Origin of the sequence: Bacillus sp. FDAARGOS_1420, assembly GCF_019344915.1 — a bacterium.
In the GTDB taxonomy this organism is placed as follows: Bacteria; Bacillota; Bacilli; order Bacillales; family Bacillaceae_G; genus Bacillus_A; species Bacillus_A mycoides.
This window is the reverse complement of record NZ_JAHWJB010000002.1, coordinates 288,358-403,700: the sequence shown is the minus strand read 5'-3', so window position 1 is coordinate 403,700 and position 115,343 is coordinate 288,358. Positions and strand designations below refer to the sequence as shown.

Sequence of the window (115,343 nt, the reverse complement as noted above, 5' to 3'; positions counted from 1 at the left end):
TGGAAGGTAATGCTCTATATCCACATGAAAATTTTGACGTTTCAACCATCTATATAACAATTCTTTACCGTGCATATGATACATAGATTCTGCTTCATAAAAGGTAAGACATGAATCCACTTTCTTATGAGCAAAATGCCAGCTCTTTTGTTTTCCTAATTTCATTTGCACTTCTTTTCCGCAAGCTGTACAAAAGAATTTTTCTCGTTTACGCATTTCGCGTAAACGTTCTTCATCCCGGTTATATAATAGATGAATTTTCTCTCCGTTTTCTCTCCTTGCAATAAACATCACCATCACACCCTTTCAACTTCTTGTATTCTACAATTTACTACAAATTCCTCTCAAAAAAAGAGATGTCCTAAATTAGGACATCTCTTTCTATAATAAAGGTGATAATAACCGGTACGTCGATTCAACAATCCGCCTATGAAGACGTCTCTTATGAAATCGGTCAACATGAATTTCACTGGATTCTTCTAAATCGTCTTTAAAATCTTGAACGAGCTTTCTAATGCTACCTGTATCATATAAAAAGGCATTTACTTCAAAGTTTAAATGAAAACTTCTCATATCCATATTAGCTGTCCCAATTGATGCGAGATCAGAATCCACGATGACAACTTTACTATGAAGAAACCCTTTTTCATATTCATATATTTTTACTCCTGCATCTAATAACTCCGGAAAGTACGATCTTGATGCATAAAAGACAGTCCGCTTATCTGGCTTACTTGGCATTAACAAACGAACATCGATACCAGCAAGTGCAGCTACTTTTAATGCAGATAAAATATCATCATCTGGAATAAAGTATGGTGTTGCAATCCAAATCGATTTCCTAGCTGAAGCAATCATTGCAAAATATAAATGTTTAATTGTTTCCCATTTATTATCCGGTCCACCTCCAACAAGTTGGACTCCGCCCCAATGATCACCCTCAACTGCTTCCGCTTGTAAATATTCAGGTGCTAATACCGCCTCACCAGTCATATAAAACCAGTCTTGAAGGAAAATTAGCTGTAAACTTTGAACTGCTTCACCGCGTAAATATAAATGCGTGTCTCGCCAAAAACCGAAATATTTATCCTTCCCTAAATACTCATCACCAATATTTAATCCACCTACAAACCCCTCATTTCCATCTATAATAACGATTTTTCGGTGGTTTCGATAATTAATTTTATCGTTTAAAATTGGAAAGCGCACAGGGAAAAATGGAATCATTTCTACTCCTGCATCATTCAATTCTGCAATATACGAATTTGATAATTTAAAGCTTCCAACCGCGTCGTATAAAAAACGAACGACAACGCCTTCTTTTGATTTTTTTATTAAAATATCTTTAATTTCTGTACCGAGCTTGTCATCACGTACAATGTAATACTCCATATGAATGTGGTGTTTCGCTCGATTTAACCCATCTAAAATTGCCTGAAACGTTTCGTCTCCATTTGTTAATGTCCTCGTTTCAGTTTGAAATGAAATATTTAAAGCACCCAATCGATCTGCTAAACGAAATAACAATTCTTGATGCTTATGATTTCGTAAAATCCGTTCTTCGTAATCTTCGTGTCCCTTATATTGTAAAAACGCCTGTTCATCGAGTAATGCCTTCTTTTGGAACATTCTTTTTCTGCGAAAGTTTTGTCCAAATAAAAGATAAGCAAAGAAACCGAACACTGGAAAAATACCTAGTACGATTAACCACGTAAGTGTTTTTGACGGATGGCGATTTTCTAAGAAAATAACACATCCAATTAAAAATGCGGAAACCGTAAATAAAATACTAATAATACCTAAAATCGAAACATCCTTTATCCCCATGACATCCGAATAAAATGCTACATCAATAAACATGCGTAATGAAACAAATAATGCGAACAGTAGTAGAAAAAAGAAAAGTAGTTTTAGTGTATTTTTCATCTCTTCCCCCCTAATAAGAAAGCCTTCCTATTCTTCATAAAAAAAGCCGATTTCATACTATAGAAATCGGCCTACGTTTTAGGAGGGAAATTGTTGCGAATTGTCTCAAGCGCACGCTCTTTCACAACCTGTTTCCCATACTCACTTACACGGTGAATCGTTAAAGTAGATTCTTCTCCATATTCTAAAACAATACTTAAAATACGATCAATCTCTTCTTCATCATGTAGCACTTCATCGAATTCCACATATACATAATAGCGGTCCTCAAATGAATGTAATTCATCTTTTATATCTTCAAAGATAAGACGATGACTTAATGAAATAACATCTTCAAAATCATTAAACTTAATTAAAAAGCCAAACGTACCATCTTCATTAAAGTTTGTTCCTACTTGTTCTTCTACCTCTTCCACTAATTCTTGCTGGAATAATGATTCGATGCCTTCATCTAGAGGAATGTCTATAATTTTGTCTACACCTATTGGTAATTCCAGCTTTTGTCCATCCTTTGAAAGCTCCGCTTTCGTTACAAGTACTTCAATCCCTTTATCGACTGCTTGCACTTGGATCCATAACGGCCCATCGATAAAGAAATCATCATGATCACGAGCTTCGTCCATCATCTCCCAAAAGAGCTCTTCACTTCGTTCGCGATCATACCAAATTTCTTCACGATTAAACCCTCTGTCCTCTATATCAATGTACGTAATAAAAAATTTCATCGTATGGTCATTAATTCTTTCAATATCCAAAATACAACGCTCCCTTCCTGCTTAGAATTGTTATGAAGGGATTCCCCACTCATATGACAAAACAATAGATTCTTGTACTCTCATTTTATGATAAGATTCTCCAGAAGGGAAATAAAATCGATTTATTTTACAAAAATAGTTATATACCTATCTGTATTCGACTTTTTACATAAAGTGAAACAATAATCAGTATTTTTTTCATCCTCCACTGATTATTAGCTCGCACCAATCGGAATAAATATACCATTATACCAATTCACTGCTCGCAAAAAATTTGGACATACATTCCCATATTCCCTCGTACACTGTAATAAAGTGAAACTTCTATTAGAGGTGATTATTTTTTCCCCAGGCGCGCTGGATCAAAACTAGACAAACTTTCTTCACCACATACATATATTTCGCTTATTAAAACATCATAAATGGAGGCAGACGAATGGACTTAGAGTTTTTAACATCTGTACTAATGATTGTCGGTATCGATGTTGTACTAGGTGGCGATAACGCAATTGTCATCGCACTAGCTAGCCGAAATTTACCTGAAGCAAAACGAAATAGAGCCATTTTGATTGGTACTATGTTAGCAATTGTGCTACGAATTCTCCTCACGATACTAGCTGTCTATTTACTTGATATCCCATTTTTACAACTCACCGGCGGAATTTTACTCACATTAATTGCGGTCAATTTACTCACTGATAATAACAACGACCTTTCTTCTATCAAAGGAAAAACGACTTTATTCCAAGCTGTGCGTACAATTGTATTCGCGGATCTCGTTATGGGGTTTGACAATGTTATTGCCATTGCAGGAGCAGCTCACGGAAGACTTTCACTCGTAATTATCGGTTTATTCATTTCTATCCCGATTATCATTTGGGGAAGCAAACTTATTTTAATACTCATGGAACGCTTTCCATTTCTCATTTATTGCGGAGCAGCAGTTCTCGCCTATACAGCAGGAAAAATGATTACACATGAAGACAGACTTGCAACGTTTTTTCATCATAATCCTAGTTTTGCCACAAGTATCCCTTATTTGTTCATTTTCACCATTTTATGCATAGGCTTTATCGTTCAACAAGTGCGATTACGTAATGTTAAACAGTAAAAAAAAACCTTCTACTCTATAATAGGTAGAAGGTTTTCATATTATTATAATTAATTTACAAGACGCTGTGCTTCACGTAATTGGAACGTTCTTACTGTACGTGGTAAGAAACGACGGATTTCATCTTCGTTGTAACCTACTTGAAGGCGTTTTTCGTCAATCATAATTGGACGACGTAAAATACCTGGATAGTCACGAATCATCTTATATAAATCTTGAAGTGGTAAAGACTCTAAGTTCACATTCAATTCTTGGAAAACTTTTGAACGAGTAGAAATAATCTCATCCGTTCCGCTTTCTGTCATACGTAAAATCTCTTTAATCTCATCAATCGTTAATGGATCTGAGAAAATATTACGTTCTGTATAAGGAATATGATTTTCCTCTAGCCATAATTTCGCCTTTCTACAAGACGTACAGCTTGGAGAACTATATAATGTTACCATACAAAGCTCACTCTCCTTAAAGAGTACAAATTCTGTACTAATTACAGTTTAAATTTCTAACTTCCGCAATTTTTCGCGATAACTTGTCTTATAGCAAAGTAAAAAATCGCAATTCATGTAAGCAACAATAATTACTTTTAATAAGTAACTTCTATAATCATTATACAATAGTTTTTGCAAGAAATATACAGTGAATTTACTGCTAGTTGAGAAAATTTCTCCGTGTACTCCACTGCTATGCAACATGATTATACTGAGTAAAACTGTCCTTTAACAACGGTCTTCAACCCTTTTGATACTTACTTTCTACAATAATCTTCACTTGATATACAATTACAGTTTCATAATCTTCCCCATTAAAAAGAGAGCGTTTTCTTACCTTTTCCCGACAAAACAATTGAGAAATGTAAGACTCTAAAGGTTAGAAACAAAAGGAACATTTGTTCTCATTTTAACAAATCTCTCCGCTCATGTCTATATGCTTTCTAAAGTAAATCGAATATTTTTCTGACATTTCTTTCTTTTTTACCATTTATCTCATACAATAAAAATACAGACAGACAAAGGGGGAATTTGCATATGATCGCTTTTTTTACTGATTTTATCATTGTCGCTACCCTCATCATCGGAATAACAGCATTGATTGGTGTCATTACAAATAGCATCGGTGAAAAACTCTTTGGTGGGAAAGAAAAAATGAAGTTTGTTAACAAAAGTTTAGATGTACAATCAGGCTGGAACCAAGTTGGCGGAAAAGGCATTTATAAAAAACGTACGTACTAAAAAAAGCAGGTAATCACCTGCTTTTTTCTTATTTTCCTACTGATGCCCATTTAAAGCTTACATCGGGGCCATATTTATGGTTGTACATATCTTTAATTGTTTCTCTTTGTAAATATGCTCTACCACGTTGATATACCGGAACAATCGCAGCGTCATCAAGTAGCATTTTTTCTGCTTCAAGTAAGTTTTTCCAGCGAGCATTTACATCGCTTCCATCTTTTTTCGCTTTCATAATAATCTCATCGTACTTCGGATTAGAATACTTCATTTTGTTTTGCGCTCCGTCAGTTACAAACATATCAAGATATGTAACTGGATCTGGGAAGTCTGCCCCCCATCCAGAGAATGACATTACATAATCGCCTGCATCTTCTAATTTTAGTTTTTGCGCGAATGGTTGTTGTTTAATTTTCACTGTTAATCCTGGTAAATTCTTTTCTAACTCACCTTTTAAATATTCACCAGTTTTCTTCGATAATTCAACGTCTTCATTTAACATCTCTAATTCAATTTCATTTTTACCAAGCTCTTTTTTACCAGCTTCCCAATACTTTTTCGCTTCTTTTACATTTGGTTTTATAATATCTCCATTTTCAGCACGGAAATCTTTTTTATCCGGACCTTTAATGAAATTATCAGGAATTAATCCTGTCGCTGGCCTAGAACCGTTATTTAATAATGTATCAACGAATGGTTTACGATCAAAGCCAAGTGAAATTGCTTTACGAATATTTTTATTTGCTAAAGATGGGTCTTTTTGATTTAAACGAAGGAAGAATACAGATGTCTCTTCTACTGTTTTGAAATCTGGTTTTCCTTTATATTTATCGATGAACTCTGCTAATAACGTCGCTCGATCGACTGCGTTTGTTTCATATAAATTAATTGGCGTAGACGTATCTTTTACAATATTAAAGTTTACTTCCTCAAGTTTCACTTCTTTATTGTCCCAATATGATGGGCTCTTTGTCATTTTGAAACTACGTTCATGTTGCCAATCACTTAATGTAAATGGACCGTTGTAAAGTGTTGTATTTGCTTCTAAACCAAACTTCGTCCCTTGCTCTTTCACATACTTTTCATTAACAGGATAAAAGATCGGATAGACCATTAAATCAATAAGATATGGGATAGAATTATCTAATTCTACTTCTAATGTATGATCATCAATCGCTTTCACGCCTAATTGGTCTGGACTCATCTCTTTTTTATTAATTTTCTCAGCATTTTTTATATCGTACATAATGTACGCCGATTTCGCAGCTGTATCTGGATTAATTGCTCTTTGCCATGCATACACGAAATCTTTCGCCGTTACAGGTTCACCATTTGACCATTTTGCATCTTCACGTAATTTAAATGTATACTTTTTACCGTCTTCTGACTTTTGGAATTCTTTCGCTACACCTGGAACTAATTTATCGTCTTTCCCAAGGCGGTATAGGCCTTCCATCGTATTGTTCATTACTTTTGAAGAAACTGCATCAGCTGATAACGCTGGGTCCATCGTTGGAATTTCTTGTGTTTCAATTAAGTTAATAACTTGCTTCGCACCGCTTTTCCCGCTATCCCCTTTTGCGTTCGCTTGCGGTTCATCTTTTTGGTAGCCACATGCCCCTAAAATCATGCTCATTGCTACTGTTGATGCTACAAAAACTGGTATCTTTTTTTTCATACTTCCACCCTCCAAAAAAATGTTAGCCCTTTCATTTTCAAACAGAAAGAAATATATATATGTTCTAATAATTCATATTATACACACAAATATATTCTTTGTATATTTATATTTCTATTTTATTAAAATTTTCTGTTAACACTTTGTGTATTTGTAAACGTTTCATACTGCGTTTTTATTGAACTAAAGTGTTAAAAATGATGATTTTTACACTTTTCTAAATTATCAGAGAAAAACAAATTTTATATTCTATAATATCTTACGCATAATTATTCCTCCTTTTTTGTCATAAAATGAAGGTTTATTCATATTGAAAATATGTAGGCTAAAATAAGTGCAAAGGATATGAAAGTGTGTTACGATACACTTTGCTAAAAATAGATATCGGTAAAGAGGGGACGGACATGACAGCAATTCGCTCAAAAAACGGGCCAACAGAGAAATTAAGTTTATTCTTATTAACATGGCCTATTTTTCTAGAAGTTTTTCTTTTTATGCTGATGGGGATCGCTGATACTTTCATGTTAAGTGCATTATCAGACGATGCTGTATCTGGGGTTGGTGCAGCAAATCAATACCTTCATATCGCGATTTTAGTACTAGAAGTCATCGGGAATGGTGCAGCTATCGTTGTATCCCAATACCTCGGTTCTAAACGCTTTATGGAAGCATCAAAAATATCAGCATTAGCCGTCACATTAAATTTAGTGGTCGGACTCATTATAAGCGCTGGTTTTCTTTTATTTTCAAAACATATGATGATGGCAATGAATTTACAAGGCGATGTACTAACGTATGCACAAAGCTATCTATCCATCGTCGGAGGAGCTATTTTCCTTCAAGCTATTATTAACTCATTAGCCGCAATTATCCGCGTTCACGGCTTTACAAAGCAAGCGATGTTTGTTTCGCTTGGAATGAATATTATTCATATCGCCGGAAACTACGTACTTATTTTCGGGAAATTCGGTTTCCCTGAACTTGGTGTGCAAGGGGCCGCGATTTCTTCCGCTGTCAGCCGGTTAATCGCACTTATCATTTTCTTCTGGTTACTATACCGCGTTATGGAATACCGTGTGAAATTACAATATTACTTCACTTTATCAAAAGAATATGTTGGCAAAATTTTGAAGATTGGCATTCCATCTGCATTCGAACAAGTCATGTATCAAGCTTGTCAAATTGTCTTCTTATATTACGCAACATACTTAGGTACGGAATCGTTAGCTGCAAGACAATACGCTACTAACATTTCCATGTTCACTTATTTATTCGCCATTGCTATCGGTATGGGAACAGCTATTATCGTTGGACGCCTAGTTGGCGGAAATGAAAAGGATGAAGCTTACACACGCGTATGGAAAAGTGTACAATGGGCGATTGGTGTAACTTTATTTATGGTCATGCTCGTTGTTACATTCCGCACACAATTAATGGGACTATTTACGGATAATCCTCATATTATCGCTCTAGGGGCAAGCGTTCTTTTACTAAGTGTACTACTTGAAACAGGACGGACGATGAACATCGTCATCATTAATTCACTTCGTGCAGCTGGCGATGCAAAATATCCTGTTTTAATCGGCGCATTCTCCATGGTATTAATGAGCTTACCACTCGGCTACTTTTTCGCCTTCCATTTAGACATGGGGCTCGTTGGTATTTGGCTAGCGATTGCTATCGACGAATGGACACGAGCAATTATTATGTTCTTCCGATGGAGAAGTAGATCGTGGGAAAATTATGCACTTGTTAAACCTGATGAACAAGAAGATAGTGCTTCTGTTCAAGCGCAATAAAATAAAAGTGTTTCTAAATGAAAAAAAGGCGGCTGATTTCAGTCGCCTTTTTCTTCATTCTCGGAAACTCTTACTTCGCTGTCTTTAAACAGAAAAAGAACTTGGATAAAATCTCTTTATACTAAATTAAGTTTAATTAGTATAAAAAAGTAGAGCCATCCTTCTGTAATAGAAGAATGGCTCTACTTTTTTATTGATAAATCTCTTTATATTTCTTATACTCCGCTTCAGAACATAATACGAAATGTCCTGGGCGAATTTCACGCATTGTTGGTACTTCGCTACCATAATCATGCTGAGTTGGATCGTATACGATACGTTTACGATTGCGCTCATAATCTGGATCTGGAAGCGGAATTGCAGATAATAGTGATTTTGTATATGGATGCATTGGATTCGCATATAACTCTTCACTTGTTGTCAACTCAACGATTTGACCACGGTACATTACACCAATGCGATCACTAATGTATTTTACCATTGATAAATCATGGGCGATGAATAAGTATGTTAAACCTTTTTCTCTTTGTAACTGTTTCAGTAAGTTTACAACTTGCGCCTGAATCGATACGTCAAGTGCTGAGATTGGTTCATCAGCAATGATAAATTCAGGTTCTACAGCTAGCGCACGAGCGATACCGATACGTTGACGTTGTCCGCCTGAGAATTCATGCGGGAAACGGTTCGCGTGCTCTTTATTTAAACCAACTGTATTTAACAGCTCGTGAACACGGTCCATACGCTCTTTTTTGCCTTTTGCTAGTCCGTGAATATCAATACCTTCTGCGATAATATCCCCTACTGTCATACGAGGATTTAATGATGCATATGGATCTTGGAAAATCATTTGCATTTTACGGTTGAACTTCTTAAGTTCTGCGCGTGATTTTTTCCCATGTACATTTTCACCATCGAACAACACTTCACCGGCAGTTGCGTCGTATAAACGAATGATCGTTCTTCCAGTTGTTGACTTACCACAACCAGATTCTCCTACAAGTCCAAATGTTTCACCGCGGTAAATATCAAATGAAATATCATTAACTGCTTTAACAACACCACCACTCACATCAAAGTGTTGTTTCACATTTTTCACTTCAATTAATTTCTCACGTTGTTTAGTCATGTTGTTCACCTGCTTTCATTTGAAGAATACGTTTTTCAACAACTGCTGGTGGTTTTACTTCTGGCGCTTGCTCATGAAGTAACCAAGTTGCCGCATAATGTGTATCACTTACTTTAAATAAAGGTGGTTCCATTTCAAAATCAATTTTCAGCGCCTGCGGGTTACGTGGTGCAAAAGCATCACCCTTTGGCGGTTTTAATAAGTCTGGAGGCGTTCCTGGAATCGCATATAGCTCGTCCTCTGAACCATCTAAGCTTGGCATAGATGCGATTAAGCCCCATGTGTATGGATGTTTTGGATTGTAGAAAATTTCATCAACCGTTCCAATTTCAACAACTTTACCAGCGTACATAACCGCAACTCGGTCTGCAACGTTTGCCACTACACCTAAGTCATGCGTAATGAAAATGATTGCTGCTTCTGTTTTTTGCTGAATGTCCTTCATAAGTTCTAAAATTTGCGCTTGAATTGTAACGTCTAGCGCTGTTGTCGGCTCATCGGCAATTAATAATTTCGGATTACAAGCTAACGCCATCGCAATAACTACACGTTGTCTCATACCACCTGAGAATTGGTGAGGATATTGTTTTAAGCGCGCTTCTGGATTTGGAATACCTACAAGGTCGATTAATTCTAAAGCAACTTTACGTGCATCTGCTCTACTCATCCCTTGGTGTTTAATAAGACCTTCCATAATCTGATTACCAATAGTCATCGTTGGGTTTAATGATGTCATTGGATCTTGGAAAATCATCGCAATGTCTTTACCGCGTACTTGCTGCATTTCTTTTTCTGTTAGTTTCGTTAAATCACGACCGTCAAATACAATCTCTCCATTTTTAATACGGCCTGGAGGATTCGGGATTAATCCCATTAGCGCTTTAGAAGTAACTGATTTCCCAGAACCAGACTCTCCTACAATCGCTAATGTTTCCCCTTTTTTCAAATCAAAAGTAACTCCGCGCACTGCTTGTACTTCACCTGCATGTGTATCAAAGGAGACTTGTAAATCTTTTACCTCTAACAATGTTTTCATTTTTACTTCTCCCTCCTCGTTTACTTACGCATTTTTGGATCTAACGCATCGCGTAATCCATCTGCCATTAAGTTGAATGCTAGAATTAACATACTGATGACAACCGCAGGGATGAACATCATGTGTGGATACGTTTGAATTGATTTATATCCATCATTTACAAGAGAACCAAGTGATGCGAATGGTGGCTGAATGCCTAAACCGATGAAGCTTAAGAATGCCTCACCAAACACCGCTGATGGAATTGTAAACATTGTCATTACGATAATTGGTCCCATAACGTTTGGAATTAAGTGTTTCACAATTAATTGTGTATTTGTTGCACCTAATGTACGAGACGCTAATACATACTCTTGGTTTTTTAACTTTAAGATTTGTCCACGAACAATCCGCGACATCCCTATCCAACCTGTAATCGCCATCGCGAGTGTGATCGACCAAATACCTGACCCCATAATGATTACCATTAAAATAACGATGATTAAGTATGGAATACCGTTAATAATCTCCATAATCCGTTGCATAATATTATCTACTCTGCCGCCGTAGAACGCTGAAATACCTCCGTATGCAACCCCAATTACTAAGTCAATTGCTGCTGCTAAAAGAGCGATATATAATGATACACGCGTACCTTCCCAAGTTCTTGTCCATAAATCACGGCCAAGATCATCTGTACCAAACCAGAAGTACTCTTTAATATCACGTTTTTCATATTGGTCAACACCATATTGATCTGTACCGTCAAATGGTAACCAATGAACATTTTCAATCACTGGAATTTTCGGTGGCATTTTCGCACGACCTAAGTCTTGCTCTTTATACGAGTGTTTACTTATCATCGGTCCAAAAATTGCTAGTAATATAATAAGCGCTAATAAAATGAAACCAAACATTGCTCCTTTATGTTGGAACAATCGTCTTCTTACATCTTGCCAAAACGTTAAGCTTGGACGGGCAATGACTTCATTATCAACATTATTTTGATTGGCTTGTTGAAATAAATCTGGAGATAATTTTTGTACATCTTTCATCATTTTTTCCCTCCCGCTAAACGAATACGAGGATCAATAATTCCGTATAAAATATCGACAATGAAAATAACTAAAATGAAGATTGCACTATAGAAAATCGTAGTTCCCATAATAATTGTATAGTCATTTACTGTAATAGATTTAACGAATTGTTCCCCAAGTCCTGGTACAGCATAAATTTGCTCAATAACAAGTGTTCCTGTAATTAATGCAGCAACCATTGGCCCTAAAATTGTTACAACTGGAATTAACGCGTTACGAAGTGCGTGTTTTACAATGATAACGCCTTGACTAATCCCTTTTGCTTTCGCTGTTAAAATGTAGTCAGCTTGCATAACTTCAATTAATTCTGCACGAGAGAAACGTGCGATTGTTGCGATAACTCCCATCGATAGTGCAATTGTAGGCATTACAGTAAACTCCGGTCCTTTCCAGAATGCTACTGGGAACCAACCAAGTTTTACCCCTACGAAATATTGTAGTAATGCGGCGAATACGAATGATGGTACCGACATCCCGAGTACGGAAATAATTGTCGCCCCATAATCGACCCACGTATTGTTACGAAGTGCCGCAATGATTCCTAAAATTAAACCGATAAATGTTCCTAATATAATCGCTTGTAAACCAAGTTGTGCTGATGGTCCAATACGATCCACAATCATATCTGTTACCGGACGGTTATCATATTGGAATGATACCCCTAAATCACCTTTTGCTAAGTTACCTAAGTAACGTGCATATTGAACTGGTACCGGATCATTTAAACCATATTTTTCAAGAATGATTTCTTTTTGTGCCGGTGATAACTTCTCCTGGTTTTTCAGCGGAGAACCCGGAAGTAATTTCATCAAGAAGAAAGTCAGTGTAGTAATTAAAAATAATGTCAAAGCCATGTACACGAAACGTTTTAATACATAACGTCCCATAGTCAAGCACCTCCCCGTTTTTCTCAAAAGCAATAAGATAGTTTAAAATATTCTTACTTTTATTTTTTTAAAATAAGAGCATATGCCCATCATAGGCATATACCCTTGTAAACGATGGAAAAAAGATTATTTTTGTTCAACAGATGCCCATTTGTAAGTTAATCTACCACCATAGTTAATTGGGATAATATCTTTTACGGCACCTTTTACCACATATGCTGAACCTTTTTGGAAGATCGGAGCAATAACTGCATCCTCTTTAATTAACATCTTCTCTACCTCTAAAAGGTTGTTCCAGCGAGCTTGTAAATCTTTTGTATCTGTTTTTGCTTTTAGAATTAGCTCATCATATTTCGGATTAGAATATCCTGTTTTATTTTGTGAACCATTCGTAACAAACATATCTAAATATGAGACTGGATCTGGGAAGTCTGGACCCCAAATACCAAACGCCATATCATATTCCTGAGAGTCTTCTAGCTTATTTTTTTGTGCGAATGGCTGCTGTTTAATTTTGATCGATAAACCAGGTAAGTTCTTTTCCATCTCACCTTTTAAGAATTCGCCAATTTTTTTCGCATCTTCATTATCGAAGCTTAAGAATTCTAATTCGATTTTATCAGTGCCAAGCTCTTTCTTCGCTGTTTCCCAAAGTTTTTTCGCTTCTTTTGAATCCGTTTCAACTAGCTTTCCATTTTCAGCACGGAAGTCTTTTTTATTCGGACCTTCAGCGAAATCTTTTCCAACAAATCCGTAAGCACCAATTGCGCCGTTGTTTAAAATAACTTTTGCAATGTTATCACGGTCAAAGGACATTGAAATTGCTTTTCTTAAGTTTTTATTACTCAAATACTTATTATTTTGATTAAATCTTAAGTAGGCAACTCCTGCTTCTTGTCGTGTTTGGAACTCTGGAGTTTGTCTAAACTTATCAACAAATTCCGATGTTAGAGCCGCACGATCAATCGAATTTGTCTCATATAAATTTACATCAGTTGATGTATTTTTCACAATATTAAAATTTATTTCTTCGATTTTAACCGTCTTGTTATCCCAATATGATGGGTTCTTCTTAAATTGGAAGCTTTGTTCATGTTTCCAATCACTCATAACGAATGGCCCGTTATATAATGTTGTATTTGCCTCTAAACCAAACTTATCACCTTGTGATTTCACAAAGTTTTCATTTAGTGGGTAAAACACCGGATAAACCGTTAAATCAATAAAGTAAGGAACGGGATTGTCTAATTCCACTTCTAATGTATAATCATCAATCGCTTTTACACCTAATTGGTCAGCAGGTAATTCTTTTTTATGAATTTTTTCTGCATTTTTAATATCGAACATAATGTATGAATACGTCGCTTTTGTATCTGGATTTACTGCTCTTTTCCATGAATACACAAAGTCTTTCGCTGTTACAGGTTCCCCATTCGACCATTTCGCATCTTTTCTTAATTTAAATATGTATTTCTTCCCATCATCTAGCTTTTGGACATCTTCAGCAATCCCAGGCATTCTCTTTTGATCTTTGCCAGTACGATATAAACCTTCCATCGTATTATTTAATGCTGTTGAAGATGCAGAATCTGATGCTAACGATGCATCCATTGACGGAATTTCAGATAACTCTGTTAAATTAAGAATCTGTTTTCCGTTACTACTACTAGTAGTGTTTTCTTTTCCTTTTGCTTTAGCGTCCTCTTTCTGGTAGCTACACGCGCCAAGCAACATACTTGCAGTTAAAGTTGATGCAAGTAATAACGGTATCTTTTTCTTCATGTTGTGTTGCCTCCCCTAATTGCACTTACTGTACCCTCACTTGTAGAAAAATAGAATTGAAAGAATAATCTCCAAGTTTCTACAATTTTCATTATACATATAATATGACGATTGTGAATATAGTTTTTTGTTTTTTTGTTAAAATTTTTAATAAAATGTTTATATTTTTAATTTTTTGTAAAGGGATACGTTAACATTGCTACCATCATCTTGAAATTAGAACCTCAATTGCGTATAATTTTCAAAAAATTATTTATATTACTTATTATAACTTTTATAGTATAATAATTCTAGTAATATTTTGACGGAGGGGAATATTTTGAATAAAGTTTTTTTTCATACTTGTATACTATTTTTGGTTGCGATAATCGCTTCTAGTGTGGGCGCATTCCTCGTTTCATCTCATTTTTTGTTGAATTTTGTCAACATCTCATTCTATATTGCATTGTTTTTTATTCTTATAGGTGGTTTTTTATTCATATTTCAAAACGGATTTTTTAACGTAACAATTTACGCATTCCAAAGAGTATTTGGTACGAATAAAAAAATTGACTCTTTAATTGAAGAAGCAGAGGAACCTATCGATAAGAAAGAACGTATTTATAAAACATATTCATTCAAATGGACGTATCCGATTTGTATTACCGGTATCGTACTTGGGTTGTTCTCGATCCTCATTAGCTTTACTATTTTGATGTAGTTTGCAAACACTATTCCATATGATATAATAATCAGCAAAACATTTTGTTATAAAACTTTAGTTCTTTCATATTAAAAGAGCTTAAGTAACAATAAATAATTTTATATGTATGCGATGATAAAGAAGAGTACATATTGAGGCAATTTCAGAGAGCTTGTGGCTGGTGTGAACAAGTAATTGCGCAGTATGGAATGGGCTTTTGAGCACCAAACCGAACCGAAAGTAGTAGGCTTTGGCGTTATATCCAAACGTTATTATGGATTAGAGAGATTTCACAGTAGTGAAATAATTAGGGTGGTACCGCGGTCCATTCGTCCCTATAGTTTTTGGGATGAATGGGCTTTTTTGTATGCCTTCTCTTCCCCATCACGCATTCAAATTTAGGAGGAATTACTTATGTCAGTTATCTTTTCTGGTATTCAGCCGAGTGGAACGATTACACTTGGAAACTATTTAGGAGCTATGAAGCAATTTACAGAGCTTCAAAATGAACACGACTGTTATTTCTGTATTGTAAACCAACATGCGATTACAGTACCTCAAGATCCCGTACAACTTCGTAAAAACATTCGCAGTCTTGCTGCACTTTATGTAGCATGCGGCATCGATCCTGAAAAAGCTACTTTATTTGTACAATCAGAAGTACCAGCACACGCTCAACTAGGATGGATTATGCAATCAGTTGCTTACGTTGGAGAATTAGAGCGTATGACGCAATATAAAGATAAATCTTCTGGTAGAGATTCAGTTCCAGCTGGATTACTAACGTATCCACCATTAATGGCTGCTGATATTTTACTTTACAACACTGAAATCGTACCTGTTGGTGATGATCAAAAACAACATATGGAATTAACACGCGACCTAGCAGAGCGTTTCAATAAACGCTTCCGTGAAGTGTTCACTGTTCCTGAAATTCGTATTCCAAAAGTAGGAGCTCGCGTTATGTCATTAACAGAACCTACGAAAAAAATGAGTAAATCTGATCCGAATCCAAAAGCAATGATCAGTATGCTTGATGAACCAAAAACAATTGAAAAGAAAATTAAAAGTGCTGTAACTGATTCTGAAGGTATCGTGAAATTTGATAAAGAAAACAAACCTGGAATCTCTAACTTATTAACAATCTACTCTTCATTCTCTGGAAAAACAGTTGAAGAAATAGAAGCAATGTACGAAGGAAAAGGATACGGAGACTTCAAAGGCGACCTAGCACAAGTAGTCGTAGAAGCAATTCGTCCAATCCAAGACAAATATAACGAACTAATCAACTCACCAGAACTAGACGAAATTCTAGACAAAGGTGCAGAAAAAGCAAACCGCGTTGCATTCAAACAACTACGCAAAGTAGAAAACGCAATGGGATTAAGTAGAAAACGTAGGTAACACAAAAAGCGGAAGCGGCTCGCTTAGAATGTGAGGGGGATGGAGCTCCTGACGTAGAGGCGGGTTTTGCCTCGCAGGAAGGCGCGAAGCCACCGAACATTCTTGTCACCTCCATAAAAAAAACCGCCAATTGGCGGTTTTTTTAATTTACCTTCTGCTCATTTTCCATTTCCCATAACTTTTCAAAAAACGGCTGTCCTTTTACAAGGCGCTCACATAATTGCTCGTGCTTCTCAGACCATCCAGTTTTCGCTTCATCATAAAGTTTAGCCCAAACATCTTCAAACTCCATATGTTGGACCATTCCGTACGCTGATGGATCCCACTCTGTGAACCAATAGCGAATTTCAGCTGGATTTTTCGTTGTATGTAATTGATCTAATGCCATAAATAATAATTGTTTTAACTGTCTTTCTTTACGAGTTAGGCCGTTCATAATGAAAGGCGACGGCGATAAAATATGATGTTCTTTTTCAATCTCTTCCACTTGGAACTCATACTTTTCTGCTTGCACATTCTCTACCATCTCATATACCATCTGTTCTTGACGCGGTATAAGCCTACTTTTTCTAATTGGCACATTATAGCCGATTGAATCAATCGCAATAATTCCTTTTCCATCTGTAACTACAAAACAATATTCTTGTTGCAAACGTTCGTGATTTTTACGAATATAAGCCTTATGATATACGTCTTCCAATAATTTTTGCGGAAGCTCTAATAATTCGTTCTCGATGTAATGATATAATGTGGCATCTACTTTTAATAATGGCACTTGATCTAATAGCTCAATCGTATCATCTTTCCGCCATTCGTAAAAATGACAAACGTTATACCCATTCTCTTCACCTTCAAACCAATTTACCCATACATCATGTAGATATAACATTCACTACCCCTCACTTCACTACTGTTTGTACCAATCATTATGTTCAGTTTTGCTTAACTTTATTCCACTTGAGGAAATATATTCTAATTATTATTTTTTCTTCTATAATATTAAAAAAACAGGAGATAGCTCCCCTGTTTTTCATGAAACATGAAATGTATTTGCTTTATTCAATATTTCTTTCGCATCTATAGATAATAAAGAAAGTGTATTTTCTCCTTCAAATGCTACACAATCTTTCACAATATGAAATCCAAGTGCATAGCCAAGCATTTTCGGATACGAGTGCAGTCCATTTAATAAAACATCATGCTCCCTCGTACCTCTCTTTACGCCTATTCGTTCTTGTATTGAATTCCTCCAATAATAAATAGCATCTTCTTTTGAAATGTAAGTAGTCCACGGTGCACATCTTTTTTCTGTATACCTTTCATACACAGCTTGCTCAGCTAACCCTTCCATAATCATCGTATCAAGTAATGTATACTCTGTTTCTTTCGTCTCAATTTGATGTAGCCTACATATATGATGGTATTCATGCGTTAATAAAGCTTTTAGTTCCTCTACTGAATTACGTCCACATACGAATAAGAAAATAACGTGACGCATAGATAAGCCAGCCTTCCCGTTATATTCCTCTTGTACAGTTCGATTGTATGAATCCGATAATAAAATAAAGATAGGGACATCTGGACCTTTTAGCCAACCTTTCAATTTTTCATACTCCATGCTAAGTTCTTTCCAAATTTCTTTCTTCTCTAACTCTTTAATTTCCTGCTCCCCCCGCATTACTGGTCGATACATACCTTTAGAGATTAAAAAGCGATACAGTCTCTCTTTTGGCAATGGAATATACTTTGTAAATTTCTCACAAAGCTTCTCTGGACGTCCATAATACAGATGTAACCATTCTGCCGTTTCAATAACCCCCACCTTCATCCCTCCTTTTCTTATGTATATGCAAAAAAGAATGGAACGTAAAGGTGATAAAAAATAAATAAGGTGTCTTTTCGTAGTACTTTACGAAGAGACACCTTATTGTACATATTATTTATATGCTTTAAATACTAATACTGCGTTATGACCACCGAATCCTAATGAATTACTTAATACAGCTCGCACTTCTTGATGTCTCGCTGTATTTGGTACGTAATCTAAATCACATTCTGGATCTGGTGTTTCATAGTTAATCGTCGGAGGAATTACTCCGTCTGTGATTGATTTAATAGAGAAGATCGCTTCAACAGCACCAGCTGCTCCTAATAAGTGACCTGTCATTGATTTCGTCGAGCTAATTGCTACTTTATATGCATGCTCACCAAACGTTTCTTTAATTGCCATCGTTTCATACTTTTCATTTGCATCTGTACTTGTACCATGCGCATTAATGTAATCAATATCTTCTGGCTCTAGACCTGCATCAGCTAAAGCTTGACGCATCGCACGAACTCCACCTTCACCACCAGGAGCAGGCATTGTAATATGGAATGCATCACCAGTTGCACCATAGCCGACAATTTCCGCGTAAATATGAGCACCACGCGCTAACGCATGCTCTAATTCTTCAAGAATAAGAATTCCTGATCCTTCACCCATTACGAAACCGCTACGATTTTTATCGAATGGGCGGCAAGCCGTTGCTGGATCTTCATTGAATGTTAATGCTTTCGCTGAGCTAAACCCAGCGAATGCCATACTTGTTAATGGCGCTTCTGCTCCGCCTGTTATCATCGCATCAGCATCACCGCGCTGGATTACTTTAAACGCATCACCAATTGAGTTTGCTCCAGATGCACAAGCTGTTACAGAGCAAGTATTAATTCCTTTCGCTCCTGTAGCGATTGACACTTGACCTGCTGCCATATCTGGAATCATCATTGGTACGAAGAATGGACTCACGCGGCGCGGACCTTTTTCAGTAAAAATCTTAAATTGTTCTTCGTATGTTTCCATACCACCAATACCAGAACCAACCCATACACCAATGCGTGGTGCATTTTCTTCTGTAATTTCAAGCTTCGCATCCGCAACTGCCATTTTCGCTGCTGCTACTGCATATTGCGTAAAGCGGTCCATACGGCGCGCTTCTTTTTTATCTATATATTTTTCGACTTCAAAGTCGTTAATTTCTGCTGCTACTTTTGCAGGAATTTGTTCTGAATCTATTCTTGTAAGTCGTCCGATTCCGGATACACCGTTTTTAATGTTTTCCCAAGCTGTTTCAACATCTGTTCCGATCGGTGTAACAGCTCCTAGCCCTGTAATTACGACCCTCTTTTTTTCCATACAAAATACACTCCTTTTTTTCTCTCAGTCCTTATTTACCCCAACGAAGAGCTACTGCTCCCCATGTTAACCCGCCGCCAAAACCGACTAGTATAATTAAATCACCATCTTGAATACGTCCATTTTGCAATTCCTCTACCATTGCAATTGGAATTGAAGAAGCCGATGTATTACCGAACTTTTCAATTGTCATACTCATTTTTTCTTTCGGTAAATTTAATCTTTCTCTTGCAGATTCCATAATACGAATATTCGCTTGATGTGGTACTAAGAAGTCCACATCCTCTTTCGTAAGTCCCGCTTTTTCTAACACGCGAAGACAGGAATCACCAAGCTGGCGAACAGCAAATTTAAAGACTTCTCTGCCGTTCATCATAACATACTCGTCTTGATAAAGATGCTTACCGCCACTTCCGTCCGCTCCTAATTCAAAGGAAAGTACACCCTTTCCTTCCGAAACAGCTCCCATTACGATAGCACCTGCTCCGTCCCCAAATAGTACGGCTGTATTTCGATCGTTCCAGTCTACAATTTTAGATAGTTTGTCACTACCAACTACTAATACATTTTTATAAGTTCCCGTTTGAATAAATTGCTGCGCTGTAATCATTCCGTACATAAAGCCAGCACATGCTGCACTTAAATCCATTGCGGCTGCGTGTTTTGCGCCAATTGCTTCTTGGATTACACAAGCTACTGCTGGGAATGCGCGATCTGGCGTTACTGTTGCCACTAGAATAAGATCGATATCCTCTCCGCTAATCCCGGCATCTTCAAGTGCTTTTTTAGAAGCCTCTACCGCCATATATGAAGTATCTATTGTATCATCGGCAATGCGTCTTTCTGCAATTCCCGTTCTCGTACGAATCCATTCATCAGATGTATCTACGATTTTCTCTAAATCGTGATTTGTGACTACTTTTTCTGGCACATACCTTCCGATCCCTAAAATGCCCACGTTCACATCGCAGCCCTCCGTTTTATATCAATTATTATGACTTGGTACTAATTTTAAAACATAAATGTACTTTTGTCTAGAATATATTTCAGCTAAAAAAATAAGACAGCGTATTACTAACTTTATTTTTCATTAGAAGAAACAGAAAAATCCCTATCCTTTCAAAAGATAAACTTCCCAATACTTTTGACCTTACTCCGCTCGAAACAAAAAAATCCCTTTCCGCTTCTATTCACAGCTCGAGCCTCTCTCCCATCAAAAAAGAAGGGTTTGGTTTTATTCTTTATCTGCTTTCCCTTCAAAACTAAGACCTTCTCCTCATAACCTTCCCCTTTAGCCTCATCATCTCTCTGGTTTCACTCCGCTCGAAACAAAAAAAGGCCCCAACCGCTTCTATCCACGGTTCGAGCCTCTCTCCCATCAAAAAAGAAGGGTTTTGTTTGGTTTTATTCTTTATCCGCTTTCCCAAGCTCATATGCTTCGCCCATTACTTTCATCAATAGCTCTAACACCGGCTGTGCTTTCTCCATATCAAGCGCAATTCCATTAGAATCTAAAATCGCCTTAGCTTCTGGTAAATGTTTCATTGCGATTTGTAAAAATTGCATACTTTTTTCGTTCATGTAATCTCTTCCTCTCCATTAAAGCTTTTTAATCAATTATCCATACAATAGTGTAACACGCGTGCTACCCTTCGTATAACTCTTTATATTTTTTCATATGTGCCAATTGTTTATTTAAACCGAATTCTACTGGTGTATTTTTTTGAATAGAAATAACCTCTACAGCTTCATCTCTTACTTCCACATTTTTTTTATTTACTTTATCATCTGCATGCAGCAAGGTCATACCTTTTTCCCATAACTCTTCTTTTCCACTAAGTAAATTATATATACCGAGGTGTTTTACATTCATTCCATTTTCCCATAAATATTCACATACATCTTCAACGTAAAGTAAATCACTTCCTTTTTCTCCATTTATACAACGGCACTCTTTTTCATCAAGTTCTGATAAAATAAGCTGATGATACATCATAAACGACGGTTGCCACGGCCCATATAATGTAGGAACTCGATATGCACTATATTGTAATTCGCCTTTTTTCAACCCTTCTTCCACTTTCGAAAATAGATGTTTGTTTTCGGATTCTTCAGTGCTTCCTATTTCAATAGAAGAAATTAGATTTAACTTTACTTTATTTTTTTCACACATCCTTACGATTCGTTTTAAATATTGTAATATGACCCTTTCATTCCGAAATCCACTTTGCTGATTCGGCTCATACAAGCAAAAATAAACTGTATCGAAACTCTCTTCCTCTACCGATCGCCATCCGTCTTCATCCCTTATAGAATAGTACGTAAATAACGCATTCCGCCCAATCAACAATAATTTCTCTTCATTAATTTTTGTCATACTATCAAATTCATCAAAATCAAGACCATATACTTCTACTTCTTCCGCAATCATTTTATTCACAAGGTGATAACCTACAAACGTAAGTGCACCTATAATCAGCACGCGTTTCATACCACCAACCCTTTCCCCTTGAAACAAATAGCTCCTCATTTATGTATATGGGAGCTTCACAATTCTTCTTCATATTTTTTAAAGAAATCAGTCGTTTGTCTAACCATTTTATATTTCACATCTTGCAGATGGAATAAAACAGAAGTATCGCATTGATTGAATTGCCTCATTTTCTCGTATTTACGTAACAATTGTTTTCTTCCTCTTTTTTCCTGTGTTGAGACAAAAATTTTAACAGGTACACAAGACGGCAGAAGCGCAAATGATTTCTTATTTATTTTTGATTCTAATTCTTCTTCTTTGGAAGAATACGCCAAACTTAATTCCTTCACTAATCTTTTGTAAAAAAACTTATGCTCTTTCTCAAAATCCACATATTCTGGTAAATCTAAACACGGATTTAACATAACGACAGAACGTATACATTCAGGGTATTTGTTCATCATCTCCAGCGCTACAAGCGCTCCCATACCATCTGCCATAATGTGCATTTTCGCATTCAATGTCTCTTTTCTTAGAACGACATCATACAAACGTTTTGCAAGACGAACAGCTCGGTCGTTCCCCCAATGCCTTCCATATAAGTTAGATGAAAAGACCGTATAGCCTTTTTCAATAAGGCCCTGTAAAAAATAAGCTCTCCCTGCATGCTGTGTCCATAAACTTGTACCATTCTCAATAAAATAGTTATAATCTCCTAGGAGCATAACAGAAAATCCATTTGGCTTTTCCGGTAAATAAATTACACATGGTTCTTTTTCTAAGTAAAAAAAACGTTCCGTAATACTCATTTTTCTCCCGCCTTATTTTCTAAACGTATAAAAGTACTCTTTTATAATGTATGAACAGAATGCAAATTTGCGTTGAAAAATCTACAAATATTTTTCTATATTCTTTTTTCAATTGTGTTACAATAAGGACAGATTGAACGAATAGAGGTGTAAAATATGCGTTTCATTTGGGCATTAATTTGGTCGTTCGCGCTTGTACATATGATGAGCTACGTAATCGGCTCTATGACTGGCGGTACATACGATTTTAACCAAGCGTCTATTTTCTCAGTTGTTCTTGCGGTATTAGTATTAGCGATTGCAGCTGCGATTCCAAACGAGCCAGTAGAACAACACTAAAAAGAGTCCGGATTTTATCCGAACTCTTTTTTTACTTTACATGAACGACTAATTCGTTATTTTCTACATCAACCACTACGTGACTATTGTCAGTAATCGTTCCTGCAATTAATTCTCTCGCTAATTTCGTCTCAACTTGACGCTGTACGTATCGTTTTAACGGACGAGCTCCGTACAGCGGATCGAATCCAGCTTCTACAACAAATTCTTTTGCAGATTCCGTCAATTCTAATGATATGTGGCGATCTGCTAAACGCCCTTGCAATTCTTGTACAATCTTATCAACAATACCTTTAATTTCATTCCTTGTAAGAGGTTTGAATAAAATAATTTCATCGACACGGTTTAAGAATTCTGGTCGGAAATGTCCTCTTAATTGTCCCATTACAAGTTCTCTTGACTCTTCTTTAATAGAACCATCTTCTTCTAGCCCTTCTAATAAGTGAGCAGATCCAATATTTGAAGTCATAATAATAACCGTGTTTTTAAAGTCTACTGTACGTCCTTGCGAATCTGTAATGCGTCCATCGTCTAACATTTGTAATAAAATGTTGAATACTTCTGGATGTGCTTTTTCGATTTCGTCTAACAAAATAACTGAATATGGTTTACGTCTTACTGCTTCTGTTAATTGTCCGCCTTCTTCATATCCAACATATCCAGGAGGCGCTCCAATTAAGCGTGACACTGCGTGTTTCTCCATATACTCAGACATATCGATACGAATCATTTGCTCTTCACTGTCAAATAACGTTTGTGCTAGCGTTTTTGCAAGCTCAGTTTTACCAACACCTGTAGGGCCTAAGAAAATGAATGAACCAATTGGACGATTCGGATCTTTAATGCCAGCGCGCGCACGAAGAACTGCGTCTGATACAAGGCTTACCGCTTCCTCTTGACCGATAACACGCTCTGATAAAATTTGTTCAAGACGTAATAATTTCTCACGTTCACCTTCAACGAGTTTTGCGACAGGAATACCAGTCCATCTTGAAACAATGTCTGCAATTTCTTCTTCGCTTACTTCCTCGCGTAATAAACGATTCTCTTGTTTATTATGTGCACCCATCTCTTCCGCTTCTTTTAACTCTTTTTCGATAGCTGGAATTTTCCCGTGGCGAAGCTCAGCTGCTTTATTTAAATCGTAATTTCCTTCTGCTTCTTCTAACTCACGGCGCAAGCGCTCTAAATGCTCACGTAAGTCACGCACTTTGTGAATGTCTTCTTTTTCTTTCTCCCATTTCGCTCTCATACTACTTGCAACTTCTTTTAAATCCGATAATTCACGTTGCAATGTTTTTAGGCGCTCTTGACTACCTAAATCCTTTTCTTTCCCAAGAGCAGCTTCTTCAATTTCCAGCTGCATAATGCGGCGCGTTACTTCATCTAATTCTGTTGGCATAGAATCAATTTCTGTTCGAATTGTTGCACAAGCTTCATCAACAAGATCAATTGCTTTATCGGGCAAGAAACGATCTGAAATATATCGATCTGATAAAACAGATGCCGCTACAATCGCGCGGTCATGAATATTTACACCGTGATAAATTTCAAAACGCTCTTTTAAACCACGCAAAATGGAAATTGTATCCTCAACAGTTGGCTCTTCTGCTAACACTTGTTGGAAACGTCTTTCTAACGCTGGATCTTTCTCAATATATTTACGGTATTCATCTAATGTCGTTGCCCCGATACAATGCAGTTCACCACGCGCTAGCATTGGTTTTAACATATTTCCCGCATCCATCGCTCCTTCTGTTTTACCAGCGCCGACGATTGTATGAAGTTCATCAATGAATAATAAAATACGGCCTTCACTCTTTTTAATTTCATTTAATACAGCTTGCAGACGTTCTTCAAACTCACCGCGGAATTTTGCTCCGGCCACAAGTGCACTCATATCTAAAGCGAAAATTGTTCTATCTTTTAATCCTTCTGGGACATCTTTTTTCACAATACGCTGCGCTAATCCTTCAACGATTGCTGTTTTACCAACACCTGGCTCTCCGATTAAAACGGGGTTATTTTTCGTTTTGCGTGAAAGAATGCGGATCACGCGGCGAATTTCACTATCTCTGCCAATTACAGGATCAATTTTCCCCGCTCTTACTTCAGCCACTAAATCACGGCCATATTTTTCTAACGCTTCATAAGTTGCTTCTGGATTTTGACTAGTCACTCTTTGATTCCCCCGAACTGTCATTAAAGACTGTAATAAGTTATCTTTCGTAATATGAAATTTTGTAAATAATTGATTTATATCGCCTTTTTCTTCAGAAAAAGCAAGTAATACATGTTCGATTGAAATGTAGTCATCTTGCAATTTCTCCGCTTCTTTTCCTGCTCTTACAAGCAGTTGTTGCAAAGCACCTGTTACATATAATTTCCCTGCCTCTGCGCCGCTTCCAGTTACAGAAGGCTTTTTCTTAATTAAACTTTCGGCGCCTTGCTTTAACGCTTCTATATCGACATTCATTTTTTGAAAAATACGTACCGTTAATCCGTCTTGTTGCTCTAATAACGTAAGCAATAGATGAACAGTATCTACTTCTTGATGATGATGAGATACCGCTAAAGATTGAGCACTCATAATCGCTTCCTGTGTTTTCGTTGTCATTTGATTTAAGTCCATCTTTACAGCCCTCCAAATGTTTGACTTTCTTTGACCTTTGATTTGATTATACGCCAACTGACTTTTTTATACAATAATTTTGCTTATGTAGTTCAAACTTATTATTGGAAAAAGAAAAAAGTAACATTCATTTTCCTAATCAAAAAAGCCGCAATAACGATTGCGGCTTCTGTTACGGTTTTCTTTTATATGTCCACTGACGGTTATGATTTGCGTTCTCTGGAAACTTTTCACCGGCAGTTAATTGTACCATTTGCGGATTTTTCACCATACTTCCCGTTTCACCAATTTCTACGTAAATGCCATCATTTGGCGCTTTTTGCCCTGAACGAAACCTGCGATTTTGTCCCATTTTCATTCTCCTTCCATGACGTCTTGCCTCATTAGTATATCCATTTTAAAAGAAAGCCTTTCTGTCATGTTTAGGAAACAAGTACTACCGTTTACCCATGTACATATATATAATTACACAAGCTTAAGCAGGAATTATTGGCATATTTGTTGAAAAAAAAGAAACCAACCAAAGTTTAGGCCAGTTTCAAAGGAGAGTCAAACATATACGAGAAGATTACATGTTCATTATAAGTCGCATCATTCAAACAATGTAACCCTTTTCACAAATTGTACATAATGAAAGAAACATTGTTTGAACTTTCTAAAAAGACATTGACTTTTCCTAATTTCCAACGAGAAATAGTAGACACCACAGCGCTTCGCGACGTAAGATGGATATATAGTGAAACTTTCATCTACAGTAGTTTCACCCAGTCTAACCTCTTATTTCTGCATATTAAAAACGGAAATACAGATAGAATCAAAAAATTTATTATAAGAGGTGAAATTATGAACAAACAACATTTAATCGCATTAGACTTAGACGGAACTTTATTAACAGACAACAAAATAATTTCTCCAAGAACGAAAAACACAATTGCAAAAGCAAAAGAACAAGGACATATTGTCGTTATTTCAACAGGACGTCCATTCCGCGCTAGTTACGATTATTATAAAGAACTTAGCCTTAACACACCAATCGTAAACTTTAATGGAGCTTACGTGCATCACCCTCTTGATTCAAGTTGGGGAACACATCACTCTCCTCTTGAACTTTCAACAGCGCAAGAAATCGTCCGAGCTTGCTTTGATTTCGGCGTGAAAAATGTCTACGCTGAAGTCATCGATGATGTGTATGTCCGTGAAATTGATGAAGATAAAAAACATATTTTTGAATTCGGTTCTCCAAGGATTTTCACAGGAGATTTATTAAATATTTTAAACGACCATCCAACTTGCTTATTAATCGATGCACATGACGAGCATTCTGCTGCAATTCGCCAACATTTAACAGATATGCATGCTGAAGTCATCGACCATAGAAAATGGGGTGCGCCTTGGCCAATTATTGAAATTGTAAAAAGCGGATTAAATAAAGCTGTCGGATTACAAAAAATTTCAGGCCATTATAATATTCCTAAAGAGCGAATTATCGCTTTTGGTGATGAGGATAACGACTTTGAAATGATCGAATTTGCTGGTCATGGAATCGCAATGGGTAATGCAATTCCTGAATTAAAATCACTCGCAAATCATACGACATTAACGAATGAAGAAGATGGTATCGCTCTATATTTAGAAGAGGTTCTTGGATTGTAATCTAAAAATTCCCTGCTTATAGTTTCTCGCCAAACGCTCATACTATTATTAGACGCAAAAGTCAGCGCGTCAATTGTTTTCAGCTAAATAAAGGGGGTTTTTCGAATGGGTAAAAAGAACAAATCAAAACGTTTTATCCAGCAAGGAGCCGATGCTGTTATGAAGCATGATGCAAGATTCCCGTACAGAGGTACATTAGCTGAGGCAGAAAAAGCGAGAAGTAACTCTTCATTTGGAGGGGTTTAAATGGGGAACTTACTATTCCAACAAGCTAGAGACGCTGTTTCAAGTGCCGTTTCTTGTTCAAGTGGCGCTGAACAACAGGAACTCGTTTATAGAGCAAAAAACTCTTTGCACTCTGCTTATGCAAACTCTTCAACTGCTGAAAAAGTTCAGCTACGTGAAATGCAGGAGCAATTGCAAAACATTACGAATTCGCATTAAAAAAGGAGGACCAGCTTTGGTCCTCCTTAATCTTTTCTAAACAATCCAAACACACCGACCGTTTGCAGTATATTTGTAAATGCACCTGGGTCCACTTGTTTAATAACCCTCTCTAATTCGTACAACTCGTAACGAGTAATAACAATCATTAACATTTCTTTATTTTCATTTGTATAAGCACCTGTTGCTGGTATAGTTGTAATCCCTCTCACTAAGCGAGAGTGAATCGCTTTTCGCACATCTGCCCCGTTCTTTGTAACAATTAATGCCGTAATCTTCACATGACGGGTATGAATCGCATCAATAATTCTCGTTGATACATACAAAGTGACTAAAGTATATAATGCCTTTTCCCATCCATATACGTAGCCAGCAGCGATAATGATAAGTGCATTAAAGAAGAAAAAATACGTGCCGACAGGCTTATCTTTTATTTTTGATAAAATCATAGCAATAATATCTAGACCACCTGTAGAAGCCCCCCATTTTAAAGCAACCCCTACCCCAATCGCTGAAATAATACCACCAAAAATCGCATTCAATATAATATCGTGCGAAACCGCTCTAACTGGGATAATTTCTAAAAACAAAGTCATAAATACAACGCAAAGAAAACTAAAAAATGTAAAGGCCTTCCCAACCTTTTTCCACGCTAAAATAACGACAGGAATATTAAACAAACTAAACAATACCCCCGTAGATATATGAATAGATAAAAAGTCACCTAATATTTGTGACAATAATTGAGACAATCCAGCAAAACCACTCGCATACACTTTCGCTGGTGTTAAAAATAAATTCATCCCAATCGCATTTAATAAACCCGCAATAATTACAACGATTAACTTCTTAATAAGTTCAGTATAATTCAGCTTCAAATCCATTTCTAATCCACCTTTAGTATTCATGAATGCACCGCTATACATAGTCTTTACGAAAAAGGAAATGATAAACATACAACGTTTAGAAATGGAGTTGATACATATGCCACATACTAGCGATAACGACAAAAAAGCACGCGACAATAATGCAAAGCGCACTCAAAAAAATGAACAAGAGCAAAAAAATATTCAGCAAGGAAAACGTGCATATTCTAAGAAAACCGATCACCTTTGATTACATCGTACATCAACTTTAATGTTGATGTACTTTTTTTACATTTTACAGGGAAAAAACATTAAAAATTCACTTCATGTTCACTTCTATATTCTACAATAGCGATAACATATTCGGATGAGGTGTTAGCATGAAAGGAAAAAGTACATTCATTATCACTGCACTAATAAGTATATTAATACTATCTGCTTGCGGACAAAAAAATGACTCGGCCACAATCGCTACAACAACAAACTCAACCATTACGAAGAGCGATTTCGAAAAACAATTGAAAGATCGATACGGAAAAGACACGCTATACGAAATGGTAGCACAAGATGTTATTACTAAAAAATATAAAGTATCTGATGATGCAGTAGATAAAGAAGTAGAAAAAGCAAAAGATCAATACGGAGAACAATTCAAAGCAACACTAGAAAATAATCGTTTAAAAGATGAAGAAGATTTCAAAAATCAAATTAAATTCAAACTTGCATTGAATGAAGCGATTAAACAAAGCGTTACAGAAAAAGATGTGAAAGACCACTATAAACCAGAAATTAAAGCTAGTCACATTTTAGTAAGTAACGAAAATGAAGCGAAAGAGATAAAGAAGAAATTAGATACCGGCACTTCATTTGAAGAATTAGCAAAACAAGAATCTCAAGATTTAGCATCAAAAGATAATGGCGGAGACCTCGGATACTTCGGGGCAGGCAAAATGACACCTGAATTTGAAAAAGCTGCCTACAAATTAAAGCCCGGCCAAATTAGCAATCCCGTAAAGTCACCAAACGGCTATCACATTATTAAACTAACTGATAAAAAAGATTTACAACCTTACGATAAAGTGAAAGACTCTATACGTAAAGACTTAGAAGAAGAACGTCTTGCCGACCCTTCCTTCGGTCAAAAATTATTACAAGATGAATTAAAAAAGGCGGATATTAAAATAAATGATAGTGACTTGAAAGATACATTTTCTCATCTTTTTGGGAAAGGGAACTAAAATAAAGCACGATCTTATTTTTTCAAATAAGGTCGTGCTTTTTATTCTTTCATTAATACTTTCAACTTTTTCTTCAGACTTTTATAATGCCAATTGATGTGATCTAGTTCTATCTCTACTTCAATTAATATATCTATTAAGTCATCTTTATTTTACTGAAAGTTCACCATACTCTCAAGCAACTTTTCAAACCTTTGACTACTCTCATATATATCACTTAAATCAACTGCCGCTATTTCACGTTCTTTTTCGGGGGATAATACGGAAAGGCTCTTTATTAATTGTTCCAGTACATTATCTTGCACTTTCATACCTCCCTTAATTCGATGCTTATACCTCTTTCTTTAACATTTCAAAATTAACCATGGATACCACAATACCTCTTCTGCCTCAATTTCCCCATCATCAATTAAATGGATAATCTGCTTTGCATCTTCATACTTATCAACAAGTGATAATTCATTTAATTTCTTGCCAAACGCTTTAAAGTCCACTTGCAAATTATTATAAATAAATGAGTAAAACCAATCGGGCTCGTAGCCGCATATATCAAATCCTAATATTTCATCATTTTTAACATCAGCAGGTAATGAACTTTCGAGAAAGTCATATATAGAAACTTTAAAGTCATTTTCTTCTCGCTCATTCATTAAAAAATCCGTCCGATACTCTTCTGAAAGATGCAAACTAATAATCTCTAAATTTTCTATCCCTTTTAAATAATTTCGCTTAAAGAATCTCGCATCTTCTAAATTTTTAAAAGCATTCGGCCACGAGAACTTTTCTTCTTCCATTAGTGTATCTAAAAAAGATTGTCCACTTTCATGTTCCTCTTTATTAATCTTCAATCTTCCATTTATCATCTGAGCAATAGGATCATTTTTATTTGAATTACACCAAGTGAAAAACCAATAATCCGGAAATGTGGGTCGAATCCCATTACATATCGTTAAAATCGTTTGTGATAGTCCCTCAATATTGCATTCTTTATAGATAAGTTCCCTATCGTAGGAAATTATGAGGTATCCGGCGTTATAAAATTTCATATGCATATCTCCTTTTCAAAGGGTTGCTAAACATTCATTACAAATGTGGAATCCTCATACTTCCGGTTAGCTATACAGTTTCTACTTTACGGATGCTCTCTAGTTTCTTTATACTCATCAATAATATATCCTGAATAAGCAGTAGCCTGCCTCTCATATCCAATTCTCGTTAGTTTTATATCATTAATCCATTGGAAATAATGCGTTAGCTCATGCGCAATAGTAACCAGATAGCACCCTAAAGCGTTATCTTTTCCATTTCGCTTTTCACCAATGACGCGGTCTGCTGAATCATAAACAGATTCTAAAATCGAGCCGTTTGGCATTTTTGTCTGAATTTTGTTTGCATTCTCATCATACGTATGTTCAATACGACGGTTTAACGCATCAATGTAGACTGTATTTTTATTATCTACATCATATTCATATTTGTGTGTTTGTGTTTTCCCACCAAACATGACAGATTTCTCTGTTGTATTTCCTTAAAAAAATAATCCCCTAACATTTTAAATATCAATAATAACATGAATATTCAATTAATTTATCGTATTTTTTAGAAAATGGCAAAACAAAAAAGACCCATCCCCTAACAAACTAGAGAAAAATAGATCTTTTTCATTCACTTTATTTCTTAAAGTAAGTCCAGCCTTCTTCTTGGTAAATCTTTTCTTCTTTCATCAGTTTACCAAGTGCGCGTTTAAAGGCAGCTTTACTCATATTGAAACGTTCTTTAATGTCTTCTGGGTTACTCTTATCCCAAAACGGCATTGCTCCGCCTCGTTCTTCCATATATGCATAAAGTACTGCTGCATCATCTTCCATTCCTTCTTCTTTACGAGGAAGAAGTGAAATGTTAATTGTACCGTCGTCTTTCACGTCAATAATACGGCCCGTTACGCGCTCACCGATGCGGACTTGTTCTTTTCTTTCTGTATGGTGTAAGAAAGCACGGAAATGCTCGTCAGTTAGTATGAATGAACCAACTTGAAGTGAGCGATACACACGTCCATTTACGTTTTTATTGCGCATAGATGGCGTTGCATCTACGATAATTTCTTGCATATCACTATCTCTTGCCGGAAGAGCAATTAAACGATCACGATTCGTTAATTTTAACGTACAATATAATTCGTCGCCTTCCTGAGGCCATACTGGCATATAAATTGGGAACTCATCAAGTGGAATTAGTATATCTTTTGATACACCAATATCAACAAACACACCTAAACTAGGAATAACTTCTACAACCTTTACCCAATTCCAATCATGTGTTGTAATAATTGGTTCCTTCATTGTTGCTGAAATACGATTTTGGTGATCAAGGTATAAGAATACATCAATCGTATCGCCTTCTGCAATTTCTCCAGCTAATTCGTTTTTATGTAGGAAGATTTCTTCCTCTTCGTTTCCAACCATATATCCGATTTCCGTTTCGCGTAAAACAGTTACCTGTTCAATCGATCCTAATTGCAAATACATATTTTTTAATTCCCTTCTATATATATAAAATTATCTTTTTTATCATTCCAAACAAAAGTTAATTATAACACGATTTTTCCTTTATTTGTCCAACTGCCCAAAATTCACTATAATTAAATAAAGACTGTATCTATAGGACTATATTCCCCTACGGATGATCCGTCAAAACACTTAAGTTGCAACACTCTATCTAATCGATGTATTTTCCGCTATACTTTAATATGTATATTACATAGCCTATTTAGGTGCATGAAAAGATAGAAATTTATTTGGAGGTGCTAACTATGGCAAAAGAGAGTTCTTTTGACATCGTTTCGAAAGTAGAATTACCTGAAGTAACAAACGCAATTAACATCGCATTAAAGGAAATCCAAAACCGATATGACTTTAAGGGTAGTAAAAGTGATATTAAATTAGAAAAAGAAGTACTTGTTTTAACTTCTGATGACGAGTTCAAATTAGACCAAGTAAAAGACGTTCTAATTTCTAAACTTGTAAAACGTAACGTTCCAATTAAAAACTTGGACTATGGAAAAGTTGAAACTGCATCTGGTAATACTGTTCGCCAACGTGCAACTCTGCAACAAGGTATCGATAAAGATAACGCGAAAAAAATCAACAACATCATTAAAGAAATGAAATTAAAAGTGAAAACACAAGTACAAGATGACCAAGTACGTGTAACAGCGAAAAGCCGTGATGACTTACAAGCAGTAATTGCAGCCGTTCGCAGCGTTGACTTACCAATCGACGTACAATTCATTAACTATCGCTAAGAAAAAAGATCCTCTATCTATACAGAGGATCTTTTCTTTTTAACCGCAATTAAAAAAGCAATAAATAATACGTTCACACCGACTATTAAGGAGATAAACAACCAATTCACACCTGTTTCTTCGCTAACTTTATACACATTCGACTCTTCGCGCTTTAAAACAAGATAAAACTTTCCGTTTTCTTCTCTTATAATTTCGTCTTCTAACAATCCTCTTAACTCTTGTTTTTCACCAATTGCACTTACAGGTAAGGAAACCTTTTGCGTTTTTTTCGTATTATTAATCGCTACTAGTGTTACTTCATCTTTATACTTTCTTTTTAGTATACTCATTCCATCTTTATCATATAGAAGTTCAAACGTACCACGTCGTAAAGATGGTCTCGTTTGTCTAAGTTCACCTAGCTTCGTTATGTGCTGCATAAACTTTTCATCAGATTTGAAATCCATTAATCGTCTATTATCTGGAGCATCTCCCCCATCTAATGCGATTTCAGTTCCGTAATAAAAATTCGGTATCCCCGGGGATGTTAATAAGTAAGTGATCGCTAGTTTTAAACGCGACGGCGGGTAATACATATTTTCTTTTGCAATACGTGCAAATCGCTTTGTTTCTTGATTATCTAAAAACGTAGCGAATTCCTCTTCTTTTCCACTCACATCATATAAAGGTTTCACAGACATATCTGCTTTTGAAAATGACTCTACTATTTTTTTATAGTACTCATTATCTTCCTTTGTCATAATGTGAAAATCTTTCTTTACCTTCTGCAAATCCTTTTGTACTTCATCCCAAAAAGAACGCGGCTTTTTTTCACTATGTATCACATAACTTCCGTCTAAATCGACTTCTTTTATCCACCATTTCATCGAGTCAATTAATTGTTGTTCATTTTCTTCATACGGAAATTGAAAGACAACTTTCATTCCTTTTTTGTGAGCCTCATTTACAAGTTCTTTCACATCATTTTCTGTTCCGAAATGTTCATTTACTTTTTGAAAGTTTCGAACGCTTAATCCATCATACTTTTCACTTTCAAAAAGCGGCGAAAGCATAATAGTAGTAAATCCCATTTCTTTTATGTAGTCCAATCTTTTTATAATCCCACGTATATCTCCGCCCTGATACCCTTCTAAATTACCAACGTCTAACTGTTTGTCATTTTTCGATTCTCCGTTATTAAAGCGATCAATCATAATGGAATATATAACTTCATCTCGCCATTCCCTTTTTTCTTCCGCAAAAGTATGTACTGGTACAAACAAAATAACAGCTAAACAAAAACAAATGAATAGTTCCTTAGTCCATATTTTTTTCACACGCATCCCCCAAACTTCCAATTGTAAGAATATTATACCAATTTTTAGAGCAAATCGCATACGTTGATTTTATCCCTCCAAAATACATCATGTTAGATTTTCTAACATTACCTAAAAAGTTTTCTGAATTTTTAGTTGATTTTTCTTTTTATTTCGAATATGATATGAAACATAACATATAGATGTTATTTTTTCTAACATCATAGGAGGAGAGAGAATGAATACGGGGGATACAGTTTTTATTTTTGTAACGACAGTAATGGTCATGTTGATGACACCAGGATTGGCACTTTTTTATGGGGGTATGGTTCGCAGTAAAAACGTACTCAGCACAACAATGCACAGTTATAGCGCAATGGCTATCGTTTCGATTCAATGGATTGTTATCGGTTATTCTTTATCATTCGGACCAGATTGGCACGGACTTATCGGCAATCTCGATTGGTTCGGTCTAAACGGAGTTACCTACGCACCAAACCCAGACTACTCATCTACTATTCCTCACAATTTATTTATGATGTTCCAACTCATGTTCGCTATTTTAACTCCCGCTTTAATTTCAGGTGCATTCGCCGAAAGAATGCGATTTTCTGCCTTTCTTATTTTTATCCTGCTTTGGACAACAATCGTTTACAATCCTGTCGCTCATTGGGTGTGGGGCGTTGGCGGATGGCTGAGAGAACTTGGTGCGCTAGACTTTGCTGGCGGTAACGTCGTTCACATCACATCTGGAGTTGCTGGTCTCGTATTAGCTATTTTCCTAGGAAAACGAAAAAACATAAGCGGTACCTCTCCTCATCATTTACCATTTACAATGTTAGGCGCAGGCTTACTCTGGTTCGGCTGGTTCGGTTTTAACGTCGGTAGTGCATTATCTTTAAATGACGTAGCTTTAACTGCATTTATTAATACAAATATAGCCGCCGCTGCCGCCGCTTTAACTTGGATGCTTTCTGAATGGTTCTTCCAATCGAAGCCAACTGCGATGGGAGCTGCTTGCGGGGTTGTTTCTGGTTTAGTCGCAATTACGCCAGCTTGCGGATTCGTTACACCTTTCTCCGCTCTTCTTATCGGAGCAATTGGCGGTATATTATGTTTTGGCGCTGTCTTCTTCTTAAAAAACAAATTCGGGTACGACGATACACTTGATGCATTTGGATGCCACGGCATCGGAGGAACTTGGGGCGGTATTGCAACTGGACTATTTGCAACTAATACTGTAAACGGTGATGGCGCTAACGGATTATTTTACGGAAACGCATCTCTCCTTTTCAAACAACTTGTAGCAATCGGCGCAACATATGCATTCACAATCATAATGACGTACGCCATCATTAAAGCGATTAACTTCTTCCTCCCTGTTCGCGTCGATGAGCACGAAGAACAAATGGGGCTTGATATTTCGATGCACGGGGAGAAAGCTTATGAGTATACAGAGAGATCTGTGAACTAAAACTTACAAACATACGAAAAAGGTGTACTCCGTTCTAACACGGGGTACACCTTTTTCGTATATTATCTATAAAACTTTCGTTTCTACAAAACGTAACAAGCAGCTATATTCCGCAGTTTTGTACTATATCACACATTATAAATGGCAACACTTCTCTAGTTTTTTGTGACCAAATCCGTTACCGCAAAAACCCAAAATCAAACCAATAAAAAAATAAAAGAGCACAGCGTATTAATAAAGTGGTGACACACTCTATTAACCGTCCGCCTAACACCGCTAGGCAAACACTTGCTGTAACTCTTTATGTACCTCATTTTACCGTACATAAGGGTTCCTCCGCAACAGTTTGCTTATATTTGGCATTCTGTTGCTTCTTTGTTTAGGAGGAGACCAACCGTTATGAAAAAGAAGTTGACATGTATTATGTATGTGTACCATTCACCAAACCTATCTGCCTATAGAATTCCTCATTTCGCTTATATAAGTGAAAAGAGATTAGGAGGTGCTCTTCATGTTACTCTCTAATTTCTTGCTCAGCACAGCAAAACGAGAGCTCAGTCCTCAACTTATTCACGTATCCACTGGAACCATTAATTATGCGGTTAAACATTTGATTGCCGAAATAGATCCTATTCTTTTTAAGCATGAAGGTCAAACCACTAAAGAATTTTTAACACCACGTCGCTATCAAGCATTAGAGGTAGTATTATCCTACCTCGTACAAGAAGGTTATTCTCAAGTAGCTCAGAAACGTTTAAGTGAGAAATCAGGGATTTCCCTTCCTCTCATCAATGAAACGCTTCAATGGTTAGAAGATTTAGAGATTTGCCACCAGATCAAAACAAGACGACATGGGAAACTTGCACCATCTGTCTATATTCTAAGCCTACATCATAATTACTTAAAAATTATTGCGTACTTTAAACAAAAATGGGCCTATGCAATCGATATGTTTTCTACTTTTACAGAATTTCTATATAAAAAAGACAGCAAAAACACAGATAAAGAAACGCATCAAGAAGAGGATGGCCCTCCTTCTACTTGCCATGGATTCGATTTATTTGCTCCTGTCGAGCCTATTAAAAGAGAAAATGATATGGATGAACAAGACAATAGCGTGCAAGAAGCAAACCCTTTCGACGGTGAAACATTAAAATTACGTTTCCAAGAGATGGACGAGCATATGAGTGAAGCGCAAAAGAAAATGTATATGTATATACTCACACAAGATACACGCATCACGGAAAAAGATGCGTATACCATCGCTTTACGTATGCCACCAGATATAGACTGGGAAGTTACACAGACATTTGAAGAATGTGTACGTGAATTTAGGCATATCCAAGCAGACGTCAGTACACCCGCGTATTTCATCACGAGATATACAAAGAAACTCCATGCATACAGGAAAATACGCATGGAGAAATATAAAAAAGAGAGAGAATCTAGAGTGGACATTGATTTTAAAATGTTTAATAAGATGCTAACCCCAAACTCTTAATATCTATTTTTCAAAACAAAATGTAATTTCTACCGCCTTGTTCAAAAAAATAACACTGACAAGGCTTTTTGTCATGCTGTTATTTTATTTACATTTCAAAATCCTTTTATACGATGAACACCAATGATTAATAGCATACGTTTTCAGTCCCAGTCATCCGTTTATTTGTCCCTCTCAAACTATTCTATTGAATAAGTAGTTGAACAAGAAATGGAATAAGAAAAAATCTTCAATCTCTTGTGACTGTAAGCATCGAATGCCTAAAATGTGAGCTAATGTATTTAATGGTTTTAATTTTTTAAAACAAGGTTTAGTGAAAGAAAAGAATTCTTATTTTGAATACAAATGAATCCTTACAAACACCGCGGCCCGTCTTATCAAGTTGATAAAGACTTTATTCACTATCGTGTTCCCCTATCTTATTCGTACAAATTTGACTCCTGCATTGGATTCAAACATTCCTAGCGAATTGTTCCTTCCTCCTGTAAATATCGCTAAAAGGACCTCCATCATATAAGTACGAGCATAACGAAAAATAGATAAAAAATCCAATTGGCTATTTTTTCAACAAATACTCGAATGTTAATTTTGGATGAAATACAAATAAAACCCTATATTGCCAACATATTCACTACTATTTCGATAAAGAAAATATTACTTTTGTCTATAGCCATTTTTTAATTAACTCAGATTTCAATACGATTGTAAATTTGACAAATTTACACAGCGAATGTTCTGAATAATTTATAGTGTATCGTCCGGATAAAACTCAAGATAAACGTACTATTACCAATAAATAATGGATTCGAATGTTCGTAATTTCAGTTATTTTTTAAGATTCATACAAATAGTATCATCATATAATTTTTCAATGATAATTATGGCACTAGTCAAAAGTACTTTTCATCATATACAACGTAGATCATCAAGCCTATACTTAGGCACATCACCTCTACTTGATGTGATGCAAGTTAACAAAATAATTCAACTAGAAAAGGAGATTTACGTATGAAGTACAAAGATCGAACACATGCAAAGCGCAAATGCAAACAAGCGCTTCTTGCAACAGTCGCAACGATGACATTAGGGGTAAGTACATTGGGAAGTACATCTTCTGCATTCGCTGAGGAAAAAGACACGAATGCTACTCAACAACAAAATACTGCTCCACAAAAAGATGCTGGTACTTATTATGAGGATAAAAAACTGAATCCTTTAGCACAATTTGATACATGGACACAAGATCTTGGAAAAACAACCGGTGCAGCAAATTATAAGACCACACTTGGTATGGCAGAAAAATTATTACCAACAATTTATAAAGATTTAAACAGTGGGAATCTTAACAATACTGCGAGGTCCTTTGTGATGTTAAGCACAGCGACGATTCCATATGCTGGAGCATTCATTTCTCCAATACTTGGTCTAATTTGGCCAGAAAACGGTCCAAATATAAAGCAGATGCTAGAAGATATGAAAAAAGAACTTTGTAATATAATGGACATAAAAATAGAGGATTACGATTTATCTACCCTTGGATCATCTAACAGGGGGATGATGAAAAATCTACAAGAGCTTGAAAACTCACTAAACGGCACGATACCTCCTTTGAACGAAATATCGGAATACGTCAATGAAGATGCTATTAACGCTGCCCGTGTAGTAAATATTCAAAGTGATTTCAATACTCTTATAGAGCAGGCTAAAAAAGTGAATCCAAACGATCAAGGGACAGATTTCCAATTGGCCGAACTTCCTCTATACACAATTATTGCATCAGCTCACTTGGAATTCATGCAGCTTGTAAAACAAGCCGCGAAATCACCTAAATTAAATCTTACGGATGCTGCCACAGCCAATATTATACAAAATCTACCGAAAGATCGAGAAGATTATAAAAAACATATAGAAGAAACATATAAAAGAGGAGAAGACAAACTTACTAAAAAAATAAAAACCGAAACAGATAAAATTAATAACATTGTCAGCAGCGTCCGCGACAGCGGCATGGGTGCCAACGGCATTAGTTATAACTCTACTTCTGGTGAATTTAATGATAAAACAGAAGTAGAAAAAGTCATAAAAGATTTACAAGGACAGTTAGACGAACTAAATAACAATAAGCCTCACGGAAACTCATCATATCAGGTCGAACTAAATAAATGGGATGTCAAGGTAAGAAACATTACAGATAAACTAGAACCTCTTGAACAATCCTTCTCTGAATATAATAAACTGGTCGATCAAAAGAAGACTTATTATAACAGAACACAGGGTAGCGAAGCATTCAAAATGGCATTAACAGGAAAGATTTCAAATCCAACTGGGGTACTGCAAGGCGGCACTTGGGAGCAAAAAGGGGATAAGTGGTTTTATATTGATGCGAATGGGCTAAAGAAAACTGATTGGCTTAAAGATAAGGAGAAATGGTATTACCTGAGCCCTGACGACAATACTAAAAATTCTGCGAATGAAACATTTACGAAAGGCGAAATGATGAAAAAATGGGTTGAAATTAAAGATACAAAGACTGGTGAAAAACACTGGTATTATTTCAATCCTGACAATGGTAGTATGATACAGGATAAAAAAGCCGTACAAATCGATGGCAAAAAGTATGATTTTGATTCCAATGGAGTATGCACAACTCCGAACGGCTACTAAAAAAACGAGATATATGACAATCATTCTATTAAAAACGAGTACTCTGTATAAGAAGTACTCGTTTTTTCTATACTGTCATATCAATATCCATATTGGCGGCGGTAGTTTTACTGTGTGATTTTTACATCATCATCTTATTATCCATACAAGGAACCAATTTCATATACTATAGCCTCCATACAAATACTTTTGCTTAGGGATAACCCTCTCATTTGCTGCCATCATCATGATGTTATCCGCTATACTTTAACAAATTTTATATACACTTCCACTTTATCCTCTAACATTTCTAAACTACATTGATATTGGATGCAGATCGCAACATGAAAGGCGTCTTCAACTGGAGAAAGTGCCCTATTCATCTCTTAGAGGTTTTCTAGAAGTTCCACCCTTCAAATTTACAACCAACTTTACCTATGCTTTATTATCTATATCATCTAAATCAAAATCAGTTATTACCGTTGTAGTTGCCGGAATGATCGCTTCTATTTTACAAATGGAAATAATAGTCGCAACTGTGTCAGTACTTGTTTCTAAACTAACAACATCGCAATCAATCGAATGAATAATTCCCACGTAACTTCGTGTCGAAGTATCAATCCGAACCGTTTGGTTGATTAAATTATCTAACTCTTTTTTAATACCTTGCACACAACAATTATCACACATCTCATTTTGATTTGAATGTCTCTTCCCTACCCCATGGTAATATCCCATATTTTCACTCCCTTTATTATTTTCCCTTCATCCTATGCCAGCTATCCCCAATGCGATAGGGACAATCGTTACCATTTCTTTCTTAATTTTATACATGCATATTACATTGTGATGTCCCATATATCTCCAAAGAAAAAACAACCATCCTGAAACCAAAAAGAACTTGCTTTTTTCTTTATGATTCCCTATGCCTCGCCATCATTCGGGAATTCCACATGTGCCATTCCGTTTTTCCTCCTCAGGGTTCGTCACGCCCCTCAACTCTTCGCTATTCAACTTTTTATTCTTTTTTCAATACACTTCATATTCTTTAATCCTTATAATTAATATAGGACACCCTGTATTGGAGGAGAACGAATTGATTTTCAAACTATCCATTGCACTTTTATTACTACTGTTAGCTTGCATTTGGTTATGTATCGGATGTTACTTAAAAACATCACTTTTATTAGGGTTAGGTTTGGGGGTTATTTTTGGTGTAACCATCATGCTATTACCTGATATGTTGGAATGTTTGATAAAAGGGGATGTATCCGAAAGCATGTTTAAACAAAAAAAAGAGAGTAATACCTCCTTTTTTGTCTATTTCATATATATATTGCCTGTATTACCTTTTAAGTAATGTGATATTATATCATTCTTTATCATTACATATAATACTACTGACAAACCAAATTAGAGATCGTACTTCTTTGTAATGTGAAAAAAGGGCGTTCCTCACTCGCCAGAGGAACGCCCTTTTTCATTTATTCCATATAGGCTTCATTTGCTGTTACATAGTATGTGTATCCTTTGGAATTGTGCAATCTACCCCTCAAACCTCACATACTCCCCAGATACCCATTGGTCTCCCCCAACGTTGTACCAACCATTTTGAATCCCCCAAGATTGATACCGTTCGCCTCGGTACACCTTTTTCACAATATCATAAGTCGCTCCTGGTCCCGTACGAACACGCAATACATCCGCTGTAATCGTAACGACACCTACACCATTATTAGACGGTTGTGTGGATGGAGCTGTATGACCACCACCGTTATATGCATTTTGCACCCTTTCAATAAAAGAATTCCAACGCCCTTCCGCTAACATACGATGTGGGCAGTACTTTCCGCTCCACGATTGGTGTGTGCGAACTTTACTAATTGGAATATTGTACTGTTTCATTAATTGTGCTACAACGATAATTGCATTATCTTCCGCTTTATAATATCTATCTCCACCGCTTAAAGAGTAACAGATTTCTACACTAATTGATTTTCGGTTACCTGCGCCATTCCCATCCCCACAAGCCCATGCGTTGCGTTCTAACGGAAGACCTTGTACAGCTTCTTTATCGTCTACCGCAATATGGAATGACACTTCATTATTATTTCGTATCATATAAGCAATTTCATTCTCAGCTGGCGCATCATTATACGTATTATGAACTGTGATAAATTCTGGATTCATTGTATACGGACACTTTGTACCATATTTATTTGGGTCAACTAATTTTTTTCTAATTTGCATTATTGAACATCCCCCTTTTTATCGTCTTGTTTTTGCTTACTACCTAAAATTTCAACTGCATTTGTCAACGCTTGTGGAAGTGTAATCCCCATACGCCCAGCATTTTCTAAGATGGAAAGTAATTCATTACCCATGAAGAAAAAGAGTGTCGCTTCCCGAATGGCACTATTACTACCAATCGCCGCATCTGCCTGCGTAGCTGCTCCAATCAATAAAAAAAGCACTACCTTTTTGGCAATGCCTTTGAAACCTATCTTGCTTTTGAGTTGACCAAGTATTGAAGCGGCAATCATACCTGTTACATAATCAATTACCGCTAAAGTTACTAAAATCTGCAATGTTGTATCCCACCCTCCCAAAAAATACCCACAAAAGCCACCGAAAGTGGCAATAAAAACTTTTAATACTACATCGATACGATCCACATTTTTTCCTCCTTCTTCAAGATAAAAAAAAGAGAGACACTTGTCCCTCTTTCACAAATACTTTTATATGAACAACCTAAATCCCACCTTTGAGTATCAAACCCAAAATTGCCATAACTATTGCACTAATAACAATTCGTAAAATCCATGTGGTATTCAGACTGATTTTTTCTAATTGCTTATTGATTGTAGCAATATCTTTTTCATTTATCATTGTACGAGTTTCCAGGTTACGAATATCTCGCATGATTTCTTTTTGTTCTGCTTTTAGGCTGTCGATTTTTACATATACGTCTTCCATACATTCGCATCCTTTTATCATCTTAATAAAGCAATCTCTATATCCTATGAAACAACCCTATTCGTTGTGAATCTATGCAGGATATTTTTATACCAAAGCCGTATTTTATTAAGTTTTATATCAATAACTGTGCTGCGAGTGGTAGTTCACCAACGAAGTATGTTGCACTAAATGGATGAGTTTCTCCTGCTTTTACTACACAATTTTTATACACTTGTGGATATAGCTTCTGCAAAGTGGCATCTCGATGCTGTAACCAGACGAGCGGATTACGTATTCCGGTTTGCCCTTTACGTAAACTTGCATGAATATTATTTATTTTCATGGCTACTACATACTCTCTTTCTTTGCTTAGCATGGCATAGCTTGCCATTTTCTCGCCATTTACAATATCTTTACTACTGTTATCAGCTACAAGCGTTTCAAAGGATTTCCCTGTCGCATCTACCAATTTCTCTACAAATGGACGACTACCCGGAAGCATGGCTATATAACCATCTTCTATGAAAGTATCTTGTAACCATTTTACTTTTATATCAAACGTCACACCTTGATTCGTAACAGTATGAACAGAATAAATCTCACATAATGCATTTGTAAGATCCGAAGGATGAAATCCTTTCATCGATTGAACAACTCTCACAATTTGCGCTTCTTTTACCGTTGTATCAGCTACCCAAGAAGTTATTTCTTTATCATCTATATAAAGCTTTTGACTACCTTTGAAAACTGTTGCCGCACTATGCTCTGGTATCCATTCAGCGTTTACAGATGAGTCGTTTGGTTTCATACGAAATGCGAATTCTTTATTACTGAAAGGAACAAGTAAATCCACTTCTTTAACTGGATTCAAAAGGTCATCATAAATAAAAGCTGTCTTATGTGCTTCCGCTGCTTGTGCATAGCCAGTATCATTTTTTACCCATCCTCGAGAAGTGTTAGCACCACCTGTCGGTGGATTAGCTGGATCGTCACCTTTGAAAGTTGCTACGACCGTATGTGTTCCTTTTGCTAAACCCCGTGCAACTGAACGGGTTCCATAATTCACTTTTAATTCGTTCGTTGGAACATCGTTAATGTGTGTACTTATTGTTTTTACTACCGTACCATCCACCTTGAACTCCCATAGTCCACCACGATTATCAGTGAAATGTTGAAAGTCAAAACCCGTTCCATCAAATGTAAATGTGAATGTATCACCTACTGTAGTCGTGTAATAGTTTGGCAGATTCGCCTTTTGCACGGCTCCTGTATCGCGTGTATAGTTGATTGCATTCACCTTCTGGGCTACAACACTCAAATTTGAAATCGCACAATCTTCTAATTTTACATAGTCATCTTTTGTATCTTTACGCAACGTGTAATGGGCCACCTTGTTCCCACGAAGTGGTATCAGTATATCAAGTGTACGGTCCCCTACAATACGTGTATACATGTTAGATGAAGTGTTATGGTTCCGAAGTAATTCAATAAAATCCCGTTGATTCGGAAGGAAGTCTGTAATTGTAGTTACATCCACTCCTTCTAATGTCTTCCCAGCTTTCATAATTTTTTCAAAAAGCTGAAATTCATTTTTCGATTCCATGTTATCATCTGCTAATAATGAATCCCTAACTTTGAAAGAAAACGGAAAGGTGCTGATTCGTTTTTTCACACCTAATTCTTCTCGTTCAATGGATATTTCACAAAATACTGTGCCTGTTTTTGCAAGTGTTTGCGTCGTCAAAGAAACACTGATTTTCCCCTTTTCTTTCTCTAGGATCTTAATATCCTTGTTTTGAAATACCAACGTTTGGTCTGGTTTCTTGAACGCCATCACAATGGTATCCGTATCTTGTAACACAAAGGGCTGATGTTCATCTTCCGTGATGTTTATGATTAATTCTGACGTATTCAAATTATTTTTGGAAAACTCTATATCATACATACGATTTTCTTGTCGCGTATCTACGATAATTTCATAGGAACGTTTCAACCTCTTCACTCCTTGCCAATCAAAAAAAGACCCTGTATGGTCTTAGTTTCGAATGATATTTTTTAGTTGAGAAAGCTCTCTTTGCCATACCCTTGTGATATCCATACGTTTTGCCCCAAATGTTACTCTCCATTCTCGCTTGTTATTTGCATACACTTCTTCCACATCCGTAATCCTTGCATCCATTGTTATCCCAATCTTTTCATCTTCACATGTTACAATATCCCCTATTGTCCAATCCTTCTCATATTCCATCCCTGGTTTCTCCGTTATCACACAAGCAAACGAAACAATCTCATTGTATTCGCTCTCTAGTTTCTGTCGGCCACGATCTGCAAGCATTTGATACATTTCAGATTCGGGTTTATCTTTTTTATCTTCTGTTTGATTACTTACATCTCTCGCATCGATAAACACCTCTTTTCTCGATAAACCTTTGGCCCGCTCTGTCGAAACCTCTATAATCCTTCTTTCTTCTCCCTCACCCTGTCCGCCGACGTATGCTGTATTTTTATAATTTGATGTGTCTTTTTCAAATTCACGTTCCAGGACATTTTCTAAAGCAACGGAAAAAATGACAGGTGGATACGTCTGTTGATGCCTTGTCAAGTTTTTCCCAGCAAAAACATCGAAAACAAATTGTCTAGTGGTTTCATCTAGATATACATCCCATCCCAACTCAGAAGCTAAGGATATTTCTTTTAATTGTTCTGCAAGGTTTTTTAAGCGACTTTCAGCTTGGATATATCCTCCTCTTTTTTGATTTACCTTTATAACGAGATTCGGAATGAATCGATTTGAATCTGATGGATATACCGCATGCCTATCCACATAATGTTTCATAACCGTTTCTGCATCTGCATACCGTCTATCATGGGTTGTATTGGGCGGCGGAGTAATGATTCGGTTACCCAATATCTTTTTTAATTGATATCCTTTTACCATTCTTTTATCATTTTTATCTATAGAATAATTTGTAATCATTCCTACACGCTTTTCATCTATTAAAATAAAGTTATCATCAAAGAGACTGCTTGCATATTTGGCATCGTTGGGAACTTGTAATGCAAAGGTTCCAACATCTTCCCATGAACGCCCAAAAGTAAGTGATTCATAATTACTAATTTCACCGATTTTTTCTAAGTCTGGTGTATAGATAATCAATTCCTTTTCCCCTCTCTTATTGGTGTGCGTATTTTGTTGGATACGAAATGGTAGAAATGTCTACCTCTCGATTTACTGGTATACTTTTGCATATCAATTGTCCATCTGACCACATCACAACATGACCAATCGCAAACCACCCATTATTGTCAATTGTAGTAACAGGTCTATATTGCGGTTCCAGTGGAGCTAGATCACTTGGAATTTGTAAAATAACCATCCCATTGTCTTTGTATCCACTCATAACTGCCCCTCGAAAATGAATCACTCCAAAATCATCTAGAAAATAAGAAACCATTCCATCTTTCCTTGCTGGTGTCCATCCGTTTCTAAACGCTGGTACAACCCAGCTTGATTGTTTCTTCTTCGCATATAAACCTGTTTGTCCCTGTAAATCACAAAAAGTACGCTCATCAGTGATTTGCGTACCATCAATAAATGATTTTCCTTTTATAATTCGAACTTGGGCAATTGGTAACTCATATATCATACCTCCATTGTTCATATTGTCTTGTTGTAATGTTGGGGGTACTGGAATTGCTGCTACCACTCCCTTTTTTACCACAAGATGAATGCTTCTAGTTGCAAGGTTTAACTGCAAAACAATCCGATCTATACGGTCTAACGTAGCATGCGCTGGATCATGTACGAAAATACGTAACCCCTCAAGGATATATCCTCTCCCATATATCACCGCACATCCTGCGTTCACAGAAGTTTTCATACCATCCGATATAGAAATGATATTCATATGATGCAAATATCCTTTTACAACTCCCGTTCCGAAAAACATATCAAATAATTGAGCAAAATCTTGCGAATTATATAATTTATCTTCGCCATCAAAGAAAAAAGAACGCTCTGCCATGATACGTTCTCACCCCTTTCTTTTATTTTATATCCCTGTATATCTTTCTCTAAAACGAATACGAACCGTAGTGCTCTCCCTACCTGCATTCGCACTATAATCTACTATATTTAGACCAACCTGTAATCTAAATTCATTCAACCTGACTCCCGAAGCAATCCAGTTGTATGCATTTCTCCTCGTTCCATCTATCCCTACAAGTTCAACGGTATTTTGACCATACGCTGTATTGATTTCAAGACGTTCTCCTGCAAGAATATCCCGGTTGATTTGTATACCTTTCATCGTTGTAAGATTCGTGATCCTTGGATTTGTACAAGGCCCAAACACCTCTATTTTAACAGGTGTTTCCTCATCACCATTATTGATTACCTTTTGTTGTTCACCTTTATATCCAAATTGTACGGTTGGTTTACATGAAAAAGGAAAACTAAATTTTGGTGTCCATGATAATAACGGTACTTCTATATCGCTTTCATTTTTCCAATATGGATCTGAGGTAGTAATATGAAATAATCCTTGTTGTAAAATCAAAAATTGTTCGTCTTCTACCCTGTATTTCGGTAAGTTTTCAATAATTATTGTATTTTGGAATATACCATGTGGCATTTGCACAGTTACTGTGAATGGCCCTGCCTTTGGATGTAACACACGATTTAATTTTCTACGTAATTCGAACAATTCTTTGGCATGAGGTGCTTCGATATAAAACTCAAGTGGATACTGCATCCCTTTCATCGTTACCGAAACAGGTGTAAAACCGTCTTGCATATATCCTTGTGTTTGGGAAAATTCAGCTTCACTTCCCGAAAGATCAATTGAAGTAAGGACATATGGTGGCAATGGTCCGAATTCCACTTTTTCTAGTCTTTGATTTTCGATTATCACTCACTTACTCATGATGTCCCTCCCCATGTGAAAGCAACTTCATTTAGCACTCTTTGCTGTTGTCTCATTACTTCAGATGTATCTTGATTGTAGAAATGATTCACAATTTGTGTTGGTGTTTTAGTTTGCGCCGATCTATTATCAACAGGCGCGTATTCACGGTTGCTGTTATTACTTGAAATAATATTTTTCCATGCCCCTAAACGGCTTATATCCATTGAGCCAAGATTTTCAAATCTTGCTATATTCCTTCCGATATTTGAAACGATTTCACGCATGTTACCAGAAAAGTTCCCCTGTAAACGAAGGATTTGATTTTGTTTAAAAGAGCGGATTCCATCCATTGCACCTTCCACAGTATCTTGTAAGGCATCACGAACGATTGAAGATTGACTCTTAATACCTGACGCAAGTCCTTGTGCCATTCGAACTCCTGCAAAAGTGTGTTCATTTTTATCCAACTCATTTACTAAAGCATCATTCGCTTGAAATGCAAGTGTACGGCTTTCTTTTTCAGCCATAGGTGATGACTGTTTAATACCTAAAGCAAAACCTTCACCAAATGGCATACCACCCTGATCCCTTGTAAGCTTCGAGGGTGAGTTTACATCAAGCGTGGCTCTCAATGCAGCAAAGGCACCTTGTGCCAATCCTGAAGCAACCCTGGATACAATTGAACCTTTACTGGACATTCCGTCGGCGAAACCTTGCGCAAAGCTACCACCTACACTATTAGCACTTACGCTATTTAAACCACTTTTACCACTCTCCGCAACATTTACACCACTAGATCGTGCACTTCCAGTTTGGCTTCCTACTCCTCTAGCAAATTCAATACTAGCTCTCGCACCACCACCACCGTCCGTAGCGCTGCCAAGTGTTCCTTCAACGCCTTGTTTCACACTAGAGGCGGATCCAACTACATTACCTCTATTCCCACTAATCATTCGCTGCATCATGTTAGTTGAATTTGAACCACCATTTCCATCCGTTGTACTACCTAAGGTGCTTTGAACTCCCAATTTCACACCAAAAGCTGTTCCAACCACACTCCCATGATTATTAGCAATATTATTTCTCATCATAGAAGTGGAATGATTACCACCATTGTTATCTGTCGTGCTTCCTAATTGTTGCTCTACACCTTGTTTTATTCCACTTGCTTCTCCAACAATCCCCGGCTTATTTTGTGCCATGAATTGCCTCATAAGCAAAGTAGACATTGCTCCGCCGTTTCCATCTGTCGTTGAACCAAGCGTTTGCTCTATTCCTTGTTTCACTTCACCCGCCGCTTGAACTGGTTGTCCGCCACTTTGACGAATTCCAGCTGCTGTTGTTTGCGAGATGTTTGCTCCTTGTTGTGTTGTATCGACGTTTGTCTTTGTTACAACCATTTGTCTAATAACTTCAAGTGCCTGATCAATATGAAATTGACCATTCTGCATACCTTGTACAAGCGACCCGATTGTTACTTGTCCATTTTCTCCAAGATCATATTTTGTTTCATCTTCAATACTTACACCGAGTTGTTTCAAAATATCTTGGACGCTAACAAATCCCATTTCCATGCCTGTTTTTAAAGTAGACATGATTTTTGTTCCCTCTTTAGATAAATCGGTTGCAGTTAATTTCGATACATGTTGTTGAAAGAAAATAAACACAGCGTCAATACCAACTGTGCCTTCTTTTAAACCATGTACAAATTGTGTGGTTGTCATCTTGCCAAGCGGACCTAAATCGATTTCTAAATTTTTCTTAAGATCGATATTTAATTTGGCTGCAATATCAGATACGTTCATTTGCTTTAAACCCTCTGCAAATGTTGTCATAACCTTACTACCTTCTGCTGTTAATGATTTATTCCCCATTTCAATGCGCATGGTACTAATGAGAGCAACTGCTACATCCTGAACCTTATATTTTCCCGTTTTTATCCCATCAACAAATTCTTCTACCTTTACTACGCCTTTTTCTCCTAAATGAACAGCCTTTGTACCATCTTCCAGAGCATAAGCGATATCACTACCAACTTGCACAGCCTTTTCACGAGTAGATTGAAAAAGACTGTCATAAACAGTATTAGAATTCGCAAGTAAAGCCTCACCATATCTTTTTACTTCTTCCGCACTTTTTTTGCGTAATTCAGACTCTTTTGCTGATCGTTCTTGAAGCCTTCTAAAGAGATTATCATTCTTGCTCTCAATCATTTCTGAATTCTTAACGTATTCACCAAAGCTTCTACCTTGTATTGTAATTTTTTCTTGTTCGGCTTTTGTAATACCCGTTGTCAAGTCCATTTCAATTCCTTTAGACTTTAACACTTCTTGAGCTTGCTTTAGCCGTTGTTTATAGCCCTCTGTTATGAGGATAGACTGCTCAGAATATTTCTTATTAATTTGCGCAATTGCAACTTCTTGTCCCTTGGTATCAGCTATTTTACTTTTCGCAAACTCTATTTCTTTTTGCCTTGCTTTATCTAAGTCATTATATAAACTTGTATATTGTTTTCCTAAATCTTTTACTTTTCCTTGAATCGTTTCAACAGACGTATTCTTATTGAAATTATCCATTGCTTTGCTGATTTTTTGAATCTCATCTACACTTTTAGATGCTGATTTTCCAACTTCACTATCAATGGATTTTAAAGCTGCAAGAAATACAGACTTATCAGCTGCACTCATTTTATATATTTGTCCATTATATTGTGTGAGTAAGCTTTGAATCTTCTCGTTCGCTTTGATAACCGCTTCTTCTTGCGCTTTAAATACTTCCATTTGATCATTAAGAATTTTATCTTTTGCTCTTAATACAGCTGAATCTGTTTCACCTGAAAACCAACTATCTAAATGAGTCTGAAGCTTGCCTTTATCTTTATTTATTGCTTGAATAGCTTCGTCTGCTAACTTACCGAATTCATCATGTGCTCGCTGAACAGCTTCTTTCGCTTTATCTCCAGTAAGTACAGGAATTTCATCTAATGTTTTAAAAGCTTTTTCTTTTAAATTCATGTATCCTTCGAGTGCTTTTTTTGTACCTTCACTTACACCCTCACCATATTTACGGCTATCTTCTTCTGCTTGTTTCGCTTTTTTGCCTGTTTCGGCAAAAGCAAATCCTAGTGCTCCTAATCCAATTACAACTCCACCAATTGTCGCAACAATCGGGTTCGCTATAATTGCCCCTATAGCAAAAGAAAGCATTCCAAGAGCACTCACCACCCCTAATACGACCGGGGCTAATAATAATGATGTACCATATACTTTTTTCGCACTATCATCTAATCCGTTGAACCAATCTGCTACACCTGTAATAGATTCTTTTAGTTCAGGTATAGCTTGTTTAGCAATATCTACAATCACCTTGCCAAGTGGTTCTAATGCAATTTGTAATTCACGAGTGACAGATTTCCATTGTTTTGCACTCGTATCATAACCGTCAACCATTTTATTCATTGCACCACTATAGTTTCCTAATCCCGTTTCCATATTGTTTAGAGATAACATAGTAGTGGCTTCGAGATCTTCCCATTTCACGCCAAAAAGTGCAACGCCTAACTGATTTACTTTAATTTGATCATCAGTTGTTCGTAACTCATTTAAAACAGCATTGAATACATCTTTTGAAGCAGCTTTTCCTTCTAACATTGCTTGCCAAACCTTTTGTGTTTCCTTACTCATTTGGCCCATCGCTTCTGTTGTGGACTTACTACCATCTTTAACACGGATACCAAACTCTTTCATTACATCATTCACATAGTCAAGATTATAAGCACCATTTTTACTACCGTTAATCAGAATCGTAAACATTTCATCAGCACTAAATCCCATCTCATGGAACAAGGGACCGTACTCACTTAAATTATCAAATAACTCATTGGAATAGTTTAGACCCTTTGTGGAGCCTTGCGCTAATAGATCAAATGCTTGTTGTCCAGATAAGCCAAAACGGCCCATTAATTGAGCCGCACCACGAGTAACCTCGTTTACATCCGACTCCATTGTTTCAGCTAATATTTCACTGTCACGCGTTACTTGTTTTAACGTTTCATCATCGTTAATATCTTTGATATTACGCTTTACTTTAACTAAGGAATCACTGACACTAGCTAAATCTTCACCATAACCTTCGCGCCATACTTCTCTTGCTACAGCACTAACTTTTAGACTTTCTTCTCTTGTTAGTCCTAATCCAGCTTGTACTTTTTTATTTGCTTCTTCAAATTGACCTGCATTTAGTACTAAAGCTCCAACTCCTGCTGCAACACCAACCGCCGCTGCACCGAATCCTTGACTGATTCTAGTGCCAGTCTCTTGCATACTATTTCCGACTTCATTCATGCGCTCGCGCATTCTTCCAGAAACGTTGCTTAACCGATCCATTCTTTCTTCTGTATCACCTAATTCATTACGATAGCGATGTAAAGCCGCTGAAGCGTTATTGAAAGCTGTATCATTTCGGGAAACTTGCGCGGTCAATCGTTGCAAAGCTTGTGTGCCTTGCTTGTATTCTTGCTGTAATTGATTATATTGAGCTTGTAAGTCTTTTGTTTCTTGCGCATTTTTTCCGTATGCCTGCGTACTTTGCTGTATCTCTCGTTCTAATTGTTGCATCGATGTAGCTAACTGCTCGCATTTTTGGCGCATTTCTTGTTGTTTTTGTTGTGAAGTCCTCAAAGCTTGCTCATAATGCTTCATCTTTTGCGTCTGCGCGTCAATTTTTTGATTTAAATGATTTGCTTTATTTTCAAGCTGATCCATCTCAGAACCAACACCACGTAATTGCTCTGAAGTATTTCGAAATTCCGCATCGATTCTTTTTAAACTTCGATTCATACCTGCAATTCCATTTTCAAATTGATCTGTATCCAACCGGACGCGACCGCCAATTGTATGATCACCTAGTGCCATTCCATTTTCACCTACCTTTATAACCACGCTGGCGCTTGGTTCGCTGTTGTCACTCGATTTGCTTTTTCCTTTCTCGCTAAACAGGTAAAGTAAAACGCAATATCCATCTCATTGATTTGATTTTGTGTCATTCCTGCATCCATAAGAACGTTATATATATCAATTACGATGTCCTCGTATTTGAACGTTTTCTTTTCGGCTTCATCTCTAGTTGTTTCATCAACTTTTTTTTCGCATCTTCTACCGTTTCCATTACTTGTATTGCCTCATTTAAACGGCCCATAATGGTTAAACAAACAGAATGTATGGTTAAACTTAAAAACCATACATGTGTACCATCAACAAACTCTTGAGCCGTAAATTGATTTCCATATATACGAGCTATAAAATGTGCTGCTCTTTCAATTGTTTCTTTTGAGACAAGATCCGCTTGTAATTCATCTGCAAATGTAGATGCTTCAAAAGTGGCTGAACCCGGAATAAACTGTGGTAAATGATAATCTTTTTGCCCCTCTGCGTTTTGCAATGTAATTTTCATATTGATGATATCCTCCTAAATTAGAATAGGGACGGCATTCGCCACCCCATTTCATCATTATTTTCAGCCACCAATTGATGGTGCTACAACCGGTGGTGTTGGTACTGCCTTGAACCAGTTCGCTGCAACAGTTGGATCAAATCCCACTTCCTCTTCATCTAAACGATGTCTCCAGTTACCATCAGAACGTTGAATTGCTTTCCCTTTCATTTTCGCACTTTGGAACGTTGGTTTATCCTCCGCTGTTTTATGCTCGTCACTTGGAAGTTCAAACTTCATTTTGTAATAACATACATATAGATTTTTTCCGTTGTCATATGGTAACCGATATAGTAAAGCTACATAAGGAGGTACATCGCTTGTATTATCAACAACTTGGCCTTTCACTACCTTTTTCCCTAACAACTCCGCATAAACGGATAAAGGTAATGTATCCACTTCTAATTCAATTTCCGTTCCACCAAATGCACTCGCTGTTGCTGCTGGTCCACCTTCAGCATAAAAAGTTACTGATTCTGCTTTAGGCGCTGCTTTACCACTCACTGTTTTACCAATTCGTTTCGGTGTAGTGTAAGTAAATTTGCCATCCGGTGTCTCTGTTAAAACCGCATAATGCAAATCCCTAAAATCAATTGTCATTGCCATCGTTCATTTTCCTCCTTCATTCATAATTTCCGTTATAAAACGAAAACCATATCGATACATTTTTGTATCCATTTCATAATTTGGATAAGTACTTACACGCTGAAAAGACAGCTTTTTCATAGCTGCCTGAACTGCATTTTTTAATTGTGTTTTGATTGATGACATAGACCATATATCTACTTGATACATAACATTTGATGTTTTCTCTTCATTCTCCGCATAAACACCTGGGGAAACATTTAACTCTGAGAAGGTAATCCATATATCTGTTTTGTCATTACCTTTTACAAATTGATATACAAATTCTCCAACCAATTCAGTTTTAATAACTGTATCTGTACGTAATATATCAAATACTTCTTTATTTAAATTTCTCATCGGCCAGTAATCCTCCGCATAAATTCTCTTTCCATCTCTTTCAAGGCTTCTTTTTCACTTTGAATTAAAGTTTTTTCAGCAAACCCTTTGTGCGGTGGATTTGGATTTTTACTTGTTCCCCAGTTTTGAAATTTCATATAATAATGCGGAGAATTACCCGATTTGTCCCATCCAATTTCAATTGAATAGGAACTGCCTTTCTTTACAACTTTTCCTATATGAATAGCATCCTTAGCGTGTTTTCCATCTCGCCATGATTGTTTGGGAGTTGGTTTTTGTACCTCCGGACCGAGAGGAGAATTTCTTTCTAAGTTCTTTTTGAATACCTTTGCTCCAGCCTGTAACGATTGTTTTGTGATCTGAGGAACATCTTGTCCTAATCGTTCTAAATCCCTCATCCATTCCTCAATGCCGAAAACTTCTAATTCTGCCAATTCGATCGCTCCTCACAAATAAGGCACATTTCCTTATGTTGTTCGTCGATATCAATAACTGACTTAATCTCGTATAACTTCTCATTATACCTTACACGCATTGCTGAATGAATACCTTCTCGATATCGAATTGTGAAATTTATTAATTTAATAACAAATTCTGCATTTCCTTGAAATATTTCCGATCTAAAACCTGTACCAAATGGTGTTTTAGGTTCTGCCCAAACTATAGCAAACTCTTTCCATCCGGATGGAAGTGCATTCCCCTCTTCATCCTTCGTTTCTGCTTTATATTCAAGTCTAATTCGTTTATTTAACTTTGCCGCGTTTAATGGTCGCTTGTATTTGAAAGGTTGCATATTATTCACCACTCCATACAATTTCTTCTAATGCTTTTGCAACACCAAAACTATTAATTTCGGTTAAAAAGTTTTTAGTAAAATACTCAAGTGCATCATTATAGACATAACGAGAACGTTCAAAAACTAATTCTTTGAACGTCTCATCTTTGTTTATGTCATACGATCCACACAATTTTATTAAAGCTTCATTGGATGCAGAAATGATACGTTTTAGGTTATCATCTTCCTCATCACCTAATCGCATCCTTTCTTTGAATTGCTGTAATATTTCATTCGGAATTTCTGCTTCCATTTACATCATCCTTGTGCCGATGGTGTTGGTGGTGTGAAAGAAATCTTTAAATCATAAACAAGAGCTGCCTTATTATCTTTTGGTTTACCATTAGCAAACTGTTTGATTGTATAAAGTGTAGCATCTTCAATTGCTAATGTTTGGTCAAATTTTTTAAGCTTGTATCCACCTGCAATTGCCGCAAGGTATTGACCCTTCACAAAGAATAACGCTTTACCAACTGGCACTTCTTCAGATTCTACAGTTTGAATGTTATATGGTAGTGCCATTACCCATTGGCCTGTTGCCGTTTGAATTGTATTACGCGCTTGTACACCAATTGCATCCACAGGATTTACAACCATCACAATTTTATTTAATACTTTACGAGATTTCCCTTTCCCATCCACAGATAAGGATTTCACTACTTCATAAAGCTCACCCGCAATTACTACACCATTTTCAGACGGAGCAAATGTTAATGTACCAGATGATTTTTTATCTGTTACTGCATTTGTAGTAGAGTTAAAGTCTTTCATTAAACCGATTGGTTGATTTACACCTGTACCATTAACAAAACCATATTCTAAACCAACAGAATAAGATTCTACTAATAAAGTTCGGACATAACGTTCAACCCATTCAGGCCCAAGATCTAACATATCATTTGGAATCGCTGCGAATGCAGTTAATTTAAGTTGGCCAATTTGTTCTTCACGGAATGCCGCATTTACTTGACCCTTGATTTCACCAAATAAAGGCCCCCATACATAAGCTTTAGTTGCATCAGAATAAATAAACTTCGTGACCGCTCCTAAATCTTGTAGTCCTACAGCCTCTAATAATGGATGTTCGGTTACTACATCTTCAAATACGCGCTCTTGCGTAGTTTTAGGAAGAATAGAATCATCTTTGAATCCACCCTCTTGTACAACAGCGTTAAAGAATTTCGTTTCTGCTGAAGTTAGGACGTTTTGACCACGTTGCTGCAGAATAGAACGATCAAGCATATCATTATTTACTTGCTCACGAACTGAGTTCGCTACATCTGTTTGTAATGCATCAAAGAAATTCTCAAATGCTTTCGATTGTTCTTGCTCTGTACTTTCTGCATTAGTTAAGGCATCCGTTAATTTCGCTTTCGCTTTATTAAATGCTTCAGATTTATTAAATGTAATGACCATTGTGTGTTTCCCCCAATTTTTATAATTTTAAAAGGAGCCCTTTAATCCCACTGTTTTTTACAGGTTTGGAATTCGGCTCCTTTGGTTGTTCTTCTATATTGTTTTGTAAATCATTCAGGATTTCATTTTTTAATCCTGATAATGCTGCATGTAAACCTTCTTTCGTAATCCCCTTTCCTTTGTTCATGGTTCCATTTCTAAAGCCATCGATTACTTTCTGCGGAAGCATGGTTGCAGTAGCTGTTGAAGCTGTCATTTTAACTGGATTCTCCATAAACATGATTTCATCCGCGAAATTGTTTTCTAATGCTTGCCTAGGACCCATCCAAGTTTCTTCAGCCATCATGTCAAGTAGTTCTTCTTCTGATTTACCACTTTTCATGACATAGGCATTTACAATTGCTCGATCTGTTATTTTTAACATCTCAGCCGCCTTTTCCATGTCACGATGATCACCACCATGCCACTTAGCGGCGTTGTGAATCATGATTTTTGCTGTTGGAGAAATGCGAACTTTATCACCTGCCATCGCAATTACAGAAGCTGCACTTGCTGCTAAACCAACAATTTGAACTTCCACATGACCAGGATAATTTTTTAATGCTGTGTAAATTTCCGAACCCTCATCTACATAACCACCTGGACTATTGATTGATACAATTAAATCCTCACTATTTGCGTTATCCAGTTGTTTTGTAATCTTACCGGGGCTTGTCGCATCCATTTCAAACCAATCATAAATCCAAGCTTCATCATTCGAAATAATTGGTCCTTTCACGTCAATTTTCACCGTCATTTGTATTCTCATCTCCTTCGGATTCAGTTAGTTTCGTATAGTTTTTCGTAATATGATGTGTATTTAGGTTAGGATCATCAGAAACTTCATATCCTACTTCTAATCGAATCTCATTCCCTGTAAATGCACTTGAAGAAATGAGTTTATCGATGCTTGTCGCAAGATCAAATATACTTTGATAAGAAACGGATTTAATTTCAATCTTTTGACCTAAAAGATACTCTTCTTTTTCAAAAAATTTAACGTTTGCTTCATCTGAAATCTTTTTTAATAATGGTTTCACTGTGAAAAGCATATAATTTTTCGTTTGCTTCTCAACATCAGCCATTTCGCCATATAACAAAGCGGTCGGAATACCAAAAGCCATGGCTACTTGATGTAAGAAACCATTCGTTACTTTGTTGATTTCGTCCACACTCTGACCAGAATTTCCTCCTCCTGATGTTTCAGCGTACTTAAAACCTGGTTGTTGTGGAATGATTGCAACGTCTTTTTCTCCAATTGCTTTATACATGTTATCAATGAAATCTTGAAGTTTCGCTTGATGCTTTTCATTTTTTGCCGCAATCATATCCATATCAACTGTTCCACGAATTTGATTTTTACGTTTTTGAGAATTTAATATCCTGCCGAATAAATCTCCATAGTCTGCAAATAGTCCATCAATAAGAGGTGTTAATTTGTCATTCCGATACTTTACATGAATAACTTCGCTTTGCTTAAAGCTTCTCTTAAACGTATAATCTTTTACAGTGACATTCGTAAAAATATCTTCAAACACAGCGTATTCATTATGCTCAAAGTCGTCAGCAATAAGTAAATCTCCATCATCCGCTTGTATGATTAGAGCTTCATTATCATAAATAAGTTTATAAATGAACCGCTCCCAGAAGGTACTTGCTGTCATATTTTTATTAGGCCTAACATTTAATCGGTAATAAAGATCATCCTTTTGGAATTCTTCACCATTTTTCACTCTAAATTCTGACTGGCTTATTGTTCTTCCTAAAAAGGATATACAGGTATCAATCGCTAATCGCTTCATGTGTACTCTATTTGCTTTTTCAATAAACATTTCCACATCAAACATATATCCTACTTCGCTATTTCTTTTAAATACCGTGTCCAACCATCCAATGATTATCACCCCCATTATTAGAATTTAATACCATCTAGCATAAAGTCGAATTCATCTACAAGAATGTTATCCGCTTGCCATAATGCATGAATAAAAGCCTGGAATCCATCCGTTTTGCGCCTAAACTCATCTTTTTTCAGATATTCTTTGTTGCCGTCTTTTTTGATGTGGACGTAGACGTTGTTGGTATACCAACGCATTAATGGATTATCTCCAAAAATAATATGATTGTTTGCGAATAATGTTTCAACTCTTGGTGCTAATAAAGAATGAATCGCTTTCGGATTTCGAATATATAACAGGGTAAAGCCTTCCGCTTCAAGTGCCGTTTTAACAAGATCAAGACGGAATGTATCTGCTACTATTGTGTTACATCCGTATATCTCACGCATGTTTACAAACCAAGCTACAATATGCGAGATAGGAATGACAGGTTCGTCCACAATAGTTAGTAAGTCATTTTCAGCCCATTCATAAATAGGTGCCTTTAATTTCACTTTGTCCAAGAATCCTTTACGGACAAAAGAATGTGATTTCCAAATATAATCCTCACCATGTTTAAACAATAACCCGACTGATGCAAAGTCTTTGATGCTGGCGAAGTCGAGACCGCCTACAGCTACTTTGTACTTTAAATCTGGAACTTCTCTCCGTGTTTCTCCATCTTCTTCAAAACCAGTACGCATGATTTCTTCCCATGAAGCTACAGACTTTGTTAGATCTACTTCCGGTATATTCATCCTCTTAGTCATGAAATTTTCTCTGTTAGACGGATCGTTTTCTAGATTTTTATACTGACGCATAACTTTCTTAAACAATCCTCTAGCATATTGACTCATTGGCTTACTAAACATCGGGTTTGCTTTTTCCCACATATCGGGATTGTCTACTTCTTCAGGATTATCCAACTTACAAATAAAAGGAAATAATCTATCCTCTTTTTCTTTTCCTTTCAGGATGTTCATAGCTCGCTCTTTCATTTTGTCAAGATAACCTTCACGAACAAATCCGTCTGTGGTAATAAAAAATTCCCTAGAGTTAGGAACTTTACCTAATCCACTAGAGAATACCTCTACAACATCGCTATTTTCATACCTATGTATCTCATCATAAATAACACATCCATCTCTTAATGAGTCTTTACTTCCTGCATTAGATGTATGAAATTCAAAAGTTGAACGAGTCGCTTTATTCGTTATCAATTGTTTGGTTGATACAAATAGCTCGTCTAATATTTCATGCTTTTTATTCTTTTCAAATACATCTATAAAAGATGTTTTTGCCTGCCTTTCTGTATTCGCAACTACTGATACGTTGTAATGCTCAATACCGTGCAACTCACTAATAAAGAAGTGTGTCAATGCACTAATCAATCCATTTTTACCAGCACCCCTTGCCATCATCCAGAAGTGTTGATCAAAATAAACATCCTCATATTCATCAAACAAAAACACAAATGTTATTAAAAATTTTTGAAAAGAATGTAATGTAAAATGCCATTTTTCTATGAAAATTATACATTTATCAATTAAATCCATATCAAAATGTAAATCGTCACGGGTTAGTATATCTTGTTTTAGATAATTAATAAGCATGATGCGCTCTTTATTTAATACTACTGATCCTGTCTCATATCGTTCTATATATTCACTTACACACTTATGATGAATCATATCAAATCACTTGCCGAATACTTCTTACTTACTTTCTTTCTTATTATTTTCTTCTGGTAGCAAGTCCGTTAGTTGTTTCATCACCCTTTGATAGGATTGATCACGGGTATTGTATAACCGGGCAACAGGTCGTTCTCTTTCATACGGCTCTGTTTTATCAGATTGTGAGAACAATTCGTAATCACCATTCTCAGATATATCGATCCACATCTCATTCAATAACACTCGTAATCTTGCTGCCTGTATCAGTAACCCTTCCACCACTTTCAACTTACTAGGTGAGATGTCTGTAAATAGTCTTTTCAAACGATTTTTTTCCTTGTTTACTAGCACCTCACGCTCATCCATGTCCGCCATACTGCCACCTCGCTTCCATCCTATTTTTTTCTATTGGGTAGGGGTCCTATGCGAAACAGCTCAAAAATCTGGAAAAACGACCCCCTCCCCGGTGCCCGGTTCCCCTTTAAAAGATTGAAATATTTTAAAGGGGGGGATTGTTTCTGAATCAGTTTCACCACTTTTCATCGTTTTCCCATTTGTTTATCTTTTTAACAAACACTCTACCGTGTTCTTTATTATGGCAATCCACACAGACTGTTTCTAAGTTATCTATTTCTAATGCAAGTTCTGGATAATGTTCTAGTTCTTTTATATGATGGACAACGAGTTGTATCTTCTTACGCTTGGCACTCTCACTGTATTCATCGGTGTCCACACGAACACTACCATTACGTTTACACTCTTGGCATTCATAGTTGTCTCGCTTCTTTACTTGCTCGCGTATCCTCTTCCACTCGCCACTATCATAGAACTTACGCTTCTGTTGTTTGGTTTTATACTCTTTCATCACTTGTTTGCCTTTCATTTTGTCTTTTACCAAGGACATTTTTGTACATTTATTTTTATATTCCTCATGCTATAGTGAAAGTATCTTAACCATATCTAATATATCCTACAGGTTATATTAGGCCCTTTCTGTTTCTTTATTTGCGCAGTTGCTTGTCGTCCACAGATGATGATGCAACTGTGCCTTTTTTAATTACTCCTTCAGCAACTCATCCCTTGTTTTGTCAAGCAAACTACTCATCGCTTCTCTGTTTTGCTTTGGCGTTGTATTATCTTGCATCTCATTAAAGATTAGAATTGCATTTTCTAATTTCTGTTTATCGATACATTCGTTTACAAAGTCTTGCTCTAACATTGAAATGAATGTACCAATTGCAACCGCTTGTTCTTGTTTATCTAGTTTCATTTATCTCACTCCCTTTAATTACGCGACCTTGAATCGAATCAGCTGTATGTTCGACAATAGATTTTGCTACAACTCTTCCATCTAATGAAATCCCAACTTTACAATCCACCCCTACTGATTTACTATCGTTAATCTTTTTAATTGCTACAGATTCTTTGACCATTTCTCTAACATGAGTTATGTCCGCTTTCGTTGCTAATCCCTTTTCTAACGTATTTACTCTTCTTTCTAGTCCTTCAATCGTTTGTTGTAGTCCAGTGACTCGGATTCTTAATTCAACAATTCCAACTTTCATGTTGTTGGTTTTATTCCCCATCTTCATACTGCTCCTAAAGTAAAAAGTAGACTTCGGCTGCTTAATCACAACTTGACGAACTATCAAATGAACCTCCTGCATCATACGATGAATAGGATGAACAGAAGGATGAATAACTACCACTATCATCGTTTCCATAATCCGAACTGGAGTGAATTGCACTTGATGTCGTCGTATGGTGAATCAACCAATCATTTGTTGTACCCTCACTATTTCTTTTTGCTTGTTCTTGTTTCAATTTCTTATTCTATTCCTTCCTTTTCTTTCTTTCGAAAAACATATCTTTTCGCCTCCTTAAAATAAGAAAAGCACCCATTATGGATGCTTTCGCAACATTCCCTATATAGTTCGACTCGGTCTACGCGCTCGTACAGAAGTTACTTGTTGTACAGAAACGATATGTTCTGGATTGATTACAATATCATCAAAACGTATCAACCCTACCCTAAAATTTCCATCTGGAGCAACCACTTTGTCTAAAAAACTCTCCAACTTCATATGTAAGATATGCGTTTTCCCATTTACCAAGCTCACATGTGTGGCAAATATTTTTTCCATACGATCACCATCCTCTCCCTATTGATATTGTGTTCCAACAGATATTATCACTGCTTGCTATAAATAAACAAGACCACGATACCATCTAGAACCGTGGTCGTATATATAATTCCCCTTGGTCTTTTCGTCTTGTCGCGGGTTCCTACCGCCCATGCCCGTTCTTCGGTAACGTTTTGATAATGGGGCCCACTCACATCACTTCACATGATGGCGGATACGCTATCCCCACAGCCTTCTGTCTTCCAAACAGTAACTGTAGAAATATCGTACATCCAATTTCAAAGCAAAAAGGTACCCGATTTAGTGCCCCAAACAGTACCCCAAAAGTTCCATTATTTTTTATATCATCTCTAATGCAGTTGCAAAATTCAAAATTCCTGACTTTCGTTTCCGATAAAACTTACCGCGCTTCATTCCTAATACTGTATAAATATAATCATCGTTTAGCTCTGTCGCACTCATATACTTCATTTCCAATATTCGTTGTTCGTCTTGATCTAACGCATGTTCAAACGCACGATGTAATTGCCTGTACTTCAGTTCATGGATATCTATTTTTCGTACTTCCGGAAATAAGAGTTCTGCACCTCTCTCCATCCGTTCTCGATGATTCTGAAAACGAACGCGTAACACCTTATACTTCTTTAATTCTCCTATCACAAAAGGGCGTATTTCTTTTTCATCGATATAGGTAAAAAAAGATAATTGATTCATGCGTTACCCTCCCGAATAAAAATCCAAATCCTGTTCATACTGTTACTAAACTCTTACACAGTCTTTTTTTCGATTTCAAATAATCGATTAACCAATATTTTCTTTTCCATACGCAGCAAATGAATCCTTTATGTATAGAAAAGGAGCGTATCTAAAATGAAACAAGTCGGACAACCTATACAAAACGAGAAACAAATAGAAGTGATTCAACATATCCTTTTACAGTCCTCAAAACGTGATGCGCTACTATTCCTATTCGCCATCCATTCCTGCTTAAAAGTAAGTGAACTCTTACAATTACAAGTTGGGGATGTACTGGATAAAAACAGACATATTCGACATTCCATCTTATTTTATAACGAACAAATAAAGATACATAAATGGTTCACTGTAAACGAAACCTTACACCTTGCAATCAAACAGTATATATGTGAGCGTAAAGATTGGACATACGAGGAGCCCTTATTCAAATCGCAAAAAGGGCTAAAAACCATTACCAGACAACATGCATGGTATGTGTTAGATAGAGCTGCAAGAGCAGCTGGATTAGAGGGAATCAGCTCGCATACGCTTCAAAAAACTTGGGGATATCACGCATACAAATCTGGTGTGGATATCGCATTATTACAACACTTCTTTGAGCATAGTAGCCCAGCAACCACTTTAAAATATATCGGTCTCATGCGAAATAACAGCTAATTTTTCCTAGCTGTTATTTCTTACTGATCATCCACTATGAACGGAATCCTCTCTTACTCATTTGATCACGTAAGTTTGATGCCGGTACGCCCAAATATTGCGCTATTTTTGGATAACTAAACCCCTGCTCTCTAAATTTCAGTGCTTGTTGACACCATTCTTCCCATTTTTTCCGACTTTGTTCTTGTATCTCAATTTGCGTTTTTCCTTTCCACTTCCCTCTTTTTTTCAATTGCTCACGCAAAGTACTACTTGGACAACCAAGCTTTTTGGTTATCATGGTGGTCCCAAATCCCTGCTCATATAGCTGGGCAGCTTGTCTACAAATTTCATCCCACTCTGCTCTAGGCTTTCGCCCCCCATTCTCTGTAAATAATTCTCTTGCTAATTCTTTCAGTTCCAACCCGATTGCACAATGCTGCATACATTCTTTCAATGGCTTCATTTGATAGTCACACATTTGACAATGTTGGTCCTGTATATCTAGAATACGAATGCGATTTTGCTTTTCCTTCTCCTTCATGCTGTACACCTCGCTGACTTTTCACCATTTTATAACACCTGTACGGTTCCTTACTATCACCAGTTTTAACCTTTTTGTAGCAGGCATCCTATTTATTCCTTTTTTAATCATAATCCCTCAAAATTACATAGATTATGTTACGTCCTTACTTTTCGAATCATTACTTTTTCATAACACACACATAACAATAATGATTCAAATTCTCACAAACAAGCACTCTGGCACAAGTGCTCGTTTTCTTTTGTGTATAAAAAGAAGAAGTTGATACATACTATCTATAGGCTTAATATATAGCCTGTAATGTCGAAAGGTGAAACTGGACTTATCGGCATATCTTTCATCGAATGAGCAGTTAGCTTTTGCTAGCTGCTTTGTTATTTTTTGTTTCAAATCTCTATTTCTAATTTAAGCTACCTAATCTTCTTTTTAACACATTATCACTCGTCCCATACCTATGACATTCAAAAAAGATTCAAACGTAAATTTACCCTATTTTATGAGGTCTCTTTTTCAAAGACAAAATTCAAACTGCCTCCTTATCCATTTCAGGAATAATTCCACGTTTCGTTAACATGTCATGGATAAACAATCTACCCTTTTGAGTCCAGCGCGTATTCATTTTTACAGATTTACTACCATTCGAATGCGTGACATCAATTGTTTGTGATTTTGTATATCCTTTATTTTGATGTTTCGCATACAGGAGCCATTGATTGTTTACTTTGTACTGTACTTTTTCATCTTTTAAGATTTTATTTAATCGTACTGCTGACAATCCATAATCGGCTGCAATTTGCGAGACGGTTACCGTATTTTTTGATTGAAGAATTTGATCGAGGTATGTAATCTTAGATGCATTTTCTGCGACTTGTTGTGTTAACATGAGATTCTTTTGTTCTGCCATTTGTCTTGCTTGTTGTTCGTGTTTGAGTTGCGACGCGAGACCAATGAGTAAATCTGGATCTTGTAGTAAGGCGTTTATCGTAGGCGGTGTCATGTAAGCCCCGTGTTTTCGAATGCTTGGGAGCACTTCTTCGAATACCCATTTTTCAAATTGTTCTGCTTGTGGGAGCTTGGATCTAGCAATCAGACGGTATAGGTTGGGTTCGTTGATAAATTTCTTTTCAACCATTTGATTTTTCTCTGGAATAACCACCGAACGAAACGTTACCCCGTCCTCTTTACAATGATCTCTCACCGCTTTTGTGGGATTCGTGTATCCTAATACCTTCGCAACATTTGTCGCAGGAAAATACTCTTTTCCATCCTTGATAAAAACCTCTAAATTTCCGAACATGTTATGTGAAAATGTTTGCATTTGCGTCATTTTTAATTCCCCTTTTCTATACAATTTTTGAATGAAACGATCTTCATGTATCCTTTATTTTTTTACAAAGGTACCTAATTTAAAATAACCGCCGAACGATTCACCCAGTCATATTCATGTCGCTAATCCCTGCTCTTTCCCAAACTCATTCGCTCTTTTCTGAATTCGTTTCAATATTCTACCGACTTGCACCTGACATCTCCCCACTCTATTCCCAATTTCTTGCTGCGTTTTATATTTCGAATGCATATCCCACACGATCAATTCTGGGTACTCCAGTGTTTGGTAAAATGATTGAAGGACCATATGATTCTCCACTTCTCCCACCTCATGTATTTGTGTATCTTCCAGCATATCTTCTAACAGAATTTCTTCCTTACCACCACTCCCTGATGTATACATGACATCCTGTAAAGACTTTGTATTGGGGTGATATTGCAATGCCTCGTTCACATCTGGAAGAGGCACGCCCAGTTGTTTACAAATCGTCTCTCCATCTTCCTCCATCTCCAAACCTGTATTCACTTTAACTATTTCTAACATGCTCTTATATCTCTTCCAGATAAAGTGATGTACCAAATCTTCATACTTACTCATAAATTCCTCATCTGACATCGCTCTCACATCTTCAATTACTTTCATCATGCCTGTTTCTCCTTTTCCGCTTACTTGACTTCTTCGGCACCTGATTCGGCCCTTGCCATAACCCTTGCTTTCTCCATCTATTTTTCACTTTCCCAACGTAGGATGGACTTCGCTCAAACATGATACTCATTTCTTTATCTGGAATCCCCTGGTCATTGAGTTCTCTTACACGTGCTGGTGTCAATCCATCCGGCATATTTCCAGGATTCCCTCCACGAATCCTCGGCTCTGTATCAAAATATCTACCCAACTGGCGTAATGCTTGACCAGTCGGGCAATTTGCGCAAATGTTGATACTGAAACTCGCATCATCCGAGCGATTATAATAACACCGTCTACATTTCTGTTCGATAATATCTCCAATTTGATAGGTGAGTCGGATGCGTTCTTCTTTAGTAAGTTTCATGCGAAACACCTACAATACTGCTTTTAATGCGATTCCTAATGCTTGTGCCCTTGCTTGTAATTCCAAGCGATGTTTCCGTTCCCTTTCTGCTGTTTCTTCTGCCGCACCGATTCTGATTTGTACTTTTCTTAGTTCAGCTTCCAGCTCCCATTTCTTCTCGCTTAACTGGTTGCGTTCATTCAGCAACGTTGTGTATTCTTCCTCACGATTTTGAAATTGTTTTTTTAACTTTTCAAGTTCCGCTTTTAATTCCGTTTGATGTATTCCATTATCCTTCTCTTCAGAATGTTCATTTTTCTTTCTAGCAACTTTTGTACCCTCGACCAACGGTTCTATACTCTTTTTCGTTCCCAAACTCTTAGCACACTTCCTAGCGCCCTCTTTTTTCTCTCGGCGTTTTGCGACATTGTGATACAGTGTGCTTTCACTCACACCAAGACGATCTGCAATTTTTGCCCAAGATAATTTCTGCTCCCTTAACTTCTCCGCCTTCTCACATAATACATCCCAATTTTTCTCTTCAGCCATCTGTTCTACCATGGTTTCATTTCTCCCTTCCAGTAAGCTGTCGCCTAATTGTTTGATTCGCTTCCCAATCCTACAGTTATCCGCACACCAGGAAGTCTTACGATTCCCTGACTTCCTGTATGCCGGCACTTTTTCACATCCCGCGCAATTCTCATCTTGTAGATCTAATATTTGAATCCGGATGGATTTCTTATCAAGCTTCATCGAAAGGCTTGTCCTCATCCGCTATTTCGAACTCTTCCGAGACTTGATTTTCAGTTTCCTGATTCCCTTCTTGTTGCACCTCAAGGGTTTCCTCCCGTTTCTCCTCGCACTTTGGCTCTTCTTTTGTTTCTGGCTGCTGTTCTTTCCACTCATGCCACTTTATTGCTAATGGTGCTACGCGCTTACGATATTCATCGGTTACCTCGATAATTTGACCTGAGGACATATTGAGCTCATTCGCCAATTTCAAGTACGATTCACCCTCGAGGCGACGTTTTACAATATCCGGAAGTTTATTTGGCATGCCCTCGAAGTTTGGGGCTAAACCGCTAATGATAAAAGCATCGATAATCTCCCGGTCCGCTTGTTCTTTTTCTTCACGAGTCTGAATCTTTTCTTCTGGCATATCAAAATCCGCTTCTATTTGCTCGAACGTTGATTTTACCTCTTGTACCATTCCTTTTTCATCGACTTCGTACTGCGTAACTGGTTCATTTGTTTTCGCATTAATCGTGACATTAAAGTTGACTTGCATAGACTCTAGCGAGACAAATACTTTCGCATCAATCATTTCAGACAAAGAATCCAATTTCCCCTGCAATGAGGAATCTGTTACTTCTAACACAATCTCTTTCTTCCCATCAGGTTTTAAGTTCACTTTCTTCAACACCGGTTTACATTCGATATACGCCATTATGATCCGCTCCCTTTATTCTGTTTTTTCGCTTTCTTCTCCGCTCGTTGTAACTTGTTGTACTCATCCAACGTGATAAAACCACCGTATTTCTTCACATGCTTCAGCAAAATGAGCTGTAAGTGTGGATATTTATACTCGAACAACTTTCGTTTCACGTTGAACGTTTCCGTAACCATGCCTTTTATGTCTATGACTTCTACCTCACCATTTGGCAAGTACACCAGGAAGTCCGCTATGTATGTAATGGCTTGAAAGTTCTTGTCCTGTTTCTTGAATGCAGGTTGCAAGTTAAATACGGGCTGCCGTTCAAACCCTTGTATTTCGCCTCTTGCACTGCGTATTTTTAAGCCTTCGTAATAATTTGCTTCCGCTTTTGAATCGAATACGTGACCATCGAGGTTCACTTTCTTATTGCTGTATTTACTCAATTCTTCTCACCCTTATTTCATAACCAGCTTTTTAAATAGTGCTTCATCCTTCGTGTCAAGTGCATAATCGATGAGTTGGCGCTTGCCGAGATTCTCCATGTATGTAATAGCTTCCTCTACTCTCACATACTCTTCATCAGGTAAATCCGTTTCTAGTGAAGGCTCATCATCTTCCAATACCGCCATGTATAAAGCATGACTGTATTTGCCTTTAAAATTTATTTGAATGTGTATCTTGCTTTCTGTGTCCTGGGCACTAAAATAATGAAACGCTACACCCGAATCATTGGTTTTCCCTGTTGGCCCAAAGAATGTAAAGCCACTTCTCACGGAACATGTTGCCGACATTTCTATGCCATATGAATATTTTTTCGCATTTTCTACAAAACGAATTCTCTCTTGAAACTTCTCATGTTGCCCCAACCTGTAAAGCAATCGAAATGCGCTATGCTCTTGAGGTTCTAATTGATCCCATACCCAATCAATAAACGCCAATTTTTTCTCAACCGACACTTTATTCATCCACCTAATTCTCCTTTCACTTCTTAGAATTCAATTTCTTGTTCTTTTTCAAATCTTCTTAACCGATAATTGTTACCGTTCATTTCAATTACTTCCGTTTCGTCATCAAAGATGCGACTAAAAATCCGCTCATTGTAAATCCCATATAAAGCTGTGACTGCATGGTTGGTTGTATACATGGTGTGCCTTCCAATTCGGCTATCTATAATCTCAAATAATTTCTTTTGGGCCCATTTATGCTTTTTTAACTCTTCTTCATCATCTGGTTCTTTTTCAGCACCAAGATCATCAATAACCAAACAATCCATTTTAGAAAGCATGGTAAGTAGTTCGTCTTCTGTCATTTCACTTTTGCGATTGTATGTAGCCTTCAACTTCGTAAATAATTTTTCTTCTGTGATAAAACATGCACTTACACCACGCCTCATTAATTCCCTTGTCATCGCTACCGCTAAATGACTTTTCCCTGTCCCATAATCGCCAACAAGCATGATGTTTTTCCCGACTTTCTTGTTAAAAGTTCTTACATACTGCTCACATGCTTCTTTTGCCTCTGTAAGCTGTTTACTTGGCGGAACATAATTTTGAAACGTTGCCTTCTTTAACTTTTGATTAATCAAGCTCCCATCTTCAAAATCCTTAAATAACTTGATAATTTTCGCCTTCTCTTGTAATTCTTGCGTTTCTTTTGCTAGCTGCTGATCCTCCTTTTCAACGGTTTGACATTGCGGGCAAAATTCTTTTCCTGTCCCTTTATCAATTAACATACGTTTATTGCATATATCTTTGAAGTCATTTTTCCCAACCAAAAACGTATTTTTACATCGATTCGGTGACAATTTAAATTGATCTACAGCCTTTCTTCTAACGTTTTGAGAAATCATATTTTTCGAAGAATGTTTTACTTGCTTCAGCTCTCCCATTCGATATACCACCCTTTCCCGCTCTCTTTTTAGACTGTTTCTGTCGTTTAAATGCTTCCTCAGATGCTATCACATCCGATAGCGTACGTATGTTACTGTTGGCCCACTGTTTTAAAATTCCCTCCGCATAGTTCCATTTCGCTTGTCTTTTCAGAGCTCGTTCCATTGCCGCAATCACAAGTTCTTCACTCGTGTCTCTAATCCAATGGCCTATGCTATCTGCCATGAATGAATTTAAAACACCGAAATTGTTCTCGTAAAAAGCAAAAGCGCTACTATTACTACTTACATTCTCTGTAGTAGTCTCTGGTATTGGTCTGGTCATTTTGACCTGTTCGTCGGGGCAATTTGACCTCTTCGTCTGGTCATTTTGGCCTGACGTCAGATCAATTTGACTTGCAGCCTCCTGTTCGATGTTGTCTAGTACCTCATAATCAATCCGATACCATTTTGTATGATCTATTTTCAGCTTATTATAGTTTCCTACAATAATAATTTTCCGTTCCTGTAACTTCTTCAATGTTCGCTTAATTGTACTTTCTGACCAAAATGGAAATTGGTTTTTCCATTCTTCATATGTGTTGTATATCCACCCAAAACCATCTTTTACGTTGTTACTTTTTTCTAACCAATAATGCAGTTGCTGAAGGATAATAGCTTCATTTAATCCAATTACTGTAGCAAGTTTCGGTAAAACAACTAATGGTTCATCCTCTAACAACAACCTACTCATGTCTATTCCCCCTCCTACAAATTGCTAGGTAACTCCCCTTTTCCTTGACCACTTTTTCAATTCGATATTTTGGATACCCAGTCTGTATATATCTTGTAATAGAACGCTTTCGTTCTTCTTTGGATTGCGCTCTCTCCCATAATTTACGAGAGAGGAGCACCTTTGATTTACTCATCCTTCAATCGGGAATTCTTGTTGTCCAGCATCTTCTGTTATTACCTGTTCTCCTTCGATTGGATCCACTTCAATAAACTCTGGTTCTTCTGTAATATCTTTTCGCACCACTTCATCTTGCTGGGCTTGTGTCTGAACTTCAATACTAATCGGTAAGTATTTAAACATGTAACGAACCACGGTTTTCTTTGCCATTTCTTCATAGTCGCTACTCCAAGGGCTATAGCTAGAATTAGCGGCAGCGGAACGTTTTCGACGTTTCTCAATTTCACTTTTCGGCATAAACTCCATTTGATACCCGCCATCTTTAAAATGAGCAACTGCATACGCTCCAATAAACGCGCCACGATCTCCATATGATGGCTTATGCTCCAATTTTGGATGTAACCCCAACTCATATTCGAATTCGTCATTTTTATGTACAGCATGGGCATAAATACTTTGAATATGACCAGACCGTCTTGCGAGGTCAACCATCCCCTTATACCCAATGATAAATGTCGCTTCACGCTTATACGGTAAGATGTAACAGTGTCCTAGTAATCCTGGTTCCAATCCTAGCTGTACGGCTTGCATCACAGCCCCCATAAGAGAAGGAACTGCACATTCGAGAAGCTTTGGATTCGTTCGAATTGTTGTTAAAGCAATGCGACTCATCCGGTTCATATCCATATGCTTAGGTAATACTTCTGCCATTCTTGGCGCCATTTTCTTCATGTATGCTTCTACTGTTTGTTCCGGTGTAACTGGCGCACTTTCTTTTCGATTTGTTAACTGATTTTTCAACTTTTCATTTGTAGCCATATCTAATCCACTCCCTATTTTTTATTTCACTGAAAACTTTCTTGATATAGTTTCGTTTGTATATTCTTTATGTAAATCAGGATGTTCTGTTTTGAATCGTTTGCTATCAAAACGATTACTTGTATAGGACTTCCATTTGATGGCGTAATTCTCTGTTGTCCCTTTCTCATGAGAACCTAATTTCGCTTTCAACTTGTTCTCATACTCTGCCTTTTGTTCTTTTAACACGCTGATTTCTCTTTCTACTTGCTCTCTCGCTTCAATAAGTAGCTCTTCTTGCTTTCCTAGACTGATAGAACTATCCTCAATAGATTCTGGATACATTTGCTTCAGTAATTGTGTAGATGCCTCTGAACCATCAAACATAGGCGGTTCACCTTTCTCAACATGATTCTGCCAAAAATCCCGTTCCATGTTGATAAGATACTGGATTATATCCTCATCCCGTTCGATCTGCTTATAGATAAATTTGTTACCGCCAATTAATACCGCAATCCACCATGCTTCATAACCTGTTACTGCCATATAGTGTTGACACTGGAGTAAGTACGCGACTGGTATCTCGTCGCCTTCCCACTCCTTTTTCAAATATTCTGAAGCTGATTTGCATTCAAGGCCCAATCGTTCTCCCACAATGAGCCTGTCCACATTTGCAAGCATCCAAGGATACTCAGGGTGCTGTAAGATGGCATTTCGGCGCTGTACTTTTAATCCTGTTCGTTTAGCAAACTCCTGGGCAACCACTTCTTCTAATACATTCCCAAAATAGGCAGCTTCACTTTGTATATCTTCTTGTTCAATAGCTTGCGTTTTCTCTAGAAACACCTGTACTTGCGACTTCCATTTGCTTAAGCAAGCAATGGCTGCCACATCAGAACCACCTAATCCTTGCTTACGCGCTTCTAACCATGCCCTACGATCCATATGTAATGTATTTGCCAATACTTTCGCCTGCATGTTTCTTTCACTCGCCTTCTATGGTATACTGACTTCACCTTAAATTTTATTGAGAACTCATTCCCGTGAGTTCTTTTTTTATTCTCCTGCCACAAACCGTGTGCCATGTCTCTCTAAAAATTTCTCATTACATTTCTCGCAAATAAGGTTCCCTTCAAATTCGTAATACGTCATGCCGAAATACAACTCACCGTCACAATCACTACAATAGTGTTCGAAGTCTTGTCTAGAGGAATCGTGCGGATTGCCTATGGTGTTTGGGTTTTCCAGCATTCAGCTACCCTCCTCAGAAAGCATAATATAATGCACCCTCTCCACAACATCGGCATTCACACCTACACTTCTCAAACGATGAACAATTCCTTTTATATGCATACGTTCCTCATCATGTTTCTCTTTCTTGCGATACAGCGCCGCCAATTCCCTTCGGGCTAATCGGGTTTCTTTGATCCAGATACAAAACTGATAAGGATCATTCTTTTGCAGAGCTTCAACTTGCTTCTTTTCACAATGCTGTAAAAATTCATCTAGTATTTGTTTCTTTTGTAAATCCTTTTGTAAAACTGATTTTGTCATGTTGGATTCCCTCTCTTCTTTACACGTAATAGCACTCATTTGGACACATTTACCAGTGTTCTTCATAACTAATTCGTGTTATATTACAAATTAATAAAATACTTTGACACCCAATCAATCTGTATTTTATTGGTTTACATTGACACCACCATTCTTATTACCCATAACCATTTGGTGTCAGAAAGCCCTTTATAGGGCTTTTTTATTTCTCAAACAGCTCGTCCACTGTTGTTTTGAAATATTTCGCTAGTTTTTGCGCTTCTTTTAGGGTGAAGTCACTTTTTCCGTGTTCCTTAGCAAAATATGTTCTCGGTGCAATATGAATTAAATTTGCCGCTTTCTCTTGTGTCATGCGTCGTTCTTTTCTGGCTATGTATAGGTTTTTGTGCATGGTATCGCTCCTTATAACATATCGATTTGTGAAATCCACTTAATTACAATTTTTTCACAATTAAACATAAGTTTCATCTACTGCAACATCAATCCCAAATTTTTTTTGTTGCTCCTGAAATATCAATGATGGGTCTTTTCCTAGAGCATCCGCAATTTTCACAGCGGTATCATAATAAATACGCATTTCCCAATTAATTATCTTATAGCAATGAGATTTAGAAACACCAATTATTTGAGCTAATTCGTGATATTTTAAGCCCGAAGCCTTAAATGCTTTTTGAAGTTCTGTTTGTTTTAATTTATTTCTCATAAAAACTCCCCTTTATGATGCTTATAAATACATTATATGTTTCAGTCAATGCAACTTCAAGTCTTTTTTCACAAAAAATTCAATCAATGCAACTTTTCTCTTTTTAAGTTTCTTATTAAGAAACCTTATGGTAAAATGAACATTAACAAAGATTACTGAAAGGGAGCCATTTTATGCACATGAAAGATCGTCTTAAACAAATTCGTATAGATAACAAAATGAGTCAAGAACAATTCGGAAAAGAAGTTGATTTAACAAAAGGTACTATTTCAAAATTTGAAAGTGGAAAAGCTTTTCCTAGTAGAGAAACCATCGAAAAAATAATCAAACGTTTTCAAGTTCCAGCCGATTATATTTATGGAAGCATTGAAAAAGATTTCACTATACAAAATGACAAATTAGAAAAATTCCAAGAAATCATGGAATGGTTGGCACCCCTGCCTAAAGAAAAAGAGGAAATGGCTTTAGAACAGATGCTTGCAATAGCTCAAGCCCTCAATAAACATCATAATAAAGTAGAAAAATAGCCCCCTTTTATGAGGAATGGCTATTTTTTTTAATCTCAGCTATGTATTCTTCTAATTTTTCAGGCTCAAATTCTACAACTGTATCTAAAAAAAACTGAATGATTTCTTCTTTTTCCATTTCGCAACCCCCAATGGTATTCATATAACATCCTCCTTAATGGTAAATACTAGGCGGAAAGATTTTACTGACTTATCACTTTACCTTTCCAATCCCTATAAATCAATAATGACACTTCCCTCAATAGGAAAGTGTCATTATTTAATCATCTTATTTTAATCTACTATAAACTTACTCATCCGCCACCAGGTCCTGGATCAACGTACTGCACTTTTATTTCTCTCTTATCAGCATTAATATTATAACCTATAAAAGAAGACGATACACCAAAAAACATTGCACCTGCCACTATAAAATTGAGCACCTTTCTCCACATATACAATTACACCCCTTTACTAGTATTATAACATGCCATCGCAAGTTCAGGTAACTGAACATAGAAATAGTCCTGAGCTTTATAAAAACTCTTTGTGGACTGAACAAAATATTTTTTCTCCCCAGTAGCTAACCCCATGTAATATAACTGGAAACTACTTAGATACCCATTTTTCTGTTCTAGCTCCTTTAATAGTGCAATGGCCATATCTAGCTTTCCTAATTTAATATATAAAAATGCGCGCTCAGCCAAATCTTTGATATCTTCAGGGTTTATGGTGTGTAAATCGATATTATGATATATTTTTATGAATAACAACGTATTTAAAATCTTCTTCTTTCTAATTTTGAACTTCTTGTTACTACATTCACCCAATACCTCAATGGCTTTATCTATATACATTTTAGCCGTGAAATAATCTGTAAGTGCATAGCTTTCTGCAAGTTTGCAATACGCAACTGCTTTAATACTATCATATGGATTATTGGAGTCATTTATTATATCAAAACACAACTCTTTTGCTCTCTCTACTTCGTTCCCATGAAGTGCAGTAAAGATTTGCATTTCTTTCACTTTAATATTGAATGAAACCTGCAATGTCTTACTACTAATTTTGCTTATCTCTGGAATTAATTTTTGTATATACTTTTCCATCATTTTATAATTTTTAAAACCTAAAAAAGCGTAAATCATTGCAAAATCAGATATTACATTAAATTCACAAACATCGCCTTTTTCTCCTTGCAAAATTTTCTTGACATTCTCAAAGAAATAATCTGTCGTTACAGTTTCTTCACTTCTCCAACGAAATTGCTCATATAATGGCGCTAATTTTTGAAGGGTACTTGTGATATCTGATTTATTAGTAAGTGCCCTGATATCCTCTATAATTAATTCCTGTAATTCATACTCGCCACACATATCTAAAACATCTAAAGCCAACAGCTTGTTCCTAGGTGTTAATTCAGGAATCATTCCTCTCACAAATTGTTTATGCAAATTTAACCCTTTGGGCTCATATAATTGAAGGGAACATACAAAATGCATAAAATCAAAACTTGATGCATTTGAAAAATAGTTGTTAATAGTTGTATGACTTATACCAAAGTGTTTAGCCAATTGGCGATTAGTAAGCCCCTTTTCTCTTAGTGATTCATTCATTTGTTTCAATTTAATCTTCATCCAATTCCTCCCCTCAAGACCATAAAAATCCATCATCATCCTATTTTCTCAACCTCTAAGCTGCACTACGAATGATAAATGTCTGTTAAACTAAGGAGGAACTCGTATGATGCAAGTGTTTGTCCTAAGGTAGCTAGGATGAACGGTGTGAGAGACTTTATGGGTGAGCCTCTTTCACACGCTCTGCAAGTTTTTATGCTTTAACTTATTCTTTTTTGTGATTATTCTGTCTAATCAACTAATAGAAACCCCTATACTGTATACATAATCAATGTTATCATGAACCCACATCCCATTCCATCCTCAAATATATTTCTCAATATAACTTTAAAGAAAAATCTTGAAATTATTCGACTACAGGTTCACATATTTCACATTCGTAATAAACATTGGTTCATTTTTAATTATATTCCACTCAAATCAATGTAAAAACCCGCCATTTTTTAATAATTACACCCAACCAATTTCAATTCACATTACAATATTACAAGAAATAAATGTCGAACTTTCTCAATATATGTCACACCATTGGTATGGTACTATTATTTTATCCTTACTTTATGTATCATACTGATTGGTGTCCCTAACCAATCTTTCCTCACTAACATTAGTGGGGATTTTTATTTTTTGAGTATTTTTGGATTTAAATATGCTACACTATTTTAAACTGCAATTTTATTTTCATGTAGGTAGTATGTTATTAAAATTAAAGTGGGTAAAGTCAAAGAGGGGCTCTCAATTTATTTTGAGAGCCTTTTCTTTTGGTAACAAACAAGTTATAATCTACTCAATAAATTGAATTATCACTCTTTATATATGCAGGAGGGATTCCCTATGGTGGTGTACAAAGATAAAGAACGAGGAACCTATTTCTTCGTTGTCAGAGTCCGTCAGTTTGATGGTACTCAAAAGCAAGTAAAACGTCGTGGGTTTAAAACGAAAAAGGAGGCACGTGAAGCTGAGGCAAAAATGTTGGTTGAAAAAGAAACAAACTCAAACTTAACGTTTGCTCAAGTTGCGGATAGTTATTTTGATTGGTATTGTCAGAGGAGAAAACCATCTTCCATAAACGTAATCAAGAATATTATCTATAATCATTTACTTGGTGAATTTGGGAAAATGAAAATAGATCAAATCACCGCTAAGCACGTTATGCATTATCAGAATAAAATTATTCATACATATTCAGCTGATTCTTTAAAAAAAATCCATACCGTACTCTCCTCTATATTTAATTTTTCAACCAAGTTCCATGGCTTAACTCGTAATCCAGCGCGTATTGCAGGGAACTTTGAACTAGAATCAAATAAAAGAATGAATTTTTGGGAATTCAATGAATTTCAATGTTTTATAAAAGTAGTGGATGATCCACTATATCGTGCTTTTTTCTCAACACTTTATTATAGCGGAGCTAGAAAAGGTGAACTTTTAGCTTTAACTTGGGAAGATGTTGATTTTAATACAAAAAGTATTAAAATTGATAAGACTGAGTATAAAAGACAAATTACAAAACCAAAAACTAAAGCGGCAAATAGAAACATTCTGTTACCTTCACTCGTCATGGGTTTATTGAAAGATTTAAAAGAGCATGCTACATTAAAAGCAGCTGTAAAAAGTGATTATGTTGTATTTGGCGAATTTTATAATAGTATCGCTACTACTACACTCGATTCAAAATATAATAAATATGTGACTACTGCTGGGACAAAAAGAATTTTACTTCATGAATTTAGGCATTCGCATGCATCTTATTTAATAAATAAAGGAGTTAGTCCACTTGTAGTTGCCCAACGCCTTGGACATTCAAATATTTCTACAACTTTAAATATATATAGTCATTTATACCCATCAAAGCAGGCGGAAGTAATTACATTTATAGAGGAAGACTTATCAAAGCTGTGACCAAATCGTTACTTCATACTCTAAAATACCTATTATAACTGCTTTAGGGTACACCTTTTTCGTATATTCATAACAACACAAATATTCCAAACTATTGGTATATAAATATCTTTATCTATCTATTCATATAAACATCTTATCTTTTCAATAGCGAATTTAAAACAAGTTGCACAGCAACAGCGTCATCTAAATAACCGATAGGAAAAATGTAATCTGGAATCACATCGACTGATAGAATAAAATAGATGAGAGCACTTCCCATTAAAGCTAGTTCTACAGGTGTCCCCTTCTTTTTCGTAAATCTCTCATACAATTCTTTCAGATCATTAATGAATGGTCCAATACTGCTTACCTTCTGAATCTTCTCGGTAAACCCCTTTTCAATCGTTTCTTGTCCTTCTTCTGTTTGCGAATATTGTTCGTAATTAGCCAATTGTTGCTCTACATTCGCGATACTAAACTTTTGATCATATAACTGTGAAGATTCAAGTAAATGCTCAATGTTATTAATAGATACATGAATATCAGATTGTTCTTCCTGCTTTGTTCCAATAGAATAACCTGCCGCCACAAACAAATCTGCGATCGGAATACCGAGGCAATCTGCAAACTTTTGCAAATGCTTTGGATTTGCTTTTCGCTTACCATTTATAATCATTGAAATAGTAGCAGTATCAATTCCAGTAAGCGCGCTCAGTTTTCGCATCGATAAAGATTTTTCCTTCAATAATTCTTTTAATAACAACCCAAGATTACTTCTTTCAGTTCCTTCAGACATATTCCATTCCCCTCTATTCATGAGAATAATCATAGTTGTCACATGCAAAATAACTACAACTTCTATACAATTATATTAACAAATTTTTTTGCCAAGTTACAAGATGGGGATTCGTAATATATGTTTACATTTTGTAAACATATATTACGAATCATAAAATAAAGCCATCTCAAAAAATCGAAATTTTTTAAGACGGCTTTTTCTGCGTAGTTTAATAGAGCAACTTATTGCAACCACTTTCTCAATAAAAAAAATATGCTACTACAAACAATATAAGAACTAATAAAAGTGAAAAATGCAACTAGAAATGAATGGTGCAAGGAAAAAGTTAGCACTGTTAATAACGAAGACAAAAAGAATAAATCTAATAAAATAAAATATCCTGAACTTAAAACACTTTCTACTAATTGTAATTCAGCCTCAAGTTCAGAGTACTTCAACCTTTTATAAAGTAATCTCACTTTCGCTCACCTTCTATTCATCTGATGTTAAAAATATCATTCCTTTCTCTTTCTATAAAGTGAAACTTTAATCAGTGGAGGTTATGATCATCCCTGCTGATTATAAGCCCGCAAATAGCGGGATAAATCAATCAAAAAACGCAGCAAACGCAATAATTAATAGTAACGTTCCGCTAATCAATGTTCCAAATTGTCCTAAAGTAAATTTCCCAATACGAACGTGAGCTATCTTTCTTCCTAATGCAACTCCGCCCCAAACTGTTATGAAACTACCAATTGCCGCAGCAACACATATCGCTATCGGATTCAAACCGAATAAACCAGCACCTAATCCGTTCGTTAATGCATTAGCAGACAGACCAATGCCAAGAAAGATGGATTCTACAAATCCGATTCCTCCAGATTCACCTATATTTTTCGTTAAACCATTTATTTCTGTAGATGCCACTTCACCTTCTGCACCTTCAGCTACCACCTTACGAGGAATTGCTAATAATACAATTCGAAGACCAATGACAACTAATAAGAAAGAACCAATGACTACTGGCATAATCCCAGGCAAAATTTTCGAAAGCCATAACCCAAAATAAATCCCGGCCACACTAAACAAAAAGCAAATAACCGAAATGATAAGATTGGAAAAATGACTAATTCGTATGTTGCGAATGCCGTAAGAAATTCCCACTCCTAAGTTATCAATGCTTGATGAAAATGTCAGTGCTAATACCATCATCCATGCTGTCATTTAATTCATTCACTCCTCCGCGCAAAATGTATTTCTGAATATTAAGATAATTTATCTGACATACATTGTATGGAATATGAATAAGGGAGATACAAACTCCCTATATTCCTTCCACTTAATCCCCCTCCTCGCTTAAAAGCGAGGAAGAGTGAACCATTTCATTACATTCATACGATTTGCTTTTCCTTTTTCACGAACAGAGTGAAAAATTTCACCAGTGAAAGATCCCATTTTCGTAGCAACCTCTTTTTGCATCGCTTTATTTTCTGATGCCGCTTTTACACTTAAATCTAACGCCTGCTCAAAATGCTCTAACGCTTTTTCCAAATGATAATCTACATCTTTTTCTACAGCTTTATGCATCATGCTTAATCTCCTCCTCTTCATCTTGCGCTTGTTCAGCTGCCGCTTCTATAATTTCTTGTTCATCAGTTGTGTCATCTTCCACATAAGAAAGTTCTTTTTCAAATTGCTTTTGCATCCTATCCATTTTCGCTTCCACAATAATATCTTCTACTTCTTCTTTAATTGTTTCAAAAGTAGACTTCACACCTCTTGCTCCTGATTCAACAAGCGGACGAAGTGTATTTCTTACGACAGGTAATAAAGCCGCACTCGCTAACGCTAAAGTAGATCCAATAACAACTTTTCGTATCATTTTCATTGCTCCTTTACACTGTTTTTAATAATGCAGATTCAGAAACTATCGGCTTTACTAGATTATTATTCTTATATGAAACTAAATTAATAATAGGCTTCGAAATTTTAGATACTGTACCCGCTACAAGAAGAACAGGTATCCATTGCGCCAGTGTTAACGGAACGGTATGGAATATACGAGCTAACGGCGGTACATATATAGCTGATAACAATACGAGCCAAGACGTTCCTAACGCTGCAATAAAGAAACGGTCTTTTGACCAATCACGAATTGTTTCTTCTGATCCCTCTTGTCTCCAGGAGAAAGTTTGAATGAGCTGTCCGGCAACTAAAGCCGCAAACGCTGATGTTTGCGCTACTGGAAGAGGTACTCCAGCCGCTAAACTAATACCAAATACAGCGAGCGAACCTACCCCAAGCAATACTCCTCTTGTCACAACTTTTTTATACAATTCTTTATCAACAATATCTTGGCGTTTCGTTTGCTTCGTTTTGTTTCCAGGGTTTACAGCTAAAATCATCGCTGGTAAAGCATCGGTAATAAGATTCATTAATAAAATTTGAATTGGTACTAACGGAATCGGCATTCCTGCAATAACAGCCGCACTCGTCACTAATACTTCCGCTAAATTGCCCGTTAATAAACAACCAACTGCTTTGCGAATGTTTCCGATGATCGTTCTACCTTCTTTTACCCCTTCAACGATTGAACCAAAATGATCCTTTTTCAAAATTAAATCAGCAACTTCTTTCGTTACTTCTGTTCCAGTTTGCCCCATCGCAATACCAACATTCGCCTTTTTTATAGCCGGTGTATCATTTACACCATCTCCAGTCATAGCGACGATTTGACCGTCAGCTTGGAATGCAGTTACAATTCGTAATTTGTGAGCCGGGGTCACACGAGCAAAAACAGATGTACTTTTTACAACTTCTTTTAATTCCTCATCTGTCATGTTATCAATTTCTAATCCCGTTAAAACACGATCTTCACGATTCCAAATTCCAGTTTGTTTCGCAATAGAAATCGCTGTAGTCGGATGATCTCCCGTAATCATTACTGGCTTCACACCTAACTCAATCGCTTCATGAATACTCTCCTCCACTTCAGGTTTCGGCGGATCAACCATACCGACTAACCCAACAAAAATAAGATCATCATTTTCGTTAGCACTGTACGCAAAACCTAATACTCGTAATGCCTGTTCCGCAAATTTTTCATTTTGTTGTAAAACGACTTCTTTTTCCTTATCACATAACGGATATATTTGACCGTTATCTTGATACCATTTACAACGAGGAAGAATTGCCTCTACAGAACCTTTCGAGAACTTATACAACTCTTCGTCGTTACTCTCTTTACAAACAACACTCATAATTTTCGTCTCAGAATCAAACGGTTCTTCATGATGGCGTTCAAATGACGCCATATCTTCATGCAGCACACCCGCTTTAGAAGCTAAACTTAATAAAGCTCCTTCAGTCGGATCACCTTTCACAACCCATAGGTCATCTTCCTGCTCTAATTTACTATTGTTACAAAGGACACCAATTTGAAGAATGCGAGCTAAATCAGGATTTTCTAGCGGCATATTTTCCGTTTCATGATAAATAGCATCTTCTACATCCATATCTACAGAAGCAGCAACTTTAGATGAAGTTACATCCGCAATTGTCCCTACTGGTTCATACCCATTACCCGTTACACTCCATAAACGATTTGGCGTAGCAATTACTTTAACAGTCATTTCATTTTTCGTAAGAGTTCCCGTTTTATCAGAACAAATAACCGTTGTTCTACCAAGCGTTTCTAAACTTGAAAGCTTCCGAACGAGCGCATTTTGCTTTTGCATACGGAATATACCCGCACTTAAAGCAATCGTAATCATAATTGGCAAGCCTTCTGGAACAGCAGAAGCAGTAAGAGCAACCGACGTTGTAATCATTTGCGTAATTGGCAGTCCCCTAATTAGACCCGCTACAAGCACAAGACCACCAGCTACAAATGCCCCTTTAATAAATGTTTTACTAATAGATGTCACCTTTTGCTGTAATGGCGTAGGCTCTGTTTCCTCCCCTTTCATTAAGGAGATCATATAGCCCATCTCTGTACGCATACCTGTTTCCACTACGATTGCCACCACTTTACCGCGTGTTACGGACGTCCCCATAAAGAGCATATTGTTTCGCTCTGCTAACGAACATTCTTCTAGCATAGTGTCAGCTTTCTTTTCAACTGGAAGTGATTCTCCCGTTAACATCGCTTCATTAATTTCTAAGTTCCAAGAGTTAACAACGCGAAGATCAGCAGGTACACGGTCTCCCGCTTCCAGGCAGACGATATCCCCAGGAACGAGTTCACTACTTGATATTTCTATTTCTGCTTCTTCTCGTATTACTTTACAAACAGGAGCTCGGAATTGATTTAAAGCCTCAACTACCTTTTCCGCCTTCCGCTCTTGAAGCGTCCCAATTATTGCATTTACAACGAGAATTGTCCCCATCGCTAATCCATCGAACCAACCACCAGATATAACAGATAATCCGGCTGCTCCGAGTAAAATAAGCGATGTAAATTCTTTAAATTGACCCATAAACGATACAATCCAAGGAACTGACGGTTTCGGTTCAATTTGGTTCATTCCGTATTCTTCTTTTCGCATATTTACTTGTGCATCACTTAATCCATATTGCTTCTCAACTTGTAATCTATTCATCACTTTTTCTTGATTAAATGTATACCATGGAATTTGATCTTGTTTAGCAGGAATCACTTTTGACTGAGAAGAATCCATTTTCGACAATTCTCCATAGGAAAATATCTTCTCACTCATTCTTTTCGCCCTAGATAAGAACGTTAACGATAAAGCATTTGCAAATAAGGCGATTACAGGTGCTGTGAATATAGACCAAACTGCTAACATCTCTCCCACCACATTCCACACTTTCGCTGCGCGGAAATGCTCATTCACCAACATATTGATTCGGTTTGCATACGCTGTAGATTGAGAGATATTTTTTATTTCTTCAAATGATATAGACGAAAAATCGGTATTTTGATCAGTTGCAAATAATACCTCTTCTCCATTTGAACGAAGCAATTCCACCCGTTTGGTAGCATCACCCTGCTGCCAGCTATCATCCACACCGTATTGAGAAAGAATGTTACGATTTACATGTAAACTATTTTGCAAAACGCCTATACTCCACTTATTTTTACGTAACCCATTGACTACTTCTTTGAGTTCAGGAATAATGGTAACCTTCGATCCAACTAATAGACCGCAGCATTTTTTATTTTTAGCGACGAACTGAACTTGAAAACCTTCTTTTTCAAGTCTCTTCGCTTCCAGCTCATACGCACTTATATCTACACCATTTCGCTCGGCAAAATCTTTACTTCCGAAAAAGGAAGTTATCCCTTGAATTTCACCTTTTATCCCTTCATTCTCTACTTGAACTTCAAACGCCTTTCTTAACGTTCTTCCAGTTTTCGCCGCCTGTTGCACGACTTCTTCTTTCCAAACATGCTCACTTTTTTCAATAAGAGAAGCGGCTGTGCACCAAACTTGCCCGTCATTTTCATCTTGTGAAATACAACTCATTCCCTCTGCTGAGACCTGGAATATACGAGATGTATCATCCAATACTATCGTTTTTGTCCGAGATAATTGCGATAACGACCCACCACTCGGAATGACATATCCTCTTTCTCTTGCAACAAGATCACCTTGTCGCCACGCATATTCTGCCGATGAGACAGCTGGTTTGGGATTAGCCGCTAATAAAACTGCCATTCCGCGCAAAGGATTTCTAGTGAAAGCCCAAGTTGCTCCACCAAAAATCATTCCCCATTTTGATTGTTTTTCACTATAGGCTTTAATCTCCGGGGAAAGGAGATTTTCTTTATACGCCTCATTTTCTTCGTTTATGTTTGCTTGACTACGCTTCCAGTTTAAGTAGTTTAATAGACTAAGACCGGCAAGCACGACAATATTCTCCCGTGCGAGCGCAAGTGCAAGTGTTCCTACACCAAGCACAAGATCAGAATTCACCTTTTTGCTAGCAACCATTTTTTTGAATCCTCGCTTCAAGAACGGATAACCCGTCACAACAGATAAAGCTCCGGATACATAAAAAAGACCAGGACTTCTAGCTAAGGCAGATCTCCCCATAAATAATTGTTTTATGCCGAAAGCACCTAACCCAACAACTGAAAGTGCTAACGGTAACGGCACACCTTCATCCTTTTTGCTATGAACCGTGTCATTATTACGAGAAACTACACTAGATGAATAATCTATTAATTCCTTCTTTTCTTCACTGCTATTTGTACTAGTTTTCTTTCGCTTGGTCACTTGTTCTTCTATAAGTTGAATTATTTTGCAAATGTTATGTAGAGAGGTCTTGTTGATATCGTAAGTAATAAGGGCTCTTCCTGTAGAAATTGAGGGACTTACTTGATAAATACCTTCCGCTTGACTAAATCGGTCTAATATCGAGTTCGCCATGTTCTTGTTGTATTTTAGCTTGTAAATTTCAATTCGAATCCTTCCAGGTAACGATCGTATAAATCTCGTTTTTAATGATTTACTTTGCATCATCATCCTCCTTATCGTCTTGAAGGAAGTAAAAAGGGTTATTGCTCATGTGGTACTTAAGGACTAACGGGCAAATTTTCATAATCTATATTTTGCTCAGAATGATACGCATTTACACGAGAAACCCATTTTTCCTGGAATTTAGAAATTGTATTTGGAACAGCTTCTACCGCTCCTAAAATTGGCGATACTGTTCTCACAGCCACTTTACGTGCCGCTTCTTTCACTTTTGGTAAAGCTTCTTCCATTTCTGAACCAGCACTTTGAATTTGTTCTTTCGCACCAAGAAAAGCTGATACTGTTTTTACTGCTAGTTTTCGTAATCCTTTCCTTGCTTTTGGTGATGCCAATATAACCGCTGCTACCCCAATCGCTATACCAATTGGAGATTTCATAAATCGAAACATATTCATTTCTCCTCACTTAAAGTTATTTCGAATCTTTAAAACGAACAATTCATATACAATTAAGTAACCTTGTAAACCATTTCATCACATCCCTTATTTTGTAAAAAGTATATAAAGAGTATATATTTTTGTTTGTGTTATTTCAACAATTTATTAGTTTTTTGTAAATTTTATGTTAATTCTGAAGATTATTTTGTAAATACTTCTATTTCTACGTAATGGGATAAGTAATATATTCCATAAACTTTTCTTACTCAATTGTTGAGATTTTGTTGAGAATTCATTTTGTATTTTTACAAATTATAAACAAGGACATGCACTTTTACGAAACAACTTTTATATACTATAAAAAACACTATAAGGAGTGATTTTCATGAGCTTATCCTACTGGAAATACGCTATCCTCAATCACATCACTGTAAATTTCCGCACCTTCTTATTCAATATTACTGTCGCTATTTTAGGTGAAATCGCAATCTTTCTTGTCCTAAGTTTTATTCCAAAAAGACTTCATAAATTTTTCGCATAAAAAAGCCTGAGTTCCTATTGATGTAGAACTCAGGCCACTTAGTTTTACTAAGTAAAAGGAAATTATTACACTTATCGTTTTTGCTATATAGTGAAATTTATACATATAATTTATTCGCATTTGCGCTCATGTATACCCCATCTAGTATTATAGAAAATATATCAACGATTTTTTTAAATATACCGATCGTTTCCTTCTATTATATCGACTTTTCGACACAACATATCGATTTATCTGCAAAATTCTACGTAACTCAAACGAGAAATACCTCTGCACAACTTATGAATCACCGTACTTACTTTTGTTCAAGCTTAATATAATAAGAAACGCAATCGCTATTACAGCTAAAAAGCGAACTGGATTAAACGGTGTCCCTACCGTTTCATTAAACCGATGATAAATAAAAGGTATCATCTCAAGTACCATTAACCCCATCGCAATTTGAAACGTCTCAGCCATCGCTTTATTTTTTATAAACGCGGCGCGCTCATCACCCTGTTCCCCGATTGTTATAAACATTTTTACAATAGCAAATACTACCAATAAAAATACACATGCAGCAATAATAAAAATAGCAACATTCATAAAACACACCTCTTATATGTAAAATTTTTTCGACAAAAGTATAACATCTTTCACACAAAAAAGACGACCGAAAATTCTTCCAGTCGTCTTTTCCTATTTACTTCGGAACATTCCCTACATACTGCGTAATATCAACATTTAACGCCCCAGCTAAACGCATGCCGTACTCTTGATCTGCACGGAAGAAGTTACAAACAGCTAATAATTTCGTGCGCTCATTTACGTCTTTTAAGTCGTTTGTTAAGTTTGCAATTAAGTTGTCTTGTTCTTCTTTAGAGAATGAACGGTAACGCTCACCTGCTTGTTTAAAGTCATTTGGTTTCTCAATTTTTTCACGAGATACGTAGCCTTCTACTTTCATAGTTGAATCGCGGTAAGCCCGATCTTCAACCGGATTTTCTGTATGACGGCTCGGTTCGTAGTTTACTGTAGATGGGTTTTGATTTACTTGCATTGCACCATCACGTTGTTGGTTATGAACAGCTGCGTATGGGCAGTTTACAGGAATTTGTAAGTAGTTTGCACCAAGGCGATAACGCTGTGTATCTGGGTAAGAGAATAAACGCCCTTGTAATAATTTATCTTCAGATGGTTCGATGCCATTTACAGTTGCACTTGGAGAGAACGCCACTTGTTCTACTTCTGCGAAGAAGTTTTTCGGGTTACGATTTAACGTCATCGTCCCTACTTCAATTAATGGGAAACGATCTTCTGGCCATACTTTCGTTGGATCTAGTGGATCGAAGTCTAAAGAGTCCGTTTCATCTAGTTGCATTACTTGTACGTGTAAATCCCACTTTGGATAATTTCCTTTTTCGATTGAATCGAATAAATCACGAGTTGCATGGTTGAAGTCTTTTCCTTGTACTTGCTCGACTTCTTTTGCACTTAAGTTACGCACACCTTGCTGTGGCTTCCAATGATATTTAATGTAAACAATTTTACCTTCTGCATTAATCCATTTAAATGAATGTACGCCGAAACCTTCCATTTCACGGTAGTTTGCTGGTGTACCATAATCAGAAAATACCCATGTCATCATATGTGTAGATTCTGGAGTTAACGTCATGAAATCCCAGTAACGATCTGGCGTTTGAACATTTGTATCAGGTGCTGGCTTTAAAGAATGCACCATGTCAGGGAATTTAATTGCGTCACGAATGAAGAAAACTGGTAAATGGTTACCTACGATATCGTAGTTTCCTTCTTCTGTGTAGAATTTAACAGCGAAACCACGAGGGTCACGAGCTGTCTCTGGGGAGCCTTGACCATGAATAACCGTTGAGAAACGAACGAATACAGGTGTTTCAGTTCCTTCATTTTGTAAAAACGCTGCTTTCGTATATTGCTTCATGCTGTTTTTCGTCACGAATACACCGTGAGCACCTGCACCACGTGCATGCACAACACGCTCCGGAATACGTTCACGATCAAAGTGAGCAAGTTTTTCTACTAAATGATAGTCTTCTAACAATACCGGTCCACGGTGACCAGCTGTACGAGAATTTTGGTTATCTCCAACTGGAGCACCTTGGTTTGTTGTTAAGCGATTATTTGGATTCATCAGGGGGATCCTCCTCTTTCTTTCATAGTAATTATTATTTATTTAAAATTATTATAAACTAATTATTATTCAAAATTAAATCCTTGTCAACTATCCCCTTCATTTTTTTGGAAACAATTTCAGCTAAACAATCAATAAATACAGATTGTGAATTGGGCATATTCAGTCTAAAATATGCGGTATTTAATTCATCAGTTACAACTTTACATTCATAATCGTTGTCATATAAAACTTCTAAATCGAGCAATGTGTTTTAAACCTAAGTAACAAACAAATTCATACTCTGTAAACATTTTATTCATTGAATCTGTTAATTTATGCGCCTGCTCTTTCGTTATTTTCACAAGCGGTGAAATTCCACCAATTGCTTTATACCGTCCGATTAAATTTTGGAGCGCTTCTTCCGACGGCTTACGCCCGTGACGAATGTGAGTGTACATCATCTAATGACTCCGGCGTTCCATACGCCATCACAAGCAAACCTAGTTTCTTCTTCGTCATCTATATAACACCTCAATTTTGGAAATGAGAATCTTTTTCAAGAACATTTGTTTCCAAGTATAACAAGCAATAATAAATACGTCAAAATAATAATTCTAAATAAGTATTATTTCTAATATAATTTCGAATTTTATATGACAATTCATTTAATAAAAAAGCGACTTACATATATTTTGTAAGCCGCCCTTTCCCCTATTCTTTAATATTTACCCCATACTCTTTAAACCAAACATGAATTTGCGCTAAATGAGCTAAAAGTTGCGGCCCAGTCATTAATTGTCCAAACCACGGTTTTTGAAATGCACTGCCGCCAGACTGGATCAATCCGCTCAATTGCTCCTTATCGAACAATTCATGCAAAATTGAGCCTTTATCCGTTAATAAATCTTGGAGCCATACTGTTACTGCTTTCGTATAGTGCGGATTATGCGTTTTCGGATACGGACTTTTCTTTCTATATAATATATCATTTGGAAGTAATCCTTCTAACGCCTTACGCAATAGACCTTTTTCGCGGTTTTTATACATTTTCATTTCCCAAGGAATATTCCACGCATATTCGACAAGTCGGTGGTCCGCAAATGGAACGCGTACTTCTAAGCTTGCCCCCATACTCATACGGTCTTTTCTGTCTAATAATGTTGTCATAAACCATACCATGTTCAAGTAAAATAGTTGTCGTCTCTTCGCTTCAATTGGGCTTTCTCCCTCTAAAATAGGAACTTCTTGAATGGATTCTTCATAACGCTGCTGTACATATTGTTGTAAATTTAATTTATTTCTCCATTCTTTCTTTAGCAGTTGTTCACGTGCTTCTGTAGATCGCATCCACGGAAATGCACTTGATTGTAAATCATCTTCTCTATAAAACCACGGATAACCTCCGAATATTTCATCTGCACATTCTCCAGATAAACCGACGACAAAATCTTGTTTTATTTCACGGCAAAACCATAATAATGAAGAATCAATATCTGCCATACCAGGCAAATCGCGAACGAGTACCGCTTCTGTTAAATACTGTGCTAGTTGTTCATTTGAAATGACGCAGCGATGATGAATTGTTTGAAACGTCTCCGTCATTAAATGAATAAATGGAGCATCTGAATTGGGCTGAAACGCATTCGCTTTAAAGTATTTTTCGTTATCTTCATAGTCAACAGAATATGTGTGTAATTGCCCTTTTCCTGATCTTTCATACTCTTTTGCAGCTATTGCAGTGATGGCACTTGAATCTACACCGCCTGATAAAAAAGTGCATAGTGGTACGTCAGAAACTAATTGTCTCGTAATCGCATCTTGTAATAAAAAACGAGTTTTCTCTACTGTTTCTTCAAATGAATCTTCATGTTTTTTACTTTCTACATTCCAATATCTCCATATGCATAAACCGTCTTTTGAGAACGTCATTGCATGACCCGGACGCAGTTCTTGAATACCAGCATATATACCGTGACCAGGTGTTCTAGATGGTCCGAGGCCAAATATTTCTGACAACCCTTCTAACGTTACTTCCGCCTTCACATCTGGATGCGCTAGTATCGCTTTTAACTCTGAACCAAATAATAATCGTCCGCTATCATATTTATAAAAAAGCGGTTTTACACCTAATCGATCTCTGGCAATAAAGACTCTTTCATTTTTCTCATCCCATACTGCAAACGCATATATACCGTTTAAATGATCGACACATTCTTCTTTCCATTCAATATAAGATGCCAATAGTACTTCTGTATCGGAATGCCCTTTAAATGTATAACCTCTTCTTAATAACTCTTTGCGAATATCTTCTGTATTGTAGAGCTCTCCGTTATAGCAAATCGCATAACTCGTTTCGTCTTTTAAACAAGTCATGGGTTGTTTACCACCTTCAGGATCTACAACGATTAACCGTTTATGCCCAAATGCGACGTTCCCTTTAATCCAAACTTTATTATCATCTGGACCGCGTTTCGCTAGCGTTTCCGCCATCTTCGTCACGATGTCCCTTTCCCCTTCTAATGAGCGTTTATAATCCACCCATCCTGTAATCCCGCACATAAGAATCATCCTCCCTAATCTAATATCTGTTTCTGAACGTGCAGTAATCCCCACCCTATGAGTGCGGATACATAAAAACAACAAACTTGACGATAACTAACTATCCATATATGGAATAGCAGTTTCACAGTGTAAAGCGTGTTTTATTGTATGCCCATCTATCTTTAGGTGTGTCTAGTTATAAAGAACGTACGAACTGTCCATAACAAGAATAACTATTTCTATAAAAGGAGAAATGAACTATGATACAACGCAAACATATTTTGTATAACCAACCGCGCGCTCATACAGTCGGTAATGTAGAATATATAAACAAAGAATGGGTATTCTTTGATGATGAAAATGATGAGGCTTTTCTATTAGAAGATATTGCTGAAGATGGTTTTGAAATTTTATATAACAACAATTGGCTACCAGCTCGTTTTTATGAACAAGACATATTACAAATTGCAAATGAACAACATTCTCTCCAAAACGGGGAAATGATACGAATTCGAAAAAAATTACTTCTTAGCTATAATGAATGGCTTGAGGAATTACCTGACTCTGTCTTTACATTATTAACCGAATCATTGCAATCACTTCATTACTCTTTATATGATTGCATGTATTGTCATAATTATTTATCATTCTTGCCGAAAGATGAAGCAGGTGAAGGAGTAAATATTCTTTTATTCGATAACGACGAAATGATTTGTACATTGCAGCATCATTTTGTACGCCACTCTTCCTCTAATAAAAATACTTTGCGATTTACGAAAGTAAACGGAGAAGAGTTACATATCGATGCGACATAAAGTAAAAAACCACCTTATAATCTCCCAAACATGTGAGATTATAAGGTGGTTTTATTTTTATTTGAATACGTACCAGCCAAGCGGTAATTTTAGTCCTAAGTAAAATACCGCTACTAGTGCAACAATAAATAATCCCCAAAATGCCCCTGTTGCTTTGTTCTTGCTCATTTTCACAAGAACCATTTCCATTCCAGCGATTACTAATATACCAGCTAGCATTTTCATGCCGTACCACATGTGCATGCTACCTGTTGCCGTCTTCACAATACTCATGTACAACATGAAACCTGTCACAATAATGATGATATACATAAGGCGAAGCCCCATATGTACACCTTTACCTTTTCTTCCTGCTGAATAAAGTGAATACGCAACGAAGAATAAAATTAATCCTAACGCCCATGCTGTAATATGCATATGTACCATCGTATCCCTGCCTCCTCTTTTTCACACTTTTTCACTCTATATGATAACATGTTCATTTATTTTCAGGAAATGTTTCGCTTTTTTATATTTAAATGCTATAATATTTAGAGTATTTACAAACTTCTTGTAATAACAAAAGGGGGAACAATCATGATTCAAACTAAGGATATTATCGAACTTACAGACACATACGGGGCAAATAACTACCATCCACTTCCAATCGTTATTTCTAAAGCAGAAGGCGTTTGGGTAGAAGATCCTGAAGGAAACCGCTATATGGACTTATTAAGTGCATATTCTGCAGTAAACCAAGGTCATCGTCATCCAAAAATCATTAACGCTTTAATTGACCAAGCTAATCGAGTGACGTTAACTTCTCGTGCTTTCCATAGCGATCAATTAGGTCCTTGGTACGAAAAAGTTGCGAAACTAACAAATAAAAATATGGTACTTCCTATGAATACAGGCGCAGAGGCTGTTGAAACTGCAATTAAAACAGCTCGTCGCTGGGCTTACGATGTGAAAAAGGTAGAGGCAAACCGTGCAGAAATCATCGTTTGTGAAGATAACTTCCACGGACGTACAATGGGTGCTGTTTCTATGTCATCAAACGAAGAGTACAAGCGCGGCTTCGGTCCAATGCTTCCTGGCATTATTGTAATTCCTTACGGCGATTTAGAAGCGTTAAAAGCTGCGATTACACCAAATACAGCTGCATTCATTTTAGAGCCAATCCAAGGTGAAGCAGGAATTAACATTCCACCAGCTGGTTTCTTAACAGAAGCTTTTGAAGTATGTAAAAAAGAAAACGTTTTATTCGTAGCAGATGAAATCCAAACAGGCTTAGGCCGTACGGGTAAAGTATTTGCTTGCGACTGGGACAATGTAACTCCTGACATGTACATACTTGGTAAAGCACTTGGCGGCGGCGTATTCCCAATCTCTTGTGTTGCAGCAAACAGCGACATTTTAGGTGTATTCGAGCCAGGTTCTCACGGTTCTACATTCGGTGGTAACCCACTTGCATGCGCTGTTTCTATTGCAGCTCTTGAAGTATTAGAAGAAGAAAAATTAACAGAGCGTTCTCTTCAATTAGGAGAAAAACTAGTTGGGCAATTAAAAGAAATTGATAACCCAATGATTACTGACATTCGCGGTAAAGGTTTATTCATCGGTATCGAATTAAACGAACCAGCTCGTCCTTACTGTGAACAACTAAAAGCAGCTGGTCTATTATGTAAAGAAACACACGAAAACGTAATTCGTATTGCACCACCTCTAGTAATCTCTGAAGAAGATTTAGAGTGGGCGTTCCAAAAAATTAAAGCTGTACTATCTTAATTATAGTGAGGTTGTCCTAAATATAGGACAACCTCTTTCTTTTTTTAGTAGTTTATCGTAAAATAAAATTGAATATTCTGTTTTTGTTAAAAAGGGGGTAACTGTATGCTATTGAAATACGGTAAACACATTAACAATTTAGCTACAATTTTTATTTCTATGACATTCATCGGCTTCATATTATCTACAACTTTACTCAGTCATTATTCAACTCCTAATACATTCACACTACTCAAAACATCATTTTGGGCTGCTGTTTTCCTTACAATTATCGGTTTTGGCCGTGAGAGAAGCGCACTTGCAGTTATGCTAATTGGAATTTGTACTTTAGCATTAATCGGATTGTATATTTTCGCCATTATAGATTACTCCGTTAATCCACGCCCATAGAAAAGAGCTATCTTTTCACAAGATAGCTCTTTTTTCATTTCACAATATTTCTAAGCGTACCAATTCCCTCTACTGTAATAACAACTTCATCACCAGCATGTAAAAACTTCGGTGGTGTAAAACCTTTACCAACACCAGCTGGTGTCCCTGTTGCAATGATATCTCCTGGCTCTAATGTCATGCCTTTACTTATAGTTGAAATAATTTCTTCTACTGAAAAAATCATTTCTCTCGTATTTGAAGTTTGCCTTACTTCTCCATTTACCACTGTTTCAATGTGTAATGCATTCGGCGTTCTAACCATCGATTTATGAATTAAATACGGTCCCATCGGACAAAATGTATCGAAACTTTTCCCTAGGAAAAATTGTTTATGTTTCCTTTGAATATCCCGAGCAGTTACATCATTTATAACTGTATATCCAAAAACATGATCAAGAGCTTTTTCTATTTTTATTTGTTTCCCTCGCTTACCGATAACGATTGCTAGTTCACCTTCGTAATCAAGTTCATTCGTCGCGTGAGGGTGACCATTAATTTGCTCATCAATTCCGATAACTGTTGTTGGCGCCTTTGTAAAAATCATTATATTTTCAGGGATAGACTCTACTCCGCCCATTTCTACCGCATGCTCACGATAGTTCTTTCCAACACAAAGAATATTTTTTCTCGGCCTTGGAATCGGTGCTAATATTTTCACCTCTGCTAACGGATAATACGCCGATCCCGCATTTTCCTTCGCCCAATTTACAATGTCGCACACTTTCTCAAGACATTCGCTTCCTCTTTCAATACACTCTAACATGGTAATAGGGATAGTAACCTTTTCCCCTTTTTGTCTTTGCGCTTCTCTTAAATGCAATACTTTTTCTTCCTCTTCATCCACAATACCTACAAATACTTTTTCTTCTTTCTTCGCCGTTACAAAACGCAACATTCCCACTCTCCATCCTAAAACTCATACCCTATAATTGTATTCGCATCCTTAAGAAAAAAACCTTCTTATACACGCTAATTTTTACAATATTCAACCATTCTTACATTTGTTCCTCATCCGTTATTTGACATAAAATGTAGAAATTATACTTTTTTTAGCGAAGATGTTTCTTTTTTATGGGATTTTTGTATAATATGTACTACATATATACATAAAATTTATTGAGAGATGGAGCCGATTTCAATGTTTGAGCAAGCTATCGAAAAAAAACGCGAAAAAATGATCTATTTTGCTGAACGCTACGGAATGACTTCTCAAAAAACAGTAGATTGTAGCCAGGAATTGGACAGGCTCTTAAATGTTGTTTGGCCTATACATACAGATTGCACACATACTCAAATGTTCGAAACACATACGCAATAACGTATGTGTTTCTTTTATTTCGAAAAAATACACATTTTATTGAAAACGCCCATACAATAGTAGAAAAGAAAATTTTAAAAACGAAAGGTGTTTTGTATGCCAGCTATGGTCGGACATATTCGTATCGTTAACATTGGATCAAGTGGTATTTTTCATATTGGAGATGTATTTGCGATTAGGCCTATTAGTTATTCACGCGCTTTTGCCGGAGCCGGTTCATTTAATGTTGGGGATAACGTCTCTGTCTACAATTATCAAAGCTCAACGACCGTCAATGATTCAGATGTAATTGATCAAGCAATAATTGGTTCGAACTAAAGGGGGCGATTGCATTGAATTTTTATGTGAACCAAAGTATCATCATTAACAGCATTAAAATCGATAGCATTACGACCTCTTCCGTTTTTCAAATTGGAACTGCAGGTAGTATTAAAGCTCTTTCTAAATTCTCAAATTCCGGCGGATTTACAGAACCTCTTCGTCCATTACAGGCGAAAGGACAAATTATTTCCATCAAACCATCAACTAGTTCTTCTTAAGGTATCCTTGTCATAAATATATAGCAGGAATATATTTCCCCTCCCTATTGAAAAGGAGGTTTCACAAATGAATCAAGATATATATACTTACCTACACCAACTTCAACAAGCTCTCCAAATACAGCAGCAAACTATTCTAAACCTTGAAGAGCAAGTTCGCCTACTACAAGAAGAGCTTAATGAGTTAAAAAGTCGTCCCTCCTCTTCTATAGGAAAAGTGGAATATAAATTCGATCAATTAAAAGTAGAAAATTTAAACGGCACTTTAAATATTGGCTTGAATCCATTTTCATCAAAGGGGCAACAAATTGAAGATTTTCAAGTGGATACAGAAACATTAAAAGTAAATCCTGAAACAGAAACAAATCCAGATTTTTATCAAGGTATCCTTCAAGAAATGCATCGCTATTTAGATGAAGAAGCATATAGTCGAATTCTCCATTTTGAACAAGAAGAGAGAACGCCGCTTGATGAGATGTATCGACAAATGATGGTGGATGACATAAAAAAACAGATGGAACATAGACTTCCATATTATTTATCACAAGTTCAATCGTATGAGGGTATTTCCTCAGATCCCGATTATTTACGAGACGTCATTATTCAAGCAATGAAACAAGATATTGACAAAGCCTTTCTTTCCTTTATTCAACACATACCAGGTAATTTCCGAAAGGAGTAAGTATGTATGAATTTAAATGTTGTGAACCGCGAGTTAAAAGTAGGGCAGATTAAAATGAACGGGGTTTCTTCTTCCGCATTATTTTTAATTGGAGATGCTAACCTTCTCATCCTTTCTTCTATTCTTGATACGCCATTCGAATCCGTTACAGAGGGACCATTTGTACCATTAGTAACAGATGTCCCTCCGACTCCAGGTTGAGGAGAGGAAAAATTATGCTCCGTCATACTTCAGTTGTACAAAATGTTTCTATCATTTCTATGGGGGTTGCAGCTGTCTTCCAGGCCGGGGATGCTAATCAAATAGAATTAAAAAATAGAGCGCTTATCGTTCATCGAGAAATCCCTTGTTATATAAAAGGTGAAGGTCGTTTTGATGCGTTTGAAATCTTTACAGATGAACACATTACAATTCCAAAGCGAACAACAGATGTAAAACTAAATATTGTAAATGAGTGCCCTTTTATTGAAGTAAATGATGTTCACTTGCGAACGCTTTTAAATTCCGCGTGCTTCCAAATCGGCAATGTTGACTATGTTTTTAATAATTCTCGCACGCTACAAATCCGCCAATTTATTACTGATGAACCTTCCTCTAAATAATTCATATAGTAATTAAAAAGCTTAGTAAAGTAGGTGGATGGTATGCCTTCGGTTGTAGGAAATCTTGTCGTTCAAAACAGTAACGGCTCTTTCAACTTAGGAGATTTTTATAACGTGTCTCCGAAAGAAAATACGAAAGCTTATAACGGATCTGGGGCTTCCAATGTCGGATTTGTCGTCAACACCTTTAGCGGTGTTAGCGCAACGAATACATTTGATTCTGATGTAGCAGACCAAGATCAAATTGGAACAGCGTAAAAAAGAAACAGCCCTAGCTCTATTTTGTGTAGAGCTAGGGCTGTTTCTTTTAATTTTAACATCTTACATATTTACGTTTGAATCCGAGTCTTCCTCTATCAAGTTCTTTATGAATACTTTCGTAAGCATTTAGAAAACTGCTTTTTTTGTTGTCCCGTTTTAGCTCCACTATGCCTACTTCCTTTGCAGTTTCAACTGCCTTTTCATGTAGCGGCACATATGAAATCCCCACAGTGTTTAGAAAATTATTCATAGCGGATTTCGTTCGTTCTGGCGCATCGTGAATTGTATTTTTCACAACTTCTAGCATACTGGTAATCTTACTTCCGGAAAATTCATTGTCTTTTCGATTCCCTAAAAGCCAGCAGTAGCAACTCCAGCCCGCGGACATTCTTAGTTCGTCACCACTTGCAATCCATTTATCAGCAACGTCTTGTGCAAAATCTGATTCCGATAAAGTTACTGCCACCACATAATCGGACAGCATATAAAAGTACGCCCCATCCATCCAACGATCAAAATCCGATTCGTTCATAGTTTTTGGATCTGCAATAATGCCTGCAAAGTACATCGCATCATAGTTACCTGTAGCATAAAGCTCTTCAGCTAAACTTTGATTGATTTTTATTTTCTTCGCGATTGGTTTCATAGCACCTGTAGCTACTCCAAAAAGTGGCTCCTTTGCACCATTGGATATGTATATTTTTTTAGTTCGTTCCTTGCCGAGAGTTTCAAGCTCTTGCATTACTGTTTCAAAATCCATAGTTTTGCACTTCCTTTCTTAATATTATAATCAATTCGATTATATAAACTAATCATTAGTTAAGATGCTACTCCTCACTAATGATTAGTTTTTCTTTATTGAAATGATAATCCCTTATCTTCTAAATCCGCTCTTAATTTAGGTAAAGATGCTGGCCCTATACCGTGCAGTTTCAAAATTTCTTTTTCACTATACTTTGAAAGTTCTTCTAGAGTATGAATTCCATGGTGCTCTAACGCTCGCCTTGCTGGTGCTGAAAGAAGAGAAAGAAAGCCTTCTTTTGGCTTTCTCTCTTTCTCACAGGTTGGGCAAGTTGGACAATCGCTACTTTGTAGTACTCGTGTCCTTGATCACAAGTTCTTAACGTCGCCATAATCCATAACCCCTTTCTAAGCTCTATTCGTCAATATTTACAACATGATTTCCATCAAAGAAATATAAACATTTCTCTTTCACAGGATGTTTTAAGCTTTTCTCAAGTGCTTTTGCATATAGTGAAAGCTGTACTTTGTATCGGTCTTCTAAAATTGGTTTCGCTTGATCAAATCCGCCTGGGAACTTTCCTTCAATCGTATCTGTTTTAAAGTCGATTAAAGTAATTCCGTCTTCCTCTTCGATCATGCAGTCGATAACCCCTTGGACAAGTATTGTTTCGCCTTTCTTCCCTTGCCAATCTTGATACGCTTCTTCTGCTGAAAGCATCATCGTAAATGGTACTTCGCGCTCAACACTTTTTGCTGCTAATACCCTTTTACCTAAGTCACTGTCAAAGAATGAAATTACCTTTTCAATCGCTATTTCTTCAGCTTGTTCAAATGTTAATAGTTCTTTATTTACCATTCTTGCAATTTGTTCTTGAAGAACTTCAATCGTAATTGGTTTCTTCAAATCTACATGCTGCATAACGGCATGGACTGCTGTCCCTCGCTCTGCGTATGTTAGCCCTTTTTTCTCCATAAAGCGCGGACGTGTTTTAATTGGTGCACGAAGTTTTTTAATAAAGGCGTTATCGCTACCTTCTTCAGATTGATAATTTCTCTTTATTTCTGTAACAGACTGTTTCGCACGGTGAGATGTCGCGTCCGCATACCCGTATTCCCACATCAATCTGTCGTACACTTCTTCTTTCCGTTCACTTTCTAACGGAACAGCTTTTTTATCGCGAAGCGCTTCTAATAACTCTTGTTTCTCTTCTTGAACTGGTTCTGGTGCAAGTAAATCTTTTCCTTCAACAACTTCTACTTTCCAGCTAGCACTATATTCATAAATTTCACCTGGAATATTCCCTTGTCCTAATTCAAGAAGCCTTTCACTATCACGATGTCTATATAATGAAGGTGCAATCCAGTCTAAATAACAAGACGCTCCGGCACGTATATGGTCTGGTAATAACCATTCACTATGCTCCCTTGCATCGAGCCATTTTTCCATTTCTTTATTGGCATCTTTAACCGTTCCAATTAAAATTAACTTCTCTTTCGCACGCGTTAACGCTACGTATAACACGCGCATTTCTTCCGCGATTAATTCCATTTTCATTTTACGCTTAATTGCTAGTTGCGATAATGTCGTATATTTAATTCGTTTACGAGGATCGATAAATTGTGAACCGAAACCGAAGTCTTTATGCAGTAAGAAACGTTTCATTAAATCTTGTGTATTAAAACGACGACCTAGTCCCGCTACAAATACGACTGGGAACTCTAGCCCTTTACTTTTATGAATCGTCATAATACGAACGACATCTTCTTGTTCACCTAAAGCTCTCGCCGTTCCCATATCATCACCGCGTTCTAAAATACGCTCAATAAAGCGTAAGAAGCGGAATAATCCTCTAAACGATGTTGCTTCATATTGTCTTGCACGGTCATAAAGTACACGCAGGTTTGCTTGCCTTTGCTTTCCGGCTGGTAAACCGCCGACAAAGTCGTAATAGCCTGTCTCACCGTACACTTTCCAAATTAAATCAGAAAGAGATTGTTGACGCGCAAATTCACGCCACCCTTGCAGTAAGTTATAAAACCACTCTAATTTATCATGCAATTCTTGTTCTTCTTCAAGCGGCGCTCCCTTTAAGAATGAGCTCATCACTTCATAAAACGAGCCTTTCTTTCCATGAGCACGAAGCGTCGCAAGTTCTTCGTCATTTAGTCCAACGATCGGTGAACGAAGTACAGCTGCAAGCGGAATATCTTGCATCGGGTTATCAATGACGCGGAATACGTTCATCATGATATTTACTTCTGTCGCTTCAAAGTAACCAGTTGCAAGGTCAGCATATACCGGAATTCCTTGTAGTTTTAACTCTTCCATAATTTGCGGCGCCCATGGCATGGAGCGAAGTAAAATAACGAAATCACGATATTGCACTGGGCGCATACTATCAGTTTTACGATCATACACTGCATAGCCTGAATCGACCATTGCTTTAATACGCTGCGCCATAAGACGAGCTTCAAGCTGCGCTTTTTCTACTTCGGCACCTTCTTCACCGTCTTGCACTTCTTCCTCAGTTTGCTGAATACATAATAGCTCTGCCGCTACATCTTCACCTTCTGGATAGCTAGCACCTAGCTTTAATTCAGCGTCAGCATCATAATCGATTTCGCCGACTTCTTCGCCCATAATTTGTTTGAAAATAAAGTTCGTACCTGCTAGCACTTCATGACGGCTACGGAAGTTTTTCGCTAAGTCAATCTTCATTCCGCCGCCCGATCCTTCTTGTGTGAAACGTTTATATTTTCCTAAGAATAAACCAGGCTCTGCTAGTCGGAAACGATAGATTGACTGTTTTACGTCACCAACCATGAACAAGTTTCCTTCACTCTCAGAATCTTTCGTTACGAATTTAATAATTGATTCCTGTACGAAGTTCGTATCTTGATATTCATCAACTAGTACTTCAGCAAATTTATTACGATATTGAAGTGCTACTGCTGACGGCTTCATTTCACCGTCTTCACTTTGCTCGCTTAAAATTTGCAAACAGAAATGCTCTAAATCTGTGAAATCGACCATTCCTTTATCTCGCTTAATCGCTTGGAAACGCTCTGTAAATACTTTTACAAGCTTCACGAGTTTTTCTAATACAGGATGCATATCTTGAAAATCTCGTAAGAAACTTTCGGGTCTGCGGCTAAATAGCTCTTCTTGTAATTTCTTCACTTCATCTTTCGCTTTATTACGAAGAGAATCTACTTGTTTTACAACATCTTCGTTGTAATCACTTTTTTTAATACGCTTTAACGTTTGCCACGATACATTTTGCATCGCTTCATAAACGCTTGTCCACGATCCACGCGCTGCTGAGGATAACGTTCCAAGTAAAGCTAAATCCGCTTGTAAAGTTTCAACGCGAGGCGCTGGACCATCAGGAAGCATTGCGAGTTCAGTCGCCTTACGAATATGCTTTTCCGCTGTTTCAAGCTGAAACTTCACATCTTCTAATAAGTAAGAAGCGTACACTAAATCTTCAATCGTCTTTCCTTCAACGTCGTATGCTTCTACTAATTTATCAAGCCACTTCTCCGGGTTTGGATGCGCTCTTGATTCTGTATGAAGCGCTAAAATCATTCGTTGTAAGTCATCGTCACTACGGTCACTCGTATAACGATCAACTAGTTCAAAGAAAATACTATTATCTTCGATTCCATATTCTTCTTCTAATATGTCATCTAGCACTTCTTCTTTTAATAACTCATTTTCTGTTTGGTTCGCAATACGAAAACGAGGATCGACATCAAGCATGTAATAATATCCTCTAATAACTTGTAAACAAAATGAATGAATTGTAGAAATGGAAGCTTTATTTAATAAGCTAAGCTGCTTTCTTATATGCTGTGAACCTGGCCCATCAATTAATACTTTTTCTAACGCTTCCCCAATTCGATTTTTCATTTCTTGCGCTGCTGCATTCGTAAATGTTACAACGAGCAGGCGGTCGACATCGACTGGATTTTCCTCACTTATAATCTTTTTAATAATACGTTCAACTAATACCGCTGTTTTCCCTGATCCAGCTGCCGCTGCGACTAAAATATCACGTCCGTTCGCTACAACCGCTTTCCACTGGTCATCTGTCCATTGACTACCTTCTGGTTTCTGAGGCCAATTTTCTATCATTCTCCGCCAACCTCCTCTCTAATTTTCTCCATCGCTTCGCTATCTTTCATATCTTTTAACGTACGGAATTGGTTATCTTCAAGTGATTCATCAAATTGACAAACAGATTTGAAGTTACAGAACGTACATGCTGCTTTATTCCCCTTTTTGTAAGGAGCAATATCGATAACACCTTCTGTAATGTCTTTTCCGATATTTTCAAACGAGTGGTGTACATATTTTTGAAGTACGTTAAACTCTTGTTCACTTGCAATGCTAGAACGCGCACTAAAACTACCATCTTTTTTCAGACCAGCAGAAATAATATCAGAGCTTCCTGTTGAAAGTTTATTATCCATTAAACGCACAACGTCAGCATCTCCTAGTACGAGACCTTTCATTTTAAATTTCTTTAAAATTTCTTTCTCAATTTCTTCTTCAGATGCATCGCCTTTCATCTCAACAATCGGGTTATGAATATGGAAATACAATACACCCGCCGGTGATGCAGTACTGCCCTTTTTCATCCACGTATGTGCATTTGAAGTAACAACATCTAAATACGTTAACATTTGAAGTGCGAGTCCGTAATACACTTCTGTTAAATCTAACGCTTTCGAACTTGATTTATAATCAATAATACGAAGGAACGTACCACTCTCATCTTCCGCCTTATCAACACGGTCAATACGGCCAACCACTTCCATCTTCACACCATTTGGCAACGCAAATTCCATTGGCGGAAGAGATCCAGTCCCGCCCATACCAAACGGTACTTCTAAATCAACTGGTACAAATCCACTCGACTTCGCATGTTCACGAAGAATAAGTGACGTACGGAAAATGATTTGTTGTAGTTTTTGCTTTAAATAGAAATGACGGTTCGAACTTAATAAAATTTGTCTTTGTAATAACGGTGCAATTTCTTCTATTACTAAAGCAGAAAGGTGTTCACACTCTTTTATTGATAAATCCGCCCAAGTCCGATTTTCACGTAATAACTTGTCTGCAATTCTCTTCAGCGCTGCATGGAATAACTCACCGATATCTGGCGCATCAAGTTTGAAAATATCACGCTCTCTTAGCGATAAACCGTGCTGAGCAAAATGAGCGTACGCACAGCGATTAAATAGCTCCATACGAGAAACGCTTCCCTTAATTGTATCTCCATATAAATCCCTACTTACATCTGTACTTAGTTTCTGTGCACGATTTCGGTAGAATAAACTTGATAACACACGGCTACTTTTTTGCTTCCATTCATCTGAAGTAACGTAGAAGTTATATACGTCCCACCAAAAGTCTAAATTCCCTTCAAATCCGTATCGCTTCCACGTTTGCAGTTGCTGCATGACATAAGACAACGTTACTTCTGGCGTTGCTACATATGAGATTTGTTCCGAACGCGATAAGTCATTTACATCATTCGTAATAAACGATTCTTTCACATCAGGGAACATTCTTTTTATTTTTTTAATAAAACTAGAAGCAAGTAACGTCTTTCCTTCTTCATCCGCAAGCGGACAGGAAATGTATAACTTCTCAGATGCTCTCGTCACCATTTGATACATAACGAACTGTTCTTCTAATAAAGTTTGTCTCGTCGTTGGTGCTAATTCGATACCTGCAGCGGTGAGAACATTTCTTTCCTCATCAGAAAGCATACCTTCATCCATAGGCGCTGCTGGAATCACTCCTTCATTTACTCCAATAATGAACGTCGCTTTAATATCTGATAATCTAGAATGATCAATATTAGCAACTAACACTTGATCTAGTGACGGCGGAATGTTCGCAAATTGAAGTGCCTCAAGACCTGTCGACATAACCTCCGTAAACATTGAAAGGGACATCTTCTCTTCGCCAAGCATCTCAACGAACGTATCAAGAAGATTCATCACTTCTTCCCATACTTGCTCATGGTCTGTCGCAAATAAGAAATCTCCATTTTCTTCTGCACGAACACGTAATTCTTCTAGTTTTTTCGGAACGTCAAGCTCCTCTAAAAATAAATATACCGCTTCGCACATTTGCATAACTGTTCCAGCACGCTTCAGTCTTTTTTGCATACGAATAACTGGCGTTCTTACAACGTCGCGAAGTCGATTTATTTTCTCTTCCATTTCACGCTCACTGTCTGTTATCATTTCGCTCGCATCATCAAGAGAACGATAACGACGATACATCCACGGATCTTCAGAAGTCCATCTCTTCCCTTGTACACCGTACGCTAAACAGTAGTTTTCAAACTCATCCATCTCTTCGCGCATCGCTTCTTTTCTTACATCTAATGGATATAAAAGCTCTGTTTTCACGCAGCGAAATACTGCATCATAACGCCAATTCCCGCTAATAATCTCGAGTGCAGAACGAATACATTCTACTAGCGGATGATGTGACATTGGGCGTTTTTCATCGATGAAATGCGGGATATTATAATCCGTAAATAACGTTCGCATTACGTCGTAATAACTTTCTCCGTTACGAAGAAGGACTGCGATATCTCGGTAACGATAGTCTTCATCCGCCACAAGTCTTCTAATTTCACGAGCTACACCTTCTACTTCAGCTCGTAAATTAGCTGCAGTACTAATTGTCACACTCGCTTCACCATGATACTTTTCATTCGGACGCGCTTCATAATGCGTTTCTAAATGAGCTAATGCTGGAGAATGAAAACGCGGTTGTTCCATAAGTGGAATTGTTTTTTCAATTTCTATTTTCTCTTCACGCGCTACTTGTTTTATTTTTTCATACGTTAACGTCGTTTCATAAAATAAATCTAGTTCATTCACTGGCTGCGCTAACGTTTTTTCATCTATCGTTAATGTTATTGTTACTCTTGTTCCTAATCTCATTAGCCCTCTAACGATTTCTAGCTCTTGAGGAGAAAATGAATGGAATCCATCTATATAAATTTCCGCGCCTTTTACATACTCAGAGTCTGAAAGCTTCTCAATTAATAATTGTAAGTAGTCTTCTGAATCTAAATACTTTCCGATTAAAGCACGTTCAAAATCATCATATAGTAACTGTAAATCATACACTTTATTCGCTAGTAGCTTTTGCTCTGCACTACTGCTATGTGTGTCTAATTGTTGCCACATTTCATATACGTTAGACGGCGTCACATTGTAACGTTTAAACTCAGCAATCATACTACCAAGATGTTCAAAGAAACCGTTTTGCTCCGCTGCTTTTTGAAACACAGATAGTCCATCTTTACGAGATTCTACAATTTTACGAAGCAACATATGTACACCAGCTTCATCAATATGAAGACGACTCGCTCCGCCAACTTCTTGCAGCACCTTCCACGCTAATCGCGAAAAACTAAAAACTTGTGCCCGAATAGAACCTCTTACATCTTCACTCCCAATTAACGCCTGCTGCGTTTGGAATGTCATCTGTTCTGGCACAAGATATAATATTGTTTTCCCTCTTGGGCGCTGTTTTAACTCTTCTTGCACTTCGTGTAAACAAAGTGTACTTTTTCCACTTCCAGCTCTACCAATCACAAATCGAAGTGACATGTAACCCCACCTTTCACTTACATAACGAACGTTAGTTTGCTATCACAATTGTATTATAGGACGATAAAAAAGACAAACATACTCGTTTGTCTTTTCCTTATACTTCATTTTATTATATCAGCCTTTTGAAAAATTCGTTTGCACCTCTTGAATCGGCCAATATCGTAAATCAACTTTACCGACAACTGTATCAGCTTTCACAAAGCCGAAGTGCCTACTATCCCAACTACCAAGGCGGTTGTCACCAACTACAAAAATAGAACCGGGTGGTACAAACTTTTCTTTCGTTAATTCTTCTAATTTAAAATCACCTGTTAATTGCCGGCCATTCGTCTCTTTCTTATACGTCTCTAAATAAGGTTCCTCCACGAATTGTCCGTTTATATATAATTTATCATGCTTATATTCGATATGATCCCCAGGTAAACCGATAATTCGCTTTACATAGTCCTCTTTTTTATTCGCATGAAAAACGACGACATCAAATCGATTCAAGTCCCCTACTTGATAACTCACCTTATTCACAACGAGCATATTTCCATCTTGCAATGTCGGCATCATTGACTTCCCCTCTACAACGTACGTTGAAAAGAAAAACGTTCGAAAAAATACAGCTAATAGTACACCAATTAAAATTGTTCTTATCCACTCTAGCCCTTCTTTTTTCAAAGTTTTCTTCATTCGCTTCTCCCCTCGCCCTTTAATAATGAAGCTTGCATTTATAAAGTGAAACTTAATCGGTGGGGGTTTTGTTCATCCCCCACCGATTATTAGCCCGCACCAATCGGGCATTTACGGGCAGTTTGATCTCCCACCTAACTTCTTTGCTTCAGTCGAATTTTTTGGTGGGAGTTTTATTGCCCTCAAATAGCGGGACAAAGAAGACTTTTCCTACTGTAGTTCTAACTTTACTTCAATTTTTTTACCGACATACCATAAAATAAAAATAACAACGCCCACAATAACCGATTTCACCGGCTTATGAATAAATGACACTAAATCATGACCGATATACGTTAAAATAAAGATCATAACAAGCTTTCCAAATGCTAATGCTAGTCCAAACTGTTTTACGCTAATGCGAGATAAACCAGCTACAACGTTTATAAGCGCAGATGGTGTGAACGGAAAACAAAATATAACAAAGATTGGCGCGAACCCTTTTCTTTCAATCCATCCCATCGCTTTTCGCACTCTCTCATGCTTATTTACAAAAGAAAAGAAACGACTTCTTCCAAAGCTACGAATAATGAAAAATACAAGCATTGCACCAATTACTGACCCAATCCATGAATAAAGAAAACCGAACCAAAAACCAAATGCAACAGCATTCGCCAACACAAACACAATGAGTGGCAATGCCGGAATAAGCGCCTCTATCATCGGTAAGCCAATACCGAGAAGCGGTCCGAACGCACGATAACTTTCAACAATATGATCCATATTTTCTGGTGAAAAATACTCTTTGATTGTTTGAAAATCCATTCTACACTTTACCCCTTTACTCTAATTACTACCTCTACTGTATCATCGCTTAAATGAAAGAGGAAATGGTAGATACGACATATGGAGATGTATTTATTAAAGTTTCCATATCATTCGCTAGAATTCCTTCATTATTATGCTATGATAATCTTTCAATATTCGACAAGGTTTGTTGTACGTTTGGTTGTTTGAGGAACAATATTTTTTGATAATTTTTTCAGTAATCTTCTGAATACATCGACTACAATTTGATTTTTATCGACTTTCCGACAAAAACAGACAAATAAAAAGGATGAGTCTCCCCATCCTTTCCCTCTCACACTTCGCCTTCCTTCACAAAATACACTTTCTCATATGCTGGTGTTAATTTAGATTCTTCATTTTTATCAATCTCTTTAAAGCAAGGATTTCCTTGTTTTTTCTTACGATCTTCATACTCTGTCCGTAATTTCGCTGTACGATTTTGCTGATTTTCAAAGCTACTTTTTGACATTTCTAGTTTCACAGCGAAACCATTTATAAATCTAATAATAAGATTTCCATCTTTTAATTCTTTATTATCTTCAATATGAAAATGAGATAACCACGCACACTCTTTTCGAGAATAAGAATACGTAGGGAAAAAATAAAGTTGATCTGTCGGGCTAATTGCGATAGGAGCTTTATGTGTAATACGAGTTAACTCCTTCGTTCCTTCTTTTCTTCCAAAGAAACTAGAACCATGCTTCCGGCAACTTCTCTCTATAATATCAAGAGGCTTTTGAAATACGAAAAAAGAATCTTCCATTTCAACAATTCGCGTAACAACTTTTTTTTCTCCTAGAACAACAGGAAGTAAGGCCATTGTATTTTTGCTTACAACATAGTTTTCGACATAACGTTCTACTTTACTTTCCATAGTCTACTGTCTGCTACTACAAATATAGGCAAATGTATATCCTTAGAGTATGTAGTTTTTGCACGCTAAGAATACTTTTATCTATACTCGCTCTTTTGTTAGTAACAGATTTTTCACCTCTCTTTTTTTAATTTTCGATTGCTATTTAATTTCCCTTCTTCATTTCCCTTTTATAGTAGCACCTACGAAAAGGAAATGGTTTACATTCCACGATTCTTTACAAATACTTATAATAAATCAAATATAATACAAATCTGTTAATAATGATATATGAATATCAAAGGAATAATCTGTATAAAAAAAGGATTCTATATACGAAAAAAGAATTTATATCATTTGTAATATGTTTAACACACTCCCCTTTTCATATAATTACAGCAATTAATTTTGCTATAATTAAAATATAAATCAAATATACGGAGGTCTCTCATGGAAGAAAATCAAGATCATCCAACAATTCAAATGAAAAATAGTAGCATTGTTATCGTAAAAAATTCAGCGAGTATTATATTCGGTTTATTTTTTATTTTACTGTTCTTCGCGAAGCCTTTTCGTAAATCTAAATGTCCAGAATGCAAGAAACGTGAAAAGAAAAAAGCTGTGAAAGAACACTAAAAGGCTTTCCTTTACAGGAAAGCCTTTTTACATACTGATTACCATTTCCTTCATTCTCAAAAAAACCTACTATTTTTTCTTCCAAGATTCTCTGTATCTCTTTCAACCTGTACTATGATTATATATGGTTCTTGATCTAAATAACGAGAATGAGACTTCCTCAGATCAATTACCGTCACTTTATCATTTTCATAAGTTTTCGAGTACGCCTTTATTTCTTCAATCGTACTTTTTAGGCTGTCTTTATTACTAATATAAATATCGTATATCTCAACAACAAAAAAAAGGATGGCATAAGCCATCCTTTTTTCTATAATAAACTATAAAATTATAGTTTGATTACGTTTTTAGCTTGAGGTCCACGGTTGCCATCTTCGATTTCGAAGCTAACTTTTTGGCCTTCTTCTAAAGATTTGAAACCATCAGTTTCGATTGCAGAGAAATGTACGAATACATCGTTTTCGCCTGGAACTTCGATGAAACCGAAGCCTTTTTCGTTGTTAAACCATTTTACTTGTCCTGTAACTGTCATAATTATTTCCTCCTAAGAAAATACATTTTATTATTTAGTCTTCATGTATAAAAAAAGAATCCACACATTATCAAATTCGAAACATAAACTAGTTCTCACATACTTTTCCCCGTTTGTTTTCGGCACTTGATAATATATGGATTGCTTAATTTAATTATTCAACTGGTATTATCATAGCATACTTAAAATAGAATGTACAATCCTTTTTAAAAATAAAGTTTCTAAATTTTAGTATTTTTTATAAAATATAACCACACCTATTCTAATAAGGAGGCGTGTATGACAGAAATAATCCCTAAAAAAACATTAAAGAGAATTGAAAAAGATATTGAAAATAACAACCTTGGAAAAGCAAGAGATAGATTACACGGATTAATCGCTACTTATCCGAATGAATTAGAAATTAGGAAAAAACTCGGTGACATTTACTTTACATTACAATACCCAGAAATGGCTGGACGGTATTGGTATCTTGAAAAAGAGAAAACAGATGTTATGCACGCAGCATGTCTACAATTTGAAAAATCGATGGGAAACGACTCTTATCATATTGTACGTGCTTTAAAATTCAAAGGAGATCGTAACATTATTACAGGACTACACACCGAACGTCCCTTACAGCCATTGCAGAAAAAAGTGATAGAGAAACTAATTGATGATTATGAAGAAACATGGAAAGACAAACTATTTACATGGGGCTGTCTATCATTATTCGCATTCCTTCTTTTTACTGCTATTATTGGTATATTCACTATATTGGATTGGATATTTTAAATAGAAGTGAACGTCCCACAATACGACGACAAATAAAATCACATCCACTTTCCGACAAAGTTTAACAATGTCAGCGACGTAATAATAAATAAGAAAAGTGCCCCAAAAATTTTTTTGGGGCACCTACTTATACCTTTATTTCGTAAACTGTTCTTCTTCTGTGGATCCTTTTAGAGCAGTCGTTGATGAAGTACCGCCTGTAATCACTTGTGCTACTTCATCAAAGTATCCTGTTCCTACTTCGCGTTGATGGCGCGTTGCAGAGTAACCGTATTTCTCTGCTGCGAACTCTGCTTGTTGTAATTCAGAGTACGCTGCCATGCCGCGCTCTTTATAACCACGCGCTAATTCAAACATGCTGTAATTTAACGAATGGAATCCAGCAAGCGTTACGAACTGGAATTTATAACCGTACGATGCAATTTCTTTTTGGAAGTTTGCAATCGTTTTTTCATCTAATTTTTGTTTCCAGTTAAAAGAAGGGGAACAGTTGTAAGCAAGTAGCTTCCCTGGATATTTCTTATGAATTGCGTCCGCAAAGCGTTTTGCATCTTCTAAATTTGGCTCCGACGTTTCACACCAAACCAGATCTGCATACGGCGCATACGCTAAACCACGTGCAATTGCTTGATCAAGACCTGCTTTCGTATGATAAAACCCTTCTGGCGTTCTTTCACCTGTAATAAACTCTTGATCAACTGGATCGATATCGCTCGTAATTAAATCTGCCGCATCTGCATCTGTTCTTGCAACGATAATTGTTGGTACACCCATTACATCCGCAGCAAGACGTGCCGAAATTAAATTACGCACCGCTGTTTGCGTCGGTAATAATACTTTTCCGCCTAAATGCCCGCATTTTTTCTCTGAAGATAATTGGTCTTCAAAGTGCACGCCAGATGCACCCGCTTCAATCATCCCTTTCATTAATTCAAATACGTTTAACTGTCCACCAAACCCAGCTTCAGCATCCGCCACAATTGGGACGAAATAATCTGTATCACCGCTACCTTCCATATGCTGAATTTGATCAGCACGTTGAAGTGTTTGGTTAATTCGTTTTACAACAGCTGGCACACTGTTCGCCGGGTATAAGCTTTGGTCAGGATACATATGTCCAGAAAGGTTCGCATCTGCCGCTACTTGCCAACCGCTTAAATAAATTGCTTTTAATCCAGCCTTCACTTGTTGCATCGCTTGGTTTCCTGTTAATGCCCCAAGTGCATTAATATAATCTTCTGTATGAAGTGATTTCCAAAGCTTCTCTGCACCGCAGCGCGCTAACGTATATTCAATATCAATCGATCCGCGCAGACGAATTACATCTTCAGCTGTATATGGACGTGTTATCCCTTTCCAGCGCGTATCTAGTTCCCAGCTTTCCTGCAATTTATCAATTCTTTCGTTTTTCATATGTTCCATCCCCTTTTCTTGTTTCTTATAAAATTTCATAACCCGGTAATGTTAAAAACGGCATGAACTCGTTATTACGAACAAGGTTTGTAAACAGTTTTGTAGCCTCTTCAAATCTCCCCTTATTAAATGCTTCCTTACCAATCTCTCTTTCTATTTTTGCTAGTTCTTCTTCTTTCAATTCTTCCATCAATTTAAAAGTGATATTACGGCCATCACTGAGCTTTCCACCCTCATGACGAATCCACTGCCATACTTGTGCTCTTGATATTTCCGCTGTTGCCGCATCTTCCATTAAGTTATAAATTGGAGCTGCTCCTCTCCCGCTTAACCAAGATGCAATATATTGAATACCGACGTTAATATTCGTGCGAAGACCACCTTCTGTAATCGTTCCCATCGGTACTTCTAATAAATCCTTTTCTGTTACACGTATTTCTTCACGCTTTCTAAAAATTTGATTTGGCGTTTTCATTATGTGATTAAATACTTCCATTGCAACCGGTACAAGTCCCGGGTGGGCAACCCAAGTCCCATCATGACCGTCTAAAGCTTCGCGCTCCTTATCAGCACGCACTTTCTCGAAAGCTGCCTCATTTGCTTCTGGATCATTTTTAATTGGGATTTGCGCCGCCATCCCTCCGATTGCTGGCGCGTTACGACGATGACACGTTTGAATAACTTTCAAAGAATACGCGCGCATAAACGGCGCTGTCATCGTGACTTGCGCTCTATCCGGAAGTAAAAATTCATTATGATTACGGAAGCTCTTTAAGAAACTAAATATATAATCCCATCGTCCGCAGTTTAAACCAGCAGAATGATCTCTTAGTTCATACAAAATTTCATCCATTTCAAATGAAGCGTGAATCGTTTCTATTAACACAGTCGCTTTAATCGTTCCATTCGGAATACCGATATACTTTTGAGCGAATATGAAAACGTCATTCCATAATCTTGCCTCTAAGTAACTTTCCATTTTCGGTAAGTAAAAGTACGGGCCACTTCCTTTTGCTAAAAGCGTCTTCGCATTATGGAAAAAGTACAATCCAAAATCCACCAAACTGCCAGACATGTTCTTGCCGTCAACTTGCATATGCTTTTCTTCTAAATGCCACCCTCTCGGACGCACAATTAATACAGCTGTTTTATTATTTAAACGATATTCTTTTCCGTTTTCATTTTTATGTGAGATCGTTCTCACAGCAGCATCTCGTAAGTTAATCTGACCTTCGACAGCATTTCTCCAAGTTGGTGCATTCGAATCTTCAAAGTCTGCCATAAAAAGATGTGCTCCTGAATTTAAAGCGTTAATGACCATCTTTCTATCCACCGGACCAGTAATCTCCACGCGGCGATCCTCTAAATCTTTCGGAAGCTGGACGATTGTCCAATCCCCTTCACGTATATGCTTTGTCTCTTCTAAAAACGTAGGAAACTCCCCCGCATCAATTCTTTTTTGTTTCTCCACACGCTTTTGTAAAAGTTCCGTGCGGCGTTCATTAAAATTTTCATGCAGTTCCTTTAAAAAACTAAGCGCCTCAGGTGTCAATATTTCGTTGTACGCTGGTAACATTTCTCCGGCCAGTGTAACCCGTGAAGTTTGCGTCGACATATTAGCATCCCCTTTTTAAACTGTCTTATAACAGATTTGATTTTATGTTTTATATTATATAACAAATCTTCAGAAAAGGAAGTTTTTTTTGAAAATTTAATGGTTTTTTTACAAAACTGTGTTTATCCATTATGATTTCAAGCAAAAAAAGAGTCAGTGTTATATAACACTGACTCTTTTTTATTATTTATTCAAAAATTGTTTTAAATAAGAACTGCGCATATTGTTCACGTGTTACTTTCATGTTTGGAGCAAAGTTTCCAGTTCCATCTCCTACAGAAATACCATTTGAACCTACTGCATTAATCGCATTGTATGCCCAATGTCCTTTCGGTACATCTTTAAATCCTTGTGTTCCTTTTACTTCTAATTCATATGCTACTGTAAGCACTTGAGCCATTTCTGCACGTGTTAGTGTATCTTTCGGTCTAAAGTTTCCAGTTCCATCACCGTTAAAGATACCTACCTCTGTTAATACTAAAATTTCTTCTAAGAACATTGTTGATTTTTCATTAATATCTTTGTATGGATTCTCAAGGATATCGCCTTCCTCGAATACTTCACTGAAATCGATAGTACGATAAATTAAAGCAGCTACTTGTTCACGAGTTATGTTATGTCCAAAACCGAACACGCCATTTCCATAACCAAGCATAATTTCTTCTTGTGCTAAAGTTTGAATTGCTTCGTAAGACCAATGTCCTGCTGGTACATCTTTAAAGATAGCCTGACTTGCTTGTTGTGGCTTAGGCTTAGCAGCTACTTCAGCATTCGCTGTAGCGCCTTCAGCACTAAATGCAACTCCACCCATAATTGTTAAAGCTGTTGCTACTTTTAATATCTTTTTCTTCACTGTATTCTCTCCCTAAAAAAAACATATTTTTTTCTAATATAAAGAATTTATGGAAAAGTAACAATACACTTATCCATATAATGTTTGTCTAATTTGTGAACTGTATTTCATATACTTATCTTTATACTTAATTAACAATAAAGTTACTAAATCGTACTTTTTTTCAATAAAAAGTAACTATAATTAACCTATTTTTTCCATAAATACTAACCATGGAACTATGAACAGCAGAATAAATATACAGATAAACAATTTAAAATAAGAAAAAAGCGCGTAATTTCCGCGCTTTTTTTAAAGAAATATGATATATTAATATAATTTTATTTTTCTTGTACTATATTTTTAAAAACTTCCGTTTCATGTTATTCATCTTTCAAATTAAAATTAATAATAGCTTTATATAAAAATGTTGCATATTGCTCACGTGTTACAATTTTATGCGGTTCAAACTTTCCATTTCCTGTTCCTACTATGACATTATTAGATTGCAAGGCACTAATTGCATTTTTCGCCCAGTAATTATTTGGTACATCTTTAAATGTATGCTGTTGCTTCACTTCAAATGAAAATGCCTGTGTAAGAACTTGCGCTACTTCTGCACGTGTAATTGTTTCCCTAGGTCTAAAGTTCCCCTTCTCATCACCTTTAAAAATACCGCGCTCTGTTAATGCTAAAATTTCATCTGGAAACATTGTTGATCTTTCAGAAATATCCTTATAAGGATTTTTTAATGGGCCTTCATGTTTTATATTAAGTGCGCGATACAGTACTGCCGCCACTTGTTCACGTGTTACGTTATCACCTACACCAAACTTTCCATTTCCATAACCTAGCATAATTTTATTATATGCCGCATCTAGAATATAATCATATGCCCAATGGTTTACTGGGACATCGTCAAATACAATCATTTCAGGATATTCTTCTGCTTTTATGTTAGGAACATTTGCACTTACCAATAATCCACCCATAATAGTCGCTGCCGCCATTATACGGAACATTTTTTTCTTCATAGTCCTCGCTCCTTCATTTCCACTTTATTAAAAGTGGAACATAATAGACTAAATTCTTTCCCCATATTACATATGCTGTATTTGCAAGCCCTATGTAATATATTGCATTTTTAACATCTATTATTTTGAAGATTACTAGGAGAGCCAATTCGCTCTCAATTCCAATTGGTATTCTGAATTGCATGCAAATCATTTGAAGAAATATTCTTATCTTTGC

At 36.7% G+C, this 115,343-nt stretch carries 123 protein-coding genes, 5 pseudogenes and 1 other annotated feature (1 of these 129 running past the window's edge); of the genes and pseudogenes, 31 read left to right on the top strand and 97 right to left on the bottom strand.

The window, feature by feature from the left end:
* The 3 genes from I6L50_RS12315 to mecA form a co-directional block, all read right to left on the bottom strand.
* Positions 1 to 291, bottom strand: the 5' portion of a protein-coding gene (locus I6L50_RS12315) for a competence protein CoiA (protein WP_219301715.1). The gene continues 945 nt to the left of window position 1, outside the view; 291 of the gene's 1,236 nt are visible here — the first part of the coding sequence; the start codon lies at positions 289 to 291; the stop codon falls past the left edge of the window.
* Between the two features lie 90 nt (positions 292 to 381).
* Positions 382 to 1,926, bottom strand: coding sequence for a cardiolipin synthase (locus tag I6L50_RS12310; RefSeq protein WP_113937681.1), 1,545 nt, complete (start codon positions 1,924 to 1,926; stop codon positions 382 to 384).
* A gap of 71 nt (positions 1,927 to 1,997) precedes the next feature.
* Positions 1,998 to 2,681: an adaptor protein MecA gene (gene mecA, locus I6L50_RS12305; RefSeq protein WP_002149820.1), complete on the bottom strand. Its 684-nt coding sequence runs from the start codon at positions 2,679 to 2,681 to the stop codon at positions 1,998 to 2,000.
* A gap of 436 nt (positions 2,682 to 3,117) precedes the next feature.
* Here mecA and I6L50_RS12300 point away from each other — a divergent pair, with 436 nt between their 5' ends.
* Positions 3,118 to 3,792 carry a TerC family protein gene (locus tag I6L50_RS12300; protein ID WP_219301714.1) on the top strand — a complete coding sequence of 225 codons (675 nt, stop codon included), beginning with the start codon at positions 3,118 to 3,120 and terminating at the stop codon, positions 3,790 to 3,792.
* 50 nt (positions 3,793 to 3,842) lie between these two features.
* Here the strand turns inward: I6L50_RS12300 and spx are convergent, their stop codons facing one another.
* The gene (gene spx / locus I6L50_RS12295) at positions 3,843 to 4,238 is read right to left on the bottom strand and encodes a transcriptional regulator Spx (protein ID WP_002011348.1); all 396 of its coding nucleotides are present in this window, start codon (positions 4,236 to 4,238) and stop codon (positions 3,843 to 3,845) included.
* Positions 4,239 to 4,817: 579 nt separating this feature from the next.
* Here spx and I6L50_RS12290 point away from each other — a divergent pair.
* The gene (locus I6L50_RS12290; RefSeq protein ID WP_000559981.1) at positions 4,818 to 5,021 is read left to right on the top strand and encodes a hypothetical protein; all 204 of its coding nucleotides are present in this window, start codon (positions 4,818 to 4,820) and stop codon (positions 5,019 to 5,021) included.
* 28 nt (positions 5,022 to 5,049) lie between these two features.
* Here the strand turns inward: I6L50_RS12290 and I6L50_RS12285 are convergent, their stop codons facing one another.
* A complete protein-coding gene (locus tag I6L50_RS12285; RefSeq protein ID WP_113937680.1) occupies positions 5,050 to 6,696 on the bottom strand; it encodes a peptide ABC transporter substrate-binding protein in 1,647 nt (548 codons plus the stop codon).
* Between the two features lie 353 nt (positions 6,697 to 7,049).
* On the opposite strand from I6L50_RS12285, the gene I6L50_RS12280 reads away from it, so the two are divergent.
* A complete protein-coding gene (locus I6L50_RS12280) occupies positions 7,050 to 8,495 on the top strand; it encodes an MATE family efflux transporter (RefSeq protein ID WP_219301713.1) in 1,446 nt (481 codons plus the stop codon).
* 190 nt (positions 8,496 to 8,685) lie between these two features.
* Here the strand turns inward: I6L50_RS12280 and I6L50_RS12275 are convergent, their stop codons facing one another.
* The 5 genes from I6L50_RS12275 to I6L50_RS12255 all read right to left on the bottom strand — a co-directional run bounded on the left by I6L50_RS12275 (position 8,686) and on the right by I6L50_RS12255 (position 14,402).
* Positions 8,686 to 9,621, bottom strand: a complete 936-nt coding sequence (locus I6L50_RS12275; RefSeq protein ID WP_113937678.1) for an ABC transporter ATP-binding protein — start codon at positions 9,619 to 9,621, stop codon at positions 8,686 to 8,688.
* A complete protein-coding gene (locus I6L50_RS12270) occupies positions 9,614 to 10,657 on the bottom strand; it encodes an ABC transporter ATP-binding protein (RefSeq protein WP_113937677.1) in 1,044 nt (347 codons plus the stop codon). The genes I6L50_RS12275 and I6L50_RS12270 overlap by 8 nt, the downstream gene beginning before the upstream one ends.
* 20 nt (positions 10,658 to 10,677) lie before the next feature.
* Positions 10,678 to 11,694, bottom strand: a complete 1,017-nt coding sequence (opp3C, locus tag I6L50_RS12265; protein WP_113937676.1) for an oligopeptide ABC transporter permease — start codon at positions 11,692 to 11,694, stop codon at positions 10,678 to 10,680.
* The gene (opp3b, locus tag I6L50_RS12260; RefSeq protein ID WP_000534164.1) at positions 11,691 to 12,620 is read right to left on the bottom strand and encodes an oligopeptide ABC transporter permease; all 930 of its coding nucleotides are present in this window, start codon (positions 12,618 to 12,620) and stop codon (positions 11,691 to 11,693) included. The genes opp3C and opp3b overlap by 4 nt, the downstream gene beginning before the upstream one ends.
* Before the next feature lie 126 nt (positions 12,621 to 12,746).
* Positions 12,747 to 14,402, bottom strand: coding sequence for a peptide ABC transporter substrate-binding protein (locus I6L50_RS12255; RefSeq protein ID WP_219301712.1), 1,656 nt, complete (start codon positions 14,400 to 14,402; stop codon positions 12,747 to 12,749).
* A 319-nt stretch (positions 14,403 to 14,721) separates the two neighbouring features.
* Here I6L50_RS12255 and I6L50_RS12250 point away from each other — a divergent pair, with 319 nt between their 5' ends.
* Together I6L50_RS12250 and trpS are read left to right on the top strand one after the other, a co-directional pair.
* Positions 14,722 to 15,102: a DUF3899 domain-containing protein gene (locus tag I6L50_RS12250; protein WP_002125921.1), complete on the top strand. Its 381-nt coding sequence runs from the start codon at positions 14,722 to 14,724 to the stop codon at positions 15,100 to 15,102.
* A 105-nt stretch (positions 15,103 to 15,207) separates the two neighbouring features.
* Positions 15,208 to 15,424, top strand: a binding site (T-box leader).
* A gap of 74 nt (positions 15,425 to 15,498) precedes the next feature.
* Complete coding sequence (trpS, locus tag I6L50_RS12245; protein WP_000110999.1) at positions 15,499 to 16,488, top strand: tryptophan--tRNA ligase; 990 nt, start codon at positions 15,499 to 15,501, stop codon at positions 16,486 to 16,488.
* Positions 16,489 to 16,630: 142 nt separating this feature from the next.
* On the opposite strand, the gene I6L50_RS12240 is transcribed toward trpS, so the two are convergent.
* The 7 genes from I6L50_RS12240 to I6L50_RS12210 all read right to left on the bottom strand — a co-directional run bounded on the left by I6L50_RS12240 (position 16,631) and on the right by I6L50_RS12210 (position 22,945).
* The gene (locus tag I6L50_RS12240; RefSeq protein ID WP_002030367.1) at positions 16,631 to 17,377 is read right to left on the bottom strand and encodes a YjbA family protein; all 747 of its coding nucleotides are present in this window, start codon (positions 17,375 to 17,377) and stop codon (positions 16,631 to 16,633) included.
* A 141-nt stretch (positions 17,378 to 17,518) separates the two neighbouring features.
* On the bottom strand, positions 17,519 to 18,310 hold the full coding sequence (locus I6L50_RS12235; RefSeq protein ID WP_113937674.1) for a DUF2268 domain-containing putative Zn-dependent protease: 792 nt from the start codon (positions 18,308 to 18,310) through the stop codon (positions 17,519 to 17,521).
* A gap of 114 nt (positions 18,311 to 18,424) precedes the next feature.
* Positions 18,425 to 19,663: a beta-ketoacyl-ACP synthase II gene (fabF, locus tag I6L50_RS12230; RefSeq protein ID WP_113937673.1), complete on the bottom strand. Its 1,239-nt coding sequence runs from the start codon at positions 19,661 to 19,663 to the stop codon at positions 18,425 to 18,427.
* Between the two features lie 31 nt (positions 19,664 to 19,694).
* Positions 19,695 to 20,627, bottom strand: a complete 933-nt coding sequence (fabH, locus tag I6L50_RS12225) for a beta-ketoacyl-ACP synthase III (protein ID WP_001100550.1) — start codon at positions 20,625 to 20,627, stop codon at positions 19,695 to 19,697.
* Positions 20,628 to 21,067: 440 nt separating this feature from the next.
* Positions 21,068 to 21,244: a ComZ family protein gene (locus I6L50_RS12220; protein WP_002011319.1), complete on the bottom strand. Its 177-nt coding sequence runs from the start codon at positions 21,242 to 21,244 to the stop codon at positions 21,068 to 21,070.
* Between the two features lie 64 nt (positions 21,245 to 21,308).
* Positions 21,309 to 22,181, bottom strand: a complete 873-nt coding sequence (locus I6L50_RS12215; RefSeq protein WP_219301711.1) for an NAD-dependent epimerase/dehydratase family protein — start codon at positions 22,179 to 22,181, stop codon at positions 21,309 to 21,311.
* A 29-nt stretch (positions 22,182 to 22,210) separates the two neighbouring features.
* Positions 22,211 to 22,945, bottom strand: coding sequence for a lipase family protein (locus I6L50_RS12210; RefSeq protein WP_219301710.1), 735 nt, complete (start codon positions 22,943 to 22,945; stop codon positions 22,211 to 22,213).
* Between the two features lie 156 nt (positions 22,946 to 23,101).
* On the opposite strand from I6L50_RS12210, the gene I6L50_RS12205 reads away from it, so the two are divergent.
* Entirely contained in the window at positions 23,102 to 23,284 is a 183-nt protein-coding gene (locus I6L50_RS12205; RefSeq protein ID WP_001211111.1) for a YjzD family protein, read from the top strand.
* Positions 23,285 to 23,315: 31 nt separating this feature from the next.
* Here the strand turns inward: I6L50_RS12205 and clpB are convergent, their stop codons facing one another.
* Positions 23,316 to 25,916: an ATP-dependent chaperone ClpB gene (clpB, locus tag I6L50_RS12200; RefSeq protein ID WP_219301709.1), complete on the bottom strand. Its 2,601-nt coding sequence runs from the start codon at positions 25,914 to 25,916 to the stop codon at positions 23,316 to 23,318.
* Positions 25,917 to 26,088: 172 nt separating this feature from the next.
* Positions 26,089 to 26,268, bottom strand: a complete 180-nt coding sequence (locus I6L50_RS12195; protein WP_002086997.1) for a YjzC family protein — start codon at positions 26,266 to 26,268, stop codon at positions 26,089 to 26,091.
* A 491-nt stretch (positions 26,269 to 26,759) separates the two neighbouring features.
* Here I6L50_RS12195 and I6L50_RS12190 point away from each other — a divergent pair, with 491 nt between their 5' ends.
* The 3 genes from I6L50_RS12190 (at position 26,760) to I6L50_RS12180 (ending at position 28,013) form a co-directional block, all read left to right on the top strand.
* Positions 26,760 to 27,569 carry a Cof-type HAD-IIB family hydrolase gene (locus tag I6L50_RS12190; RefSeq protein ID WP_002011310.1) on the top strand — a complete coding sequence of 270 codons (810 nt, stop codon included), beginning with the start codon at positions 26,760 to 26,762 and terminating at the stop codon, positions 27,567 to 27,569.
* Positions 27,570 to 27,674: 105 nt separating this feature from the next.
* Positions 27,675 to 27,815, top strand: a complete 141-nt coding sequence (locus I6L50_RS12185; protein ID WP_000516816.1) for a hypothetical protein — start codon at positions 27,675 to 27,677, stop codon at positions 27,813 to 27,815.
* On the top strand, positions 27,816 to 28,013 hold the full coding sequence (locus tag I6L50_RS12180; RefSeq protein WP_002011309.1) for a DUF3813 domain-containing protein: 198 nt from the start codon (positions 27,816 to 27,818) through the stop codon (positions 28,011 to 28,013).
* Between the two features lie 26 nt (positions 28,014 to 28,039).
* Here the strand turns inward: I6L50_RS12180 and I6L50_RS12175 are convergent, their stop codons facing one another.
* Positions 28,040 to 28,897: a YitT family protein gene (locus tag I6L50_RS12175; RefSeq protein WP_219301708.1), complete on the bottom strand. Its 858-nt coding sequence runs from the start codon at positions 28,895 to 28,897 to the stop codon at positions 28,040 to 28,042.
* A gap of 100 nt (positions 28,898 to 28,997) precedes the next feature.
* Here I6L50_RS12175 and I6L50_RS12170 point away from each other — a divergent pair, with 100 nt between their 5' ends.
* Positions 28,998 to 29,129, top strand: coding sequence for a DUF3941 domain-containing protein (locus I6L50_RS12170; protein ID WP_001120851.1), 132 nt, complete (start codon positions 28,998 to 29,000; stop codon positions 29,127 to 29,129).
* Positions 29,130 to 29,259: 130 nt separating this feature from the next.
* A complete protein-coding gene (prsA, locus tag I6L50_RS12165; protein ID WP_219301707.1) occupies positions 29,260 to 30,117 on the top strand; it encodes a peptidylprolyl isomerase PrsA in 858 nt (285 codons plus the stop codon).
* Positions 30,118 to 30,158: 41 nt separating this feature from the next.
* Here the strand turns inward: prsA and I6L50_RS12160 are convergent.
* The 4 genes and pseudogenes from I6L50_RS12160 to I6L50_RS12145 form a co-directional block, all read right to left on the bottom strand.
* Positions 30,159 to 30,422, bottom strand: a pseudogene (locus I6L50_RS12160) (hypothetical protein).
* A gap of 39 nt (positions 30,423 to 30,461) precedes the next feature.
* Entirely contained in the window at positions 30,462 to 31,163 is a 702-nt protein-coding gene (locus tag I6L50_RS12155) for a hypothetical protein (protein WP_219301706.1), read from the bottom strand.
* 245 nt (positions 31,164 to 31,408) lie between these two features.
* Positions 31,409 to 31,645 (bottom strand): annotated as a pseudogene (locus I6L50_RS35850) (hypothetical protein); the annotation flags it as partial.
* Between the two features lie 142 nt (positions 31,646 to 31,787).
* Entirely contained in the window at positions 31,788 to 32,642 is an 855-nt protein-coding gene (locus I6L50_RS12145; RefSeq protein ID WP_002011240.1) for a CvfB family protein, read from the bottom strand.
* Between the two features lie 284 nt (positions 32,643 to 32,926).
* Here I6L50_RS12145 and I6L50_RS12140 point away from each other — a divergent pair, with 284 nt between their 5' ends.
* Positions 32,927 to 33,418: a YajQ family cyclic di-GMP-binding protein gene (locus tag I6L50_RS12140; protein ID WP_002030284.1), complete on the top strand. Its 492-nt coding sequence runs from the start codon at positions 32,927 to 32,929 to the stop codon at positions 33,416 to 33,418.
* A gap of 17 nt (positions 33,419 to 33,435) precedes the next feature.
* Here the strand turns inward: I6L50_RS12140 and I6L50_RS12135 are convergent, their stop codons facing one another.
* Positions 33,436 to 34,797: an alpha-amylase family glycosyl hydrolase gene (locus tag I6L50_RS12135; protein ID WP_219301705.1), complete on the bottom strand. Its 1,362-nt coding sequence runs from the start codon at positions 34,795 to 34,797 to the stop codon at positions 33,436 to 33,438.
* A 157-nt stretch (positions 34,798 to 34,954) separates the two neighbouring features.
* Between I6L50_RS12135 and I6L50_RS12130 the strand changes: the two genes are divergently transcribed.
* The 4 genes from I6L50_RS12130 (at position 34,955) to I6L50_RS12120 (ending at position 40,355) form a co-directional block, all read left to right on the top strand.
* Positions 34,955 to 36,190 (top strand): ammonium transporter, encoded by a 1,236-nt coding sequence (locus I6L50_RS12130; RefSeq protein ID WP_219301704.1) that lies wholly within the window; start codon positions 34,955 to 34,957, stop codon positions 36,188 to 36,190.
* A gap of 399 nt (positions 36,191 to 36,589) precedes the next feature.
* Positions 36,590 to 36,715: a hypothetical protein gene (locus tag I6L50_RS34835; protein ID WP_257475388.1), complete on the top strand. Its 126-nt coding sequence runs from the start codon at positions 36,590 to 36,592 to the stop codon at positions 36,713 to 36,715.
* The gene (locus I6L50_RS12125; RefSeq protein ID WP_219301703.1) at positions 36,702 to 37,691 is read left to right on the top strand and encodes a Replicase RepFR55; all 990 of its coding nucleotides are present in this window, start codon (positions 36,702 to 36,704) and stop codon (positions 37,689 to 37,691) included. Before I6L50_RS34835 ends, I6L50_RS12125 begins: the two co-directional genes overlap by 14 nt.
* A 1,008-nt stretch (positions 37,692 to 38,699) precedes the next feature.
* Complete coding sequence (locus I6L50_RS12120; protein ID WP_219301702.1) at positions 38,700 to 40,355, top strand: N-acetylmuramoyl-L-alanine amidase family protein; 1,656 nt, start codon at positions 38,700 to 38,702, stop codon at positions 40,353 to 40,355.
* Positions 40,356 to 40,769: 414 nt separating this feature from the next.
* Here I6L50_RS12120 and I6L50_RS12115 read toward each other — a convergent pair whose 3' ends face one another.
* The 26 genes from I6L50_RS12115 to I6L50_RS11990 all read right to left on the bottom strand — a co-directional run bounded on the left by I6L50_RS12115 (position 40,770) and on the right by I6L50_RS11990 (position 63,371).
* Complete coding sequence (locus I6L50_RS12115; RefSeq protein ID WP_219301701.1) at positions 40,770 to 41,072, bottom strand: hypothetical protein; 303 nt, start codon at positions 41,070 to 41,072, stop codon at positions 40,770 to 40,772.
* An 807-nt stretch (positions 41,073 to 41,879) separates the two neighbouring features.
* The gene (locus I6L50_RS12110) at positions 41,880 to 42,584 is read right to left on the bottom strand and encodes an N-acetylmuramoyl-L-alanine amidase (protein ID WP_219301700.1); all 705 of its coding nucleotides are present in this window, start codon (positions 42,582 to 42,584) and stop codon (positions 41,880 to 41,882) included.
* Positions 42,584 to 43,009 (bottom strand): phage holin family protein, encoded by a 426-nt coding sequence (locus tag I6L50_RS12105; protein WP_219301699.1) that lies wholly within the window; start codon positions 43,007 to 43,009, stop codon positions 42,584 to 42,586. The genes I6L50_RS12110 and I6L50_RS12105 overlap by 1 nt, the downstream gene beginning before the upstream one ends.
* A 76-nt stretch (positions 43,010 to 43,085) precedes the next feature.
* Complete coding sequence (locus tag I6L50_RS12100) at positions 43,086 to 43,310, bottom strand: hemolysin XhlA family protein (RefSeq protein ID WP_219301203.1); 225 nt, start codon at positions 43,308 to 43,310, stop codon at positions 43,086 to 43,088.
* A 115-nt stretch (positions 43,311 to 43,425) separates the two neighbouring features.
* Positions 43,426 to 45,285 (bottom strand): BppU family phage baseplate upper protein, encoded by a 1,860-nt coding sequence (locus I6L50_RS12095; protein ID WP_219301698.1) that lies wholly within the window; start codon positions 45,283 to 45,285, stop codon positions 43,426 to 43,428.
* Positions 45,286 to 45,327: 42 nt separating this feature from the next.
* Positions 45,328 to 46,449: a siphovirus ReqiPepy6 Gp37-like family protein gene (locus I6L50_RS12090; protein ID WP_219301697.1), complete on the bottom strand. Its 1,122-nt coding sequence runs from the start codon at positions 46,447 to 46,449 to the stop codon at positions 45,328 to 45,330.
* Positions 46,450 to 46,465: 16 nt separating this feature from the next.
* On the bottom strand, positions 46,466 to 47,317 hold the full coding sequence (locus I6L50_RS12085; RefSeq protein ID WP_219301695.1) for a structural protein: 852 nt from the start codon (positions 47,315 to 47,317) through the stop codon (positions 46,466 to 46,468).
* 27 nt (positions 47,318 to 47,344) lie between these two features.
* Positions 47,345 to 48,205, bottom strand: coding sequence for a phage tail family protein (locus tag I6L50_RS12080; RefSeq protein WP_257475387.1), 861 nt, complete (start codon positions 48,203 to 48,205; stop codon positions 47,345 to 47,347).
* 8 nt (positions 48,206 to 48,213) lie between these two features.
* On the bottom strand, positions 48,214 to 53,112 hold the full coding sequence (locus I6L50_RS12075; protein WP_219301693.1) for a phage tail tape measure protein: 4,899 nt from the start codon (positions 53,110 to 53,112) through the stop codon (positions 48,214 to 48,216).
* Between the two features lie 163 nt (positions 53,113 to 53,275).
* A complete protein-coding gene (gpG, locus tag I6L50_RS12070) occupies positions 53,276 to 53,650 on the bottom strand; it encodes a phage tail assembly chaperone G (RefSeq protein ID WP_219301691.1) in 375 nt (124 codons plus the stop codon).
* 63 nt (positions 53,651 to 53,713) lie between these two features.
* The gene (locus I6L50_RS12065) at positions 53,714 to 54,295 is read right to left on the bottom strand and encodes a major tail protein (protein WP_219301689.1); all 582 of its coding nucleotides are present in this window, start codon (positions 54,293 to 54,295) and stop codon (positions 53,714 to 53,716) included.
* A 3-nt stretch (positions 54,296 to 54,298) separates the two neighbouring features.
* Positions 54,299 to 54,673 carry a DUF3168 domain-containing protein gene (gene gp17 / locus I6L50_RS12060; RefSeq protein ID WP_219301687.1) on the bottom strand — a complete coding sequence of 125 codons (375 nt, stop codon included), beginning with the start codon at positions 54,671 to 54,673 and terminating at the stop codon, positions 54,299 to 54,301.
* Positions 54,670 to 55,107: an HK97-gp10 family putative phage morphogenesis protein gene (locus I6L50_RS12055; RefSeq protein WP_219301683.1), complete on the bottom strand. Its 438-nt coding sequence runs from the start codon at positions 55,105 to 55,107 to the stop codon at positions 54,670 to 54,672. The genes gp17 and I6L50_RS12055 overlap by 4 nt, the downstream gene beginning before the upstream one ends.
* Positions 55,095 to 55,466 carry a phage head closure protein gene (locus I6L50_RS12050; RefSeq protein WP_219301681.1) on the bottom strand — a complete coding sequence of 124 codons (372 nt, stop codon included), beginning with the start codon at positions 55,464 to 55,466 and terminating at the stop codon, positions 55,095 to 55,097. Before I6L50_RS12050 ends, I6L50_RS12055 begins: the two co-directional genes overlap by 13 nt.
* A gap of 1 nt (position 55,467) precedes the next feature.
* The gene (locus I6L50_RS12045; RefSeq protein WP_219301679.1) at positions 55,468 to 55,761 is read right to left on the bottom strand and encodes a hypothetical protein; all 294 of its coding nucleotides are present in this window, start codon (positions 55,759 to 55,761) and stop codon (positions 55,468 to 55,470) included.
* Between the two features lie 5 nt (positions 55,762 to 55,766).
* Positions 55,767 to 56,924 (bottom strand): phage major capsid protein, encoded by a 1,158-nt coding sequence (locus I6L50_RS12040; RefSeq protein WP_219301677.1) that lies wholly within the window; start codon positions 56,922 to 56,924, stop codon positions 55,767 to 55,769.
* Between the two features lie 19 nt (positions 56,925 to 56,943).
* A complete protein-coding gene (locus I6L50_RS12035) occupies positions 56,944 to 57,720 on the bottom strand; it encodes a head maturation protease, ClpP-related (RefSeq protein ID WP_219301675.1) in 777 nt (258 codons plus the stop codon).
* Positions 57,704 to 58,867 (bottom strand): phage portal protein, encoded by a 1,164-nt coding sequence (locus tag I6L50_RS12030; protein ID WP_219301673.1) that lies wholly within the window; start codon positions 58,865 to 58,867, stop codon positions 57,704 to 57,706. Before I6L50_RS12030 ends, I6L50_RS12035 begins: the two co-directional genes overlap by 17 nt.
* Before the next feature lie 8 nt (positions 58,868 to 58,875).
* Positions 58,876 to 60,531, bottom strand: coding sequence for a terminase TerL endonuclease subunit (locus tag I6L50_RS12025; protein ID WP_219301671.1), 1,656 nt, complete (start codon positions 60,529 to 60,531; stop codon positions 58,876 to 58,878).
* Positions 60,532 to 60,555: 24 nt separating this feature from the next.
* Entirely contained in the window at positions 60,556 to 60,879 is a 324-nt protein-coding gene (locus I6L50_RS12020; RefSeq protein ID WP_374108422.1) for a hypothetical protein, read from the bottom strand.
* A 163-nt stretch (positions 60,880 to 61,042) separates the two neighbouring features.
* Entirely contained in the window at positions 61,043 to 61,378 is a 336-nt protein-coding gene (locus tag I6L50_RS12015; RefSeq protein WP_219303691.1) for an HNH endonuclease, read from the bottom strand.
* Between the two features lie 192 nt (positions 61,379 to 61,570).
* Positions 61,571 to 61,783, bottom strand: a complete 213-nt coding sequence (locus tag I6L50_RS12010) for a hypothetical protein (protein ID WP_219300500.1) — start codon at positions 61,781 to 61,783, stop codon at positions 61,571 to 61,573.
* Positions 61,770 to 62,099 (bottom strand): hypothetical protein, encoded by a 330-nt coding sequence (locus I6L50_RS12005; protein ID WP_219301285.1) that lies wholly within the window; start codon positions 62,097 to 62,099, stop codon positions 61,770 to 61,772. The genes I6L50_RS12010 and I6L50_RS12005 overlap by 14 nt, the downstream gene beginning before the upstream one ends.
* Positions 62,100 to 62,139: 40 nt before the next feature.
* The gene (locus I6L50_RS12000; RefSeq protein ID WP_257475351.1) at positions 62,140 to 62,337 is read right to left on the bottom strand and encodes a hypothetical protein; all 198 of its coding nucleotides are present in this window, start codon (positions 62,335 to 62,337) and stop codon (positions 62,140 to 62,142) included.
* A gap of 101 nt (positions 62,338 to 62,438) precedes the next feature.
* Complete coding sequence (locus I6L50_RS11995; RefSeq protein ID WP_219300502.1) at positions 62,439 to 62,657, bottom strand: hypothetical protein; 219 nt, start codon at positions 62,655 to 62,657, stop codon at positions 62,439 to 62,441.
* A 339-nt stretch (positions 62,658 to 62,996) separates the two neighbouring features.
* Entirely contained in the window at positions 62,997 to 63,371 is a 375-nt protein-coding gene (locus I6L50_RS11990) for an ArpU family phage packaging/lysis transcriptional regulator (protein ID WP_219301667.1), read from the bottom strand.
* A 156-nt stretch (positions 63,372 to 63,527) separates the two neighbouring features.
* Between I6L50_RS11990 and I6L50_RS11985 the strand changes: the two genes are divergently transcribed.
* Entirely contained in the window at positions 63,528 to 64,070 is a 543-nt protein-coding gene (locus I6L50_RS11985) for a tyrosine-type recombinase/integrase (RefSeq protein ID WP_219301665.1), read from the top strand.
* Between the two features lie 34 nt (positions 64,071 to 64,104).
* Here I6L50_RS11985 and I6L50_RS11980 read toward each other — a convergent pair whose 3' ends face one another.
* The 16 genes from I6L50_RS11980 to I6L50_RS11905 form a co-directional block, all read right to left on the bottom strand.
* Positions 64,105 to 64,593 (bottom strand): hypothetical protein, encoded by a 489-nt coding sequence (locus I6L50_RS11980; protein WP_219301663.1) that lies wholly within the window; start codon positions 64,591 to 64,593, stop codon positions 64,105 to 64,107.
* A gap of 523 nt (positions 64,594 to 65,116) precedes the next feature.
* Positions 65,117 to 65,920, bottom strand: a complete 804-nt coding sequence (locus I6L50_RS11975; protein WP_219301189.1) for a phage antirepressor KilAC domain-containing protein — start codon at positions 65,918 to 65,920, stop codon at positions 65,117 to 65,119.
* 114 nt (positions 65,921 to 66,034) lie between these two features.
* Positions 66,035 to 66,565: a hypothetical protein gene (locus tag I6L50_RS11970; protein WP_219301661.1), complete on the bottom strand. Its 531-nt coding sequence runs from the start codon at positions 66,563 to 66,565 to the stop codon at positions 66,035 to 66,037.
* A complete protein-coding gene (locus I6L50_RS11965; RefSeq protein WP_219301659.1) occupies positions 66,549 to 66,971 on the bottom strand; it encodes a hypothetical protein in 423 nt (140 codons plus the stop codon). Before I6L50_RS11965 ends, I6L50_RS11970 begins: the two co-directional genes overlap by 17 nt.
* A gap of 9 nt (positions 66,972 to 66,980) precedes the next feature.
* A complete protein-coding gene (locus tag I6L50_RS11960; RefSeq protein ID WP_219301657.1) occupies positions 66,981 to 67,703 on the bottom strand; it encodes a zinc-finger domain-containing protein in 723 nt (240 codons plus the stop codon).
* On the bottom strand, positions 67,693 to 68,397 hold the full coding sequence (locus tag I6L50_RS11955; RefSeq protein ID WP_219301654.1) for a 2-methylcitrate dehydratase: 705 nt from the start codon (positions 68,395 to 68,397) through the stop codon (positions 67,693 to 67,695). Before I6L50_RS11955 ends, I6L50_RS11960 begins: the two co-directional genes overlap by 11 nt.
* Positions 68,397 to 68,828, bottom strand: a complete 432-nt coding sequence (locus I6L50_RS11950) for a DUF1064 domain-containing protein (RefSeq protein WP_219301652.1) — start codon at positions 68,826 to 68,828, stop codon at positions 68,397 to 68,399. The genes I6L50_RS11955 and I6L50_RS11950 overlap by 1 nt, the downstream gene beginning before the upstream one ends.
* A 12-nt stretch (positions 68,829 to 68,840) precedes the next feature.
* The gene (locus tag I6L50_RS11945) at positions 68,841 to 69,350 is read right to left on the bottom strand and encodes a YpiB family protein (RefSeq protein WP_006918079.1); all 510 of its coding nucleotides are present in this window, start codon (positions 69,348 to 69,350) and stop codon (positions 68,841 to 68,843) included.
* A gap of 23 nt (positions 69,351 to 69,373) precedes the next feature.
* Positions 69,374 to 70,273: an ATP-binding protein gene (locus tag I6L50_RS11940; protein WP_483861634.1), complete on the bottom strand. Its 900-nt coding sequence runs from the start codon at positions 70,271 to 70,273 to the stop codon at positions 69,374 to 69,376.
* Positions 70,215 to 71,006 carry a DnaD domain-containing protein gene (locus tag I6L50_RS11935; protein ID WP_219301650.1) on the bottom strand — a complete coding sequence of 264 codons (792 nt, stop codon included), beginning with the start codon at positions 71,004 to 71,006 and terminating at the stop codon, positions 70,215 to 70,217. The genes I6L50_RS11940 and I6L50_RS11935 overlap by 59 nt, the downstream gene beginning before the upstream one ends.
* A 171-nt stretch (positions 71,007 to 71,177) precedes the next feature.
* Entirely contained in the window at positions 71,178 to 71,984 is an 807-nt protein-coding gene (gene recT, locus I6L50_RS11930; protein ID WP_219301648.1) for a recombination protein RecT, read from the bottom strand.
* Between the two features lie 21 nt (positions 71,985 to 72,005).
* Complete coding sequence (locus I6L50_RS11925) at positions 72,006 to 72,941, bottom strand: YqaJ viral recombinase family nuclease (RefSeq protein WP_219301646.1); 936 nt, start codon at positions 72,939 to 72,941, stop codon at positions 72,006 to 72,008.
* A gap of 78 nt (positions 72,942 to 73,019) precedes the next feature.
* Positions 73,020 to 73,214, bottom strand: a complete 195-nt coding sequence (locus I6L50_RS11920; RefSeq protein WP_219301644.1) for a hypothetical protein — start codon at positions 73,212 to 73,214, stop codon at positions 73,020 to 73,022.
* Positions 73,215 to 73,517 (bottom strand): hypothetical protein, encoded by a 303-nt coding sequence (locus I6L50_RS11915; protein WP_219301642.1) that lies wholly within the window; start codon positions 73,515 to 73,517, stop codon positions 73,215 to 73,217.
* A gap of 202 nt (positions 73,518 to 73,719) precedes the next feature.
* Positions 73,720 to 73,908 (bottom strand): helix-turn-helix transcriptional regulator, encoded by a 189-nt coding sequence (locus I6L50_RS11910; RefSeq protein WP_098873007.1) that lies wholly within the window; start codon positions 73,906 to 73,908, stop codon positions 73,720 to 73,722.
* A gap of 60 nt (positions 73,909 to 73,968) precedes the next feature.
* Positions 73,969 to 74,220, bottom strand: a complete 252-nt coding sequence (locus tag I6L50_RS11905; RefSeq protein ID WP_219300536.1) for a helix-turn-helix domain-containing protein — start codon at positions 74,218 to 74,220, stop codon at positions 73,969 to 73,971.
* A gap of 173 nt (positions 74,221 to 74,393) precedes the next feature.
* Here I6L50_RS11905 and I6L50_RS11900 point away from each other — a divergent pair, with 173 nt between their 5' ends.
* The gene (locus I6L50_RS11900) at positions 74,394 to 74,747 is read left to right on the top strand and encodes a helix-turn-helix domain-containing protein (RefSeq protein WP_219301641.1); all 354 of its coding nucleotides are present in this window, start codon (positions 74,394 to 74,396) and stop codon (positions 74,745 to 74,747) included.
* Positions 74,748 to 74,754: 7 nt separating this feature from the next.
* Here I6L50_RS11900 and I6L50_RS34830 read toward each other — a convergent pair whose 3' ends face one another.
* From I6L50_RS34830 to I6L50_RS11890, 3 genes are all read right to left on the bottom strand, one after another.
* Positions 74,755 to 74,889, bottom strand: a complete 135-nt coding sequence (locus I6L50_RS34830) for a hypothetical protein (RefSeq protein WP_257475386.1) — start codon at positions 74,887 to 74,889, stop codon at positions 74,755 to 74,757.
* Between the two features lie 151 nt (positions 74,890 to 75,040).
* Positions 75,041 to 75,181: a hypothetical protein gene (locus I6L50_RS11895; protein WP_219301639.1), complete on the bottom strand. Its 141-nt coding sequence runs from the start codon at positions 75,179 to 75,181 to the stop codon at positions 75,041 to 75,043.
* A gap of 6 nt (positions 75,182 to 75,187) precedes the next feature.
* Entirely contained in the window at positions 75,188 to 76,363 is a 1,176-nt protein-coding gene (locus tag I6L50_RS11890) for an AimR family lysis-lysogeny pheromone receptor (protein WP_219301637.1), read from the bottom strand.
* 834 nt (positions 76,364 to 77,197) lie between these two features.
* Here I6L50_RS11890 and I6L50_RS11885 point away from each other — a divergent pair.
* The gene (locus tag I6L50_RS11885) at positions 77,198 to 78,265 is read left to right on the top strand and encodes a tyrosine-type recombinase/integrase (protein WP_219301635.1); all 1,068 of its coding nucleotides are present in this window, start codon (positions 77,198 to 77,200) and stop codon (positions 78,263 to 78,265) included.
* Positions 78,266 to 78,401: 136 nt separating this feature from the next.
* Here I6L50_RS11885 and I6L50_RS11880 read toward each other — a convergent pair whose 3' ends face one another.
* The 11 genes and pseudogenes from I6L50_RS11880 to asnB form a co-directional block, all read right to left on the bottom strand.
* Positions 78,402 to 79,043, bottom strand: coding sequence for a helix-turn-helix domain-containing protein (locus I6L50_RS11880; protein ID WP_002087007.1), 642 nt, complete (start codon positions 79,041 to 79,043; stop codon positions 78,402 to 78,404).
* A 224-nt stretch (positions 79,044 to 79,267) separates the two neighbouring features.
* On the bottom strand, positions 79,268 to 79,504 hold the full coding sequence (locus I6L50_RS11875) for a hypothetical protein (protein WP_002087009.1): 237 nt from the start codon (positions 79,502 to 79,504) through the stop codon (positions 79,268 to 79,270).
* A 127-nt stretch (positions 79,505 to 79,631) separates the two neighbouring features.
* Positions 79,632 to 80,249 (bottom strand): sporulation membrane protein YtaF, encoded by a 618-nt coding sequence (gene ytaF / locus I6L50_RS11870; protein WP_002087010.1) that lies wholly within the window; start codon positions 80,247 to 80,249, stop codon positions 79,632 to 79,634.
* A gap of 132 nt (positions 80,250 to 80,381) precedes the next feature.
* Positions 80,382 to 80,615 carry a hypothetical protein gene (locus tag I6L50_RS11865; RefSeq protein ID WP_002087011.1) on the bottom strand — a complete coding sequence of 78 codons (234 nt, stop codon included), beginning with the start codon at positions 80,613 to 80,615 and terminating at the stop codon, positions 80,382 to 80,384.
* Positions 80,605 to 80,907 carry a hypothetical protein gene (locus I6L50_RS11860; protein ID WP_002087012.1) on the bottom strand — a complete coding sequence of 101 codons (303 nt, stop codon included), beginning with the start codon at positions 80,905 to 80,907 and terminating at the stop codon, positions 80,605 to 80,607. Before I6L50_RS11860 ends, I6L50_RS11865 begins: the two co-directional genes overlap by 11 nt.
* A gap of 13 nt (positions 80,908 to 80,920) precedes the next feature.
* Entirely contained in the window at positions 80,921 to 85,510 is a 4,590-nt protein-coding gene (locus tag I6L50_RS11855) for a cation-translocating P-type ATPase (RefSeq protein WP_219301633.1), read from the bottom strand.
* A gap of 56 nt (positions 85,511 to 85,566) precedes the next feature.
* Positions 85,567 to 85,917, bottom strand: coding sequence for a YtxH domain-containing protein (locus tag I6L50_RS11850; protein ID WP_002087015.1), 351 nt, complete (start codon positions 85,915 to 85,917; stop codon positions 85,567 to 85,569).
* 808 nt (positions 85,918 to 86,725) lie between these two features.
* Complete coding sequence (locus I6L50_RS11845) at positions 86,726 to 87,031, bottom strand: hypothetical protein (RefSeq protein WP_219301631.1); 306 nt, start codon at positions 87,029 to 87,031, stop codon at positions 86,726 to 86,728.
* 97 nt (positions 87,032 to 87,128) lie between these two features.
* Positions 87,129 to 88,595 carry a catalase KatB gene (gene katB / locus I6L50_RS11840; protein ID WP_219301629.1) on the bottom strand — a complete coding sequence of 489 codons (1,467 nt, stop codon included), beginning with the start codon at positions 88,593 to 88,595 and terminating at the stop codon, positions 87,129 to 87,131.
* A gap of 58 nt (positions 88,596 to 88,653) precedes the next feature.
* Positions 88,654 to 89,096 (bottom strand): annotated as a pseudogene (locus I6L50_RS11835) (ferrochelatase).
* Between the two features lie 192 nt (positions 89,097 to 89,288).
* Positions 89,289 to 91,136, bottom strand: a complete 1,848-nt coding sequence (gene asnB, locus I6L50_RS11830; RefSeq protein ID WP_219301627.1) for an asparagine synthase (glutamine-hydrolyzing) — start codon at positions 91,134 to 91,136, stop codon at positions 89,289 to 89,291.
* A 242-nt stretch (positions 91,137 to 91,378) separates the two neighbouring features.
* Here asnB and I6L50_RS11825 point away from each other — a divergent pair, with 242 nt between their 5' ends.
* The gene (locus I6L50_RS11825) at positions 91,379 to 91,933 is read left to right on the top strand and encodes a DUF2777 domain-containing protein (RefSeq protein ID WP_219301625.1); all 555 of its coding nucleotides are present in this window, start codon (positions 91,379 to 91,381) and stop codon (positions 91,931 to 91,933) included.
* A gap of 57 nt (positions 91,934 to 91,990) precedes the next feature.
* Here I6L50_RS11825 and I6L50_RS11820 read toward each other — a convergent pair whose 3' ends face one another.
* Positions 91,991 to 92,359, bottom strand: a complete 369-nt coding sequence (locus tag I6L50_RS11820; protein WP_002134930.1) for a YisL family protein — start codon at positions 92,357 to 92,359, stop codon at positions 91,991 to 91,993.
* A gap of 150 nt (positions 92,360 to 92,509) precedes the next feature.
* Between I6L50_RS11820 and rocD the strand changes: the two genes are divergently transcribed.
* Together rocD and I6L50_RS11810 are read left to right on the top strand one after the other, a co-directional pair.
* Positions 92,510 to 93,700 (top strand): ornithine aminotransferase, encoded by a 1,191-nt coding sequence (gene rocD / locus I6L50_RS11815; protein WP_219301624.1) that lies wholly within the window; start codon positions 92,510 to 92,512, stop codon positions 93,698 to 93,700.
* A 105-nt stretch (positions 93,701 to 93,805) separates the two neighbouring features.
* Positions 93,806 to 94,090 carry a hypothetical protein gene (locus I6L50_RS11810; RefSeq protein WP_000925332.1) on the top strand — a complete coding sequence of 95 codons (285 nt, stop codon included), beginning with the start codon at positions 93,806 to 93,808 and terminating at the stop codon, positions 94,088 to 94,090.
* Positions 94,091 to 94,124: 34 nt separating this feature from the next.
* Here I6L50_RS11810 and I6L50_RS11805 read toward each other — a convergent pair whose 3' ends face one another.
* Positions 94,125 to 95,027 carry a fumarylacetoacetate hydrolase family protein gene (locus I6L50_RS11805; protein ID WP_219301622.1) on the bottom strand — a complete coding sequence of 301 codons (903 nt, stop codon included), beginning with the start codon at positions 95,025 to 95,027 and terminating at the stop codon, positions 94,125 to 94,127.
* A gap of 243 nt (positions 95,028 to 95,270) precedes the next feature.
* On the opposite strand from I6L50_RS11805, the gene I6L50_RS11800 reads away from it, so the two are divergent.
* The 7 genes from I6L50_RS11800 (at position 95,271) to gerPF (ending at position 97,531) form a co-directional block, all read left to right on the top strand.
* Positions 95,271 to 95,450, top strand: a complete 180-nt coding sequence (locus tag I6L50_RS11800) for an aspartyl-phosphate phosphatase Spo0E family protein (protein WP_002087032.1) — start codon at positions 95,271 to 95,273, stop codon at positions 95,448 to 95,450.
* Between the two features lie 96 nt (positions 95,451 to 95,546).
* Positions 95,547 to 95,768: a spore germination protein GerPA gene (gerPA, locus tag I6L50_RS11795; protein WP_001111190.1), complete on the top strand. Its 222-nt coding sequence runs from the start codon at positions 95,547 to 95,549 to the stop codon at positions 95,766 to 95,768.
* 14 nt (positions 95,769 to 95,782) lie between these two features.
* Positions 95,783 to 95,989 carry a spore germination protein GerPB gene (gene gerPB / locus I6L50_RS11790; protein ID WP_001012506.1) on the top strand — a complete coding sequence of 69 codons (207 nt, stop codon included), beginning with the start codon at positions 95,783 to 95,785 and terminating at the stop codon, positions 95,987 to 95,989.
* A gap of 67 nt (positions 95,990 to 96,056) precedes the next feature.
* Positions 96,057 to 96,671 carry a spore germination protein GerPC gene (gerPC, locus tag I6L50_RS11785; RefSeq protein ID WP_002064204.1) on the top strand — a complete coding sequence of 205 codons (615 nt, stop codon included), beginning with the start codon at positions 96,057 to 96,059 and terminating at the stop codon, positions 96,669 to 96,671.
* A gap of 6 nt (positions 96,672 to 96,677) precedes the next feature.
* Entirely contained in the window at positions 96,678 to 96,872 is a 195-nt protein-coding gene (gene gerPD, locus I6L50_RS11780; protein ID WP_001052805.1) for a spore germination protein GerPD, read from the top strand.
* A gap of 14 nt (positions 96,873 to 96,886) precedes the next feature.
* Positions 96,887 to 97,273 (top strand): spore germination protein GerPE, encoded by a 387-nt coding sequence (locus I6L50_RS11775; RefSeq protein WP_219301620.1) that lies wholly within the window; start codon positions 96,887 to 96,889, stop codon positions 97,271 to 97,273.
* A 42-nt stretch (positions 97,274 to 97,315) separates the two neighbouring features.
* On the top strand, positions 97,316 to 97,531 hold the full coding sequence (gene gerPF, locus I6L50_RS11770; protein WP_001141570.1) for a spore germination protein GerPF: 216 nt from the start codon (positions 97,316 to 97,318) through the stop codon (positions 97,529 to 97,531).
* 55 nt (positions 97,532 to 97,586) lie between these two features.
* Here gerPF and I6L50_RS11765 read toward each other — a convergent pair whose 3' ends face one another.
* From I6L50_RS11765 to I6L50_RS11730, 8 genes and pseudogenes are all read right to left on the bottom strand, one after another.
* A complete protein-coding gene (locus I6L50_RS11765; RefSeq protein ID WP_219301619.1) occupies positions 97,587 to 98,294 on the bottom strand; it encodes a DNA alkylation repair protein in 708 nt (235 codons plus the stop codon).
* Positions 98,295 to 98,389: 95 nt separating this feature from the next.
* Positions 98,390 to 98,667: pseudogene (locus tag I6L50_RS11760) on the bottom strand (RNA polymerase alpha subunit C-terminal domain-containing protein).
* A gap of 23 nt (positions 98,668 to 98,690) precedes the next feature.
* Complete coding sequence (gene addA / locus I6L50_RS11755) at positions 98,691 to 102,416, bottom strand: helicase-exonuclease AddAB subunit AddA (protein ID WP_219301617.1); 3,726 nt, start codon at positions 102,414 to 102,416, stop codon at positions 98,691 to 98,693.
* Positions 102,413 to 105,928, bottom strand: a complete 3,516-nt coding sequence (gene addB / locus I6L50_RS11750; RefSeq protein ID WP_016093092.1) for a helicase-exonuclease AddAB subunit AddB — start codon at positions 105,926 to 105,928, stop codon at positions 102,413 to 102,415. The genes addA and addB overlap by 4 nt, the downstream gene beginning before the upstream one ends.
* 117 nt (positions 105,929 to 106,045) lie before the next feature.
* Positions 106,046 to 106,609, bottom strand: a complete 564-nt coding sequence (lepB, locus tag I6L50_RS11745; RefSeq protein ID WP_113937649.1) for a signal peptidase I — start codon at positions 106,607 to 106,609, stop codon at positions 106,046 to 106,048.
* Positions 106,610 to 106,819: 210 nt separating this feature from the next.
* The gene (locus I6L50_RS11740; protein ID WP_002030302.1) at positions 106,820 to 107,413 is read right to left on the bottom strand and encodes a TVP38/TMEM64 family protein; all 594 of its coding nucleotides are present in this window, start codon (positions 107,411 to 107,413) and stop codon (positions 106,820 to 106,822) included.
* Between the two features lie 316 nt (positions 107,414 to 107,729).
* Entirely contained in the window at positions 107,730 to 108,311 is a 582-nt protein-coding gene (locus I6L50_RS11735; RefSeq protein WP_002011279.1) for a competence protein ComK, read from the bottom strand.
* A gap of 49 nt (positions 108,312 to 108,360) precedes the next feature.
* Positions 108,361 to 108,438, bottom strand: a pseudogene (locus I6L50_RS11730) (RNA-guided endonuclease TnpB family protein); the annotation flags it as partial.
* A 302-nt stretch (positions 108,439 to 108,740) separates the two neighbouring features.
* Here I6L50_RS11730 and I6L50_RS11725 point away from each other — a divergent pair.
* Positions 108,741 to 108,926: a hypothetical protein gene (locus I6L50_RS11725; protein WP_219301615.1), complete on the top strand. Its 186-nt coding sequence runs from the start codon at positions 108,741 to 108,743 to the stop codon at positions 108,924 to 108,926.
* 56 nt (positions 108,927 to 108,982) lie between these two features.
* On the opposite strand, the gene I6L50_RS34825 is transcribed toward I6L50_RS11725, so the two are convergent.
* Together I6L50_RS34825 and cspA are read right to left on the bottom strand one after the other, a co-directional pair.
* On the bottom strand, positions 108,983 to 109,228 hold the full coding sequence (locus I6L50_RS34825) for a hypothetical protein (protein ID WP_100248520.1): 246 nt from the start codon (positions 109,226 to 109,228) through the stop codon (positions 108,983 to 108,985).
* A gap of 26 nt (positions 109,229 to 109,254) precedes the next feature.
* Positions 109,255 to 109,458, bottom strand: a complete 204-nt coding sequence (gene cspA / locus I6L50_RS11720) for an RNA chaperone/antiterminator CspA (protein WP_002011282.1) — start codon at positions 109,456 to 109,458, stop codon at positions 109,255 to 109,257.
* Between the two features lie 279 nt (positions 109,459 to 109,737).
* On the opposite strand from cspA, the gene I6L50_RS11715 reads away from it, so the two are divergent.
* Positions 109,738 to 110,232: a DUF6584 family protein gene (locus tag I6L50_RS11715; protein WP_113937645.1), complete on the top strand. Its 495-nt coding sequence runs from the start codon at positions 109,738 to 109,740 to the stop codon at positions 110,230 to 110,232.
* 135 nt (positions 110,233 to 110,367) lie between these two features.
* On the opposite strand, the gene aceA is transcribed toward I6L50_RS11715, so the two are convergent.
* The 4 genes from aceA to I6L50_RS11695 form a co-directional block, all read right to left on the bottom strand.
* Entirely contained in the window at positions 110,368 to 111,645 is a 1,278-nt protein-coding gene (aceA, locus tag I6L50_RS11710) for an isocitrate lyase (RefSeq protein WP_219301613.1), read from the bottom strand.
* Between the two features lie 25 nt (positions 111,646 to 111,670).
* Positions 111,671 to 113,260: a malate synthase A gene (gene aceB, locus I6L50_RS11705; protein WP_219301611.1), complete on the bottom strand. Its 1,590-nt coding sequence runs from the start codon at positions 113,258 to 113,260 to the stop codon at positions 111,671 to 111,673.
* 187 nt (positions 113,261 to 113,447) lie between these two features.
* Positions 113,448 to 114,113 carry an S-layer homology domain-containing protein gene (locus tag I6L50_RS11700; protein ID WP_000727132.1) on the bottom strand — a complete coding sequence of 222 codons (666 nt, stop codon included), beginning with the start codon at positions 114,111 to 114,113 and terminating at the stop codon, positions 113,448 to 113,450.
* A gap of 362 nt (positions 114,114 to 114,475) precedes the next feature.
* Positions 114,476 to 115,126 (bottom strand): S-layer homology domain-containing protein, encoded by a 651-nt coding sequence (locus I6L50_RS11695; protein ID WP_219301609.1) that lies wholly within the window; start codon positions 115,124 to 115,126, stop codon positions 114,476 to 114,478.
* Between the last annotated feature and the right edge of the window lie 217 nt (positions 115,127 to 115,343).

What these genes read in the sequence shown, in the direction of transcription:
- I6L50_RS12310 (WP_113937681.1), bottom strand. Translation starts at nt 1,926, where the DNA reads ATGAAAAATACACTAAAACTACTTTTCTTTTTTCTACTACTGTTCGCA.
- I6L50_RS12300 (WP_219301714.1), top strand. Translation starts at nt 3,118, where the DNA reads ATGGACTTAGAGTTTTTAACATCTGTACTAATGATTGTCGGTATCGAT.
- spx (WP_002011348.1), bottom strand. Translation starts at nt 4,238, where the DNA reads ATGGTAACATTATATAGTTCTCCAAGCTGTACGTCTTGTAGAAAGGCG.
- I6L50_RS12290 (WP_000559981.1), top strand. Translation starts at nt 4,818, where the DNA reads ATGATCGCTTTTTTTACTGATTTTATCATTGTCGCTACCCTCATCATC.
- I6L50_RS12285 (WP_113937680.1), bottom strand. Translation starts at nt 6,696, where the DNA reads ATGAAAAAAAAGATACCAGTTTTTGTAGCATCAACAGTAGCAATGAGC.
- I6L50_RS12275 (WP_113937678.1), bottom strand. Translation starts at nt 9,621, where the DNA reads ATGACTAAACAACGTGAGAAATTAATTGAAGTGAAAAATGTGAAACAA.
- I6L50_RS12270 (WP_113937677.1), bottom strand. Translation starts at nt 10,657, where the DNA reads ATGAAAACATTGTTAGAGGTAAAAGATTTACAAGTCTCCTTTGATACA.
- opp3C (WP_113937676.1), bottom strand. Translation starts at nt 11,694, where the DNA reads ATGATGAAAGATGTACAAAAATTATCTCCAGATTTATTTCAACAAGCC.
- opp3b (WP_000534164.1), bottom strand. Translation starts at nt 12,620, where the DNA reads ATGGGACGTTATGTATTAAAACGTTTCGTGTACATGGCTTTGACATTA.
- I6L50_RS12255 (WP_219301712.1), bottom strand. Translation starts at nt 14,402, where the DNA reads ATGAAGAAAAAGATACCGTTATTACTTGCATCAACTTTAACTGCAAGT.
- trpS (WP_000110999.1), top strand. Translation starts at nt 15,499, where the DNA reads ATGTCAGTTATCTTTTCTGGTATTCAGCCGAGTGGAACGATTACACTT.
- I6L50_RS12240 (WP_002030367.1), bottom strand. Translation starts at nt 17,377, where the DNA reads ATGTTATATCTACATGATGTATGGGTAAATTGGTTTGAAGGTGAAGAG.
- fabF (WP_113937673.1), bottom strand. Translation starts at nt 19,663, where the DNA reads ATGGAAAAAAAGAGGGTCGTAATTACAGGGCTAGGAGCTGTTACACCG.
- I6L50_RS12220 (WP_002011319.1), bottom strand. Translation starts at nt 21,244, where the DNA reads ATGAACGAAAAAAGTATGCAATTTTTACAAATCGCAATGAAACATTTA.
- I6L50_RS12210 (WP_219301710.1), bottom strand. Translation starts at nt 22,945, where the DNA reads ATGAGTATTACGGAACGTTTTTTTTACTTAGAAAAAGAACCATGTGTA.
- I6L50_RS12205 (WP_001211111.1), top strand. Translation starts at nt 23,102, where the DNA reads ATGCGTTTCATTTGGGCATTAATTTGGTCGTTCGCGCTTGTACATATG.
- clpB (WP_219301709.1), bottom strand. Translation starts at nt 25,916, where the DNA reads ATGGACTTAAATCAAATGACAACGAAAACACAGGAAGCGATTATGAGT.
- I6L50_RS12195 (WP_002086997.1), bottom strand. Translation starts at nt 26,268, where the DNA reads ATGGGACAAAATCGCAGGTTTCGTTCAGGGCAAAAAGCGCCAAATGAT.
- I6L50_RS12190 (WP_002011310.1), top strand. Translation starts at nt 26,760, where the DNA reads ATGAACAAACAACATTTAATCGCATTAGACTTAGACGGAACTTTATTA.
- I6L50_RS12185 (WP_000516816.1), top strand. Translation starts at nt 27,675, where the DNA reads ATGGGTAAAAAGAACAAATCAAAACGTTTTATCCAGCAAGGAGCCGAT.
- I6L50_RS12180 (WP_002011309.1), top strand. Translation starts at nt 27,816, where the DNA reads ATGGGGAACTTACTATTCCAACAAGCTAGAGACGCTGTTTCAAGTGCC.
- I6L50_RS12175 (WP_219301708.1), bottom strand. Translation starts at nt 28,897, where the DNA reads ATGGATTTGAAGCTGAATTATACTGAACTTATTAAGAAGTTAATCGTT.
- I6L50_RS12170 (WP_001120851.1), top strand. Translation starts at nt 28,998, where the DNA reads ATGCCACATACTAGCGATAACGACAAAAAAGCACGCGACAATAATGCA.
- prsA (WP_219301707.1), top strand. Translation starts at nt 29,260, where the DNA reads ATGAAAGGAAAAAGTACATTCATTATCACTGCACTAATAAGTATATTA.
- I6L50_RS12155 (WP_219301706.1), bottom strand. Translation starts at nt 31,163, where the DNA reads ATGAAATTTTATAACGCCGGATACCTCATAATTTCCTACGATAGGGAA.
- I6L50_RS12145 (WP_002011240.1), bottom strand. Translation starts at nt 32,642, where the DNA reads ATGTATTTGCAATTAGGATCGATTGAACAGGTAACTGTTTTACGCGAA.
- I6L50_RS12140 (WP_002030284.1), top strand. Translation starts at nt 32,927, where the DNA reads ATGGCAAAAGAGAGTTCTTTTGACATCGTTTCGAAAGTAGAATTACCT.
- I6L50_RS12135 (WP_219301705.1), bottom strand. Translation starts at nt 34,797, where the DNA reads ATGCGATTTGCTCTAAAAATTGGTATAATATTCTTACAATTGGAAGTT.
- I6L50_RS12130 (WP_219301704.1), top strand. Translation starts at nt 34,955, where the DNA reads ATGAATACGGGGGATACAGTTTTTATTTTTGTAACGACAGTAATGGTC.
- I6L50_RS34835 (WP_257475388.1), top strand. Translation starts at nt 36,590, where the DNA reads ATGAAAAAGAAGTTGACATGTATTATGTATGTGTACCATTCACCAAAC.
- I6L50_RS12125 (WP_219301703.1), top strand. Translation starts at nt 36,702, where the DNA reads ATGTTACTCTCTAATTTCTTGCTCAGCACAGCAAAACGAGAGCTCAGT.
- I6L50_RS12120 (WP_219301702.1), top strand. Translation starts at nt 38,700, where the DNA reads ATGAAGTACAAAGATCGAACACATGCAAAGCGCAAATGCAAACAAGCG.
- I6L50_RS12115 (WP_219301701.1), bottom strand. Translation starts at nt 41,072, where the DNA reads ATGGGATATTACCATGGGGTAGGGAAGAGACATTCAAATCAAAATGAG.
- I6L50_RS12110 (WP_219301700.1), bottom strand. Translation starts at nt 42,584, where the DNA reads ATGCAAATTAGAAAAAAATTAGTTGACCCAAATAAATATGGTACAAAG.
- I6L50_RS12100 (WP_219301203.1), bottom strand. Translation starts at nt 43,310, where the DNA reads ATGGAAGACGTATATGTAAAAATCGACAGCCTAAAAGCAGAACAAAAA.
- I6L50_RS12085 (WP_219301695.1), bottom strand. Translation starts at nt 47,317, where the DNA reads ATGGCAGAGCGTTCTTTTTTCTTTGATGGCGAAGATAAATTATATAAT.
- I6L50_RS12075 (WP_219301693.1), bottom strand. Translation starts at nt 53,112, where the DNA reads ATGGCACTAGGTGATCATACAATTGGCGGTCGCGTCCGGTTGGATACA.
- gpG (WP_219301691.1), bottom strand. Translation starts at nt 53,650, where the DNA reads ATGAAAATTACATTGCAAAACGCAGAGGGGCAAAAAGATTATCATTTA.
- I6L50_RS12065 (WP_219301689.1), bottom strand. Translation starts at nt 54,295, where the DNA reads ATGGCAATGACAATTGATTTTAGGGATTTGCATTATGCGGTTTTAACA.
- gp17 (WP_219301687.1), bottom strand. Translation starts at nt 54,673, where the DNA reads ATGAGAAATTTAAATAAAGAAGTATTTGATATATTACGTACAGATACA.
- I6L50_RS12050 (WP_219301681.1), bottom strand. Translation starts at nt 55,466, where the DNA reads ATGCAACCTTTCAAATACAAGCGACCATTAAACGCGGCAAAGTTAAAT.
- I6L50_RS12045 (WP_219301679.1), bottom strand. Translation starts at nt 55,761, where the DNA reads ATGGAAGCAGAAATTCCGAATGAAATATTACAGCAATTCAAAGAAAGG.
- I6L50_RS12040 (WP_219301677.1), bottom strand. Translation starts at nt 56,924, where the DNA reads ATGGTCATTACATTTAATAAATCTGAAGCATTTAATAAAGCGAAAGCG.
- I6L50_RS12035 (WP_219301675.1), bottom strand. Translation starts at nt 57,720, where the DNA reads ATGACGGTGAAAATTGACGTGAAAGGACCAATTATTTCGAATGATGAA.
- I6L50_RS12025 (WP_219301671.1), bottom strand. Translation starts at nt 60,531, where the DNA reads ATGATTCATCATAAGTGTGTAAGTGAATATATAGAACGATATGAGACA.
- I6L50_RS12020 (WP_374108422.1), bottom strand. Translation starts at nt 60,879, where the DNA reads ATGGATGAGCGTGAGGTGCTAGTAAACAAGGAAAAAAATCGTTTGAAA.
- I6L50_RS12015 (WP_219303691.1), bottom strand. Translation starts at nt 61,378, where the DNA reads ATGAAAGAGTATAAAACCAAACAACAGAAGCGTAAGTTCTATGATAGT.
- I6L50_RS12010 (WP_219300500.1), bottom strand. Translation starts at nt 61,783, where the DNA reads ATGAAACTAGATAAACAAGAACAAGCGGTTGCAATTGGTACATTCATT.
- I6L50_RS12005 (WP_219301285.1), bottom strand. Translation starts at nt 62,099, where the DNA reads ATGGGGAATAAAACCAACAACATGAAAGTTGGAATTGTTGAATTAAGA.
- I6L50_RS11995 (WP_219300502.1), bottom strand. Translation starts at nt 62,657, where the DNA reads ATGGAAAAAATATTTGCCACACATGTGAGCTTGGTAAATGGGAAAACG.
- I6L50_RS11990 (WP_219301667.1), bottom strand. Translation starts at nt 63,371, where the DNA reads ATGAATCAATTATCTTTTTTTACCTATATCGATGAAAAAGAAATACGC.
- I6L50_RS11985 (WP_219301665.1), top strand. Translation starts at nt 63,528, where the DNA reads ATGAAACAAGTCGGACAACCTATACAAAACGAGAAACAAATAGAAGTG.
- I6L50_RS11980 (WP_219301663.1), bottom strand. Translation starts at nt 64,593, where the DNA reads ATGAAGGAGAAGGAAAAGCAAAATCGCATTCGTATTCTAGATATACAG.
- I6L50_RS11975 (WP_219301189.1), bottom strand. Translation starts at nt 65,920, where the DNA reads ATGACGCAAATGCAAACATTTTCACATAACATGTTCGGAAATTTAGAG.
- I6L50_RS11970 (WP_219301661.1), bottom strand. Translation starts at nt 66,565, where the DNA reads ATGATGAAAGTAATTGAAGATGTGAGAGCGATGTCAGATGAGGAATTT.
- I6L50_RS11965 (WP_219301659.1), bottom strand. Translation starts at nt 66,971, where the DNA reads ATGAAACTTACTAAAGAAGAACGCATCCGACTCACCTATCAAATTGGA.
- I6L50_RS11960 (WP_219301657.1), bottom strand. Translation starts at nt 67,703, where the DNA reads ATGAAGCTTGATAAGAAATCCATCCGGATTCAAATATTAGATCTACAA.
- I6L50_RS11955 (WP_219301654.1), bottom strand. Translation starts at nt 68,397, where the DNA reads ATGGCGTATATCGAATGTAAACCGGTGTTGAAGAAAGTGAACTTAAAA.
- I6L50_RS11945 (WP_006918079.1), bottom strand. Translation starts at nt 69,350, where the DNA reads ATGAATAAAGTGTCGGTTGAGAAAAAATTGGCGTTTATTGATTGGGTA.
- I6L50_RS11940 (WP_483861634.1), bottom strand. Translation starts at nt 70,273, where the DNA reads ATGGGAGAGCTGAAGCAAGTAAAACATTCTTCGAAAAATATGATTTCT.
- I6L50_RS11935 (WP_219301650.1), bottom strand. Translation starts at nt 71,006, where the DNA reads ATGAGTAGGTTGTTGTTAGAGGATGAACCATTAGTTGTTTTACCGAAA.
- recT (WP_219301648.1), bottom strand. Translation starts at nt 71,984, where the DNA reads ATGGCTACAAATGAAAAGTTGAAAAATCAGTTAACAAATCGAAAAGAA.
- I6L50_RS11925 (WP_219301646.1), bottom strand. Translation starts at nt 72,941, where the DNA reads ATGCAGGCGAAAGTATTGGCAAATACATTACATATGGATCGTAGGGCA.
- I6L50_RS11920 (WP_219301644.1), bottom strand. Translation starts at nt 73,214, where the DNA reads ATGCTGGAAAACCCAAACACCATAGGCAATCCGCACGATTCCTCTAGA.
- I6L50_RS11915 (WP_219301642.1), bottom strand. Translation starts at nt 73,517, where the DNA reads ATGACAAAATCAGTTTTACAAAAGGATTTACAAAAGAAACAAATACTA.
- I6L50_RS11910 (WP_098873007.1), bottom strand. Translation starts at nt 73,908, where the DNA reads ATGCACAAAAACCTATACATAGCCAGAAAAGAACGACGCATGACACAA.
- I6L50_RS11905 (WP_219300536.1), bottom strand. Translation starts at nt 74,220, where the DNA reads ATGAGAAATAAATTAAAACAAACAGAACTTCAAAAAGCATTTAAGGCT.
- I6L50_RS11900 (WP_219301641.1), top strand. Translation starts at nt 74,394, where the DNA reads ATGCACATGAAAGATCGTCTTAAACAAATTCGTATAGATAACAAAATG.
- I6L50_RS34830 (WP_257475386.1), bottom strand. Translation starts at nt 74,889, where the DNA reads ATGAATACCATTGGGGGTTGCGAAATGGAAAAAGAAGAAATCATTCAG.
- I6L50_RS11895 (WP_219301639.1), bottom strand. Translation starts at nt 75,181, where the DNA reads ATGTGGAGAAAGGTGCTCAATTTTATAGTGGCAGGTGCAATGTTTTTT.
- I6L50_RS11890 (WP_219301637.1), bottom strand. Translation starts at nt 76,363, where the DNA reads ATGAAGATTAAATTGAAACAAATGAATGAATCACTAAGAGAAAAGGGG.
- I6L50_RS11885 (WP_219301635.1), top strand. Translation starts at nt 77,198, where the DNA reads ATGGTGGTGTACAAAGATAAAGAACGAGGAACCTATTTCTTCGTTGTC.
- I6L50_RS11880 (WP_002087007.1), bottom strand. Translation starts at nt 79,043, where the DNA reads ATGTCTGAAGGAACTGAAAGAAGTAATCTTGGGTTGTTATTAAAAGAA.
- ytaF (WP_002087010.1), bottom strand. Translation starts at nt 80,249, where the DNA reads ATGACAGCATGGATGATGGTATTAGCACTGACATTTTCATCAAGCATT.
- I6L50_RS11865 (WP_002087011.1), bottom strand. Translation starts at nt 80,615, where the DNA reads ATGATGCATAAAGCTGTAGAAAAAGATGTAGATTATCATTTGGAAAAA.
- I6L50_RS11860 (WP_002087012.1), bottom strand. Translation starts at nt 80,907, where the DNA reads ATGATACGAAAAGTTGTTATTGGATCTACTTTAGCGTTAGCGAGTGCG.
- I6L50_RS11855 (WP_219301633.1), bottom strand. Translation starts at nt 85,510, where the DNA reads ATGCAAAGTAAATCATTAAAAACGAGATTTATACGATCGTTACCTGGA.
- I6L50_RS11850 (WP_002087015.1), bottom strand. Translation starts at nt 85,917, where the DNA reads ATGTTTCGATTTATGAAATCTCCAATTGGTATAGCGATTGGGGTAGCA.
- I6L50_RS11845 (WP_219301631.1), bottom strand. Translation starts at nt 87,031, where the DNA reads ATGAATGTTGCTATTTTTATTATTGCTGCATGTGTATTTTTATTGGTA.
- katB (WP_219301629.1), bottom strand. Translation starts at nt 88,595, where the DNA reads ATGAATCCAAATAATCGCTTAACAACAAACCAAGGTGCTCCAGTTGGA.
- asnB (WP_219301627.1), bottom strand. Translation starts at nt 91,136, where the DNA reads ATGTGCGGGATTACAGGATGGGTGGATTATAAACGCTCATTAGAAGGG.
- I6L50_RS11825 (WP_219301625.1), top strand. Translation starts at nt 91,379, where the DNA reads ATGATACAACGCAAACATATTTTGTATAACCAACCGCGCGCTCATACA.
- I6L50_RS11820 (WP_002134930.1), bottom strand. Translation starts at nt 92,359, where the DNA reads ATGGTACATATGCATATTACAGCATGGGCGTTAGGATTAATTTTATTC.
- rocD (WP_219301624.1), top strand. Translation starts at nt 92,510, where the DNA reads ATGATTCAAACTAAGGATATTATCGAACTTACAGACACATACGGGGCA.
- I6L50_RS11810 (WP_000925332.1), top strand. Translation starts at nt 93,806, where the DNA reads ATGCTATTGAAATACGGTAAACACATTAACAATTTAGCTACAATTTTT.
- I6L50_RS11805 (WP_219301622.1), bottom strand. Translation starts at nt 95,027, where the DNA reads ATGTTGCGTTTTGTAACGGCGAAGAAAGAAGAAAAAGTATTTGTAGGT.
- I6L50_RS11800 (WP_002087032.1), top strand. Translation starts at nt 95,271, where the DNA reads ATGTTTGAGCAAGCTATCGAAAAAAAACGCGAAAAAATGATCTATTTT.
- gerPA (WP_001111190.1), top strand. Translation starts at nt 95,547, where the DNA reads ATGCCAGCTATGGTCGGACATATTCGTATCGTTAACATTGGATCAAGT.
- gerPC (WP_002064204.1), top strand. Translation starts at nt 96,057, where the DNA reads ATGAATCAAGATATATATACTTACCTACACCAACTTCAACAAGCTCTC.
- gerPD (WP_001052805.1), top strand. Translation starts at nt 96,678, where the DNA reads ATGAATTTAAATGTTGTGAACCGCGAGTTAAAAGTAGGGCAGATTAAA.
- I6L50_RS11775 (WP_219301620.1), top strand. Translation starts at nt 96,887, where the DNA reads ATGCTCCGTCATACTTCAGTTGTACAAAATGTTTCTATCATTTCTATG.
- gerPF (WP_001141570.1), top strand. Translation starts at nt 97,316, where the DNA reads ATGCCTTCGGTTGTAGGAAATCTTGTCGTTCAAAACAGTAACGGCTCT.
- I6L50_RS11765 (WP_219301619.1), bottom strand. Translation starts at nt 98,294, where the DNA reads ATGGATTTTGAAACAGTAATGCAAGAGCTTGAAACTCTCGGCAAGGAA.
- addA (WP_219301617.1), bottom strand. Translation starts at nt 102,416, where the DNA reads ATGATAGAAAATTGGCCTCAGAAACCAGAAGGTAGTCAATGGACAGAT.
- addB (WP_016093092.1), bottom strand. Translation starts at nt 105,928, where the DNA reads ATGTCACTTCGATTTGTGATTGGTAGAGCTGGAAGTGGAAAAAGTACA.
- lepB (WP_113937649.1), bottom strand. Translation starts at nt 106,609, where the DNA reads ATGAAGAAAACTTTGAAAAAAGAAGGGCTAGAGTGGATAAGAACAATT.
- I6L50_RS11740 (WP_002030302.1), bottom strand. Translation starts at nt 107,413, where the DNA reads ATGGATTTTCAAACAATCAAAGAGTATTTTTCACCAGAAAATATGGAT.
- I6L50_RS11735 (WP_002011279.1), bottom strand. Translation starts at nt 108,311, where the DNA reads ATGGAAAGTAAAGTAGAACGTTATGTCGAAAACTATGTTGTAAGCAAA.
- I6L50_RS11725 (WP_219301615.1), top strand. Translation starts at nt 108,741, where the DNA reads ATGGAAGAAAATCAAGATCATCCAACAATTCAAATGAAAAATAGTAGC.
- I6L50_RS34825 (WP_100248520.1), bottom strand. Translation starts at nt 109,228, where the DNA reads ATGGCTTATGCCATCCTTTTTTTTGTTGTTGAGATATACGATATTTAT.
- cspA (WP_002011282.1), bottom strand. Translation starts at nt 109,458, where the DNA reads ATGACAGTTACAGGACAAGTAAAATGGTTTAACAACGAAAAAGGCTTC.
- I6L50_RS11715 (WP_113937645.1), top strand. Translation starts at nt 109,738, where the DNA reads ATGACAGAAATAATCCCTAAAAAAACATTAAAGAGAATTGAAAAAGAT.
- aceA (WP_219301613.1), bottom strand. Translation starts at nt 111,645, where the DNA reads ATGAAAAACGAAAGAATTGATAAATTGCAGGAAAGCTGGGAACTAGAT.
- aceB (WP_219301611.1), bottom strand. Translation starts at nt 113,260, where the DNA reads ATGTCGACGCAAACTTCACGGGTTACACTGGCCGGAGAAATGTTACCA.
- I6L50_RS11695 (WP_219301609.1), bottom strand. Translation starts at nt 115,126, where the DNA reads ATGAAGAAAAAAATGTTCCGTATAATGGCGGCAGCGACTATTATGGGT.